The sequence below is a fragment of the Variovorax sp. EL159 genome (genome assembly GCF_900100965.1).
GTDB lineage: Bacteria > Pseudomonadota > Gammaproteobacteria > Burkholderiales > Burkholderiaceae_C > Variovorax.
In genome coordinates this window covers 57672-168933 of sequence record NZ_FMUJ01000003.1, presented here as the reverse complement: position 1 = coordinate 168933, position 111262 = coordinate 57672, and the positions used below count along the sequence as shown (strand labels likewise).

General features: G+C 67.1%; 108 protein-coding genes (2 of these 108 only partly in view). 41 read left to right on the top strand and 67 right to left on the bottom strand.

Annotated elements, in window-relative coordinates:
- Window positions 1-1596, top strand: partial view of an ankyrin repeat domain-containing protein gene (locus tag BLQ28_RS12940; protein ID WP_093239721.1) — the 3' portion only. 87 nt of this gene lie to the left of the window's left edge; only the last 1596 of its 1683 coding nucleotides appear in the window; its start codon lies off the left edge, out of view; its stop codon occupies window positions 1594-1596.
- A 1-nt stretch (window position 1597) separates the two neighbouring features.
- Here BLQ28_RS12940 and BLQ28_RS12935 read toward each other — a convergent pair whose 3' ends face one another.
- Window positions 1598-2608: an AraC family transcriptional regulator gene (locus BLQ28_RS12935; RefSeq protein WP_093239719.1), complete on the bottom strand. Its 1011-nt coding sequence runs from the start codon at window positions 2606-2608 to the stop codon at window positions 1598-1600.
- Window positions 2609-2870: 262 nt separating this feature from the next.
- Between BLQ28_RS12935 and BLQ28_RS12930 the strand changes: the two genes are divergently transcribed.
- The 7 genes from BLQ28_RS12930 to BLQ28_RS12900 are packed head-to-tail and all read left to right on the top strand — an operon-like array spanning window position 2871 to window position 9412.
- Complete coding sequence (locus tag BLQ28_RS12930; RefSeq protein ID WP_093239718.1) at window positions 2871-4442, top strand: long-chain-fatty-acid--CoA ligase; 1572 nt, start codon at window positions 2871-2873, stop codon at window positions 4440-4442.
- A 46-nt stretch (window positions 4443-4488) separates the two neighbouring features.
- Entirely contained in the window at window positions 4489-5673 is a 1185-nt protein-coding gene (locus BLQ28_RS12925) for a lipid-transfer protein (RefSeq protein WP_093239716.1), read from the top strand.
- 29 nt (window positions 5674-5702) lie between these two features.
- Window positions 5703-6143 (top strand): MaoC family dehydratase N-terminal domain-containing protein, encoded by a 441-nt coding sequence (locus BLQ28_RS12920; RefSeq protein ID WP_093239715.1) that lies wholly within the window; start codon window positions 5703-5705, stop codon window positions 6141-6143.
- 17 nt (window positions 6144-6160) lie between these two features.
- Window positions 6161-6580, top strand: coding sequence for a MaoC family dehydratase (locus tag BLQ28_RS12915; RefSeq protein WP_093239713.1), 420 nt, complete (start codon window positions 6161-6163; stop codon window positions 6578-6580).
- Window positions 6581-6605: 25 nt separating this feature from the next.
- A complete protein-coding gene (locus tag BLQ28_RS12910) occupies window positions 6606-7436 on the top strand; it encodes an SDR family NAD(P)-dependent oxidoreductase (RefSeq protein WP_093239712.1) in 831 nt (276 codons plus the stop codon).
- Window positions 7437-7439: 3 nt separating this feature from the next.
- A complete protein-coding gene (locus tag BLQ28_RS12905; protein WP_093239710.1) occupies window positions 7440-8231 on the top strand; it encodes an enoyl-CoA hydratase/isomerase family protein in 792 nt (263 codons plus the stop codon).
- Window positions 8232-8245: 14 nt separating this feature from the next.
- On the top strand, window positions 8246-9412 hold the full coding sequence (locus tag BLQ28_RS12900) for an acyl-CoA dehydrogenase family protein (protein ID WP_093239709.1): 1167 nt from the start codon (window positions 8246-8248) through the stop codon (window positions 9410-9412).
- A gap of 20 nt (window positions 9413-9432) precedes the next feature.
- On the opposite strand, the gene BLQ28_RS12895 is transcribed toward BLQ28_RS12900, so the two are convergent.
- The 15 genes from BLQ28_RS12895 to BLQ28_RS32955 form a co-directional block, all read right to left on the bottom strand.
- Window positions 9433-11241: a dipeptide ABC transporter ATP-binding protein gene (locus BLQ28_RS12895; RefSeq protein ID WP_093239707.1), complete on the bottom strand. Its 1809-nt coding sequence runs from the start codon at window positions 11239-11241 to the stop codon at window positions 9433-9435.
- On the bottom strand, window positions 11238-12179 hold the full coding sequence (locus BLQ28_RS12890) for an ABC transporter permease (RefSeq protein ID WP_093239705.1): 942 nt from the start codon (window positions 12177-12179) through the stop codon (window positions 11238-11240). The genes BLQ28_RS12895 and BLQ28_RS12890 overlap by 4 nt, the downstream gene beginning before the upstream one ends.
- A gap of 24 nt (window positions 12180-12203) precedes the next feature.
- Window positions 12204-13169 carry an ABC transporter permease gene (locus BLQ28_RS12885; protein WP_093239704.1) on the bottom strand — a complete coding sequence of 322 codons (966 nt, stop codon included), beginning with the start codon at window positions 13167-13169 and terminating at the stop codon, window positions 12204-12206.
- A 12-nt stretch (window positions 13170-13181) separates the two neighbouring features.
- Complete coding sequence (locus tag BLQ28_RS12880; RefSeq protein ID WP_093241592.1) at window positions 13182-14771, bottom strand: ABC transporter substrate-binding protein; 1590 nt, start codon at window positions 14769-14771, stop codon at window positions 13182-13184.
- 270 nt (window positions 14772-15041) lie between these two features.
- A complete protein-coding gene (locus BLQ28_RS12875) occupies window positions 15042-16049 on the bottom strand; it encodes an LLM class flavin-dependent oxidoreductase (RefSeq protein WP_256327281.1) in 1008 nt (335 codons plus the stop codon).
- Between the two features lie 4 nt (window positions 16050-16053).
- Entirely contained in the window at window positions 16054-16989 is a 936-nt protein-coding gene (locus BLQ28_RS12870) for an ABC transporter substrate-binding protein (protein WP_093239701.1), read from the bottom strand.
- Window positions 16990-17012: 23 nt separating this feature from the next.
- Window positions 17013-17933 carry an ABC transporter substrate-binding protein gene (locus tag BLQ28_RS12865; RefSeq protein ID WP_093239699.1) on the bottom strand — a complete coding sequence of 307 codons (921 nt, stop codon included), beginning with the start codon at window positions 17931-17933 and terminating at the stop codon, window positions 17013-17015.
- 38 nt (window positions 17934-17971) lie between these two features.
- Entirely contained in the window at window positions 17972-19834 is a 1863-nt protein-coding gene (locus tag BLQ28_RS33445) for an amino acid ABC transporter permease/ATP-binding protein (protein WP_093239698.1), read from the bottom strand.
- Complete coding sequence (locus BLQ28_RS12855; protein WP_093239696.1) at window positions 19831-20367, bottom strand: GNAT family N-acetyltransferase; 537 nt, start codon at window positions 20365-20367, stop codon at window positions 19831-19833. Before BLQ28_RS12855 ends, BLQ28_RS33445 begins: the two co-directional genes overlap by 4 nt.
- Window positions 20364-21581, bottom strand: a complete 1218-nt coding sequence (locus BLQ28_RS12850; RefSeq protein WP_093239695.1) for a M20 aminoacylase family protein — start codon at window positions 21579-21581, stop codon at window positions 20364-20366. The genes BLQ28_RS12855 and BLQ28_RS12850 overlap by 4 nt, the downstream gene beginning before the upstream one ends.
- Window positions 21581-22921, bottom strand: a complete 1341-nt coding sequence (locus BLQ28_RS12845; protein WP_093239693.1) for an LLM class flavin-dependent oxidoreductase — start codon at window positions 22919-22921, stop codon at window positions 21581-21583. Before BLQ28_RS12845 ends, BLQ28_RS12850 begins: the two co-directional genes overlap by 1 nt.
- 46 nt (window positions 22922-22967) lie before the next feature.
- Window positions 22968-23972, bottom strand: coding sequence for an LLM class flavin-dependent oxidoreductase (locus BLQ28_RS12840; protein WP_093239691.1), 1005 nt, complete (start codon window positions 23970-23972; stop codon window positions 22968-22970).
- A 101-nt stretch (window positions 23973-24073) separates the two neighbouring features.
- Window positions 24074-24460: a P-loop nucleotide/nucleoside kinase family protein gene (locus BLQ28_RS12835; protein ID WP_371126641.1), complete on the bottom strand. Its 387-nt coding sequence runs from the start codon at window positions 24458-24460 to the stop codon at window positions 24074-24076.
- 6 nt (window positions 24461-24466) lie between these two features.
- Window positions 24467-24574: a P-loop nucleotide/nucleoside kinase family protein gene (locus tag BLQ28_RS33495; RefSeq protein ID WP_371126640.1), complete on the bottom strand. Its 108-nt coding sequence runs from the start codon at window positions 24572-24574 to the stop codon at window positions 24467-24469.
- Between the two features lie 74 nt (window positions 24575-24648).
- Complete coding sequence (locus BLQ28_RS32955; RefSeq protein WP_218121928.1) at window positions 24649-24978, bottom strand: hypothetical protein; 330 nt, start codon at window positions 24976-24978, stop codon at window positions 24649-24651.
- A 26-nt stretch (window positions 24979-25004) separates the two neighbouring features.
- Between BLQ28_RS32955 and BLQ28_RS12830 the strand changes: the two genes are divergently transcribed.
- Window positions 25005-25211: a dodecin gene (locus BLQ28_RS12830; RefSeq protein WP_093239690.1), complete on the top strand. Its 207-nt coding sequence runs from the start codon at window positions 25005-25007 to the stop codon at window positions 25209-25211.
- Between the two features lie 15 nt (window positions 25212-25226).
- On the opposite strand, the gene BLQ28_RS12825 is transcribed toward BLQ28_RS12830, so the two are convergent.
- The 7 genes from BLQ28_RS12825 to BLQ28_RS12795 form a co-directional block, all read right to left on the bottom strand.
- Complete coding sequence (locus BLQ28_RS12825) at window positions 25227-27377, bottom strand: TOMM precursor leader peptide-binding protein (RefSeq protein WP_093239688.1); 2151 nt, start codon at window positions 27375-27377, stop codon at window positions 25227-25229.
- A 10-nt stretch (window positions 27378-27387) separates the two neighbouring features.
- Window positions 27388-28245 (bottom strand): class I SAM-dependent methyltransferase, encoded by an 858-nt coding sequence (locus tag BLQ28_RS12820; RefSeq protein ID WP_256327280.1) that lies wholly within the window; start codon window positions 28243-28245, stop codon window positions 27388-27390.
- Window positions 28246-28275: 30 nt separating this feature from the next.
- Window positions 28276-29082, bottom strand: a complete 807-nt coding sequence (locus tag BLQ28_RS12815; protein WP_093239687.1) for a BMA_0021/BMA_0022 family TOMM bacteriocin — start codon at window positions 29080-29082, stop codon at window positions 28276-28278.
- Between the two features lie 324 nt (window positions 29083-29406).
- Window positions 29407-30447 (bottom strand): L-glyceraldehyde 3-phosphate reductase, encoded by a 1041-nt coding sequence (gene mgrA / locus BLQ28_RS12810; protein ID WP_093239685.1) that lies wholly within the window; start codon window positions 30445-30447, stop codon window positions 29407-29409.
- A gap of 196 nt (window positions 30448-30643) precedes the next feature.
- Window positions 30644-32143 carry an MFS transporter gene (locus BLQ28_RS12805; protein WP_093239684.1) on the bottom strand — a complete coding sequence of 500 codons (1500 nt, stop codon included), beginning with the start codon at window positions 32141-32143 and terminating at the stop codon, window positions 30644-30646.
- 157 nt (window positions 32144-32300) lie between these two features.
- The gene (locus BLQ28_RS12800) at window positions 32301-33533 is read right to left on the bottom strand and encodes an SAM-dependent methyltransferase (protein ID WP_093239682.1); all 1233 of its coding nucleotides are present in this window, start codon (window positions 33531-33533) and stop codon (window positions 32301-32303) included.
- A gap of 224 nt (window positions 33534-33757) precedes the next feature.
- Window positions 33758-34750 carry an AraC family transcriptional regulator gene (locus BLQ28_RS12795; RefSeq protein ID WP_093239681.1) on the bottom strand — a complete coding sequence of 331 codons (993 nt, stop codon included), beginning with the start codon at window positions 34748-34750 and terminating at the stop codon, window positions 33758-33760.
- A 250-nt stretch (window positions 34751-35000) separates the two neighbouring features.
- Here BLQ28_RS12795 and BLQ28_RS12790 point away from each other — a divergent pair, with 250 nt between their 5' ends.
- Window positions 35001-36053: an aldo/keto reductase gene (locus BLQ28_RS12790; protein ID WP_093239679.1), complete on the top strand. Its 1053-nt coding sequence runs from the start codon at window positions 35001-35003 to the stop codon at window positions 36051-36053.
- On the opposite strand, the gene bioD is transcribed toward BLQ28_RS12790, so the two are convergent.
- The 5 genes from bioD to BLQ28_RS12765 all read right to left on the bottom strand — a co-directional run bounded on the left by bioD (window position 36036) and on the right by BLQ28_RS12765 (window position 41105).
- Window positions 36036-36794, bottom strand: coding sequence for a dethiobiotin synthase (bioD, locus tag BLQ28_RS12785; RefSeq protein ID WP_093239678.1), 759 nt, complete (start codon window positions 36792-36794; stop codon window positions 36036-36038). The genes BLQ28_RS12790 and bioD overlap by 18 nt on opposite strands.
- Window positions 36791-38023, bottom strand: a complete 1233-nt coding sequence (bioF, locus tag BLQ28_RS12780; protein WP_093239676.1) for an 8-amino-7-oxononanoate synthase — start codon at window positions 38021-38023, stop codon at window positions 36791-36793. Before bioF ends, bioD begins: the two co-directional genes overlap by 4 nt.
- Window positions 38007-39413, bottom strand: coding sequence for an adenosylmethionine--8-amino-7-oxononanoate transaminase (bioA, locus tag BLQ28_RS12775; protein WP_371126639.1), 1407 nt, complete (start codon window positions 39411-39413; stop codon window positions 38007-38009). The genes bioF and bioA overlap by 17 nt, the downstream gene beginning before the upstream one ends.
- Window positions 39414-39784: 371 nt before the next feature.
- Complete coding sequence (locus BLQ28_RS12770) at window positions 39785-40096, bottom strand: plasmid stabilization protein (protein WP_093239673.1); 312 nt, start codon at window positions 40094-40096, stop codon at window positions 39785-39787.
- A gap of 115 nt (window positions 40097-40211) precedes the next feature.
- Window positions 40212-41105 (bottom strand): LysR substrate-binding domain-containing protein, encoded by an 894-nt coding sequence (locus BLQ28_RS12765; RefSeq protein ID WP_093239671.1) that lies wholly within the window; start codon window positions 41103-41105, stop codon window positions 40212-40214.
- Between the two features lie 150 nt (window positions 41106-41255).
- On the opposite strand from BLQ28_RS12765, the gene BLQ28_RS12760 reads away from it, so the two are divergent.
- From BLQ28_RS12760 to BLQ28_RS12730, 7 genes are all read left to right on the top strand, one after another.
- Complete coding sequence (locus BLQ28_RS12760; RefSeq protein WP_093239669.1) at window positions 41256-42404, top strand: C45 family autoproteolytic acyltransferase/hydrolase; 1149 nt, start codon at window positions 41256-41258, stop codon at window positions 42402-42404.
- Between the two features lie 46 nt (window positions 42405-42450).
- The gene (locus tag BLQ28_RS12755) at window positions 42451-43332 is read left to right on the top strand and encodes an alpha/beta hydrolase family protein (protein WP_093239667.1); all 882 of its coding nucleotides are present in this window, start codon (window positions 42451-42453) and stop codon (window positions 43330-43332) included.
- Between the two features lie 29 nt (window positions 43333-43361).
- Window positions 43362-44306: an ABC transporter permease gene (locus BLQ28_RS12750; protein ID WP_093239665.1), complete on the top strand. Its 945-nt coding sequence runs from the start codon at window positions 43362-43364 to the stop codon at window positions 44304-44306.
- Window positions 44303-45139 (top strand): ABC transporter permease, encoded by an 837-nt coding sequence (locus BLQ28_RS12745; protein WP_093239663.1) that lies wholly within the window; start codon window positions 44303-44305, stop codon window positions 45137-45139. The genes BLQ28_RS12750 and BLQ28_RS12745 overlap by 4 nt, the downstream gene beginning before the upstream one ends.
- The gene (locus BLQ28_RS12740; RefSeq protein WP_093239661.1) at window positions 45136-46800 is read left to right on the top strand and encodes an ABC transporter ATP-binding protein; all 1665 of its coding nucleotides are present in this window, start codon (window positions 45136-45138) and stop codon (window positions 46798-46800) included. The genes BLQ28_RS12745 and BLQ28_RS12740 overlap by 4 nt, the downstream gene beginning before the upstream one ends.
- A gap of 35 nt (window positions 46801-46835) precedes the next feature.
- Window positions 46836-48413, top strand: coding sequence for an ABC transporter substrate-binding protein (locus tag BLQ28_RS12735; RefSeq protein ID WP_093239659.1), 1578 nt, complete (start codon window positions 46836-46838; stop codon window positions 48411-48413).
- Window positions 48414-48477: 64 nt separating this feature from the next.
- Entirely contained in the window at window positions 48478-49596 is a 1119-nt protein-coding gene (locus BLQ28_RS12730) for an alpha/beta hydrolase (RefSeq protein WP_176801092.1), read from the top strand.
- A 95-nt stretch (window positions 49597-49691) separates the two neighbouring features.
- Here the strand turns inward: BLQ28_RS12730 and BLQ28_RS12725 are convergent, their stop codons facing one another.
- The 3 genes from BLQ28_RS12725 to BLQ28_RS12715 are packed head-to-tail and all read right to left on the bottom strand — an operon-like array spanning window position 49692 to window position 53201.
- A complete protein-coding gene (locus BLQ28_RS12725; protein WP_093239657.1) occupies window positions 49692-50282 on the bottom strand; it encodes a DUF4304 domain-containing protein in 591 nt (196 codons plus the stop codon).
- Window positions 50279-50899: an alpha-ketoglutarate-dependent dioxygenase AlkB gene (locus BLQ28_RS12720; protein WP_093239655.1), complete on the bottom strand. Its 621-nt coding sequence runs from the start codon at window positions 50897-50899 to the stop codon at window positions 50279-50281. Before BLQ28_RS12720 ends, BLQ28_RS12725 begins: the two co-directional genes overlap by 4 nt.
- Entirely contained in the window at window positions 50883-53201 is a 2319-nt protein-coding gene (locus tag BLQ28_RS12715) for an ATP-dependent DNA helicase (RefSeq protein WP_093239653.1), read from the bottom strand. Before BLQ28_RS12715 ends, BLQ28_RS12720 begins: the two co-directional genes overlap by 17 nt.
- Window positions 53202-53355: 154 nt before the next feature.
- On the opposite strand from BLQ28_RS12715, the gene BLQ28_RS12710 reads away from it, so the two are divergent.
- The 11 genes from BLQ28_RS12710 (at window position 53356) to BLQ28_RS12660 (ending at window position 67529) form a co-directional block, all read left to right on the top strand.
- A complete protein-coding gene (locus BLQ28_RS12710) occupies window positions 53356-56838 on the top strand; it encodes a response regulator (protein WP_093239651.1) in 3483 nt (1160 codons plus the stop codon).
- 44 nt (window positions 56839-56882) lie between these two features.
- A complete protein-coding gene (locus BLQ28_RS12705; RefSeq protein WP_371126679.1) occupies window positions 56883-57716 on the top strand; it encodes a CheR family methyltransferase in 834 nt (277 codons plus the stop codon).
- Window positions 57713-58318, top strand: coding sequence for a chemotaxis protein CheB (locus BLQ28_RS12700; protein WP_093239649.1), 606 nt, complete (start codon window positions 57713-57715; stop codon window positions 58316-58318). Before BLQ28_RS12705 ends, BLQ28_RS12700 begins: the two co-directional genes overlap by 4 nt.
- A complete protein-coding gene (locus BLQ28_RS12695) occupies window positions 58308-59513 on the top strand; it encodes a hybrid sensor histidine kinase/response regulator (protein WP_093239647.1) in 1206 nt (401 codons plus the stop codon). Before BLQ28_RS12700 ends, BLQ28_RS12695 begins: the two co-directional genes overlap by 11 nt.
- A gap of 76 nt (window positions 59514-59589) precedes the next feature.
- Entirely contained in the window at window positions 59590-59952 is a 363-nt protein-coding gene (locus tag BLQ28_RS12690; protein ID WP_176801091.1) for a response regulator, read from the top strand.
- Window positions 59953-60257: 305 nt separating this feature from the next.
- Window positions 60258-60800: a MarR family winged helix-turn-helix transcriptional regulator gene (locus BLQ28_RS12685; RefSeq protein WP_093239643.1), complete on the top strand. Its 543-nt coding sequence runs from the start codon at window positions 60258-60260 to the stop codon at window positions 60798-60800.
- Between the two features lie 6 nt (window positions 60801-60806).
- The gene (locus BLQ28_RS12680; RefSeq protein WP_093239641.1) at window positions 60807-62390 is read left to right on the top strand and encodes an ABC transporter substrate-binding protein; all 1584 of its coding nucleotides are present in this window, start codon (window positions 60807-60809) and stop codon (window positions 62388-62390) included.
- A gap of 114 nt (window positions 62391-62504) precedes the next feature.
- Window positions 62505-63446: an ABC transporter permease gene (locus BLQ28_RS12675; protein WP_093239639.1), complete on the top strand. Its 942-nt coding sequence runs from the start codon at window positions 62505-62507 to the stop codon at window positions 63444-63446.
- Window positions 63447-63481: 35 nt separating this feature from the next.
- Window positions 63482-64426, top strand: coding sequence for an ABC transporter permease (locus tag BLQ28_RS12670; RefSeq protein ID WP_093239637.1), 945 nt, complete (start codon window positions 63482-63484; stop codon window positions 64424-64426).
- 23 nt (window positions 64427-64449) lie between these two features.
- Window positions 64450-66084 carry a dipeptide ABC transporter ATP-binding protein gene (locus tag BLQ28_RS12665; RefSeq protein ID WP_093241582.1) on the top strand — a complete coding sequence of 545 codons (1635 nt, stop codon included), beginning with the start codon at window positions 64450-64452 and terminating at the stop codon, window positions 66082-66084.
- A 59-nt stretch (window positions 66085-66143) separates the two neighbouring features.
- Window positions 66144-67529 carry an amidase gene (locus BLQ28_RS12660; RefSeq protein WP_093239635.1) on the top strand — a complete coding sequence of 462 codons (1386 nt, stop codon included), beginning with the start codon at window positions 66144-66146 and terminating at the stop codon, window positions 67527-67529.
- 20 nt (window positions 67530-67549) lie between these two features.
- On the opposite strand, the gene BLQ28_RS12655 is transcribed toward BLQ28_RS12660, so the two are convergent.
- The 5 genes from BLQ28_RS12655 to BLQ28_RS12635 all read right to left on the bottom strand — a co-directional run bounded on the left by BLQ28_RS12655 (window position 67550) and on the right by BLQ28_RS12635 (window position 72867).
- Window positions 67550-67882, bottom strand: coding sequence for a hypothetical protein (locus tag BLQ28_RS12655; RefSeq protein WP_256327279.1), 333 nt, complete (start codon window positions 67880-67882; stop codon window positions 67550-67552).
- 5 nt (window positions 67883-67887) lie between these two features.
- Entirely contained in the window at window positions 67888-69339 is a 1452-nt protein-coding gene (locus BLQ28_RS12650; RefSeq protein WP_093239631.1) for a DUF1501 domain-containing protein, read from the bottom strand.
- Between the two features lie 18 nt (window positions 69340-69357).
- Entirely contained in the window at window positions 69358-71205 is a 1848-nt protein-coding gene (locus tag BLQ28_RS12645; RefSeq protein WP_093239629.1) for a DUF1800 domain-containing protein, read from the bottom strand.
- Between the two features lie 232 nt (window positions 71206-71437).
- Window positions 71438-71788 carry a hypothetical protein gene (locus BLQ28_RS12640; protein WP_093239627.1) on the bottom strand — a complete coding sequence of 117 codons (351 nt, stop codon included), beginning with the start codon at window positions 71786-71788 and terminating at the stop codon, window positions 71438-71440.
- Window positions 71789-71919: 131 nt separating this feature from the next.
- Window positions 71920-72867, bottom strand: a complete 948-nt coding sequence (locus BLQ28_RS12635; RefSeq protein ID WP_093239625.1) for an adenylate/guanylate cyclase domain-containing protein — start codon at window positions 72865-72867, stop codon at window positions 71920-71922.
- Between the two features lie 337 nt (window positions 72868-73204).
- On the opposite strand from BLQ28_RS12635, the gene BLQ28_RS12630 reads away from it, so the two are divergent.
- Complete coding sequence (locus BLQ28_RS12630; RefSeq protein WP_093239624.1) at window positions 73205-73540, top strand: hypothetical protein; 336 nt, start codon at window positions 73205-73207, stop codon at window positions 73538-73540.
- 60 nt (window positions 73541-73600) lie between these two features.
- On the opposite strand, the gene BLQ28_RS12625 is transcribed toward BLQ28_RS12630, so the two are convergent.
- From BLQ28_RS12625 to BLQ28_RS12590, 8 genes are all read right to left on the bottom strand, one after another.
- Complete coding sequence (locus BLQ28_RS12625; RefSeq protein ID WP_093239622.1) at window positions 73601-74572, bottom strand: LD-carboxypeptidase; 972 nt, start codon at window positions 74570-74572, stop codon at window positions 73601-73603.
- On the bottom strand, window positions 74569-75696 hold the full coding sequence (gene tadA, locus BLQ28_RS12620) for a tRNA adenosine(34) deaminase TadA (RefSeq protein ID WP_093239621.1): 1128 nt from the start codon (window positions 75694-75696) through the stop codon (window positions 74569-74571). The genes BLQ28_RS12625 and tadA overlap by 4 nt, the downstream gene beginning before the upstream one ends.
- A complete protein-coding gene (locus BLQ28_RS12615) occupies window positions 75686-75922 on the bottom strand; it encodes a hypothetical protein (RefSeq protein ID WP_093239619.1) in 237 nt (78 codons plus the stop codon). The genes tadA and BLQ28_RS12615 overlap by 11 nt, the downstream gene beginning before the upstream one ends.
- A gap of 1 nt (window position 75923) precedes the next feature.
- The gene (locus tag BLQ28_RS12610) at window positions 75924-76568 is read right to left on the bottom strand and encodes an FMN-binding negative transcriptional regulator (protein ID WP_093239618.1); all 645 of its coding nucleotides are present in this window, start codon (window positions 76566-76568) and stop codon (window positions 75924-75926) included.
- A gap of 44 nt (window positions 76569-76612) precedes the next feature.
- The gene (locus BLQ28_RS12605; RefSeq protein ID WP_093239616.1) at window positions 76613-77311 is read right to left on the bottom strand and encodes an ankyrin repeat domain-containing protein; all 699 of its coding nucleotides are present in this window, start codon (window positions 77309-77311) and stop codon (window positions 76613-76615) included.
- Window positions 77311-77811 carry a GlcG/HbpS family heme-binding protein gene (locus tag BLQ28_RS12600; RefSeq protein ID WP_093239615.1) on the bottom strand — a complete coding sequence of 167 codons (501 nt, stop codon included), beginning with the start codon at window positions 77809-77811 and terminating at the stop codon, window positions 77311-77313. The genes BLQ28_RS12605 and BLQ28_RS12600 overlap by 1 nt, the downstream gene beginning before the upstream one ends.
- A gap of 161 nt (window positions 77812-77972) precedes the next feature.
- Window positions 77973-78611: a response regulator transcription factor gene (locus BLQ28_RS12595; RefSeq protein ID WP_176801090.1), complete on the bottom strand. Its 639-nt coding sequence runs from the start codon at window positions 78609-78611 to the stop codon at window positions 77973-77975.
- Entirely contained in the window at window positions 78608-80104 is a 1497-nt protein-coding gene (locus BLQ28_RS12590; protein WP_093239612.1) for a sensor histidine kinase, read from the bottom strand. Before BLQ28_RS12590 ends, BLQ28_RS12595 begins: the two co-directional genes overlap by 4 nt.
- Before the next feature lie 62 nt (window positions 80105-80166).
- On the opposite strand from BLQ28_RS12590, the gene BLQ28_RS12585 reads away from it, so the two are divergent.
- Together BLQ28_RS12585 and BLQ28_RS12580 are read left to right on the top strand one after the other, a co-directional pair.
- On the top strand, window positions 80167-81252 hold the full coding sequence (locus tag BLQ28_RS12585; protein ID WP_093239610.1) for a DUF72 domain-containing protein: 1086 nt from the start codon (window positions 80167-80169) through the stop codon (window positions 81250-81252).
- A gap of 78 nt (window positions 81253-81330) precedes the next feature.
- A complete protein-coding gene (locus BLQ28_RS12580) occupies window positions 81331-81870 on the top strand; it encodes a DinB family protein (protein ID WP_093239609.1) in 540 nt (179 codons plus the stop codon).
- Between the two features lie 12 nt (window positions 81871-81882).
- Here BLQ28_RS12580 and BLQ28_RS12575 read toward each other — a convergent pair whose 3' ends face one another.
- From BLQ28_RS12575 to BLQ28_RS12545, 7 genes are all read right to left on the bottom strand, one after another.
- A complete protein-coding gene (locus BLQ28_RS12575; protein ID WP_093239607.1) occupies window positions 81883-82368 on the bottom strand; it encodes a RidA family protein in 486 nt (161 codons plus the stop codon).
- A 104-nt stretch (window positions 82369-82472) separates the two neighbouring features.
- Complete coding sequence (locus BLQ28_RS12570; protein ID WP_093239606.1) at window positions 82473-82793, bottom strand: non-heme iron oxygenase ferredoxin subunit; 321 nt, start codon at window positions 82791-82793, stop codon at window positions 82473-82475.
- Window positions 82794-82809: 16 nt separating this feature from the next.
- A complete protein-coding gene (locus BLQ28_RS12565; protein ID WP_256327278.1) occupies window positions 82810-83784 on the bottom strand; it encodes a Bug family tripartite tricarboxylate transporter substrate binding protein in 975 nt (324 codons plus the stop codon).
- Window positions 83781-84149: a chorismate mutase gene (locus BLQ28_RS12560; protein WP_093239603.1), complete on the bottom strand. Its 369-nt coding sequence runs from the start codon at window positions 84147-84149 to the stop codon at window positions 83781-83783. Before BLQ28_RS12560 ends, BLQ28_RS12565 begins: the two co-directional genes overlap by 4 nt.
- Window positions 84150-84152: 3 nt before the next feature.
- Window positions 84153-84632, bottom strand: a complete 480-nt coding sequence (locus BLQ28_RS12555) for an aromatic-ring-hydroxylating dioxygenase subunit beta (protein WP_093239601.1) — start codon at window positions 84630-84632, stop codon at window positions 84153-84155.
- On the bottom strand, window positions 84629-85888 hold the full coding sequence (locus tag BLQ28_RS12550; protein ID WP_093239600.1) for an aromatic ring-hydroxylating dioxygenase subunit alpha: 1260 nt from the start codon (window positions 85886-85888) through the stop codon (window positions 84629-84631). Before BLQ28_RS12550 ends, BLQ28_RS12555 begins: the two co-directional genes overlap by 4 nt.
- Window positions 85889-85932: 44 nt before the next feature.
- Complete coding sequence (locus BLQ28_RS12545) at window positions 85933-86922, bottom strand: 2Fe-2S iron-sulfur cluster-binding protein (protein ID WP_093239598.1); 990 nt, start codon at window positions 86920-86922, stop codon at window positions 85933-85935.
- 128 nt (window positions 86923-87050) lie between these two features.
- Here BLQ28_RS12545 and BLQ28_RS12540 point away from each other — a divergent pair, with 128 nt between their 5' ends.
- Window positions 87051-87965: a LysR family transcriptional regulator gene (locus BLQ28_RS12540; protein ID WP_093239597.1), complete on the top strand. Its 915-nt coding sequence runs from the start codon at window positions 87051-87053 to the stop codon at window positions 87963-87965.
- On the opposite strand, the gene BLQ28_RS12535 is transcribed toward BLQ28_RS12540, so the two are convergent.
- Together BLQ28_RS12535 and BLQ28_RS12530 are read right to left on the bottom strand one after the other, a co-directional pair.
- On the bottom strand, window positions 87962-88495 hold the full coding sequence (locus BLQ28_RS12535) for an endonuclease V (protein ID WP_218121927.1): 534 nt from the start codon (window positions 88493-88495) through the stop codon (window positions 87962-87964). The genes BLQ28_RS12540 and BLQ28_RS12535 overlap by 4 nt on opposite strands.
- Window position 88496: 1 nt before the next feature.
- The gene (locus BLQ28_RS12530; RefSeq protein ID WP_093239595.1) at window positions 88497-89129 is read right to left on the bottom strand and encodes a 2'-5' RNA ligase family protein; all 633 of its coding nucleotides are present in this window, start codon (window positions 89127-89129) and stop codon (window positions 88497-88499) included.
- Between the two features lie 157 nt (window positions 89130-89286).
- Between BLQ28_RS12530 and BLQ28_RS12525 the strand changes: the two genes are divergently transcribed.
- Window positions 89287-89895, top strand: coding sequence for a porin family protein (locus BLQ28_RS12525; protein WP_176801089.1), 609 nt, complete (start codon window positions 89287-89289; stop codon window positions 89893-89895).
- A gap of 101 nt (window positions 89896-89996) precedes the next feature.
- Here the strand turns inward: BLQ28_RS12525 and BLQ28_RS12520 are convergent, their stop codons facing one another.
- Window positions 89997-90935, bottom strand: coding sequence for a LysR family transcriptional regulator (locus BLQ28_RS12520; RefSeq protein WP_176801088.1), 939 nt, complete (start codon window positions 90933-90935; stop codon window positions 89997-89999).
- A 101-nt stretch (window positions 90936-91036) separates the two neighbouring features.
- Here BLQ28_RS12520 and BLQ28_RS12515 point away from each other — a divergent pair, with 101 nt between their 5' ends.
- On the top strand, window positions 91037-92461 hold the full coding sequence (locus BLQ28_RS12515; protein WP_093239591.1) for an aldehyde dehydrogenase family protein: 1425 nt from the start codon (window positions 91037-91039) through the stop codon (window positions 92459-92461).
- Window positions 92462-92527: 66 nt separating this feature from the next.
- On the opposite strand, the gene BLQ28_RS12510 is transcribed toward BLQ28_RS12515, so the two are convergent.
- The 5 genes from BLQ28_RS12510 to guaB all read right to left on the bottom strand — a co-directional run bounded on the left by BLQ28_RS12510 (window position 92528) and on the right by guaB (window position 96962).
- Window positions 92528-92725 (bottom strand): hypothetical protein, encoded by a 198-nt coding sequence (locus tag BLQ28_RS12510; RefSeq protein WP_093239589.1) that lies wholly within the window; start codon window positions 92723-92725, stop codon window positions 92528-92530.
- Between the two features lie 318 nt (window positions 92726-93043).
- A complete protein-coding gene (guaA, locus tag BLQ28_RS12505) occupies window positions 93044-94660 on the bottom strand; it encodes a glutamine-hydrolyzing GMP synthase (RefSeq protein ID WP_093239588.1) in 1617 nt (538 codons plus the stop codon).
- Window positions 94661-94671: 11 nt separating this feature from the next.
- Window positions 94672-95091: a type II toxin-antitoxin system VapC family toxin gene (locus BLQ28_RS12500; protein ID WP_093239586.1), complete on the bottom strand. Its 420-nt coding sequence runs from the start codon at window positions 95089-95091 to the stop codon at window positions 94672-94674.
- An 11-nt stretch (window positions 95092-95102) separates the two neighbouring features.
- Entirely contained in the window at window positions 95103-95351 is a 249-nt protein-coding gene (locus BLQ28_RS12495; protein ID WP_093239585.1) for a type II toxin-antitoxin system Phd/YefM family antitoxin, read from the bottom strand.
- Between the two features lie 141 nt (window positions 95352-95492).
- Entirely contained in the window at window positions 95493-96962 is a 1470-nt protein-coding gene (guaB, locus tag BLQ28_RS12490; RefSeq protein WP_093239583.1) for an IMP dehydrogenase, read from the bottom strand.
- Window positions 96963-97090: 128 nt separating this feature from the next.
- Here guaB and BLQ28_RS12485 point away from each other — a divergent pair, with 128 nt between their 5' ends.
- Complete coding sequence (locus BLQ28_RS12485) at window positions 97091-97624, top strand: DUF4124 domain-containing protein (RefSeq protein ID WP_093239582.1); 534 nt, start codon at window positions 97091-97093, stop codon at window positions 97622-97624.
- 18 nt (window positions 97625-97642) lie between these two features.
- Here the strand turns inward: BLQ28_RS12485 and BLQ28_RS12480 are convergent, their stop codons facing one another.
- Entirely contained in the window at window positions 97643-97978 is a 336-nt protein-coding gene (locus BLQ28_RS12480; RefSeq protein WP_093239580.1) for an RnfH family protein, read from the bottom strand.
- 3 nt (window positions 97979-97981) lie between these two features.
- Window positions 97982-98428: a type II toxin-antitoxin system RatA family toxin gene (locus BLQ28_RS12475; RefSeq protein ID WP_093239579.1), complete on the bottom strand. Its 447-nt coding sequence runs from the start codon at window positions 98426-98428 to the stop codon at window positions 97982-97984.
- Window positions 98429-98491: 63 nt separating this feature from the next.
- On the opposite strand from BLQ28_RS12475, the gene smpB reads away from it, so the two are divergent.
- The 6 genes from smpB (at window position 98492) to BLQ28_RS12445 (ending at window position 102878) form a co-directional block, all read left to right on the top strand.
- Window positions 98492-98968 carry an SsrA-binding protein SmpB gene (smpB, locus tag BLQ28_RS12470; protein WP_093239577.1) on the top strand — a complete coding sequence of 159 codons (477 nt, stop codon included), beginning with the start codon at window positions 98492-98494 and terminating at the stop codon, window positions 98966-98968.
- A 98-nt stretch (window positions 98969-99066) separates the two neighbouring features.
- The gene (locus BLQ28_RS12465) at window positions 99067-99447 is read left to right on the top strand and encodes a COG4315 family predicted lipoprotein (RefSeq protein WP_093239576.1); all 381 of its coding nucleotides are present in this window, start codon (window positions 99067-99069) and stop codon (window positions 99445-99447) included.
- Window positions 99448-99481: 34 nt separating this feature from the next.
- Window positions 99482-99997, top strand: a complete 516-nt coding sequence (locus BLQ28_RS12460) for an RNA polymerase sigma factor (RefSeq protein ID WP_093239574.1) — start codon at window positions 99482-99484, stop codon at window positions 99995-99997.
- A gap of 13 nt (window positions 99998-100010) precedes the next feature.
- On the top strand, window positions 100011-100832 hold the full coding sequence (locus BLQ28_RS12455) for an anti-sigma factor family protein (RefSeq protein ID WP_093239572.1): 822 nt from the start codon (window positions 100011-100013) through the stop codon (window positions 100830-100832).
- Between the two features lie 73 nt (window positions 100833-100905).
- Window positions 100906-101298, top strand: coding sequence for a COG4315 family predicted lipoprotein (locus BLQ28_RS12450; protein WP_093239571.1), 393 nt, complete (start codon window positions 100906-100908; stop codon window positions 101296-101298).
- 101 nt (window positions 101299-101399) lie between these two features.
- Window positions 101400-102878 carry a hypothetical protein gene (locus BLQ28_RS12445; RefSeq protein WP_093239569.1) on the top strand — a complete coding sequence of 493 codons (1479 nt, stop codon included), beginning with the start codon at window positions 101400-101402 and terminating at the stop codon, window positions 102876-102878.
- A 32-nt stretch (window positions 102879-102910) separates the two neighbouring features.
- On the opposite strand, the gene BLQ28_RS12440 is transcribed toward BLQ28_RS12445, so the two are convergent.
- The 6 genes in view from BLQ28_RS12440 to nusA are tightly spaced (at most 24 nt apart) and all read right to left on the bottom strand, a layout consistent with a single transcriptional unit that may run on beyond the window.
- Window positions 102911-103828, bottom strand: coding sequence for a DMT family transporter (locus tag BLQ28_RS12440; RefSeq protein WP_093241577.1), 918 nt, complete (start codon window positions 103826-103828; stop codon window positions 102911-102913).
- Window positions 103829-103847: 19 nt separating this feature from the next.
- Complete coding sequence (typA, locus tag BLQ28_RS12435) at window positions 103848-105686, bottom strand: translational GTPase TypA (RefSeq protein WP_093239567.1); 1839 nt, start codon at window positions 105684-105686, stop codon at window positions 103848-103850.
- Entirely contained in the window at window positions 105683-106651 is a 969-nt protein-coding gene (truB, locus tag BLQ28_RS12430) for a tRNA pseudouridine(55) synthase TruB (RefSeq protein ID WP_093239566.1), read from the bottom strand. The genes typA and truB overlap by 4 nt, the downstream gene beginning before the upstream one ends.
- A 2-nt stretch (window positions 106652-106653) precedes the next feature.
- Window positions 106654-107025: a 30S ribosome-binding factor RbfA gene (gene rbfA / locus BLQ28_RS12425; RefSeq protein WP_093239564.1), complete on the bottom strand. Its 372-nt coding sequence runs from the start codon at window positions 107023-107025 to the stop codon at window positions 106654-106656.
- A gap of 21 nt (window positions 107026-107046) precedes the next feature.
- Window positions 107047-110022: a translation initiation factor IF-2 gene (gene infB / locus BLQ28_RS12420; RefSeq protein WP_093239562.1), complete on the bottom strand. Its 2976-nt coding sequence runs from the start codon at window positions 110020-110022 to the stop codon at window positions 107047-107049.
- A gap of 24 nt (window positions 110023-110046) precedes the next feature.
- Window positions 110047-111262 carry the 3' portion of a transcription termination factor NusA gene (gene nusA, locus BLQ28_RS12415; RefSeq protein ID WP_093239560.1) on the bottom strand. It continues 278 nt past the right edge of the window, so only the last 1216 of its 1494 coding nucleotides appear in the window; its start codon lies beyond the right edge, outside the window; it ends in the stop codon at window positions 110047-110049.

The window sequence follows — 111262 nt, the reverse complement described above, 5'->3', positions numbered from 1 at the left end:
ACCGCCCTCGCCCGATTCCGCGACGCCTTGCCGGCCGCCGCGAACAAGAGCGATACCGCCATCGCCGCCCTCGGCTTGCGCCTTCACGATGCGCAGTCATGCGTGGCGCGTGAATACGGCTTCGCGTCGTGGGCAGACCTGAACGGTTTCGTGCTCGCGCGCCGCTCGCAGGCGGACGATCCGGCCAAGTCGGTCCTGCATTGGCTGCGCCTTGTCTATGCCGGCGACATTGCCGGCGGATCGAACCGTGCCCGGCCCTCCGTGGCCCTGCGCCTGCTGGAGGAAAGCCCGGGCCTGCTGGGCGACGACCCCTACCTTGGCTGCGCGGTTGGTGACGAAGCCTTGCTGCGCCGCACGACCGAACGCGATCCGGGTTGGGTCCACCGCGCGGGCGGGCCGCTCGGGCTTGTGCCACTTGTGGCCGTCACGCATTCCGGCCTGATGCAGCGCCCGGAGTTCCGCGAGCGCCTGCATGCCTGCGCCAGGTTGCTGCTCGCGGCCGGCGCCGATGCGAACCAGTCGGTCGGCAACCGCTGGCCGCCGGCATCGCTCGAAGCACCGGACGAAGGCGAGCGCCTTTCCGCGCTCTATGGCGCCGCCGGCCAGAACCGCGACCCGGCGCTCACCGCGCTGCTGCTGGACGCCGGTGCCGATCCGAACGATGGCGAATCGCTCTATCACTCGCTGGAGAACATCGACTGCACGCGGCACCTGCTGCAGGCCGGGGCGCGCATCACCGGCACGAACGCGTTCTATCGCGTGCTGGACTTCGATGCGATCGAGACGCTTCGATTGCTGCTCGCGCATGGCGCCGATGCGAACGAACCGTCGATGAACCAGCCTGCTCCCGAGTGGGGCACGCCGCTGCTGTGGGCGATCCGGCGCCGCCGCTCACCCGCGCACATCGAGGCACTGCTGGCTGCCGGTGCGGACCCCACCGCCACCACCTCGGAAGGCATCCCGGCATACACCGTGGCCCTGCGCTTCGGGCTGCCTGAAGTCGCCCGGCTGCTGCAGCAGGCCGGCGGCGGCACGCAGCTTCCGGTGGAAGAAGAATTCATCGCCGCCTGTGCCAGCGACGACGAGGCCTCGGCCCGGCGCATTCACGCCGCGCACCCCGGCATCGTCGGTACGCTCTCGCAGAAGCAGCTGAGCCTGCTCGGCGAACTCGCGGCGCAAGGCTGCGGCGATGCCGTGAAGCTCATGGTCGAACTCGGCTGGCCCATCGCCGTACCCGGTGGCGACTGGGACGCATCGGCACTCAACGGGGCCGTGTTCCGTGGCGATGCCGAACTCACCCTGTTCCTGCTGGAACACGGTGCAAGCTGGGAAGAGCCACACGGTTACGGAGACAACGCCTGCGGCTCGCTGTCATGGGCTTCGGTCAACGTGCCCGTCGAAGGCGGCGACTGGCTCGGCTGCGCGAAGGCACTGGTCGCGCATGGCATGCCCGCTGCGCGCCCCGACCCGCAGAGCGCGGACAGCGTGCTCGTGAACGGGCGGCGCTACCTTTTCTCCGATGAGGTCAGCGACTTCCTGCTCGAAGCATCGATGACGAACGCGGCGGCGGCGCCATCGGTGGAAGCGCGGCCTTGAATCACAAGCTGCCGCTTCGCCGATAGATCCCGGGCGCACTGCCCGTCCAGCATTTGAAGGCACGCTGAAAAGCGGAGCTGTTCGCGAACCCGAGTTCGTCGGCCAGCTCCGCCAGCGGCACGGCGCTGGTGCTCAGCCGCACGATGGCCGTGTCGCGGCGCAGTTCGTCCTTCAGCACCTGGAACGAGGTTCCCTCCAGTGCCAGCCGCCGCTGCAGCGTCGAGACCGTGACATGCAGCGCGTTCGCCGTCGCGACAAGGTCGGGCCATGCGGGCTGCGCGTGCTGGAGGTGACTGCGCACGCGCGCACCGATGCCGTCGTCGCCCCGCCTTGGAACAATCATGTAGGCCTGCGCGTTGGCAAGAAAGACACGCAGCGCGGCTTCGTCGCGGCGCACCGCGTCCTTCAGGCGTGCCGCATCGAACCAGAAGGCAGACTGCTCGCAATCAAACTGCTGCAACGCAGGAAAGATCTTTCCGTAGCCGCCCGCATGAGACGGCGACGCGAACGCGAAGTCGAAGCGCACCACGGGCAACTGCCCACCGACGATCCATGCCATCAGCCGCCAAGCCGTGCGCAGCAACACCTCCTGCAAGAAGACCGTCTGCATGGCGGCAGGCCCGGTGAAGCGCAACGTCACGCCGGCCAAGTCGCCCCTGCACACCAGGTCCAGCACCACGTCGTCCTGCAGCAGCCGAAAGGTTCGCGCCGCACGGCGAAGCGCAACCTGCAGCGTCGTGGCGCCGAGTGCGGAGCGTGCGATCAACGCGAAGCTCCCTTGCCGCAGCGGCCGACTCAACAGGCCGAGAAAGTCGTCGTCCAGGCGCTCAGTCAACACCCGGAACAAGCTTGCGTATTGCTGCGTCGTCACGCGCGCATCCGGCTGCGCGAGCAGCTCGGGCGCAATGCCGGCTTCTGCCAGGAAAGGCTCGAAGGGCCGGCCGCTGGCGCGGACACCGGACAGGATGCCGTGCACGAAGCTGATGGAAACCGTCTGGGGAGGGTGAGGCATCGAAGGCAGGAGGCGTGAAACGCGTGGTTGGGTCGGGCCGACTTTGCACCGGCACACGCCTGTCCTGCAAGCGCTGCGTCACGCCATCGCACCGCACTCGCGATAACCCCTAGGTCGCGCGCGTCGCCTTGCAGAAAACGCGAGATTGCGATTTTCTGCAATCCGAACGACGCAAAGCGGCATCGTGCAGATGGCGATCGATTCCTAACATTGGCATCGCAGGCAACAGCCTTCGAACCCAAGACCAACGAGAGACAACGCCATGTACATGACCCAGGCATTGCACCGCGCCGTGCAGCAAATTCCCGACAAGGTGGCCGTGCGCTTCGCCGGCCGTACGCGCACGTTCCGTGCGTATGTCGAGCGCGTTGCCCGCCTCGCGGGGGCCCTGCAGCAGCTCGGCATGAAGCCGGGCGACCGCGTGGCGATGCTGGCGCTCAACTCCGACCGCTACCTGGAGTACCAGATGGCCGTGCCCTGGGGCGGCGGCGTGCTGAACCCCTGCAACATCCGCTGGTCGGCCGCCGAGATTCTCTATTCTCTGGAAGACTCGGGCTCGACCATCCTGCTGGTCGACGAAGCCTTCCGGCCGATGGTCGAAAAGATGCGCGGCGAATCCAGGAGCCTGCGCGAAGTGATCTATTGCAGCAGCGGCCAGGACGACGGCGAACTGCCGCCCGGCATGCACGGCTATGAAGCGCTGCTGGCTGCGGCCTCGCCCGTTCCCGATGCGGTTCGCCGCGACGAAGACCTGGCCGGCATCTTCTACACCGGCGGCACCACGGGCTTTCCCAAGGGCGTGATGTTGAGCCACACCAACCTGTGCAGCTCGGCCATGGCGATGCAGGCCGAAGGCCTCGCGCCCTCCAGCGGCAACTACCTGCACGCGGCGCCGATGTTCCACCTGGGCGACATGGGCCTTGCCATGCCGCACTGGCCCGCCGGCAACACGCACACGATCATCCCGATGTTCAGTCCGCAGGGCGTGCTCGATGCGATCGAGCGCGACCGCGTGACCAACACGCTGCTGGTCCCCACGATGATCCAGATGCTGGTCGACCATCCGGCGATGAAGGAGCCGCGCGACCTCGGCAGCCTGAAGTGCATCTTCTACGGTGCGTCGCCGATGCAGGAGGCCGTGCTGGAACGCGCGATGGCGGCCTTTCCCCACGTGGAGTTCGTGCAGGGCTACGGCATGACGGAGCTTGCGCCGCTGGCCACGATCAACCCGCCCAGCTCGTACACGGCCGAGGGCCATCGCCTGGGCCGGCATCGTTCCGCGGGGCGCGCGAGCGTCTGCATGGAAGTGCGCATCGTCGACCCCGCCGGCATCGAAGTGCCGCGCGGCACGGTGGGCGAAGTCGCAGTGCGCGGCCCCAATGTCATGCAGGGCTACTGGGACAAGCCGGAGCAGACGGCCGCCGCCGTGCGCGACGGCTGGATGCACACCGGCGACGGTGCCTGGATGGACGATGGCGGCTACATCTTCGTGGTCGACCGCATCAAGGACATGATCATCAGCGGTGGCGAGAACGTCTATTCGGCGGAAGTCGAGAACGCCATCACCCAGCACCCCGCCGTCGCGGCCTGCGCGGTCATCGGCATTCCCAGCGACGAATGGGGCGAGAGCGTGCACGCGGTGCTGATCCTCAAGCCGGGGCAGAGTGCCCAGGCCAACGAAATCATCGCCCACTGCAAGACGCTGATCGCGGGCTACAAGTGCCCGCGCAGCGTGGCCTTCGTCGAGGCGTTGCCGATGTCCGGCGCCGGCAAGGTGCTCAAGACCAAGCTGCGCGAGCCCTTCTGGCAAGGCCGTCAGCGCAACGTCGCCTGACCCCGCCGCCCTTCTCTTTTTTCTTTCACACCCTCAGGAAATTCCCATGAGCCGCGATGTCTTCGTCACCGGGGTCGGCATGATCCCCTTCACCAAGCCGGGTGCCAGCGCGCCCTACCAGGAGATGGCTGCCGACGCCACGCGCCGCGCGCTGCTCGATGCCGGCATCGGCTACGAGCTGGTGCAGCAAGCCTATGTGGGCTACGTCTATGCCGATTCGACCGCGGGCCAGAGCGCGCTCTATGAGGTCGGCATGACCGGCATCCCGGTCGTCAACGTCAACAACAACTGCTCCACCGGCTCGACCGCCCTGTTCCTGGCGCGCCAGGCCGTGGCCAGCGGCGCGGCCGACTGCGTGCTGGCACTCGGCTTCGAGCAGATGAGCCCGGGCGCACTGGGCTCGGTGTTCAGCGACAAGCCCAGCCCCTTCGCGCGATTCGACAAGGCCACTGACGAACTGGTCGGCGGAATCGACATTCCCCTGGCACTGCGCTACTTCGGCGGTGCGGGGCTGGCGCACATGCAGCAGTACGGCACGCAACTCTCGACCTTCGCGAAGATCCGCGCCAAGGCCAGCCGCCATGCCGCGAACAACCCGTTGGCCCTGTTCCGCAACGTGGTGACCGAAGACGAAGTGCTGGCCACGCCCGTGATGTGGCCCGGCGTGATGACCCGCCTGATGGCCTGCCCGCCCACCTGCGGCGCAGCCGCCGCCATCGTCTGCTCCGCCGAGTTCGCGCAGCGCCACGGGCTGAACCGCAGCGTGCGCATCAAGGCGCAGGCCATGACCACCGACCGCCCCGTCACCTTCGAGGCGCGCGACATGCGCGAGGTGGTCGGTTTCAGCATGGCGCAGGAAGCCGCGCGCCAGGTCTACGAAGCAGCAGGCGCGGGTCCGCAAGACATCGACGTGGTCGAGTTGCACGACTGCTTCGCACACAACGAACTCATCAGCTACGAGGCGCTGGGCCTGTGCCCGGTGGGCGGCGCGGAGAAGTTCGTGGTCGACGGCGACAACACCTACGGCGGCAAGGTGGTCACTAATCCTTCGGGCGGTTTGCTTTCGAAGGGACATCCGCTCGGGGCCACCGGCCTTGCGCAGTGCACGGAGCTGGTCCAGCAGTTGCGCGGCACAGCCGAGAAGCGGCAGGTCGAGGGTGCGCGGCTGGCGCTGCAACACAACCTCGGGTTGGGTGGTGCCTGCGTGGTCACGCTGTACGAACGCGTCTGAACAAAACGACAAACCAAGGAGACCTTCTCATGATCGACAAGAAATGGATCGGCCACGCGCTGCCCGCATCGGTGCTGCCCATCGAGCGCACCCGGCTGCAATTCTTCGCCAAGGCCATCGGCGAGACCGACCCGGTCTACACCGATGCCGCCGCCGCGCGCGACGCCGGCTACCCCGATCTGCCCGCGCCACCCACCTTCCTGTTCGCGGCCGAACTGGACTCGGGTGCTTCGGACCGGTTGCTCACCGACCTGCAGATTCCGCTGGCCAAACTGCTGCACGGCGAGCAGAGCTTCAGCTACCACCGCCCGGCCTGCGTGGGCGACACCGTGACGGTGCGCTCCACCATCAGCGACATCTACGACAAGAAGAACGGCGCGCTCGAGTTCGTCGTGAAGACCGCGCGCGCCACCAACCAGCGCGATGAACTCGTGGCCGAGCTGCGCACGGTCATCGTCTGCCGCAACTGATTGAAAGAAACAAGCCCATGACTTCACCCACCTTCGACAGCGTCAAAGTCGGCGACGAACTTCCGCCCGTGCAGTTGCCGGCCGTGAACCGCACCGCGCTTGCGCTCTTTGCCGGCGCCTCGGGCGATCACAACCCGATCCACATCGACACCGACATGGCGCGCCGCTCCGGCATGCCCGACGTGTTCGCGCAGGGCATGCTGGGCATGGCCTGGCTCGGCCGCGTGCTGACCCAGTGGGCACCGCAAAGCCGGCTGCGCCACTTCGAGGCGCGCTTCCAGGGCATCACGCACCTGGGCAACGCCATGCGCTGCAGCGGCCGCATCGCGGAGAAGACCGAGCGTAACGGCGAACGCGGCGTGCGCATCGAGCTGCAAAGCACCAACCAGTTCGGCCAGACCAAGATCGTCGGCGAAGCCTTCGTCGCACTGCCCTGACAACCACACCTCCAGAAAGAACACCATGACACGCAAACTCGAAGGCAAGGTCGCCCTCATCACCGGTTCGGGCCGCGGCATCGGCCGCTCGATCGCGCTCAAGCTGGCCAGCGAAGGCGCACGCATCGTCGTCAACGACCTGGACACAGCACCCGCGCAAGAGGCCGTGCAGGCCATCCGCGAAGCCGGCGGCCAGGCCGTGGCCTGCGTGGGCAACGTCGCGGCGCCCGACTTCGCCGAACGCTTCGTCGGCACGGCCGTGAGCGAATTCAAGGGCCTGGACATCATCGTCAACAACGCCGGCTACACCTGGGACAACGTGGTGCAGAAGATGACCGACGAGCAGTGGTACGCCATGATCGACGTGCACCTGACGGCGCCGTTCCGCATCCTTCGTGCCGCGCAGCCGGTGATCCGCGCGCTCGGCAAGGCAGAGACCGAGGCCGGACAGCGCGTGATGCGCAAGGTCGTCAATATCTCGTCGATGGCGGGCCTCTTCGGCAACGCGGGCCAGACCAACTACGCGGCGGGCAAGGCCGGCATCGTTGGCATGACGCAGACGCTGGCCAAGGAATGGGGGCGCATGAACGTCACCGTCAACTGCGTGGCCTACGGCCTCATCAAGACCCGCCTGACCGGCAACGCCGCCGAGGGCGGCACGGCCAACATCGACGGCCGCGACATCAAGGTGGGCGTCAACCCCGACCTGATGGCCGCGATGGAACGCGGCATCCCGCTCGGACGCGGCGGCACACCCGAAGAGGCTGCGGGTGCCGTGTACCTGCTGTGCGTGCCCGAGTCCGACTACATCAGCGGCCAGACGCTGGTGTGCAGCGGCGGCCTGACGGGGTTCTGAGCGATGACCGCGACTGTCCGGAGCGAGGTGCACGAGGGCATTGCGACGCTCACGCTCGATCAGGCGCAAACCCTCAATGCCTTGGCCCCGCCGCTGCTCGAAGCGCTGCTGGCGGCGCTACGAGCATGCGCGGCGGACGATCGCGTGCGCGCGATCGTGCTGACGGGCGCGGGCCGCGCCTTCTCCGGCGGGGGCGACATCGGCTACTTCGGCGAGGTGCTCGCTGGCGGGCCGGCCCATGCGCAGGAAGAGATCGGGCGCGGCATGGAAGACGTAGGCAACCCCATCACGCAGGCCATTGCCGATTGCGCGGTGCCGGTGGTGGCCGCCGTCAACGGGCCGTGCGTGGGCGCCGGCGTGGGCATCGCGCTGGCGGCCGACGTCGTGATCGCGGCGCGCTCGGCCTACTTCCTGGTGCCGCAGGTGTCGCAGCTGGGGGCCGTGCCCGACCTGGGCGCGACCTGGTCGCTGCCCCGGCTGCTCGGCCGCAGCCGCGCGCTCGGCATGGCGTTGCTCGGAGAACGCATCGACGCAGCAAGGGCCGAGCAATGGGGGTTGATCTGGCGTTGCGTCGACGATGCGGCCCTGCCCGAAGAAGCCCATGCCATCGCCAAGCGGCTGGGCAATGCATCGGCAGCAGCCCTGCGCGACACGCGGCAACTGATCGACGCCGCGAGCGACAACACGCTGGCCCGACAACTGAGCGACGAATGCGCGGCCCAACGCCGGCATGTGGCCGGTGAATTCTTCAACAACGCCTGTGCGCGCTTCCTTGCGCGTGCCAGGTCCGACTGACCCCTGGGAGAAACATGCTGCCGCAGCTCTACCGCCATCGCTGGATGGACGAAGAAATCGACGCCTTTCGCGAACAGGCACGCCGCTACATCGCTGGCGAACTCTCGCCACATCTTGAAGGCTGGCGCCGCCAGGGCTTCATTCCGCGCGAGGTCTGGCGCCCGTTCGGGCAGATGGGTTTTCTGCTGCCCGAGATCGACGAGGCCTATGGCGGTGCCGGCGCTTCGCTGGCCTACCAGATGGTGGTGCAGGACGAACTGGCCAAGGCCGAGGTTCCAGCCAACACCGGCGTGCACAACCTGGCCGCGCACTACATCCTCGACTACGGCACCGAGGCGCAAAAGCAGCGCTGGCTGCCCAAGCTCGCCAGCGGCGAGCTGTTCGCCGGCATCGCGCTCACCGAACCCGGCTGCGGCTCCGACCTGAAGGCGTTGCGCACGCGCGCCCGGCGCGAAGGCGATCACTACGTGATCGACGGCGCCAAGACCTTCATCACGAACGGCTTCTCCGGCAACCTGCTGGTGGTGGCCGTGCGCACGGGCGAGGCAGGCAGTCGCGGCGTGTCGCTGATCGTTCTGGAGACCGAAGACCTGCCGGGCTTTCGCGTCGGCCGGCGACTCGAAAAGCTGGGCCAGCATGCGTCCGATACGGCTGAGATCTTCTTCGACGGTGTGCGCGTGCCGGCCGACCATCTGCTTGGCGGGAAGGAAGGCGACGGCTTCATCCAGCTCATGAGCCAGTTGTCGTACGAACGCATGTTCCTGTGCGTGCCGGCCGCCGCAGTGATCGAACGCGCGGTGGAGTTGGCGGTGGACTACACGCAGCAGCGCAAGGCCTTCGGGCAGACGGTGTTCGACTTCCAGAATACGCGCTTCAAGCTCGCCGAATGCGCGACCATCGCGCACGTCGTGCGCACCTTCGTCAACGACTGCATCCAGCGCATGGTCGACGGCACGCTCGACCAGGAAGCCGCCTACATGGCCAAGCTGTGGTGCACCGAGCAGCAAGGCAAGGTCACGGACGAATGCCTGCAGCTCTTCGGCGGCTACGGCTACATGGTCGAGTACCCCATCGCGCGGATGTATGCAGATGCGCGCGTGCAGCGCATCTACGGTGGCACCAGCGAGATCATGAAAGACTTGATTTCGCGCAAGCTCGGCGCGCAGGCCCGGGGCACCTGAGGCCCGAACGGGCCTTTCGATCACCGGCCGACAAGCCTGCGCGTTGAAGCCGCCGGGGCGAGGCTCGACAAGTCGAGCGTCACCTCGGGCACGCGCGCTGCGCGCAGATCCGGCACGGCCGCCATCAGCGCCTGCGTGTAGGCGTGCTTCGGCGCATCGAGCACCTCACCCGCAGGCCCCTGCTCCACCAGCCGCCCACGCTGCATCACACCCACGTCGTCGCACATGTGGCGAATCACCGCGAGGTTGTGGCTGATCAGCAGGTAGGTCAGCCCGAACTCGTCCTGCAGGTCACGCATGAGGTTCAGCACCTGCGCCTGCACCGACACGTCGAGCGACGAGGTCGGCTCGTCGCAGACGATGAACTCGGGCTGGCTCGCCAGTGCCCGCGCGATGGCGATGCGCTGGCGCTGGCCGCCGGAGAACTGGTGCGGGTAGCGCCGGCCGTCATCGGGCGACATGCGCACGCGGCGCAGGGCCTCGACCACGCGCGCTTCGGTTTCCTCGGCGCTGCCGGCCAGGCCCAACACTTCGACCGGCTCGGCGATCAGCCGGTCCACGCGCCAGCGCGGGTTGAGGCTGGCATACGGGTCCTGGAAGATCATCTGGAAGCGCCGTCGCAGCGCAGCAGTCTGCGCGATGCCGCCCCAGCGGTCGATGCCGTCGAACAGCACTGCACCTTTGGTCGGCCGCGTCAGGCCCGCGATCATGCGTGCCACTGTCGACTTGCCGGAGCCCGACTCGCCGACCAGCCCGAAGGTGCGGCCGCGCGCGATGTCGAAGTGCACATCGTCGACCGCGTGCAGCACCTTCTTCGGCTGTCGCGCGAGCGTGCGAACGAGCCAACTTGCGGACAGGTCGAACTCGCGCGAAAGGCCTTGCACACGGATCAGCGGTGTGCCCTCTTTTGCTGCCGGGCGCGACTCGATCTCTGCTGATGGCAGCACAGCGGGCGCGGCAATGTCCGCACCGACCTCCGGCACCGGCAACCGGTGCAGCCTGCGACGCACCGAAGGAATCGCGGCCATCAGCGCGCGGGTATAGGGCTCACGCGGGTTGTCCAGAATCTCGCGCACCGGGCCGGTCTCCAGCACGCGGCCCTGGTACATCACCATCACCCGGTCGGCGGCCTCGGCAATCACGCCCATGTCGTGCGTGATGAGCATGGCGGCAGTGCCGCGCTCGCGGCAGATGCGACGGAACACGCGGATCACCTGTGCCTGCACCGACACGTCGAGCGCGGTGGTGGGCTCGTCGGCAATCAACAGTTGCGGCTCGGCGCACAGCGCGAGCGCAATCGCCACGCGCTGGCGCATGCCGCCCGAGAACTGGTGCGGGTACTGGTCGATGCGGCTTTCGGGGTCCGGAATTTCCACGTCAGCCAGCAGCGCCAGCGCGCGCTTGCGCGCCTCCTGCTCGCTCACGGGAAGGTGCGTGCGGATGGTCTCGATCAGGTGCCTGCCTATCGGGTAGACCGGGTTCAGGCTGGTCAGCGGGTCCTGGAACACGCTGCCGATGCGGCGCCCTCTCAGGCGGCGCATGTCTTCGCCGCGCAGGGTGTCGATGCGCTCGCCGTGCAGTTCAACGGTGCCGCCGGCGATGCGCCCCGGTGGTGGCACCAGCCCGATGACGGCGGCGCCGACCATCGACTTGCCTGCCCCCGATTCGCCGACCACGCCAAGAATCTCGCCCGGCGCGATCTCGAAGGACACGACATCAAGCACGCGCACGGTGCCCCGGTGCGTGTCGAATTCCACGCCCAGGTCACGCACCCGCAGCACAGGTTGCGCGAGCACCCGGCCCTCCGACCATTCATCGCGCCCGCTCATTGCAGCCTCGGGTTCAGGGCGTCGCGCAACCAGTCGCCCACGAGGTTGACCGACAAGGCCAGCGCCAGCAGCACCAGCCCGGGGAACAGCAGGATCCACCACTCGCCCGAGAACAGAAAGCCCTGCCCGATGCGGATCAGCGTGCCCAGCGACGGTTGCGTGGGCGGCAGCCCGACACCCAGGTACGACAGCGTCGACTCCGCCACGATAGCCAGCGCAAAGCTGATGGTGGCAATCACCAGCACCGGCGCCAGCAGGTTCGGCAGGATGTGCCGCACCAGGATGCCGGTGCGCGAGCGGCCGATGATCTGCGCGGCCGACACGTAGTCCTTGTGCTTCTCGACCATCACCGCGCCGCGCACCGTGCGCGCGTACTGCACCCATTCCGACAAGCCGATGGCCGCGACGATCACGTACACCGCCATGTCGTCGCGGTAGCCCTCCGGCAGCAGGCCGCGCGCAATGCCGAAGATCAGCAGCGCCACCAGCAACACCGGAAAGGTGAGCTGTACATCGGCCACGCGCATCACCAGCGTGTCGAACCAGCCACCCGCGTAGCCCGCCGCCAGCCTGAGCGGCACGCCGATGGCCAGCGACAGCGCCACCGCGCTCACGCCCACCAGCAGCGACATGCGCAGTCCGTAGAGGATGGCCGAGAACACATCGCGCCCCTGGTCGTCGGCGCCCAGCGGATAGAAGGCGCCCGATGCGCCCTGCTGCCCCGGTGGCGTGAAGGCATCGATCAGGTCGAGGTTGGCCGGATCGAATGGGTTCTGCCGCGCGATCCACGGCGCGAACAGCGAAGCCACGGCGATCAGCAACAACACCAGCGCGGCCAACTGCACGGTGCGCGATCGCGCAAAGGCGCGCAGCACCGATGAATCGGCGTTGCGCCAGCGGCGCGATGCATCCGCGGCGGTCGAGGAAGGAAGCGTCATCAGGGAAGGAAGAGAAAAGAAGGTTCAGGCACGCCGAAGGCGCGGATCGACCAGCACATACAGCAGGTCGACGACAAGGTTGATCCCCACATAGAGCAGCGCGATCAGCAACAGGTAGGCCGCGACCACCGGCACGTCCACCCCCTGGATCGAGGAGATGAACAGCAGGCCCACGCCCGGCCACTGGAACACCGTCTCCGTGACGATGGCAAAGGCCACCAGCGAGCCGATCTGCAGCCCGGTGATGGTGATGACCGGAATCAGCGTGTTGCGCAGCGCATGCCCGTAGTTCAGGTCGCGCTCGCGCAACCCGCGTGCGCGGCCGAAGCGGATGTAGTCGGCGCGCAGCACTTCGAGCATTTCGGCGCGCACCAGCCGCATGATGAGCGTGAGCTTGTACAGGCCCAGCGTCAGCGCTGGCATCAGCAACGAGGCCCAGCCCGACGCGGTGAGCAGCCCCGTGCTCCAGCCGCCGAGCTGCACCGTGTCGCCGCGCCCGAACGACGGCAGCCAGCGCAGCTCGACGGCAAAGAGGTAGATGAGCCCGATGCCGATCAGGAAGGTGGACAGCGACACGCCCACCAGCGACACGGTCATGACCACGCGGCTGGCCACACTGTCGCGCCGGATCGCGGTGTACACGCCCAGCACTACCCCGCCCGCCACCGCCAGCACCGAGGCCACCAGCGCCAGTTCGAGCGTGGCCGGCAGCCGCTCGGCGAGCAGCTCGACCACCGGCCGCTTGAGCCGGTACGACACGCCCAGGTCGCCCTGCAGCGCATGCCCCACGTAGCGCAGGTACTGGATGGGAACCGGGCGGTCGAAGCCCAGCTCGGCCGTCAGCGCCGTGCGCTCTTCCACCGTCGCGTCTTCGCCGAGCAGGCTGATGGTCGGATCGCCGATGTGGCGAAACACCAGGAACGAGACGAAAGACACCGCCAGCAGCACCAGCACGGACTGGCCGAGCCGGCGCAAGAGATGAACCAGCATCGCGCGGTGCCGTTACTTCTTGCCCACCTTCACGTCCCTGAAATAGACGTTGCCATCGGGGTTGACCGGAATGTCCAGGCGCGGGTTCGACGCGAAGTTGAGCACCTGGTCGTGCAGCGCGATGTAGATGCGCTCCTTTTGCACCGTCTGCCAGATGCTCCTGATGGTGGCGTCGCGCTTGCCCTTGTCGCTTTCGGAGGCCAGCGATGCGATCTGCGCATCGACCTCGGGTTTGCTGTAGCCGGTGGCATTGGTCGGGCCGCGGCCGTCCTTGCCGCGCGTGTAGACCAGGTAGTCGAAGATGTACGCCGAGTCGAAGGTCGGCACGCCCCAGCCGAAGAGGTAGAAGTCGGTGTCGGCCGTGTTGATGGCCGTGCTGTGCAGCGCGATCGGGCGCGCCGCCACCGTGGTCTTGATGCCGATGCGGCCCAGGAAGCCCGACACCGCGGTGCTGATCGCCTCGTCGTTCACGTAGCGGTCGTTCGGCGTGTGCAGCGTGATCGAAAAGCCGTTCGGATACCCGGCCTCGGCCAGCAGCTTCTTCGCCTGCGCGGCGTTGGCCTTCGGGTAGGCCGCAAAGCTCTTCTCGTAGCCGTGCACGAACGGCGGCGCGATGATGCCCGAGGGGTTCGACAGGCCGCGCATCACGGCCGTCTTGATCGCATCGCGGTCGATGGCCAGCCCGATGGCTTCGCGCACGCGCGGGTCAGCCAGCGGGTTGCGGCCCTTCACGTCCGAGTACTTGAGTTCTTTCGCGCCCACGTTCAGGCCCAGGAAGATCGATCGGTTCTCGGGCCCTTCGGTCACGCGCAGGCGCTTGTCGGCCTTGAGCCGGCCCACGTCCTGCGCGGGCAGGTCCTGCACGAAATCGACCTCGCCTGAGAGCAGCGCCGCCACGCGCGTGGCGGGCGACTTGATGGGCACGTAGACCAGCTCGGTCACCTCCAGCGGGAACTGGCCTCGGCCCCAGTACTGCGGAAACTGCTTGAGCACCGTGCGCGTGTCGACCTCGCGCGAGGCCAGCACATAGGCGCCCGTGCCGTTCTCGTTGCGGGTGGAAAAGTTCTCGGTCTTGTTTGCCACGTCCTGCGACTGCTCGGCCTTGTTCGCCTTCGCCCACGCTTCGCTCAGGATGAAGATGTTCGTGAGGTTGTTCGGAAAGATCAGGTTCGGCCCCTTGGTCTTGATCTGCACCGTGAGCGGATCGACCTTCGTCACCTCGGCCACCGACGTCAACAGCGACTTCAGGGCCGACGTGGGCGCCTGTGCCCGCTTGATCGAGAACACCACGTCGTCGGCCGTGAGCAAGGAACCGTCATGGAACTTGACGCCGGGGCGCAGCTTGAACTCCCACACCGTCGGATCGGCCGTGAGCTTCCACGAGGTGGCCAGCGCGGGCCGCAGCTTGCTGTCGCCATCACGCAAGACCAGCGGTTCGTAGATCTGGTGCAGCAACGCGAAGTTGGTGCCGGTGTTGACCGCATGCGGGTCGAGCGTGGCCGGGTCGGCGCTGCGTGCCCATCGCACGGTTTCGGCGGAAGCGACGGACGCTTGCAGCAGGCCCGCAGCCAGCAGGGTCGCGGTCAGAAGTTGTCGGAGCATGAAATCCCTCGGGGTGTTCTTGTGAAAGAGAAACGGGCGGATGGCCATGGCTTGCATGACATCGCCCGTTGCTGCGAGAAACGACTTTGCCGCGCCCTGCGCAATACCCAAAGAAGGAGTCCGCATATGGAAATTCGGTGCCATGTACGCCGATGCGTGGCGCAAAAAAAAGCGAGCACCAGGGCTCGCCAAAAGTCGTCCGTCGAATCGGCCGCAAGACGCGACCCGACGCCGACTCACCTCGAACTCCTCCGTGAAAGATCCATGCCCTCAGCGAGCGTGCCACCCCAGTTCGGGCGCGATGCGCGCGGACAGATCGGTCAGGATCTGCGCGTACTCTTCGCTGCTGAAGTTGTAGGGAAGCTCCGCGCGCAGCTCGCTCACATGCGGCAGCACCGGGTCTTTGCGCAAGCGCTCCAGGATCTCGTCGGCACTGCCCACGAGGTCGGTCGCGAACAGCGTGCGACGCTCGCCCTGCGGCGCCAGGGTGCGCTCGATGCGGCCCGCCGCGAACTCGCGGTAGCGCTTGCGCGTGGCGGCATCGGCGCTGTCGAGCGGCACGATGACGCGGCCCAGCGCCACCCTGCCCTTGCGCAGTGCCTCTTCGCTGGCACGGTAGCGCTCGATGAGGCCCGACTGGGCCTGCAGGAAATCGTCGGTGGTCTCGCCCGACAGCACGTTGCCCAGCAGCAGGTTGAAGCCATTGCGCCCCGCCCACTCGACCGAGCGCAACGAGCCGCCGCCATACCAGAGCCGGTCGACCAGGCCCGGCGCATGAGGCTGCACGCGCGGGCGCACGCGGCCGCCGGCCGACTCGACGAAGGTGTCTTCATCGCCCAGCAGCACGTCCTCGAGGTTGGCCCGCAGCCGCCCCACCCGCTTGTGCGTGAAGTCGATGGTGTTCGGCGCCGTGTCGTAGAAGCGGTTGCCGAGCAGCGCGCCATGCAGCGGCGCACCCGCGCTCAAGCCCACCTGCAGGCGGCCGCGCGAGAGCACGTCGACGGTGGCCAGGTCTTCGGCCAGCCGGAACGGGTTCTCGTACCCCATCTGGATCACGGCGGCGCCGAGTTCGATTCGCTGCGTGCGTTGCGTCGCGGCGGCAAGGAAGGTCGAAGCCGACGAAACGCCGCGCTCCAGGTGCCGCTGGCGCACCCAGGCGCCGTCGAAGCCGAGCTTTTCGCCGAACTCGAAGAGCTTCAGCGCGGCTTCGAGGCCGGCCAGCGGATCGGCCTCGGCATAGTTGCCGGGCGTGAGAAAGCCAAGGTGTCGAATGGTCACGGTGTCAGAACTTCGGCAGGCCGGGCGGGTTGGTCTCGGACTTCGGCAAAGCCTCTTCGGCCAGGCTCCAGCGTGCGAGCGCCTTGGCATAGGTGCCGTTGCGGATCAGGCCGTTGGTTGCCGTGGTCAGCGCCGCGGCCAGGCCGCTGCCCTTGCGCGTGGCAATCGCCACGTCGGACTTCAGCGGCCAGCCGGCGTTGACCGTGCCCACCAGCCGAAGTTGCCCGTTCTTTGCGGCCTCGTACGCCTGCGGTGCATTGGGGTTGAAGTTGGCATCGACGCGCTTGGTGGTCACCGCCAGCCAGCGCGTCACATCGTCGTCGTAGTACTGGATCTCGACCGGCTTCAGGCCGGCGGCGATGTTCTGCTTGTTCCATTCGAGCAGGATGCGTTCTTGATTGGTGCCCGCGCCGGTCGTGAGCTTCAGGCCCGCCACATCCTTCGGTGCCTTGATCGACGTGATGGCGCTGTCGGTGCGCACGTAGAAGCCGTGCAGGCCCAGCCGGTAGGTCGAGAAGTCGAACTTCTCCTTGCGCTGCTCGGTCACGCCCACGTTGGAGATCACCGCGTCGTACTTGCCCGAACTCAGGCCCAGCGGCCAGTCGGCCCAGGCGATGGGCTGCAGGTCGAGCTTGCGGCCCAGGGCCTCGGCAACGAGGTGCGCAAAGTCGGCGTCGAAGCCGACCACCGTTTTGGCATCGGTGGCGTAGGTGGAGATCGGCGGCGCGAAAGGTGCCACCGCGATGGTGAGCACGCCTTCCTTCACGAACTTGAAGCTGGGTGGAATGGCGTTGACGGCCTCGGCGTCCTTGCCCGTGTGGAGGCGGCCAGCCTGCTCGGGGCTGAAGTCGAATTTGTCGGCGGCGTGCGCAGTCGTCAGGGCCGTCAAAGCCGTCAGGCCGAGAGTGGTCAGCACGGCTGCCTTGTTCTTGAATGACATGGTTTCTGGATGACAGTCGGGCTTCAGTTCTTCGGCAGGCCGGGCGGATTGGTGCGCGCCACCGAGATCGCCTCCGAACTCAGGTTCCAGCGCGACAGCGCCTTGGCGTAGTTGCCGTTCTTGATCTGCGCGTTCAGCCCCAGCGTGATGGCCTCGGCAATGCCCGAGCCCTTGCGCGAGGTGACGGCGATCTCGGCATCCAGCGGCCAGCCGCCCGACACCAGCCCTGCAAGGCGCGTCTTGCCATCGCGCGCCTCGTAGGCCGCAAGGGCGTTGGGGCCCACGTAGGCATCGGCGCGACCCGACTGGATCGCCAGGCGCTGCACCACATCGTCGTCGTAGTACTGCAGCTCGACCGGCTTGAGCCCGGCGGCAATGTTCTGCTTGTTCCAGCGCAAGAGGATCTGCTCCTGGTTGGTGCTGGCGCTGACGATGATCCGGAGCCCTGCGATGTCCTTGGGCTCCTTGATCGCGCCGATCTTGCTGTCGGACTTCACGTAGATGCCGAGCTGGTCGTTGCGGTAGGTCGAAAAGTCGAACTTCTCCTTGCGCTCTTCCGTCACCGTCACGTTCGACACCACCACATCGAACTTGCCCGACTGCAGGCCCAGCGGCCAGTCGGCCCAGTTGGTGGGCACCAGTTCGAGCTTGCGCCCCAGGCTGTCGGCCACCAGCTGCGCGATGTCGGGCGCGTTGCCCACGGGCGTCTTGGTGTCGGTGGCATAGGCCGCGAGCGGCAGGCGCCCGACGGTGGTGCCGACGACCAGCACGCCTTCTTTCAGGAACTTGAAGTCCTTCGCGAGCCTGACCGCTTCGTCCAGCTTCTGCGCGCGCGGCCGGTCGGGCTGCGCGGGGTTCAGGTCGCCCACGGACTGGGCCGATGCGGCCAGCGGGAGCAAGGCGGCAATGGCCAGGGCGGACAGGATGCTTCTTCGGTGGTTCATGAGGGGCGATGCAGTGAGAGAAAAAGGAGAAAAGAAAATCAGAGGACCTTGGCCAGAAACTCGGCCGTGCGCGGATGCTCCGGCGCGTTGAACACCTTCTCGGGCGTGCCGGTTTCGAGAATGCGGCCACGCTCCATGAAGACGATGGTGTCGGCCACCTCGCGGGCAAAGCCGATTTCGTGCGTCACGATGACCAGCGTGGTGCCCGAGCGCGCCAGTTCCTTGATGACGGCCAGCACCTCACCCACCAGTTCGGGGTCGAGCGCCGACGTGGGTTCGTCGAACAGCAACACCTTGGGCCTGAGCGCGAGCGCGCGGGCAATCGCCACGCGCTGCTGCTGGCCACCCGACAACTGGCGCGGATAGGCATGCGTCTTGTCGGACAGCCCCACGCGCACCAGCAGCTCGGAAGCCAGCGCTTCAGCGTCGGGCCGTGACAGGCCGCGCACCGAGATCGGCGCTTCGACGATGTTCTCCAGCACCGTGAGGTGCGGGAACAGGTTGAAGTTCTGGAACACCATGCCCACGTCGACACGGCGCTTGAGGATCTCTTTCTCATGCAGCTCGTACAGCGTGTCTTCGTCGCGTCGGTAGCCGATCAGTTCGCCGTCGATGGCGATGAAGCCGTCGTCCACGCGCTCCAGGTGGTTGATGGCGCGCAGCAGCGTCGACTTGCCCGAACCCGATTGGCCGAGGATGACGGTCACGCTGCCGCGTGCCACGTCGAGCGTCACGTCGTCAAGCACCTTGAGCGCGCCAAAGCTCTTCGACACACCGTGGATCGTGACCTCGCCGCCCTGCGTGAGCGGGTCGGTCCACCGGGGCACCTGCACCGGCGCGGGTGCATCGACAGCATCGCTCCCGACCACAGGCGCGGCCTCGGGCGCCTTCGACCGCCACAGCCCGCGCACCACGCCACCCAGCCACGAACGGGGCGGATTGCGCAGCGCGCCGCGCGAGAAATGCCGCTCGACGTAGTGCTGCACCACCGACAACCCCGTGAGGATGATGAGGTACCACACCGTCGCCACCATCAGCAGCGGAATCACTTCCAGGTTGCGCCGGTAGATGATCTGGATCGTGTAGAACAGCTCGGGCAGCGCCAGGATGTAGAGGTTCGACGTGCCCTTGGCCAGCCCGATGATGTCGTTGAAGGCCGTCGGCAAGATGGTGCGCATCGCCTGCGGCAGCACGATGCGAAAAGATTGGCGGCCCCGCGAAAGGCCCAGCGCCGCAGCCGCTTCGAGCTGCCCCTGCTCCACCGACAGGATGCCGCCGCGCACGATCTCCGAGGCAAAGGCCGCCTGGTTCAACGTGAGGCCCAGCAGCGCCGCGATGAACGGGCTGATGAGCTGCGTGGTCGGGTACGAGAAGAAGGTGATGTCGGTAAAGGGCACGCCCAGCGCGACCGTTTCGTACAGGTAGCCCAGGTTGTTGATGATCAGCAGCAGCACGATCACCGGCACCGAACGGAAGATCCAGGTGAACACCCACGACAGCCGCGCCAGCAGCGGCGAGCGCGACACCCGTGCCAGTGCCAGCCCGGTACCGAAGAAGAAGCCGAGCAGCGCGCCGAGTGCCGTCAGCAGCAGCGTGCGGCCCAATCCTTCGAGCACCGGCTCTGCGAAGAACCATTCGGCGAAGACGCCCCATCCCCAACGTGGATTGGTCAGCACCGAATGCAGCACGACGCCGATGACGAGCACCGCGAACACGGTGCCCACCGTGCGCGCCGGATAGCGGGCGGGCACGACGCGGAAGTGCGAGTAGTCGCCTTTTGCCGGCGCAATTGGCGCTGTCGGCGCGATGCGCGGCGGCGGTGCGGGCTCGGGCCGCGACGGGGCGCGTGCCGGTGCGGGAATTCGCGGCTCGGGGACGGCGTCAAGAACGGTGGTGTTCATCGCTGCGCCGCCTCCGCCACGGCCGCGACGGGCCGGCTGTGATGGCGCGCGGTGGCCAGGTGCTTCTCGAACGGCAGCTTGCGCGGCGTCTCGGGGTCGGCGACCTCATCGAACAACGCGGTGTAGCCATGGCCACGGTACAGGCCCACGGCCTCGGGCTGGCGAAAGCCGGTCGTGAGGTAGATGCGCTCGTAGCCCTGGCGCAACACCTGCGCCTCCAGCTCCAGCAGCACCTTGCTCGCAAGGCCCTGGCGCCGCAGGTCGGCATGCGTCCACACGCGCTTCAGTTCGGCCGTTCGCTCGTCGTGCCGCATGAAGGCGCCACCGCCGATCGCCACGCCATCGCGCAGCAGCAGCACGAAATTGCCATGCGGCGGTGCGAACACCTCGGCCGGATAGCGGTCGATCTCGCGCGGCGCACCGGGCTCGCGCAGCACGTCGCCATAGCGGGTGTCGTACTCGAAGGTCAGGCCCTCGATCAACGGCTTCGCACGCGGATCGAGCGGCGTGGTGTAGAGGAACTGTTCGCTCATGGGGTTGTCTCCTGGGGAACTTCATCCGAGAGAAAGCGCTCGGCCAGCCGCACCCAGTAGATGGCCGCGGGCGCGAGGATCGCGTCGTTGAAGTCGTAGTGCGGGCTGTGCAGCGAAGCGCTGTCGCCGTTGCCGAAGAACACGTAGCTGCCGGGGCGCGCCTGCAGCATGAAGGCGAAGTCTTCGCTGGCGGTGCGCGGGCGGAATGCGGCATCGACGCGGCCGGCACCGAAGGTGTGGAGCGCCACTTCGCGGGCGAAGGTGGTCTCGGCCTCGTGGTTGATGACGGGCGGAAAGCCGAGCCGATAGTTGACGTCCGCCGTGGCCCCGAAGCTTTCAGCCTGTGCGCGTGCCAGTGCCGGGATGCGCTGCTGCAGCAAGGCCCGCACCTCGGGCTTGAACGAGCGCGCCGTGAGCTTCAGCTCCACGGTGCCCGGAATCACGTTGGAGGCTTCGCCGCCGTGGATGGACCCCACCGTGACCACGCCCATGTCGAGCGGATTGACGTTGCGCGACACCACGGTCTGCAGCGCCGTGATGAGGTGCGCGCTGACCACGACCGGGTCGATCGTCTCGTGCGGCTGCGCGCCGTGGCCGCCCTTGCCGCGCACGGTGATCTCGGCCTGGTCGATGGCCGCCATCGCGGGGCCCGAGACACAGCCGACATGCCCGGCGCCGACGCAGGGCCAGTTGTGCAGGCCGAAGACCGCATCGCACGGGAAGCGCTCGAACAGGCCTTCGTCGATCATCTGCTTGGCGCCCGCGCCCAGTTCTTCGGCCGGCTGAAAGATCAGGTGCAGCGTGCCGCTGAACTCGCCCGACTGCGCGAGAAAGCGCGCCGCGGCCAGCAGGATGGCGGTGTGGCCGTCATGGCCGCAGGCATGCATCACGCCCGCATTCACGCTGGCGTAGGCCAGGCCCGTGGCCTCGCGGATGGGCAGCGCGTCCATGTCGGCGCGGATGCCCAGGCGCTTGCCGGCACCGCGCCGCAATGTGCCCACCACGCCGGTGCCGGCGATGCCGGTCGTGACCTCGTAGCCCCAGGCGGTCAGCCGCTCGATCACCAGGGCCGAGGTGCGATGCTCCTTGAACGACAGCTCGGGGTGCTGGTGAATGTCGCGTCGCAGCGCGATGAACTCGTCGCCGTAGCTGGCGATAGCCGATTCGACGCGGTGAATGTCCTTGACGGCCGGGCGCGGCAATGCGGCGCCCATCAGGCGGCCTTCTTCACTGCGGGTTCAGCGCCATCCTGCGCGACGTGTCGACTCGCCTTGCGCGGCAGGCCCAGGTGGTCGCGCAGCGTGTGGCCAGGTAGTTCGCGCTGGTAGCGCCCGCGCGCCTCCAGCACCGGAATCACGAACTCGATGAAGTCGTCCAGTCCCTGCCCCAGCACCGGAAAGCCGAGGATGAAGCCGTCGGCCGCGCCCTCGTCCACCCATCGGATGATCTCGTCGGCAATGCGCTCGCCGGTGCCGACGAACTGCGTGCGCGGCGTGGCGACTTCGAGCGCCACTTCGCGCAGCGTCTGGCCCTTGGCTCTGGCGTTGGCCTTGATGCGGTCGGTGGTCGAGCGAAAGCTGTTGCGGCCGATCTCGCCCAGCTCGGGGAACGGCGCGTCCAGCGGGTACTGGCTGAAGTCGTGGTGGTCGAAAAAGCGGCCCAGGTAGGCCAGTGTTTCTTCGACGGTCAGCAGTTCGCGGATCGCGCGGTACTTGGCTTCGGCCTCTTCCTCGGTGGCGGCGACGACCGGGCCGATGCCCGGGAAGATTTTCACGTCGTCGGCCTGTCGGCCCTGCGCCACCGCACTGGCCTTCACCTGCTTGAGGAAGGCGCGCGTTTCCTCGATGGAGGGCGAATGCGTGAACACCGCATCCGCGTACTTGCCCGCGAGCCCGACGCCCGCATCGGACGAACCCGCCTGGAAGATCACCGGCTGCCCCTGTGGCGAGCGCTGGATGTTCAGCGGACCCGCCACGTTGAAGAAGCGGCCCTTGTGGTCGAGCGTGTGCAGCTTCTCGCGGTCGAAGAACCGGCCGGTCTCGCGGTTGCGCGTGAAGGCGTCGTCGTCCCAGCTGTCCCACAGGCCTTGCGTCACCGAGAGATATTCGTCGGCGATCTCGTAGCGCAGCGCATGCTCGGGGTGTGTGCGGCTGTAGTTCTTGGCGCTGCCTTCGAGCGGCGTGGTCACCACGTTCCAGCCCGCGCGCCCGCCGCTGATGAGGTCGAGCGAGGCGAACTGGCGCGCCACCGTGAACGGGTCGCTGTACGAGCTGGAGACGGTGCCCGCCAGACCGATTTTCGAGGTCACGGTCGCGAGCGCCGACAGGATCGAGATGGGCTCGAAGCGGTTCAGGAAATGCGGGATCGACTTCTCGTTGATGTAGAGCCCGTCCGCCACGAAGGCGAAGGCAATGCCCGCCGCCTCGGCCTTCTGCGCGGTGCGCACGAAGAAGTCGAGGTTGACGCTGGCATCGGCCGGCCCGCCCGGGTGCTTCCATGAATTCATGTGGCTGCCGGCACCCTGCAGCATGACGCCGAACTTGATGTTGCTCATGACGATCGCTCTTCTTGACTGGAGAAAAAGGGAAAAGGAGAAAGACTCAGGCCAGTGCGAGTTCACGCGCCTTGGCCAGCAGTTCGACGGAGGCCAAACGCTCCGCGAAACCGGCGACGGGGATGTCGATGACGAACTCCTCGATGCCGTGACGCTCGCTCAGTGCATCGAGTGCGTCGCGCACTTCTTCGCCAGTGCCGGCGATCACATGCGGGCGGCGCTCTTCGGTGCGGTAGTCGGTCACGCCGGCCTGCCGTGCGAACTCGGCTGCAGCTTCGAGGCTGGGCAGGTTGACGCTCTGGCCACTTGGCAGATGCACCTTGAAGCTGCGCAGCGCGCCCACGAGTTGCGCGGCCTTCTCATGCGTTTCTGCCGCGAAGGCAAAGAGCGCGAGCAACGGTGCGCGGCCCGTGGCGGAACGGTAGGCATCAACGGACTGTTCGAGGTTGACCGGGTCGCCGTTGAAGTGCCCCGCGTAGACGAAATCCCAGCCGAGTTGCGCGGCCAGCAGAGCGCTCTCAGGGCTGCCGCCGAGCAACACACGCTGCGGCAACTGCGGCGGATTCGGTGTCGCGACCGCACCAGCCAACGCATGGCCCGAGGCCACGCCGTCATGCAGGAAGGCATCGAGTTCGGCAAGGCGCACGCCGAAGTTGTCGCGCTGCTTCACCGGGTCATGCAGCCACTGCAGCGCCTTGCTGGTGAGCGGCAGGCCACCGGGCGCCTTGCCGATGCCCAGGTCGACGCGGCCCGGTGCCAGCGAGGCCAGCACGCGGAAGGTCTCGGCCACCTTGAACGGGCTGTAGTGCTGCAGCATGACGCCGCCCGTGCCGACACGGATGCGCGAGGTCTTGGCAAGCACATGCGAAGCCAGCACTTCGGGCGCCGACCCCGCGTAATTGCGGTTGCCGTGATGCTCGGCCAGCCAGTAGCGGCGGTAGCCCAGCCGCTCGGCGCTTTGAGCAAGCGCAATGGTGTGCTGGAAAGCCTGCGCGGCGTCGGCGCCTTCAGGGATCAGGCTCTTGTCGAGCAGGGACAGCGAATAGGACACGGTGTGCGGCGAAAGTCGCCCTTGAAAGAATTGCTGCGAATTCTCTTGGGCATCGCGCGCACCGGTTGCGCTGAATTTCTATATCGATATTTGCAGATTGCTCAGTCGCCCGTGCGGTCGAGGATCGACTGCGCCGCGTCGGCCGCGCTGACGAAGGCCGTGTCGATCACGAGACGCGGCGTGGTCCACGGCATGTAGTCATGGCGCTGAACGGAAGCCCATGTGGGTGGCACGAGGCCCTGAATGTCGGAGATGCGCTGTGTGACGCGGCGCTGATGTTCGGCGATATCGGAGCACACGATCTCGACTTCGATCACGCGTGCGTACGTGTCCGCGGCCACGGCCCGCCATGCCTCGCGCGTGAGCTGCAGCGGGTTGACGCAATCGGCCACTACGGTCTGCCCGAGTGCGAGATTCGCGCGGGCCAGCTCATAGGCGACGACGTAGCCCGCAGGCCCCACGTCTTTCGCCAGCACTCTCGCCGACACGATGGCCTACTCGATGGCATCGATGCGCAGGTACACGGCCCGCGAACGCGCGACGATCTCGCGGGCGATGGTGGTCTTGCCTGTGCCGGGCAAGCCGCCCAGAACGATCAGCATGTGTGTCGGTGCCTCCAGGTTGGCCCCGCATGGTGCGGGCCTGGGCCCGCGCTGTCAAAGCACGCGTGCCGCGCTCACCATGAATGCGGCAGCAAGGCCAGCACCGCCGCCGCATGCAACCGGCGCAACGCCCTGACCGGCACATAGCCATGCGGCGCACGGCGCGCGATCTCGCGCGGCGAACTCGGCGGAATGCGCCACGACTTCGCCGTCAAAGCGAGAACATGGCGGGCCTGTGCGGCGGGAGAGTCGAAGAGAAGGCGCTGTGGCATGGCAATGGGAAGGTGAACGCTGCGCCCGATTCTGCGCAGCCCCCTGCCCTTTGCCAAAGACGGATTGCGAGTTTCCTGATGCAGAAAATTCCACCAGGCATGCCATGCACTCACTACGATGGCCTGGGTCAACCCCAAGGACCACAAGGAGCACAGACATGTCGAATCACGTTTACAAGTCGCTCGAGCTGACCGGCTCGTCCTCCACCGGCATCGAAGACGCGGTGCAGACCGCCATTGCCAAGGCGCACGAGACCGTCCGCAATATCCAGTGGTTCACCGTGACCGAAACGCGCGGCCATGTCGTCGATGGCAAGGTCGCGCACTGGCAGGTCACGCTCAAGATCGGCTTCACGCTCGAATAGCGGCTGGCTGCGCGCTCAGACGTAGAGCGCCACGGGGTTCAGCTCGCCTTCCTGCAGCGGCTTCTTTCGCCATCCCATGGCGACCGGCACCTGGTAGAGGCGCTCGTTGCCCAGCTCGGGCCAGATGTGGCACAGGCCGGGCACGACCACCTTCACCGTGCGCAGCGGAATGTCGGGGCGCGAGCAGTCGAGCACCACGGTTTCCATGCCGAGGGCCGAGGCGATGCCGACGCAGCGGCCGATCTCCTCGGCGATGTCGGCATGCGGGGCTGCAGCAGGCGAACGCATCGGTGCGGCGTCGCCCGGCTCGGCGGGCATAAGAAAACGCGGCACGCCTTCCTCATCGCCCGAAGGCGCAACGGAAAGCGTCTTTCCTGCGGCGATCAGCTGCCCCATCTCCGTCAGCGCCCGTTCGCAAGCCAGCACCGCGTCCGGACTGCAACCGAAGCCGATGGCCCAGTCGCCCGTCACGCGATGCCGGCCGATGGCGGCCGAAACAGGAATGCCGAAGTCGTGCGTGATGTCGAGCACCCAGTAGTGCCATGGTGCACCCAGGCTGCGCTCGATGCGTGCCAGGCTCTCGGCAGCCAGTTGCCCCAGGTCGATAGAGGACCTCTGGATTCGTCCGTACCACCAGATGGCGGCGGCGTCGCGCTCGACCAGTTCGAGAAAGCCCTGGAGGATGGCCTCCTCCAGCGTGTTCCCTGCAGCGGAGCCGTTCGATGTCCAGATGGCATGCCGCTGGCTTTCCGTCGTGGCGTTGGCATGGCAGAACGACAACGGGAGATAGCAGCGTTCGTTGGATGTCAGCGACCAGGCCGGTGCCCACCACGCCGACTCGTTCGTCGACAGCACCGGTGCGGCAACCGCATGCGGCGGCATGCTCGCATCGGGTTGCGCGCGCTGCCGGGCGCTGAAGCGTGCGAGGTCCTGCGGCGGGATGCAACGCGCGTCCAACGCCGAGGCGGGCGCAATGACCGTGGCCTCGTCGCCCTGATAGAACGCGGCGTACCGTTCGACCGCTTCGCACAGCGCACTCGCGCGCGATTGCTCGGTGGAGATGCCCTTGCCAAGACAGACCTGAACCAACCCGCCCGCAGAAAGATCGCCGTGAAGGTTCGGCGTCCTGAAGAGTTCGCTGCGGTAGACCGTCAATGCGTCTTCCGCTTGAGCGCCCACGGGAACGACCTGCGTGACGATGCCGCACAGCGGATCGACGTGCGGGGCCAGTCGTTCGAGCGTGGCAGACGCCGGCATCGTGCGCCAGCCACCATCGGACCGGGCCGTGAAAGGTGACGGCGCGAGCGTGATCGGCTGGCGCTGCCGATGCGCCATGAGTTCCGCGTCGCCGCACTGAGGGCACTGGGGCCGCGCCACGACGGCATGCGGCTGCGCGGGGTCGAGCGTCCACAGCGCCTGTGCGGCCTGCGTGACGATGTCTTGCGCCAAAGGAAGCAGCTGCTGCAGCTGTTCACCGACAAAGGCTTCGTCCGCGCGCACCGGCATGGCGATGGTTTCGCCGCCCTGCCTGCCCTGCCACCAGGCTCGCGCGGGCTTGTTGCGCAGCAGGCGGTGCGAGAGGCAATGCCAGCACGCGGTGACTTCCACCGCGTCGGGCGTGAACATCGGCCCGACCATGGCCTGCTCGCCCGTCGGCTTGACCAGCAGCCAAGCATGCTTTGCAGCCCGCTGCCGGGCATCGATCAGTCCGAGCCTGGGGTCGAGATAGTCGTCGCAGAAAACGACGGTGAGGTTGGTGGCGTCTCCCGCCGCGGCGCGTGCCCAGGCAATGGCCGCATCGTGCGCCACGGCTTTCGACAGCAGGATGGCGTCGACGCCTTCGCTCACTGGCACGTGCGCAGGCGGCAGGGAGAAATCGGGAACGACGTGGCGTGCTGCATCGTCCGCCCGCACCGGCCTTGCCATGCCCTGCCGCACCAGCGCTTCGAGCGCATGCAGCATCTCGGCCAGCAGCGCTGGCATGCCCACGGCCTCGCAATGCGATGCAAGGCTCACGCGATCGCGCAGCAATGGGTCGATGGCGCGCACACCGGGCGAACCGAGCATGAACAGGTCCGTCTCGCTCAGCAACAACAGGCCGTTCTGCTGCGCCAGTGGCGGCAGAAACTTGTCGTGCCACTGGAAGGCATCGGTGAAGAAATCCATCGGTGCCGGGTCAGGCCTCGTGCGGCGATCCGAGAGCGAAGCGCGCAACGGTATAGGGCGAACTGCCGGACGTTGCCCGGAATGCGGTCTCGAAGAGCCGGTGCTGTTCGGAGAACTGCGAATAGAGATGGTCTTCGGAGCGCACGCGCATCGCCGGATGGATCGCGGCGATGCGGGCCGAATCTTCGAAGCCCGACACCACCGGCAGATGCATGCCGCCCACCTGCACCGGCATCCTCGCGAGGATCGGATGCACGTAGTCCAGCACGACGACGCTTGCGGGCTTGCACCCGGCGAACCGCGTGGCCAGCGCATGCAGGATGGCTTCGAGGGGCGCTTGCGGAAGATAAGGACACACGCCTTCCAGCATGACGAGCACGGGGCGGTTGCCTGGCAGATCGGCGGCGTCCAGCCATTCAGGCGAAAGGATCGAGCAGGCCAGGTTGCGCTCGCCTGTGTCGGGTGGCATGTGCTGTTCGCGCAGGCGGATGGCTTCCGGCAGATCGATGTTGAGCCAGTTGACGCCACCGCTTTGTATCGCTTGCAGACCCAGCCGGCTGCGGCGCGTGCACAGCCCGGCGCCCAGCGTGATGCCCATGCCGAGCGGATGGGCCGCGAAGAACTCGGCCGCGAAACGGTCGATGAGCGCGGCCCGCAGGACCACGCCCCGGACGAAGGCCGGGTCCTTCGCGTAGGCCGAGAGGTCAAACGGCAGCGCCGCGGCAATGCGGCGCGCCTCGGCATCGAAGAACTCCGACGCCGGAACGACGCTGTCAGACCGGGCCCGGGCGGCCAACGTCAACAGCAGCGTGGCAGAGGCACCTTGCAGCGCGTGCCCCGCCTTGTCGTCAACGTTTTCCGTGGGCAATCCGGCGTCCCTGCAACAAGTCCTGCAGGTTCAGCAGGTGAACGGGTATGCGCTGCCCGTGTGGTTGTACGAAGTCAGCGCGATGGGCCACGAGGCCTCGGCAGCAGGCGCAACCGGGTAGTTGAGCACCACGGTGTTCTTGATCGTGCTGCCATCGGCGTTCTTCAGGTTCCACGCGCCGCGCTCGGCGTCCCACGAGAAGGACGGATTGACGGTGAAGCGAACGAAGAAGTTGTAGGGGTTGTTGTACCCCAGCCATTGGCTCAGCACCGGCGTGGCGTCGCTGTGATCGGCGCGCGTGAGTTCGCGCAGGAACTCTTCCGACTCCCATGCCATCGCGATCGCCCGCAGCACGACGCCGCCGAACGCCAGCATCGATTCCGGGCCGCCGCCCAAGCTGCCCACTTCGTCGAGCGCGGAAAGACCGACAGTCGACGCGGGTGCCGAAGCGGCGCCCGGCTGGTCCGCGAACACGCCGACGGGCCCCATGAAGTCGGGGAAGAACTGGTAGTAGGCAGCGAGCGCTTCCGACGCATTGGCGGTCGGCCGCTCGGGGATCACGATGTCGAAGGCATCGTTGAGGCCTGTCCATCCGCCGGTCAGCTGCGACTTCCACACGGTTCGGCGCGTCGGGTCGTCGATGCGATGAATCGCAATGTCCAGCAGCGGCCACACCGACTTCAGTCCGAAGTCGCGGTTGAGCATCGGCTGGATGTCCTTCTGCGCCAACAGTTCTTCGCGGTAGGCGGTGTCATGCCACGAGCGGGCGATGGCGCGCAGGTAGGCCAGACGAAAGTCCAGCAGCGGGCCGTTGTTCTCGATCCGGTAATCCCTCATGAGGCTTCCTTTCAGGAAATGCACGATCAACTAAAACGCAACCGTGGCCACGGCACGCCGCCCTCCGCGTCAGGCGCCGCAACACACGGGCACGTGGTTGCAATGCGGGAATCGGCAAGGCGGCGCGGCCCCGGTTCGGGTCGCGGCAACGATCCGGCGCGAGGCCGAATTCGGGAGACACTTTTTTACTTTAGCTGACAGTTTGTGATTTCCGTCAGGAAATTTTCAGACGACGCCATGGCATCCGGATCTCGGCTGTCTCCTCGAGTGTGCGGACCTTTGCGTATAAATCGAAAGGGCTCATTACCCCTTCGACACGTGGGCTCAAGCGAAGTCGGTCGACGGCTTTTCCCAGAGGTTCACGCCGCCCTCCACCGCGTACTTGTCGATCTCGGCCAACTCGTCGGCACTCAACGGCGCATGCGCGAGCGCGGCCACGTTGTCGACGATCTGCTCGGGCCGGCTGGCACCGATCAGCGCGGAGCTGACACGCGGATCGCGCAGGGTCCAGGTCAACGCGAGCTGCGCAAGGCTCTGGCCCCGGCGCTGCGCGATCTTGTTCAGCGCGCGAGCGCGCTCCACGTTCGCATCGGACAAATGCTCCTGCTTCAGCGAACCGCCGCCGGGCCGGTTGATGCGCGCATCGGGCGGAATGCCGTGCAGGTACTTGTCGGTCAGCAGCCCTTGCGCGAGCGGCGTGAAGGCAATCACGCCGGCACCCAGGTCGTCGGTGGCCGCGAGCAGGTCTTTCTCGATCCAGCGGTTGAACAGGTTGTAGGCCGGCTGATGGATCAGCAACGGCACCTTCCACTCGCGCAGCAACGCGGCGATCTCGCGCGTCTTGCCGGCCGAGTAGGAAGAAATGCCGATGTAGAGCGCCTTGCCCTGCTGCACGGCCTGGGCCAGTGCCGAGGCGGTTTCTTCGAGCGGCGTGTGCGGATCGAAGCGGTGCGAATAGAAGATGTCGACGTAGTCCACGCCCAGGCGCTGCAGGCTCTGGTCGAGGCTGGCGAGCACGTATTTGCGCGAGCCGCCGCCCTGCCCGTACGGGCCGGGCCACATGTCCCAGCCGGCCTTGCTGGAGATGATGAGCTCGTCGCGATAGGCCTTGAAGTCTTCGCGCAGCAGGCGGCCGAAGTTGGTCTCGGCACTGCCGTACGGCGGGCCGTAGTTGTTGGCCAGGTCGAAGTGGTTGATGCCCAGGTCGAAGGCCGTGCGCAGCAGCTTGCGCTGCACGTCGATGGGCGTGCTGTCGCCGAAGTTGTGCCACAGGCCGAGCGAGATGGCGGGCAAGACGAGCCCGCTGCGGCCGACGCGGCGGTAGGGCATGGCGTCGTAGCGCATGGGGGCGGCGAGATAAGTCATGAGGTGTTTCTAGGCAGAAAGATGTGAAGAAGGAAGGCACGCGTGGCGTGCCCGAGCAGCATGCCTGCGGGCGGATGTCGCCGCAAGCGCCGAAGCCGCTCATTGAAAGCGACGGGTGCGAACGTATCAACGGACACGCGCACGCACAAAGAAGAAAAGCGCGAAACGATATGCAGCGGGCCGAAGCCCCTCCCATCTACTCCGTACTCCGCGCAGCCTCGCCGTCGCCGACCTTGGCCCCGTGGCTTTCGAGCCCTTCCTTCGGCAGCAGCAACGCCAGCGCCACCACACCCAGGCTCACGACCAGCATCATCAGGAACGTGAGATGCAGCGATCCGCCCAGCGCCAGGCGGATGCCCGCGTCTCCGGCGACGGAACCGTGCACGCCCTGCAGCAGCATGCGCAGTTGGTCGTCGCTGAACATCATGGTGCCGTCCCCACGCGTCAACCCGAAGTTGAAGACGGCGCCGAAGAAGGCCGCACCCAACGCGCTGCCCAGGTTGCGCGAGAACACGTTCGAAGCGGTGGCGATGCCTCGCTGCGACAACTCCACGCCTTCCTGGATCAGGATCAATGAAGAAAGGCTCATCACGCCCATGCCAAGGCCGATGATGAAAGAGCCGATGGCGGGCAGCACCGGCGAGCTGCCGGCGCCGAGCAAGGCGAAGGTCGATGTGCCCACCGGGATCAGCGCCGCACCGACCACCACCATGCGCCACAGCCCGATGCGATGAAAGGTGCGCGAGGTCAGCGTCGCGCCGATGGGCCATCCGAGCATGACCATCGTGAGCGTGAGGCCGGCCGTGACCGACGAGCGCTCCAGCACCACCTGCACGTACATCGGCAGAAAGGTCGTGATGCCGATCAGCACCATGCCCGCGAGCATTGCGGCGCCGTTGACGGTCGCGATCATCCGCGCGCCCCAGAGCTTGAGCGACACCATCGGGTCGGCGGCGCGACGCTCCTGCGCGATGAACAGCACCAGCGTGACGACGAACAGCAGGCCCCACGCCAGCGCGACGCCTGAATTGCCGACGCCGAACTCGGTCAGCGCGATCATCAGCGCGGCAATGCCGACGGTGAACAGCACCGCGCCCACCACGTCGATGGACGAGCGGCGCACGGTCGGCGCCTCGTGCAGAAAGAACCAGAAGCCCGCCGCCGCCGCAAGGCCGATGGGCACGTTGACCCAGAAGATCCAGGCCCACGACAGCTTCTGCACGATCAGCGCGCCGATCATCGGGCCGACCACGGCCGACACCGCCCAGACGCTGGCCAGGTAGCCCTGCACCTTGCCACGCTCGCGCGCCGGATACAGGTCGCCCACGATGGTGAGCGACACCGGCTGGATGGCGCCCGCGCCGATGCCCTGGATCAGGCGAAAGCAGATCATGGCCGGCATCGACCACGAGAAGCCGGCAAGCACTGAGCCGATGACGAAGACGGCGATGCCCACGAACATGATGGGCTTGCGCCCGTACAGGTCGGAGAGCTTGCCGAACACCACCGTCATCGCGGTCTGCGCGAGCAGGAAGGATGCGAACACCCAGCTGTACAGATGCAGGCCGCCGAGTTCGGAGGCGATCTGCGGCATGACGGTCGAGACGATGGTGGCCTCGATGGCAACCATGGCCATGGAGGCCATGATCGAAGCGATGACCAGGGGGCGATTTGTTGTGTGTTGATTGGCGCTCATGGGGCTTCTTCGGGCCGGGAAGCGGCCCCCGGACGAAGGTGTCTGGTGGGCGCCGAGGTGGTATTGGCCGCGAAGCCCTCGATGCTATCGGGCCACGCGGTTCCGCGCTTGCACCCGGGTTCTCGCCCGGGTGCGCCTGCTGCAGCTCATCCCGCGTTCAGCCCGCGTTCAGTGCGGAGGTGCCGTCGTAGATGTAGCGGCGCGACCACGGCAGCGTCTTCGCCGCCCTGCCCGCCTTGCGGCCGACGATCTGGTAGATCGCCACGTCGTCGTTCTCGAAGGCATAGGCGCAGCCCGCGAGGTAGATGCGCCAGATGCGGAATTTTTCTTCGTCGACCAGCGCGCGGGCCTTCTCGCTGTTGGCTTCGTAGCTGTCGCTCCAGTGGCGCAGGGTCTGCGCGTAGTGGCGGCGCAGGTTCTCCACGTCGAAGGCTTCGAGGCCGCCCTGCTGCATCGCCTGCAGCGCCAGGCTGATGTGCGGCAGCTCGCCGTTGGGGAACACATAGCGGTCGATGAAGTCGCCGCCGCCATACGACACGCCGCCGCCTTCGGGGTCGGACGAGGTGATGCCGTGGTTCATCACCACGCCGTCGTCGGCCAGCAGTTCCTGCACGCGCTTGAAGTACGCCGGCAGGTTCTTGCGGCCCACGTGCTCGAACATGCCGACGCTGGTGATGCGGTCGAACTGGCCGGTCACGTCGCGGTAGTCCTGCAGGCGGATCTCGATGCGGTCTTGCAGGCCGGCCGCGCGCACGCGCTCGGTGGCCAACTCGAACTGGTTCTGCGACAGCGTGACGCCCACGCAGCGCGCGCCGAACTTCTGCGCCGCGCGAATCACCAACGCGCCCCAGCCGCAGCCGATGTCGAGCAGGGTCTGCCCCGGCTTGAGTTCGATCTTGGTGAGGATGTGGTCTATTTTCTTCAGTTGCGCGGTGGCAAGGTCTTCGTCGCCGTTCTCGAAGTAGGCGCACGAATAGACCATGTTCGGATCGAGCCACAGCTGGTAGAACGCGTTCGACACGTCGTAGTGGTACTCGATGGATTTCTTGTCCGACGACTTGGTGTGCGTGAAGTAGCGCGCCATGTTCTGCAGCGCACCGCTCGGCTTGTCGATCGAGGTCTTGGCCAGCCCGTAGGCAATGTCGATGACGTCGCTGAGCTTGCCCTCGATGTCGATCTTGCTCTTGACGTAGGCCTCGCCCAGGTTGTCGAGCGTGGGCTGCAGCATCAGCGACAGCGCGGCCGGGGACTTGACGTGCAAGGTGACCGCGGGCCCGCTGAAGGTGCCGAAGTCATACGACTGGCCGTCCCACAAGGTCAGGCGCGCAGGCAGGTTGGCACGTGCGCGGACGGCGGCGCTCCACTGCGCCAGCTTCTTTTCCCAAAGCATGCAATTTCTCCATGTTGTTAGGTTCTCCCGGTCGAATGGGCCGGGTTGCTGCAGCGAACAAAACGATAGCGAAATTTTGTGAAGCCTGCATGGTGTGGACAACGCAAGAAATCGCAGTAAGTGCTAGAAGGCAACCCGCGTGCGTTGCGTCCACCATGCCTGCCCGGCGACGTGCCGTGCAACAGCGACCCGAGGCTGCTTCGGGTCGCTTCCGGTCGATCGCGTCAGGCCGCTTCCATCGACTCCGCACCCAGCGCGTCGTTGCCCGCCTCGCCGAGCCAGCGGCGCTTGTCGCGCAGCGGCGGCGCACCGAACATGCGGCCGTATTCGCGCGCGAACTGCGACGGGCTTTCGTAGCCCACGCTGTGCGCGGCCGAGGCCACGTCGGCGCCGGTCAGCAGCATCTGGCGGCGCGCTTCCTGCAGGCGCAGCTGCTTCTGGTACTGCAGCGGGCTCATCGCGGTCACCGCCTTGAAGTGGTGATGGAACGACGACACGCTCATGTGCACCGCGCGCGCCATGTCTTCCACCCGCAGCGACTGCGCGTAGTTGATGCGCAGCGCGCTGATGGCCTTGGTGATGCGCTGCGTGTGGCTGTCCTGCAGCGCGATCTGCCGCAGCCGCGCGCCCTCGCCGTTGACCAGCAGGCGGTACATGATCTCGCGCTTGATGAGCGGCGCCATGATCGGCACGTCTTCCGGCGTGTCGAGCAGCCGCAGCAGGCGCAGCACGGGCTCCAGCACCGGCATGGCGATGCGGTTGACGTACATGCCGCGCGAGGCCGGTGCATTGGCCTTGGCGGGCAGCTTCTCGTCGCCGATCAGCTCGCCGATCTCGTCGACGGCCAGTTCCAGCCGCACGCCGAGGTACGGCTTGTTGTCGCTGGTCAGCCGCACGTGGCCGCACACCGGCAAGTCGACCGAGGTCACCAGGTAGTGCATCGGGTCGTACACGTAGATGTCGTCGCCCACGATGATGCGCTTGGAGCCTTGCGCGATCAGGCCCAGCGCCGGGCTTGCAAAGCCGTGCTTGGGGCCGTCGGGCTTGCTGATGCAATACACCTGCAGGCCGGGCACGGCCGTGATGGTGGTGCCGTCCTGTCCACGCGTGATGTGGTTGATCAACTGCACCAGTTCCTTCCTGGCTTCGTCGAGTTCGGGTTCCAGCGGCATCGGCTGGGCAATGGCAGCAGCGAGTTCGGGTGTTTCGTCGGACATGTTCAGGGCCTTGTCACGGAAGGAGCCACGGCGCACAGCAGGTGGCCGTGGAGGAATGGGCGGTTTGGAGCTTAGCGCTCCTCCCCCGGATTCGCACCTGCCGCAGGGGTGGTCTGGAGAATTAGGCAAAGACTTTGCAGGAACGCGCTCGCCATGCCGGGGCGGCCAGCCGGATACTTTTCGCTGTCGCCCCCGGGCCGTCCGGCCTTTCAGCTCTTTGGGGGGCGCCTCCAACGCAAAGGATTTCTCCATGCAATACCGCAAATTCGGCCGCACCGGCCTCCTGGTTTCCGAACTCTGCCTGGGCACCATGACCTTCGGCGGCTCCTCCGGCATCTGGGGCCAGATCGGCAACCTGCAGCAGTCCGAGGCCGAAGGCCTGCTCGGCCGCGCGTTCGACGCCGGCATCAACTTCATCGACACCGCGGACGTGTACTCGGAAGGCCAGTCCGAAGTCATCACCGGGCAGGCGCTGAAAAACCTCAAGGCCCCGCGCGACAGCTTCGTGCTGGCCACCAAGGTGCTCGGCGAAACCGGCAGCAAGGGCGTCAACTCGGCCGGGGCGTCGCGCTTTCACATCATGGATGGCGTCAAGGCCAGCCTGAAGCGCCTGCAACTCGATCACATCGACCTCTACCAGATCCACGGCTTCGACCCGATCACACCCATCGAGGAAACGGTGCACGCGCTCGACAACCTCGTGCAGCAAGGCCATGTGCGCTACGTGGGCGTGTCGAACTGGGCCGCCTGGCAGATCGCCAAGGCGCTGGGCATCGCCGAGCGCGACCGGCTCGCGCGCTTCGAGTCGCTGCAGGCCTACTACACCATCGCCGGGCGCGACCTCGAACGCGAACTGGCACCACTGCTGCGCAGCGAAAGCGTGGGCCTGATGGTCTGGAGCCCGCTGGCGGGTGGCCTCCTGAGCGGCAAGTACGGCCGCGACACCGAAGCCGAAAAGGGCAGCCGCCGCACCACCTTCGATTTTCCGCCGGTGAACGTCGACCGCGCCTACGACTGCATCGACGCGATGCGCGTGCTGGCCGATGCGCGCAAGGTGTCGGTGGCGCAGATCGCGCTGGCATGGCTGCTGCACCAGCAGGTGGTGACCAGCGTGATCATCGGCGCCAAGCGCGTCGAGCAACTCGACGACAACATCGCGGCCACGACCATCAAGCTGACGGCCGACGAGCTCGCCACGCTCGACAAGGTGAGCGCGCTGCCGGCCGAATACCCGGGCTGGATGCTGGAGCGCCAGGGCGGCGTGCGCGCCAAGCGCCTGGCCGAATCAGGCCAGCGCGGCTGAGGCTTCTTCTTCGTCTGCGTAGCGCTGCGCCGCGGATCGACGCGCGGCGTGGGCCGCCGTCGCGCGCAGCGCACGCAGGTCGATGTGGCGGGCCGCGGCCGCCGCATCGGGCGCGGCCAGGTGCGGCACCACGCCGAGCAGCGGCGCACCGAGGCGCGCGCGCAGGGTCTGCAGATTGGCATCGGGCGCGAGCATCTGCGGATCGACCGCGCTCGCGATCCATCCTGCCAGCGTGAGCCCGCGCGCGCGGATCGCTTCCGCACTCAGCAATGCATGGCTAAGGCAGCCCAGCCGCAGCCCGACCACGAGGATCACCGGCAGCTGCAGTGCCGTGGCGAGATCGGCGCTGTCGAGGTCATCGCCCAACGGCACGCAGAAGCCGCCGACGCCTTCGACGATGACCGCATCGGCTTGTCGCGCCAGCGCCTCGAAGGCCGACTGCAGCACCGGCAGTTCGATCCGCACGCCTTCGTCCCTCGCAGCGAGATGGGGCGACATCGGCGCGCGCAGCACATACGGGCATCGCAAGGCCAGCGGCGCATCGACGTTGCCGGCCGCATGCAGCCGCACCACGTCTTCGTTCTGCCACGCGCCATCGATCATCTCGACGCCGGCCGCGACAGGCTTCATGCCGACCGCGCGCAAGCCCGACGACGCCAGCAAGTGCAGCATCGCGCTGCTGGCCAGCGTCTTGCCGATGCCGGTGTCGGTGCCGGTGACGAACCAGTGGCGGCCTGTCATGCCGCCTCCTGCATCGGCTGCGAAAGCGCCACGCCCAGCGCATCGACCAGGCGCGCGACGTCGGCCCGGCTGTGGCTGGCCGACAGCGCGATGCGCAGCCGCGCCGTACCAACTGGCACCGTCGGCGGACGGATCGCGCCCACACGCAGGCCGCGCGCATCGAGCTGTGCCATCGTCCGCATCGCGCGTGCGTTGTCGCCGACGATCAGTGGCTGGATCGCGGTGGGCGATTCAGGCAGGCACGCGCTGCCATCCGCGGGCAACACCGCCTTCACGCCCTCGCGCAACTGGGCGATGCGGGCTTGCAGTGCAGCGCGGCGCGCGGCGCCCTCCTCGCCTTCGATCAGCGTCAGGCTGGCCAGCAGCGCATGCGCCACCGCCGGCGGCGCGGCGGTGGTGAAGATGTAGGGCCGCGCGCGCTGCACGAGGTAATCGATGACGGTGCGGTGCGCCGCCACGAAAGCGCCCGACACGCCCGCCGCCTTGCCCAGCGTGCCGATGAGCACCAGCCGCTCGGAATGCAGGCCCAGCGCCTGCACCACGCCACGGCCGGTGTCGCCCAACACGCCGAAGCCGTGCGCGTCGTCGACGACCAGCCAGGCGTCGTGCCGCTCGGCCAGCGCCAGCAGTTGATGCACGGGCGCGAGGTGGCCGTCCATGCTGAACACCGCGTCGCTCACGATCAGCTTGACCGGTGCATCGCAGGCACCCAGCATGGCGTCGAGCGCGGCCACGTCGCAATGCGGGTAGCGCTCGACGCGCGCCTTGGCCAACCGCGCGCCGTCGATCAGCGAGGCATGGTTGAGCGCCTCCGAGAAGATCACCGCCTCGGCACCACCCAGCGCCGACAGCACCGCGAGGTTGGCCATGTAGCCGGTGCAGAAGAACAGGCTCTGCGCCTCGGGAATGAAGGGCGCCATCCAGTCGGCCAGTCGCTCTTCGAGCTGCGCATGCGCACGCGAGTGGCCGAGGATCAGGTGCGAGCCGCCGCTGCCCGTGCCATAGCGCGCCGCGCCTTCGGCCCAGGCCGCCGCCAGCGCGGGGTGCGCGGCCAGCCCGAGGTAGTCGTTGCTGCTGAAGCCGAGCATGGTGCGCGGCGCGGTGGTGCCAGCCAGCGTGAGCGATTGTTCGGGGGCGCAGGCTGTTTCGGCGATCTGGCGGCGGCGGCGCAGCGACTGCGCGTCGAGCGCGGCGATCTCGCCCTGCAGGCGTTCAAGCAAGCGCGACATCGCAGACCCCTTCTTCTGTCGAATTACCGGTCGAGACATCCGCCAGCGTGGCGAGCGTGCCGTCGACCAGCCGGTCGATCTCGCCATCGTCGATCACGTACGGCGGCATGAGGTAGACGGTGGCGCCGATGGGGCGCATCAGCAATCCGTTGGCGCGCGCCGCGAGGTGAAAGCGTTCGGCAAAACGCGGGCCGGGCGTGCGCACATCGAAGGCCGTGATCATTCCGCGTTGCCGCAGGTGATCGACCGGTTGGCCGGCCAGCCCTTCGCGCAGCCGCTGCAGCAGCCGGTCGGCGCGATCCCGGTTGCTGCGCAGCGCGTCTTCACGCTCGAACAGGTCGAGCGTGGCGAGCGCGGCGCGGCAGGCCAGTGCATTGCCGGTGTACGAATGCGAATGCAGAAAGCTGCGCGCCACGTCGTCGTCGACGAAGCTCTCGTAGATGGCGTCGCGCGCCATCACCAGCGCCAGCGGCAGGTAGCCGCCGCTGATGCCTTTCGACAGGCACAGGAAGTCGGGCCAGATGCCCGCTTGCTCACATGCGAAGAAAGTGCCGGTGCGACCGCAGCCGACAGCGATCTCGTCGGCGATGAGGTGCACGCCGTAACGGTCGCACAGGGCGCGCACCAGCCGCAGGTACACGGGGTCGTGCATCGCCATGCCGGTGGCGCACTGCACCAGCGGCTCGACGATCACGGCGGCGATGGTGTCGTGCTGTTCGGCCAGCAGCGCTTCGAGCTCGCCGGCGGCGCGGCAAGCAACGGCGATGGCGTCTTCACCGGGCTGTGCGTTGCGTGCATCGGGCGATGCGACCAGATGGGCATTCGCGAGCAAGGGCGCGTAGGCATCGCGGAACACTGGCACATCGGTCACATGCAAGGCACCCAGCGTCTCGCCGTGGTAACCCTGCTTCAGCGCCACGAAGCGCTGCTTGCCGCCACGCCCGGCGTTACGCCAGGCGTGGAAGCTCATCTTCAGCGCGATCTCCACGGCCGAAGCGCCGTCGGAGGCATAGAAGCAATGGCCCAGCGCGTGCCCCGTCAGCGCGGACAGGCGCTCGGCCAGTTCCACCGCCGGCGCATGCGTGCAGCCCGCGAGCATCACGTGCGCGAAGGTGTCGAGCTGGTCCTTCAGCGCCGCGTTGATGGCCGGATGCGCGTGGCCGAACAGGTTGACCCACCACGAGCTGGTGGCGTCGAGGTAGCGACGGCCCTCGTGGTCGATGAGCCAAGCGCCCTCGCCGCGTGCAATGGGCAAAGGCGGCACCGCGTCGAGGCGGATGCTCTGCGTGCACGGATGCCAGACATGGCGCCGGCTGCGTTGCTGCAAGGCGGCGTTGCCGCGCGCGGAGGATGTGGAAGATGGGGAAGGCAAGACAGTCGTCGAAGGCACCCGCGCATTCCTTTCTTGTTCGGAAAAAGCTCCGTCCGTCGAGAGGAACAGGAGGCAAGGCGCGGGATCGTATCGACGCCGGAGGGGCGCGGCAAACGCCTGGGCCGCGTGTGAAATGGCAGCGGATTGCGCGACGTTTCACTTCGTACGCCACGTGTTCGGCGCAACGTCGGGCAACAAGACGGCTTCACGCATGCACAGGGCTCGCAAGGATTGCTGCAAGTTGTCCGGCCAGCGCCATCGATGGCATCGAGTTGTCCGGTTCTCGCGAGCCTGCGGGCAAGACTCCAGTATTCGGACGCGCCAATTGGCCGATTTCAGCCACCCACGGCCCGGCCCTCTGCAAGATGTGCGTCTTCAGTCTTTGGAAGTCAGCCGCGCTTCTCGGCATTGCGCCTGCGCGTCGCGGCGGCCTTCTTCGCCGAGGCCGACCGTTCAGCCGCCGTGCGATGCGCAGCAGCGGCACCACCGAGGCGACCGCCCTTGCGCGCCGGCGCATGGTTCACCGTCTTGCCGCGCCCGGAGCCGCTCTTCTTGCCGCCACCGGTCTCCGCGTTCACAGTCGCCCAGGCGCGGCGTTCGGCTTCGTCCCTGGGTAAGCCACGCTGTTCGTAGCTTTCCTCGATGTGTTCGGCTTGCCGCTTCTGCTTGTCCGTGTAGGACGACTTGTCGCCTCTTGGCATGTCAACGCTCCTTCGGGTTGAGAAGCCTTCATGCTGGGCGGCTGGCACCCGCCGTGGGTAAGAAGACGCACGCGTCGCGCGTCAGCCTTGTCTGGCGCGCAGCGGTGCGAGCGCGTCAGGCGCCCGGTTTCATGCGGCGCAGGTGCGCCAGCATTTCCTCGCGCACCACGCCCGTGATGTGGCTGCGCCGCCCGTTCTCCAGCATGCCCAGCCGGCGCGCGATGGGCCGGCCCGGCAGCTGCAGCACGCACAGCGCGGGGTCGCTCTCCCAGTCGAAATTCTTCAGCAGCGGCGCCATGGTGAAGCCGACGTTCTTGCGCACCAGCTCCGCAATCGCAAGCAGCGAGTTGAGTTCGAGGAACTCCTTCGGAACGAGCTGCAGCCGCCGCAGGATGCGGTCGATGCGCGCGCCCGTCGGCGTGCGCCGGTCGAAGCGGATGAAGGGGTGCGTGGCGAACAGGCTCGCGATGTTCGTGTCGGGCGAAGCAATGCCCGAGTTGGCGATGACGGCGAGCGTCTCGTCATAGCAAGGCGTCCACAGCAGGCCCGGCACTTCGGGCCACTGCCGCTCGACCACCACGGCCGCGTCGAGCTCGCCGCTCACCACGTCCTGCATCAGTTGCGTCTGCTCTCGCACGCGCAACTCGACCTCGAGGTTGGGGTGCAGCGACTTGAGCACCGCCAGCGTGCTCGACAGCAAACCCATGGCCGTGATCAGCGAGCCGAGCTTGATGTTGCCGGCGATCTGCCGCTGGTCCTGCAAGTCGCGCCGCATCGATTCGTACTGCGCCAGCAGTTCTTCGGCACGCGGCAGCAGCAGGTGACCGGCCGGGCTCAGCACCATGGTGCGGCCGGTCTTGTCGAACAGCGTCTTCTTCATTTCTGCTTCGAGCGCGCGCATCTGCTGGCCGACTGCCGCCTGCGTCAGGGCCACCTGGTCGGCCGCAGCGGCAAAGGAACCACCGCGCGCGGCGGCCACGAAGGTGCGAAGAAAACGGATGGTGCTCACGGGTGGGCAGGCGACAAAAGATAAATAAATCCTTTATCAACTCTAAATGATTTTTAAATTTATTTTTTCCTGTACCTGCAAAACAATGCGGGCCATCGCCACCGCATTACCGCCTTTCCGCGTCGAGCGGATGACACCTTGCAGCCACCCATGACCACTCCTGAATACTTTCCCCTCGTCGATGTTTCCGGTACGCCGCACGCGCGCGGCGTGCAGCACGGCCGTGCCGTGCCAGAGCGCGTGGCGGGCGGCGTTGCACTCTACCGCGCCCAGCTCGGCCGGCGCGGCCTCGACGCGGCCACCATCCGCCATCTCGCGCAGTCGATGCTGCCGATCATCGAGGCCTATGACGCCAGCTATCTCGAAGAGATGCGCGGCATTGCCGAAGGCGCGGGCGTATCGCTCGAAGACGTGGTGATGGTCAATTGCCGCACCGAGATGCTGTTCGGCTATGCCGACCTCAAGGGCAAGGCCGACGCCACATCCGCCCCCACCACCGACGCGGCCCCGTCCGAAGACGGCGACTGCACCGGCCTGCTCGTGCTGCCCGCGCGCTCGGCCACCGGCCGGCTCATGCACGCCCACAACTGGGACTGGCGCCAGGAATGCGTGGACACCGGCATCGTGCTGCGCATCCGCAGCAACAACGGCGGCCCCGACATGCTCACCTTCACCGAAGCCGGTGCGCTCGCACGCCATGGCTTCAACACGAACGGCGTGTCGCTCACCGGCAATTCGCTGACCTGCGACGAAGACTTCCGCAAGGGCCCGGGCGTGCCGCTGGTGCTGCTGCGCCGCCGCATCCTGGAGGCCGCCAACCTCGCCACCGCGATGAAGTCGGTGTGGGCCTCGAAGCGCTACTGCGCCAACAACATGATCCTGGCCCAAGCCACCGGCAACGACGGCTCGGGCATCAGCCTGGAAACCTCGCCGGGCGAGATCTTCTGGACCCTGCCCGAGAACGACCTGCTGGTGCATGCCAACCACTGGATGTCGCCGTCCGCCGTGATGAAGCTGCGCGACCCCGGCCTGCCGCAGCGCCCCGACAGCATCTACCGCCAGCACCGCGTGGAAAACGCGCTCGGCCGCGTCGAGGGCCGCATCGACTGGACCCACGTGAAGGCCGCGCTGGCCGACGAATTCGGCAAGCCCGATGGCGTGCTGCGCACGCCCAAGCCGGCCGACTTCAGCAGCATCTCGGCCACCGTGGCCACCACGCTCATGGATGCGGCCAACCGCGTGATGTGGGTGGCGCGCAAGCCTTACGAGGCGCGCAACTTCCAGGAATACACGCTGTAGTTCCCTGCCCCTTCGGCGCCCTTCTCTTCCCACCGCAGCCTTCTTCATGACCGACACCACTGAAGCCACCACCGCCCTGGCCGAACGACGCGCCCGCGCCATCTACGACCTGGGCCCGAGCACCATCTACGCCTCGCGCAGCGACCCGCGCTTTTCGTACTGCACCTATGTGCCCGAACACATCGGCCAACCCGGCGCGCGGCCGATGCAGCTGGTGGTGGTGGTGCACGGCACCGGCCGCGCCTTCGTCAACTACCGCGAGGCCTTCAGCGGCTTTGCCAAGTGGAACGACTGCATCGTGCTGTGCCCGCTGTTTCCGGCCGGCGTGCGCGGCGACGGCAACCGCGACGGCTTCAAGCATCTCGTCGAGGCCGACATCCGCTATGACCAGATCCTGCTCGACATGGTGGCCGAGGTGGGCGAAAAGTTCGGCTGCGACTTCAGCCGCTTCGCGCTCTTCGGCTATTCGGGCGGCGGCCAGTTCGTCAACCGCTTCGCCATGCTGCACCCCGAGCACCTGTGGGCCGCGTCCATCGGTGCGCCGGGTTCGGTCACGCTCATCGACCCGCAGCAAGGCTGGTGGGTGGGCACGCAAGACTTCGAGGCCCGCTTCGGCAAGCCGATGAACCTCGACGCCTTGCGCCGCGTGCCGGTGCACATGATTGCCGGCAAGGCCGACATCGAGACCTGGGAGATCACGCACAAGCCCGGCGGCAAGTTCTTCATGCCGGGCGCGAACGACGCCGGCCGCACGCGGCCCGAGCGCCTCGAAACCCTGCGCCGCTCCTTCGAGGCGGCTGGCGTGAAGGTTGCGTTCGACCTGCTCGACAACGTGCCGCACAACGGGCTGGCCTGCGTGGGGCATGTGCAAGACTTCTTCGCGAAGGCCCTGCACGCGCTGCGCGCCACCGTGCCCTCGCCGGCCTGACGCCCACCACCCACAAGAAAGAACAAGGCATGTTCCGTTTTGCAGCCGCCCGCATCGCGATGGCGATTCCCACACTGCTCATCGTGGCGGTGTCGGTGTTCGTGCTGATACGGCTGATCCCCGGCGACCCGGCGCAGTTGCTGCTGGGCGACCTCGCCACGCCCGCGAGCCTTGCGGAACTGCGCGCACGCCTGGGCCTCGACCGCTCGGTGATGGCGCAGTTCGGCATCTGGTTCGGCCATGTGCTGCAGGGCGACCTGGGCACCTCGATCAACAGCGGCCAGGAAGTGCTGCCGCTGGTGGCCGAGCGCTTTCTCATCAGCGGGCGCATCGTGCTGGTGGCCGTGGCGCTGGCCGCGATGGTCGCGGTGCCCGCGGGCATGGTCGCCGCGTGGAAGCAGAACCGCGCGCCCGACCTGCTGCTGGTCGGCTCGGCCACCCTGCTGGTGTCGATCCCGACCTTCTGGCTCGGCCTGCTGTTGCTGCTGCTGTTCGGCCTCAAGCTGGGCTGGCTGCCGGTGGTGGGCTACGTGGGCATCACCGAAGACTGGAAGAACGGCCTGCTGTACCTGGTGCTGCCGATCCTCACGCTCTTCCTGCACGAGATCGGCGTGCTGATGCGCATGGCACGCGCCAGCACGCTCGAGGTGCTGCGGCTGGACTACATCACGCATGCGCGCGCCAAGGGCTTGTCGGAGCGCGCGGTGCTGATGCGCCACGCCTTCAAGAACGCCTTCGGACCGACCTGGACCCTGATCGGCCTGGTGCTGGGCAACCTGCTCGGCGGCATCGCGGTGGTCGAGACGGTGTTCACCATTCCGGGCCTGGGCCGCTTGCTGGTCGATGCGATCTTTGCGCGCGACTACCCGGTGATCCAGGGCTGCCTGCTGTTCGTGGCGGTGATCTACGTGGTGGTCAACCTCGTGATCGATCTTTGCTACCCCCTCTTCGACCCTCGCGTCGCCGTCGAATGACAACGATCAAGCGCAAGAAGCGCATTCCCCTCAACGCCCTGTTCGGCCTTCTGATCGTCGGCCTGATCGCCGCGGCGGCGCTCGTCAGCCTCGTGTGGACGCCGCACGATCCGCTGCGCATCAATTTCGGCTCGCGCCTGAAGCTGCCCGGCGGCACCTACCTGCTGGGCACCGACGAGTTCGGCCGCGACGAGCTGTCGCGCCTCATGGCCGGTGCCGCCACCAGCGTGTGGATCGCCGTGCTCACCGTCGGCTTCTCCATCGTGGTGGGCAGCATCGTCGGCGTGCTGACGGGCTTTCTGCGCGGCTGGACCGACCGCATCGTGATGGCCTTCAACAACGCACTGCTGGCCTTTCCGGGCCTGCTGCTGGCGCTGGGCCTGCTCGCGGTGGTGGGCGCCAACCCCTACGGCATCATCCTGGCGCTCGGGCTGGCGTATACGCCCTCGGTGACGCGCATCGTGCGCGGCACGGTGCTGTCGCTGCGCGAAAAGGAGTTCATCGAATCCTCGCGCGTGCTCGGCAACTCCGAGCTGTACACGATGCTGCGGCACGTGCTGCCCAACTGCACCGCGCCGCTCACGGTGCTGGCCACCTCGATGTTCGGCTGGGTCATCCTGGCCGAGAGCGCGCTGTCGTTCCTCGGCCTGGGCGTGCCGCCACCGGCCCCCACCTGGGGCAACATGCTCGCGTCGGCCCGCCCGTTCATGGCGCAGGCCAGCTACCTGTCGATTCTTCCAGGCCTGTGCATCGCATTGACGCTGCTGGGCATCAACCTGCTGGGCGACGCGGTGCGCGACTGGCTCGATCCGCGCATGAAGGGCGTGCAATGACAGCCACAACGAACACGCCGCTGGTCAGCGTGGAGGGCCTGACGCTCGCCGTCGGCATGGGCGGGCGCGAGATCGTGCGCAATGTGTCCTTCGACATCGCGCCGGGCGAGATGGTCGGCATCGTCGGCGAATCGGGCAGCGGCAAGACGCAGGCCGCGCGCGCCCTCATGGGCCTCACGCCGCCGCCGCTGGTGCGCACCGCCGGCCGCATCCTCTTCGAGGGCGAAGACCTGGCGCTTGCCAAACCGTCACGGCTGCGCGAGCTGCGTGGCGCGCGCGTGGGCATGGTGTTCCAGGAGCCGATGACCTCGCTGAACCCGTCGATGACCATTGGCAAGCAGCTCGGCGAGGCGCTCGCGCTGCACCGCCGCGACCTGTCGCCCGCCGCACGGCAGGCGCGCATTCTCGACATGCTGGCGCGTGTCGGCATCCGCGATCCGAAGGGTGCGCTGGCGGCGTGGCCGCACGAGTTCTCGGGCGGCATGCGCCAGCGGATGATGCTGGCCTCGGTGATGCTGCTGGAGCCCGCCCTGCTGATCGCCGACGAGCCGACCACCGCGCTCGACGCCGTGGTGCAGCGCGACGTGCTGGAGCTGATGGTCGGCCTCACGCGCGAACACCAGACCGCCGTGCTGATGATCAGCCACGACCTGCCGATGGTCGCGCGCTTCACGCAGCGCATGGTCGTCATGCGGCATGGCGAAGTGAAGGAAGTCGGCAACACAGACGACATGCTCGAACACCCGAAGCACGAATACACCCGCGAGCTGCTGCAGGCCATGCCGCGCCGGCTGCCCGCGCGGCAGGTGGTGGACGATGCGCCCGTCATCGAGGTACGCAACCTCGTGGTCGACTACCCCGGCCATCGCCGGCTGTTCGCCAAGGCGGTGCCCAAGCGCGCGCTGCACGGCATCGACCTCGTGGTGCGCCCGCGCGAAGTGGTCGCGGTGGTCGGCGGTTCGGGCTCGGGCAAGACCACGCTGGGCCGCACCATCGCCGGCTTGCTCAAGCCCAGCGGCGGCGAGATTCTTTTTCGCGGCCGCTCGATTGCCCGCTCCGACCCCGGCTGGCTCGACTACCGCCTGCAGTGCCAGATGGTGTTCCAGGACCCCTACGCCTCGCTCGATCCGCGCATGACCATCGGCCAACTCGTCGGCGAAGGGCTGCGGCTGGTCAAGGGCATGTCGTCGGCCGACAAGACCAAGCGCGTGGCCGAAGTGCTCGATGAAGTCGGCCTGGGCACGGCCTTTGCGCCGCGCCATGCGCACGAGCTTTCGGGCGGGCAGCGCCAGCGCGTGGCGATTGCGCGGGCCATCGTGCGCCGCCCGGCCTTCGTGATCGCCGACGAGCCGGTCTCGGCGCTCGACGTGACGGTGCGCGCACAGGTGCTCGAACTGTTCGCCGAACTGCAGAAGCGCCATGGCTTCTCGTGCCTGTTCATCAGCCACGACCTCGGCGTGGTCGAGCAGGTGGCCGACCGCGTGATCGTGATGCAGGACGGCCGCATCGTCGAGCAGGGCTCGCGCGACACGGTGTTCGATGCGCCCGAGCAGGACTACACGCGCAAGCTGCTGTCGGCCATTCCGGCGCTGGAGCCGACCGATGCCGGCGGCGTGCGGCTGCGCTGGCGCTTCGGCGCCGAAGCGCCGGCCTTCGCTTGATTTTTCTTCTTGTATTTGCCCAGCAGGAGTTCTTGATGCCCCGCTCTTTCTTCCGCCACGCCGCCATCGCCAGCGCCTGCCTGGCCGCTTCGGGCGCCTTCGCGCAGACCACGGTGACGGTCGCGCAGCCCGCCGACATCCGCTCCACCAACCCCGGCGTGAACCGCGACAACACCACCGACGGCGTGGTGCTGAACATCGTCGAAGGGCTGGTCGGCTATCGCATGGACGGCAGCGTGGGCCCGCTGCTGGCGCAGTCGGTCGATGTCTCGAAAGACGGCCTGACCTACACCTTCAAGCTGCGCAAAGGCGTGAAGTTCCACAACGACGCGCCCATGACCTCGGCCGACGTGGCCTGGAACTGGAAGCGCTACATGGACCCGAAGACCGACTGGCGCTGCACCAGCGAGTACGACGGTCGCAACGGCCTGAAGGTGGTCGAGACTGCCACGCCCGACGACAGCACCTTCGTGATGAAGATCAACAAGCCCTCGGCCGTGTTCCTCGACACGCTCGCGCGCACCGACTGCGGCATGACGGCCATCCTGCACAAGAGTTCGGTCAAGGCCGACGGCAGCTGGGACAAGCCCGTGGGCACCGGCCCGTTCAAGCTCGCCGAGTGGAAGCGCGGCGAATACGTCACGGTGACGGCCTTCAAGGGCTACACCTCGCCGGCCGGCGCTACCAAGTCCGACGGCTACACCGGGCTGAAGACACCGCTGGTGGACACGGTGAAGTTCATCGTCGTGCCCGACGCGGCCACCGCCGCGGCAGGCCTGAAGTCGGGCGCCATCGATGCAGGACAGATCACGTCGAGCGACGCGCAGGAGCTGAAGAACGACCGCAACCTCGTGGTGCAGGCACCGCCCGAAGCGATCAAGAACGTGCTGCTCATCCAGACGCGCGACCCGTTGCTGAAAAACCAGAAGCTGCGCCAGGCCATCGCCGCATCGCTCGATATCGAGCAGATCGTGGCGGCCGCTTCCGAAGGCCTGGGCTCGGTCAACAACTCGGCCATCCACAAGGGCTCGGCCTTCTACAGCCCCGCGCAAAAGAAGGGCTGGCACTACGACCCCGCGCAGGCCGCGAAGCTGCTGCGCGAGGCCGGCTACAAGGGCGAGAAGATCACCATCCAGACCAACAAGCGCGCCCACGTGCCCAGCTACACGGTGGCGGTGCTGGCGCAGGCCATGATGCAGTCGGTGGGCATCAACGCCCAGCTCGAAGTGCTCGAATGGGCCACGCAGCTCGACCGCTACAACAGCGGCAACTACCAGATCAGCTCGTTCAGCTATTCGTCGCGGCTCGATCCGGCACTGAGCTACGAACAGTTCTCGGGCCCGAAGGACAAGCAGGCGCGCAAGGTGTGGGAAGACCCGCAAGCGCTCAAGTTGATCGACGACAGCTTTGCCGAATCGGACCCGAAGAAGCGCCAGGTGCTGTTCGACCAGATCCACGCGCTGATGATCCAGCAGGTGCCCATGGTGATGCTGTTCAACGGCCTCGACGCCTGGGCCGTGCGCAAGCGCATCGGTGGCTTCGCGGTATGGGAAGGCAAGCCGCGCATGTGGGGCGTTTCGGTGAATGCGGCGGGCGCGGCCAAAGGTGGTTAAGGTCGTTGCCGTCCGGCAGGCGCCAGGCTCTTGAACGGTTGCACTTTTTCCTGGAGTTCTCTTCATGTCCATCGGCAAATCGGCAGGCAAATCGGCGGGCCTTGTGCGCGCAGCGCTTCTCGCGCTCCTTCTCATCGGCTCGAACGGATTCGCCCAGACGCAGGGCGAAGGCGATCTGGCAACCCGCAACAGCCGGCGCGTCGACGAGCCCGTGAAGCAGGTCGGCGACCAGCGCATCGTCGTCAAGACGGCGGAAGGCACAGGCACGATTCCGCTCTACGCCGACCGTCCGATCAACGCACCCGCGCCCGACGTGCGGCGCGTGGTCGTGATCGTCCACGGCATCCTGCGCAATGCCGACGTGTACTTCGCCACTGGCAAGAAGATCGTGCAGAACGCGGGCGACGCGGCCACGGGCACGATGGTCGTGGCGCCGCAGTTCCTTACCGTCACCGATGCGAAGGCCTTCAACCTGTCGCCCGACGTGCTCGGCTGGGTCCGCTCGGGCTGGGCACGCGGCGACGCGGCCGCCGGCCCCGCGCCGGTCAGTTCGTTCTCGGCGCTCGATGCGGTGCTCGCGCATTTCGCGAACCGCGATCTCTATCCGGCGCTGAAGGAAGTGCTGCTGATCGGCCACTCGGCCGGCGGACGCATCCTCAACCGTTATGTGGCCACCAGCGACGGCGAGGCGGTGCTGCGCCGCACCGGCATCCGCATCCGCTACGTGATCGCCAACCCCAGCAACTACCTCTACTTCGACCGCGACCGGCCCTCGGCCGACGGCAAGCTGCAGCCGGCCGACATGCAGGCCTGCCCCGCGCTCAACGACTGGCCCTACGGCCTGGACAAGGCGCCGCCCTACGTGACGAAGCAAGATGTGAAGTCACTCGAAGCCCGCTACGCATCGCGCAACGTCGTCTACCTGCTCGGCGGCGCCGACACCGATCCGTACCTGCATTTCTTCGACCGCTCGTGCAGCGGCATGGCTCAGGGGCCGAACCGGCTGGCCCGTGGCCATCCGTACTTCGACTACCTGAAGGGCCGCCACGCCACGAACTTCAAGCAGCACATCGTCGAGGTGCCGGGCATCGGGCACGACAACCTGGGCATGTTCACGTCCGACTGCGGCGTGGCGGTGCTGTTCGAGAAGAAGCTGCCGACGCACTGTCCGGTCTTCAGGTAAGGGTGGGCTTCGCGGCCGATGCCCTTTGCCGCACCGCATGGCCGGTATGGGCCACACAGGCCGTACGCCGGCCTAGCCAGCCACTTCGACGTTGGCTAGGCCGTCAAGACCTGCGCAAGGTCGGCCTTCAATGACGTGGCCCGCTCGGGCGCCCCCGCCAGCCCCGCATCGACCAGGGCTTGTGCCCGCGCCCGGTCGCCCAGGTGCACCGCGATCCGCGCGAGATGCAACGCCGTTCGGGCGTGGATCTGCGCCGGGTCGGTCTCGCGCAGCAACTGCTCGAAGCTTTGCGGGTATTGGCCGTAGCGCGCAAAGAACGCACGCCCCGGCCCTTCCCACTCGCTCACGATGAACTCGACGTTTTCTTCTGCCTGCTCTTTGGTCGCGCCATAGGCCCATCCGAACGCGGCGCCGGGCGGCGGTTCCATCCGGTCGCGAAACACGCAGTGCGATTCTTCCAAGGCATCGGGCGCCACGGTGCCGCCGCCTTCGGTCGGCAGAAACGCCAGGTGCGCGCCGAGGTTCAGGTAGCACGCCTTGCCGCCGCTCGCGCCCTGCACGTTGAACACGTGGATCACCGGCCCGTCGATGCGCCGCAGCGTTTGCCCCGCACCCTGGAAGCCTTGGGCCCTCAAGACAGGAAAGAGTCGTTGCCCAAGCAGCTTGAGGAAGGTGGTGCGGTTCATGGGGTGCGGATTCTCCGTGTACGCAAGGTGATCGAATAGCGCAGCGCCTCGGTCGGGGCGATGGCATGTTGCCACGCCCAGCGCGCCGGGCCGTGCAACAGGTACACGGAGCGCGGCTCGACCAGGAATTCGAGCGTGGCCGGCCCCGATGCGGGCGCGCCCGGCACATAGGGCCTGAACTGCATCACCGCATCGTTGTTCAGCGAGACGCCGATGATGTCCTCGAAGTCGGGCACGTCGCGGTGCCAGCCCAGCGGCGTGCCGGGCCGGTACTCGGCGATCAGCATGTGGGCGAGGTCTTCGGGCGCGACGCCGGCCCACGCCGCCACCTTCGCCCGCAGCGGATGCAGCAGCTCGGGCAGCGGCGCGCCGGGCTTGAGGCGGTTGGCGTCGAAGTCGTAGCTGCCGCCGAAGCTGGTGCCGCGGCGGCGCGCGGTGTATTCCTTGTAGCGCATCTCCTTGAGCGGCAGGCCCTGCACGATGCGTATCAACCCGGCCTCTTCGTCAGGCGAGAGAAAGCCGCGCTCGTAGCGCAGGCCCTCGATGGCGGCCACAGGCGCCTCGCCGAACAGGTCGGGCTGGCCCGCGTGTTCGAGGCGTCTAGCGACGCGCGCCATCTTCCGCGTCTCCAGTCAGCCGCACATGCCACCAGCGCGGCAGCAGTTCGCGGATTTCCGCGCGTGCGAAGCGGTCGTCGAGCAGGTGCAGCACGCCCCGGTCTTCTTCGGTGCGGATCACCCGGCCGGCGGCCTGCACCACCTTCTGCAAGCCCGGGTAGAGGTACGTGTACTCGTAGCCCTTGCCGAAGCGCGACTGCATGCGCTCGCGCGTGATCTCGTTGAGTTCGTTGTACTGCGGCAGGCCCAGGCTCGCGACAAAAGCGCCGATCAGCCGGCTGCCTGGCAGGTCGATGCCTTCGCCGAACGCGCCGCCGAGCACGGCGAAGCCGATGCCCCGGCCGCCCTCTTCGAAGCGCGCGATGAAGCCGTGGCGATCGGCCTCGCGCATGCCGCGCGTCTGCGTCCACACCGGCACGCCGGGGTGGCGGGCGGAAAAGGCGGCGCAGGCTTTTTCAAGGTAGTCGAAGCTGCTGAAGAAGGCCAGGTAGTTGCCGGGCAAGCGCTCGAACTGGGCGCCGATGATGTCGGCCACATTGCGCAGCGAGCCGGCGCGGTCGCGAAAGCGGGTCGACACGTCCATCGCCACTTCGACGCGCAACTGCCGGCTGTTGAAGGGCGACGCCACGTCGAGCAGCGCCGTGTCTTCGGGCAGCCCGAGCGCATCGCGGTAGAACTCGAAGGGCGACAGCGTGCCCGAGAAGCAGGTGACCGAGACCGCATCCGCGAAGCGGCTCTCGAGGAACGGCGCAGGCACGAGGTTGCGGATGGCGAGGCTGCGCTGTTCCTGCGCCGCGCCCAGCGTGCGCTCGAACACCGAGTGGTCGCCGAAGGCCTCGGCCATGCGGGCGAAGTGCAGTGCATCGAAGAAGAAGCGCTGCAGCGGCCCTTGCGATGCGTCGGGCGTGGCCGCAAAGTATTCGGCCATGGCGGTGTTGGCGGCCTGCAAGGTGCGCACGAAGCGCTCGGGGATCTCGTCGCCGGTTTCGTAGTCGGCCTGCTGCGATTGCTGCAGCGTGTCCCATTCGCGGAACAGGCGGGCCAGCGGGCCGCGCAGTGCCGAAGGCGCCACGCGGTGGGCTTCTTCGAGGGCGGCGCCCTCGAGTTGCGCGGTGTACATGCCGCGCGCCCGCTCCAGCAGATTGTGCGCTTCGTCCACCAGCACGGCCACGCGCCAGTCGGCGTCGCGCATGGTGGCGTAGAGAAAAGCGCTGCCGTCGAAGTAGTAGTTGTAGTCGCCGACGATCGCGTCGCTCCAGTGGGCCATTTCCTGGGCAAGGAAATAGGGGCACACCTCGTGCGCCAGCGCGATGTGGCGCAGGGCCTCGCGGTCGAGCCGCGCGGCCTGCGCCGCTTGTTCGCGCGCGGCGGGCAGGCGGTCGTAGAAGCCCTTGGCCAGCGGGCACGAGTCGCCATGGCAGGCGCGGTCGGGGTACTCGCACACCTTCTCGCGGGCGGCAAGCTCGAGCACGCGCACCCTGCCCTGCGCATGGCCAGTGTCGAGCGTTCGCAGGGCATCGAGCGCGACCGGCCGGCCGGAAGTCTTGGCGGTAAGGAAGAAGACCTTGTCGATGCGGCCCGCCGCACGCGCCTTCAGCAGCGGGAAGATGGTGGCGAGCGTCTTGCCGATGCCGGTGGGGGCCTGCGTCATCAGGCGGCGGCTGCCGGCGGCGGCGCGGTAGACGGCCTCGGCCAGTTCGCGTTGGCCGGTGCGGAAGGTGCGATGGGGAAATTCGAGCCGCGCCAATGTGTCGTCGAGCGCGGCGCGGTGGGCGGCCTCGCTCTGCGCCCAGGCGCTGTAGCGGCCGCACAGCAGCTCGAAGTGCGCTTGCAGCGACGCGCGGGTGTGGCTTTCTTCGAGCACGGTCTCGTCGCCGGTGGCAAGGTCGAGGTAGACGAGGGCCACCGTCATCTCTTCGTGGCCATGTTGCTCGCACAGCATCCAGCCGTAGGTGCGGGCCTGCGCCCAGTGCAGCGCGCGATGGTTGCCGCGGATGGCATCGAAGTCGCCGCGGAAGGTCTTGATTTCTTCCACGCGCGACCTCCGGGCTTCGTAGCCATCGGCCCGGCCGCGAACACGCAGCGTGCCGCAGGTGGCTTCGAGCCCTACTTCGCATTCGTAGCCGCTGCCCCGCCGGCCCTGCACCAGCGCATGGCCGGCCATGCCTTCGAGCGCGCTGGGCGCGGGCACGAAGCGCAGGTCGAGGTCGCCCGCCTTCGCGCCGAAAGCGCAGAGCGCCTTGACGGAAACGACGTGCGCCAAAGGAGCCCCGAGTGGCGGCCTGGAAGCTTCGGAAGCCATTTTGCTTTTACTGTATGAAATTACAGTATAGCCAGAGTACCCTTCACGGTTCCTCCCCAGGTTTCCAGCTGCCGTGCCGTCTCGGGGTGTTTTCCGACAGGGAAAGCATCCTTTTTCGGCAAGACTTGGCGAGTTTTGCTTACATACGCAACCGATGAACACTCCCACCGCGATCGACCCCGACCAATTCGAGCGTCTGCTGAGCCGCAACCTCAAGCTCCCGCTCATCGGGGGCGTCGTCGGCGCCGTGGTCTTCGTCGGGCTGATCCTTTTCCTGCTGAACACCATCGGCTGGGTCGAGCACACCGACCGCGTCACCCGCGCGGCCACCGAGCTGCAGCGCCAGAGCATCGACATGGAAACCGGCATGCGCGGCTTTCTGATCACCGGTGACGAAACCTTCCTGGAGCCCTACCAGATCGCCCTGCCCCGCATCAAGGGCGACACCGCCATCCTGCGCGAGCTGGTGTCCGACAACCGGCAGCAGGTCGAGCGGCTGGACCGCATTGCCGCGTTCCAGGAAAGCTGGAACGAATTCGCACGCAACCTGATCGCCGGGCGCCGCGCCGGCGAAGACACACATGCCGCAGTGCGCCTGGGCCTGGGCAAGCGGCTGACCGACGAGATGCGCGCCGAATTCGCCGCCTTCATCAGCACCGAGCAGGCGCTGCGCTTCCAGCGCAACAACGACGCCAACCGCATGGCGTGGTGGGTCGTGAGCCTGTTCCTGCTGTTCACGCTGGTGCTGACCGGGCTGGTGGCGTACTTCGGCCGGCGACAGCTGGTGCGGCTGTCCGACGGCTACGACGTGGTGCTCCAGGAACAGGCGGCGCACACCGACCGCCTGTCGCACGAAGCCTGGCTGCGCGGCGCGCAGACCGAGCTGGTGGGCGAACTGGTCGGCGAACTGAGCGCGCCGGACATGGGCCGCAAGGTCCTTGCCTTCTTCTCGCGGCACCTGGGCACCTCCGTCGGCGCGATGTACGTGCGCGAGCGGCATGGCCCGCTGCGCCGTGCGGCGAGCTACGGCTTCTCGAGCGCGGCCGAAGCGACGCCGCAGGTGTTCTCTCCCACCGAAAGCCTGGTGGGCCAGGCCGCCGCCGAACGCCGCCGCATGCTGGTCGACCCGGTCGATGCCGACTACCTGAAGGTCAACTCGGGCCTGGGCGAGATGGCGCCCAAGGCCGTGCTGCTGCTGCCGGTGGGCAGCGACGGCATGGTCAATGGCGTGGTCGAACTGGGCCTTGCCGGCCCGCTCGACGAGCGCGGCAGCCAGTTGCTGGATGTGGTGGCCGACGACATCGGCACGTCGCTCGCGGCGGCGCGCTATCGCGAGCAGCTGCAAGACGTGCTCTCCGAAACGCAGCAGCTCAACGAAGAGCTGCAGGTGCAGCAGGAAGAACTGCGCACCGCCAACGAAGAGCTCGAAGAACAGTCGCGCGCCCTGCGGGCCTCGCAGGCCATGCTGGAGAACCAGCAGGCCGAACTGGAGCAGACCAACAGCCAGCTCTCCGAGCGCACCGAGGCACTGGACCAGCGCAACACCGCCCTGCGCCGCGTGCAGCGCGACCTGGAAGACCGCGCCGACGAGCTGCAGCGCGCCAGCCGCTACAAGTCCGAATTTCTCGCGAACATGTCGCACGAGCTGCGCACGCCGCTCAACAGCGCGCTGATCCTGGCCAAGCTGCTGGGCGACAACCCGCAAGGCAACCTGAGCGCCGAGCAGGTGAAGTTCGCGGAGTCGATCTATTCGTCGGGCAACGACCTGCTGGTGCTCATCAACGACATCCTCGACATCTCGAAGGTCGAGGCCGGCAAGCTCGAAGTGGTGCCCGAGGACGTGGCGCTCGACAAGCTCGCGCAGAGCCTGGAAGGCACCTTCCGGCCGCAGGCGATGCAGAAGAACCTGGGCTTCCGGCTGGAGATCCGGCCCGGCGCGCCGGCCTCGCTGGTCACCGACCGGCAGCGGGTCGAGCAGATCCTGAAGAACCTGCTGTCGAACGCGCTCAAGTTCACCGACCGCGGCGAAGTGGCGCTGGTGGTGTCCGCCGCGGCGGACGGCGGCGCGGCCTTCGCGGTGTCCGACTCCGGCATCGGCATCGACCCGCAGCAGCACGAGCTGATCTTCGAGGCCTTCCGCCAGGCCGACGGCACCACCAGCCGCCGCTATGGCGGCACCGGCCTGGGCCTGTCGATCTCGCGCGACCTCACGCAACTGCTGGGCGGCACGCTCGCGGTGCAGAGCCAGCCGGGCCAGGGCAGCACCTTCGTGCTGCAGTTGCCGGCACAGGCACCGCAGGCTTCGGCACGCCAGCAGGCCGCCTTGCCGCCGATGCGCAGCGCGCACGCGTACGTCTCGCCCGCCCTTCCGGTGCCGGCCGCGCCGCCGCCCAAGGCAGTGGTGCCGGCGCCGCAGTTCGTCGACGACCGCTCGTTGCCGCGCGACCAGGTGCGCCGCGTGCTGGTGATCGAGGACGAGCCGCAGTTCGCGCACATCCTCTACGACCTGGCGCACGAGTTGGGCTACCGCTGTCTGGTGGCGCACGGCGCGGCCGATGGTTTCGAGCTGGCCACGCAGTTCGTGCCCGACGCGATCCTGCTCGACATGCGCCTGCCCGACAGCACCGGCCTCGATGTGCTGCAACGCCTGAAGGATTCGCCGCACACGCGGCACATTCCGATCCACGTGGTCTCGGCCGCCGACAACGCACAGGCCGCGGCCCTGCACATGGGCGCCATCGGTTATGCGCTGAAGCCGGCCACGCGCGACGAGCTGATGAAGGTGTTCGGCCGGCTCGAGGAAAAGCTGACGCAGAAGGTCAAGGTCGTGCTGCTGGTGGAAGACGACGCGCTGCAGCGCGAAAGCGTGATGCGGCTGATTGAAGACGACGACATCGAGATCGTCGCGGTCGGCTCGGGCGAAGAGGCGCTGGCGCTGCTGCGCACCCGCATCTTCGACTGCATGGTCACCGACCTGCGGCTGCCCGACATGCAGGGCAGCGAGCTGCTCAAGAAGATGGCGGCCGAAGAGATCGTGTCGTTCCCGCCCGTCATCGTGTACACCGGGCGCAACCTCACGCGCGACGAAGAAACCGAGCTGCAGCGCTATTCGCGCTCGATCATCATCAAGGGCGCGCGCTCGCCCGAGCGCCTGCTCGACGAGGTGACGCTGTTCCTGCACAAGGTCGAGGCCGAACTGTCGAGCGAGCGCCAGGGCATGCTGAAGACGGCGCGCGGACGCGACCGCATCTTCGAGGGCCGCACCATCCTGCTGGTGGACGACGACGTGCGCAACATCTTCGCCCTGACCAGCGCGCTGGAGCAGCGCGGCGCGGCCGTCGAGATCGGCCGCAATGGCCGCGAGGCGCTCGAAAAGCTCGACCAGGTGAGCGAGATCGACCTCGTGCTGATGGACGTGATGATGCCGGAGATGGACGGCCTCGAAGCCACGCGGCGCCTGCGTGCCGACCCGCGCTTCGAGAAGATGCCCGTGATCGCCATCACCGCCAAGGCCATGAAGGACGACCGCGAGCAGTGCCTTGCCGCCGGTGCCAACGACTACCTTGCCAAGCCGGTGGACCTGGAGCGGCTGTTCTCGCTGCTGCGCGTGTGGATGCCCCGGATGGAACGCCTGTGACCCGCAACCGCCCGCCCCTTGAACCAGCGGCGCCCGGCGCGACCATCGCGCCGCTGCATCCGCTGAGCGACACCGAGATCGAGCTGCGCCTGCTGATGGAGGCGATCTACCTGAAGTACAGCTACGACTTTCGCAACTACACGGTGGCCTCGCAGAAGCGGCGCGTGCTGCATGCGCTCGACCAGCTCGGGCTGCCCAGCATTTCGGCGCTGCAGGAGCGCGTGCTGCGCGAGCCGGCGCTGTTCGGCCGGCTGCTGCAGTTCCTGACGATCCCGGTGAGCGAGATGTTCCGCGACCCGTCGTACTTTCTGGCGCTGCGCCAGCACGTGGTGCCGATCCTGCACACCTACCCGTCGTTGAAGGTGTGGGTGGCCGGCTGCAGCACCGGCGAGGAAGTGTTCTCGCTCGCGATCCTGCTGCGCGAGGAAGGCCTGCTCGCGCGCACGCAGATCTATGCGACCGACATCAACCCGGCGTCGCTCGAGAAGGCGCGCCAGGGCATCTTTCCGCTGGCGGCGATTCGCGGCTACACCGTCAACTACCAGCGCGCGGGCGGACGCGGCGAGTTCTCCGACTACTACACCGCTGCCTACGACGCCGCGCGCTTCGACCCCTCGCTGTGCGCCGACGTGATCTTTGCCGACCACAGCCTGGCCACCGACAGCGTGTTCGCCGAAACGCAGCTGGTGTCGTGCCGCAACGTGCTGATCTACTTCAACCGCGAACTGCAGGACCGGGCGCTCGGGCTGTTCCACGAATCGCTGTCGCACCGCGGCTTTCTGGGCCTGGGCTCGAAGGAAAGCATCGACTTCTCGGGCTACGCGACCCGCTTCGATACGCACGCGCGGGCCGAACGCATCTACCGCAAGCTCGCATGAGAAGGCAGCTTCGCTCTTCCATCCGCAAGCATGTGGACGCCGTGGTGCTCGGCGCTTCGGCCGGCGGCATCGACGCGCTGACCATGCTGCTGCACGAGCTGCCCGCCACCTGGCACATCCCGATGGCGGTGGTGCTGCACCTGCCCGAAGAACACGAGAGCCACCTCGCGGAAATCTTCGCGCAGCGGCTGCCGATCCCGGTGCACGAGGCCATCGACAAGATGCCCGTGGCAACGGGCAGCCTGTACTTTGCGCCGCCGGGCTATCACCTGTCGATCGAACGCGAGCGCAGCTTCTCGCTCAGCTGCGAGCCGCCCGTGCTGTTCTCGCGGCCGTCCATCGACGTGCTGATGGCCTCCGCCGCAGACGCCTACGGCCCCGCGCTCGCCGGCTTCCTGCTGACGGGCGCCAACGACGACGGTGCCGAAGGCATGCACCGCATCCATCTGGCCGGCGGGCTCACCGCCGTCCAGGAACCGAAAGAAGCACTGATTTCCACCATGCCCCAAGCCGCCATTGCGCGCCACGCTCCCGACTATGTGCTCCCCCTGCGCGAGCTGCGCACCCTGCTTCTCCAACTAGAGGCCGCCCATGAACATTGACATCGAAAGCAAGCTGCTGATCGTCGATGACCTGCCCGAGAACCTGCTGGCGCTGGAGGCACTGATCCGCGCACCGGGCCGCACGGTGTACCGCGCGCTGTCGGCCGAAGACGCGCTCGCGCTGCTGCTGGAGCATGAATTCGCGCTGGCCATCGTCGACGTGCAGATGCCCGGCATGAACGGCTTCGAGCTGGCCGAGCTGATGCGCGGCACCGAGCGCACGCGGCACATACCGATCATCTTCGTGAGCGCCGCCGGCCGTGAGCTGAACTACGCCTTCCAGGGCTACGAAAGCGGCGCGGTCGACTTCCTGCACAAGCCGCTCGACCCCCACGCGGTGGTCAGCAAGGTGAACGTGTTCGTCGACCTGTACCAGCACCGCAAGGCGCTGCGGCACGAGATGGAATCGCTCGCGGCCGCGCACCGCAAGCAGGAAGAGCTGGTGCAGCAGCTGCAGCACACGCAACGCGAGCTGGAGCGCGCGGTGCGCATGCGCGACGACTTCATGTCGATGGTGTCGCACGAGCTGCGCACGCCGCTCAACACGCTCTACCTCGAAGCGCAGTTGCGGCAGCTTCACCTGTCGAAGGGCAACCTGGCGATCTTCGCGGCCGACCGGCTGCCCGCGATGATCGAGCGCGACCAGCGGCAGATCCGCAACATGGTGCGCCTGATCGACGACATGCTCGACGTGACGCGCATGCGGCGCGATGCGCTGTCGATCCAGACCCAGCCGGTGGACCTGACGGTGCTGGCGCAAGCCGTGGTCGAGAACCTGCGGCACCAGGCCGACGCGGCGGGCGCGGTCATCACGCTCGAAGCGCCGACCGAACTGCGCGGCGTGTGGGACGAGTTCCGCATCGAGCAGGTGCTGACCAACCTGCTGACCAACGCGCTGCGCTACGGCGGCGGCAAGCCCGTCGCGATGACGGTGCGGCAGGTCGATGGCATGGCGCAGGTGAGCGTGCGCGACCAGGGCATCGGCATTGCGCCGGAAGACCAGGCGCGCATCTTCGAGCAGTTCGAGCGCACCGACGACAGCCGCAAGCACGCGGCCGGTCTGGGCCTCGGGCTCTACATCACGCGCAAGATCGTCGACCTGCATGGCGGGCGCATCGGCGTGGAGAGCACGCCCGGCCAGGGGTCGCGCTTCGTGGTCGACCTGCCGCTGCAACCGGTGGAGACCAAAACGTAGGCCTGCGCCTACTGCACAGCGGGCCATGGCCCGCGATACTGCCCCCTTTGAGATTCAACCGGAAAGAAGACCCTCTGTGAACGTGCTGATCGTCGACGACAACGAAGCCGCGGCCAACCTGCTGCAGGAACTGCTGATGCTGCAGGACCACACGGCGCGCTGCACCTACACCGCGCGGCAGGCGCTGGATGCGGTGGCGGCCGAACGCTTCGACGCCGCGCTGATCGATCTCACGCTGCCCGACCTCCCGGGCACCGAGGTGGCCCGCCGTCTGCGCGCGAGCGCTGGCGATGGCGTGCCCAAATTGCTGATCGCCATCTCGGGGTTTTCCGCGAAGGACACAGGTGGGCAATCGGCCGAAGGGCTGTTCGACCATCACCTGCAGAAGCCGATCGACATCGGCGAGCTGGATCGCATCCTGGGGCAGTCGCCGAGCTAGCGATTCGCGTCGCCTTGCGATGCCCTGAACGGGCTTGAACGGGCTTGAACGCACAGCGGCGGCGAGCGACCCCGTCTTCGAACCGCGCCGGTCTTAGGGGCGCGAACCCACATCTTGGTGCATGCATTGCACCGCTCCGGTGATCGTCTCGCCATTCGACGACACCCTCTCCCATCGCCCGACAGAGGGCTTTCCCGAGGGCAACGCCTCTCGTAGGGGATTTCCCTCGCCGGCTGGCCTGGAGCTTGCGTAGGTTTTCAAGATAGTTGAACATTTCAACTATTGAAGACTTCTCCCATCTGGTCATGCACGCACCGCTTCAACTGAAGACCGACTACATCAACGTATTGCTCGACGTGGCTTCCGCGCGAACGCGCGACCGCGGCTCGCGCGTGTACGAGATCGAACTCGGCCTGTCGATCCGCGACGTGCGCCTGCTCCGGATGATCGGCGGCGCGCCCGGCATCACCATGGGCCAGCTGGTGCAGACCTGCGGCATCGAGAAGACGCTGGTCTCCAAGCTCGTGGGCTCGCTGGTGCAGCGCGAGCTGGTCCAGCGCCAGATCGGCAACGAAGACGCCCGGCAGATCCACCTGTGCCTGACCCCATCGGGCATCGACCTCGTGCTGCAGGCCGAGCCCATCGGGCAGGAGATGGAAGCGCGCTTTCTCGACTGCCTCAGCGCCAGCGAGGTCGACACGCTGCGCCGCATCCTGCACAAGATCATGGACGCGGAAGAACGCTCGCGCGACATCTTCGAGTTTCTGCTGGCCCAGCTGCGGGAAAGCAAGGCTGCGGACACCTCCCCTCCTCCTCCACCTCCCTCTGGCACTCCCCGAAAGAAGTAAGGCTTCATGGCAACTCCACTCTCGCTGCGCCGCGCGTTCGCGGTCACCCTGTCGGCACTGGCCCTGACGTTCACGGCCGCGGCCTCGGCGGACACCGTGCTGCGCACCGTGCCTTCGTCGGACCTGAAGATCCTCGACCCGATCTGGACCACCGCCAACATCACGCGCAACCACGGCTTCATGATCTACGACACCCTTTTCGGCATGGACGAAAAGGGCGCGATCAAGCCGCAGATGGTGGACAAGTACACCGTGAGCCCCGACAACAAGGTCTGGACCTTCACGCTGCGCCCCGGCCTGAAGTTTCACGACGGCGCACCCGTCACCTCGCAGGACGTGATCGCCTCGCTGGCCCGCTGGGGCAAGCGCGACACGCTCGGCCAGAAGATGTACGAGGCCATGGACAGCATCACCGCGGAAGGCCCCAACACCTTCCGCATGAACTTCAAGCAGCCCTTCGGCGTGGTGCTCGATGCGTTGGGCAAGCCCAATCCGCTGGTGCCTTTCATCATGCCCAAGCGCGTGGCCGACACGCCCGCCGACAAGCAGATCGAAGAGATGATCGGCTCCGGTCCCTTCACCCTCGCCAAGGAAGACTTTCGCCCCGGCGACCGCGTGATCTACCGCAAGAACACCGCCTACGTGCCGCGCAAGGAGGCACCATCGGGCCTGGCCGGCGGCAAGGTGGTGAACGTGGACCGCGTGGAATGGGTGCTGCTGCGCGACCCGCAGACGCAGGTCAATGCCCTGCTGAACGGCGAAGTCGACATGGTCGAGACCGTGCCCGCATCCGGCTACAGCGACATGCGCACCAATCCGAAGATCGAGCTGGTGGACGTGATGCCCGCGGGCCCCTTCACAGTCATCTACAACCACAAGGTCGCGCCCTTCAACAACCCGAAGGCGTTGAAGGCGGCCATGCTCGCCATCAACCAGGAAGCCATGCTGCGCGCGCAGGCCACCTTCCGCGACTTCTACAAGCCCTGCACCTCGATCTACCTGTGCGGCTCGATGTATGCGAGCGACAAGACGGGTTTCTACACCGGCAAGCCGCAGTTCGAGGAGGCGCGCAAGCTGCTGAAGGAGTCGGGCTACGACGGCAAGCCGGTCGTCATCCTGCTGCCGGGTGACGCGCCGGCGCTGAACAAGCTGCCCGCGATCTACGGGCAGCTGCTCAAGCAGGTGGGCTTCAACGTCGACGTGCAGACCACCGACTGGGCCACGCTCGTGACGCGCCGCACCAAGAAAGACCAGCCCGAGAACGGCGGCTGGAACGCCTTCATCACCTTCTGGGGCGGCGTGGATGCCAGCAGCCCCATCACCTACAGCCCGCTGACCGGCAATGGCGACCAGGGCTACTTCGGCTGGCCCGTTGATCCCGAACTGGAAAAGCTGAAGACGCGCTTCATCGAGACGGCCGACATCGCGCAGCGCAAGGACATCGCGACGCAGATCCAGTTGCGCGTGCTCGAAGGCGGCGTGATCGCTCCGCTGGGCGAAGGCAAGGCGCCCACGGCGGTGCGCCGTGGCGTGGTGAGCGGGCTGCTGCCGTCGCCTGCCGTCCTGTACTGGAACGTGCGCAAGAAGTAGGCGCAGCCCCCTTTCTCTTTCACCGAGGCGCTTGGCCGGTTGCCCCCGCGGCAACCGGTCGGGGACTTCCTTTGCCCGCGCCGGCTGTTCAACCGCTCGAACGAGACCCCTCACATGCTCAACTTTCTGCTGCGGCGCGGCCTGGCCACGGCGCCCGTTCTCCTGATCGTGGCCGTCATTGTCTTTCTCCTGCTGCGCATGACGCCCGGCGATCCGGCAGCGGCCATCGCGGGCGATGGCGCCACCGTGCAGGACATCGAGCGCATCCGCGCGCAGTTCGGCCTCGATGCACCGGTGGTCAGCCAGTTCTTCGGATGGCTGGGCCACGTGCTGCGTGGCGACCTGGGTTACTCCTACTTCTACAAGATGAGCGTCACCCAGCTGATCGGCCAACGGCTGGAACCCACGCTGTCCGTGGCGGCCGTGACCGTGGTGCTCACCGTGCTGATCGCCGTGCCGCTGGGCGTGCTGGCGGCCTCGCGGCGCGGCGGACGGCTCGACCGCTTCATCATGAGCGCGTCGGTTCTCGGCTTCTCCGTGCCGGTGTTCGTCGCGGGCTATCTGATGATCTGGCTGTTCTCGATGCAGCTGGGCTGGCTGCCGTCGCAGGGCTACAACCGCATTGCCGCAGGCGTGGGCCCGTGGCTGCGCAACCTGGTGCTGCCCTGCGTCACGCTGGCCGTGATGTACGCGGCGCTGATCGCGCGCGTCACGCGGGCGGCGGTGTCGGAGGCGCTGACCGAAGACTACGTGCGCACCGCGCGCGCCAAGGGCATCTCGGAGTGGCGCATGCTGATCCGCCATGCGCTCGCCAATGCGGCCGTGCCCATCGCCACCATCATCGGCCTGAGCGTGGCGGGCCTCATCGGCGGCGTGGTGGTCACCGAGACCATCTACGCCATACCGGGCCTCGGCCAGCTCACGGTGGACGCGGTGCTCTCGCGCGACTACCCGCTCATCCAGGGCATCACCCTGTTCTTCTCGCTTGTCTACGTCGTCGTCAACCTGCTGGTGGACCTGAGCTACCTGCTGCTCGACCCACGCATCCGCTACTGACGCGCACGGCTACCTTTCCTTCGGAGACCTTTTCCATGACTTCGATTTCCATACCGACGGACACGGCGGACACGGCGACCGCGGCATCGCCCCGCCAACGCAAGCCCTCCCTGCTGCGCCGCGTCTTCTCGAACGGTGCCGTGCGCACGGGCAGCGCGATCCTGTGCCTCATGGTGCTGCTGGCGGCAGCGGCGCCGTGGCTGTACACCATCGACCCCAACGCCATGGACCCGGCCAACTCGCACCTGTCGCCGGGCGCGCACGCCGAGTTCATGACGCTGGCAGGCGACAGCTTCGAGCGCTTCTTCCCGATGGGCACGGACAGCATGGGCCGCGACATCTGGAGCCGCACGGCCTATGGCGCGCGCATCTCGCTGTCGGTCGGCGTGGCGGTGGCCCTGGGCTCCATCACGCTCGGCATGCTGGTGGGCATGACGGCGGGTTACTTTCGCCGCCTCGACGGCGTGATCATGCGTGTGATGGACGGGATGATGGCGATCCCGGGCATCCTCTTCGCCATCGTGCTGGTCGCGGTCTGGCGGCCCAGCCTATTGACGGTGATCCTTGCCATCGTCGTGCCCGAAACGCCGCGCGTGGCGCGGCTCGTGCGCTCGGTCGTGCTGTCGGTGCGCGAAGAGCCGTATGTCGAGGCGGCCATCGCGCTCGACACGCCGACGTGGAAGCTGATGCTGCGCCACATCCTGCCCAACACGGTGGCGCCGCTGATCGTGCAGGGCACCTTCGTCTGCGCGGCCGCGATGCTGACGGAGGCAGTCATGTCCTTCCTCGGCATCGGCCTGCCCTCGGACGTGCCGACCTGGGGAAACATCATGTCCGAGGGCCGCGCGTATTTCACGTCGCATCCTTCGACCGTGCTGCTGCCGGGCGCCTTCCTCGCGCTCACGGTGCTGGCGGTGAACATGCTCGGCGATGGCCTGCGCGACGCGCTCGACCCGAAGTTCAACAAGCGCGGGAGCTGAGCATGGCAGCCACGCTTTCCTCCATGCCTACCAACACACCCGCCGCGGGATCGCCCTGCCTCGTCGTGCGCGACCTGTGCATCGACCTGCCGAAAGGCGCAGACCGTCCGCATGCCGTTCACGCCGTGTCCTTCGACGTGATGCCGGGCCAGGTCGTGTGCCTGCTGGGCGAGTCGGGCTCTGGCAAATCGGTGATCGCGCAAGCCGTGATGGGCCTCCTGCCCGACTCGCTGGTGCCTTCTGGCGGGCGCATCGAGGTTCTTGGCGAGAACATCCTCGCGGCCGATGCCGCGCACCTGCGCGCATGGCGCGGCGCCCGCATGGCGATGGTGTTCCAGGAACCGATGACGGCGCTGAACCCCGTGATGCGCTGCGGCGCGCAGGTCGACGAAATACTGGCCGAGCACACCGCGCTCGGCGCCGCCGAACGCCGGCAGAAGGTGCTGGCCATCTTCGCGCGCGTCAAGCTGCCGGAGCCCGAGCGCATCTACGACGCCTACCCGCACCAGCTCTCGGGCGGGCAGCGACAACGCATCGTGATCGCCATTGCGTTGATCCTGCGGCCCGCGCTGCTGATCTGCGACGAGCCGACCACCGCGCTGGACGTGACCACGCAGGCCGAGATCCTTTCGCTCATCCGCGAGATGCAGCAAGAGAACGGCACGGCGGTGCTGTTCATCACGCACGACTTCGGCGTGGTCGCGGACATCGCAGACCGCGTGGTGGTGCTGCAGCTGGGCCGGCAGATCGAAAGCGGCCCGAAAGACGACGTGCTGCGCCGGCCGAAGGCGCCCTACACGCGCATGCTGCTCGACGCGGTGCCGCGCCTGGAGCCCGTCTTGCGCCCGCTTGCCGCCGACGCAGCACCGCTGCTCGATGCGCGCGGCGTGACCAAGACCTACCGCTCCGGCTCGTGGCCGGGCAAGCGCCGCACGGTGCATGCGGCAACCGACGTGTCGCTCAAGCTGCATGCCGGCGAAACCGTGGGCATCGTGGGCGAGTCGGGCTCGGGCAAGTCCACCGTGGCCCGCTGCATCGCGCGGCTGATCGAGCCGACTGGCGGCGAGGTCTGGGTGCCTCACATCGACGCGCAGCACGCGCCGCGCGCGCGGCTCTCGGCCTTCCGGCGCATGGTGCAGGTGGTGTTCCAGGACCCGAACCGCTCGCTGAATCCACGCCGCACGGTCGGGCAGTCGATCATCGAAGGGCCGGTCAACTTCGGCCTGTCGCCCCAGAAGGCCTGGCAGCGCGCCGAGGAACTGATGGACCTCGTGCGGCTGAAGCCCGAGGTGCTGCACCGCTACCCGAGCGAGTTCTCCGGCGGCCAGCGGCAGCGCCTGTGCATTGCACGCGCGCTGGCCTGCGAGCCGCAGGTGCTGATTGCCGACGAGGCCGTCTCGGCGCTCGACGTCTCGGTGCAGGACCAGATCCTCAAGCTGCTCGCGGAGATCCAGCAGCGCCTGTCCATCGGCATCTTGTTCATCACGCACGACCTGCGCGTGGCCAGCCAGATCTGCGACCGGTTGATCGTCATGCACAAGGGCCGCATCGTCGAGCAAGGCACCGCGCACGACGTGCTGCTGTCGCCGCAAGAGGCCTACACCCGTTCCCTGTTGGCCGCGGCCCCTGGTCAGGGCTACGCATTCGGACAGGGCTGATGCGCGCGCACCAGCCACCGCTCCGATCAACATCTTCTTCGACCCCCAAAAAGACAACCATGGAAACACCCCTGTACGCCCTGAGCGCCGTCCAACTGCTGGCGCGCTATCGCGACCGCACCCTCTCCCCCGTCGACGTGACGCAGTCGGTACTGGCGCGCATCGAACGCTGGGAGCCGAGCATCCACGCGACCTACGGGCTCGACGCCGAAGCCGCACTGGCCTCGGCCAGAGCCTCAGAAGCGCGATGGAGCCAGGGCGTGCCGCAAGGCGAGCTGGACGGCGTGCCGGTCACGCTCAAGGAAAACATCGCCACGCGCGGCACGCCGTCGCCGATCGGCAGCGCCGCCACGGTGCTGTCGCCCGCCGCGGCGGATGCGCCCGCGGCCGCACGCCTGCGTGAAGCGGGCGCGGTGATCGTCACCAAGACCACGATGCCGGACTTCGGCTTTCTGGGCGCGGCCCCGTCGAGCTTTCATGCGCTCACGCGCAACCCGTGGGACCTGAGCAGGAACACGGGCGGCTCCAGCTCCGGTGCGGGCGCTGCCGCCGCCGCGGGCTACGGCCCGCTGCACCTGGGCACCGACATCGGTGGCTCGGTGCGCATTCCCGCCAACTTCTGCGGCGTGTTCGGGCTCAAGCCCAGCCAGGGGCGCATTCCGGTCGACCCGCCGGCGGCAGCCCGCGTGATCGGCCCGATGACGCGCACCGTTGCCGATGCGGCGCTCTTGATGAAGGTGGTTTCGCGCCCCGACCCGCGCGACTACATGAGCCTGCCGGCCCAAGACATCGCATGGGAGAGCCTGCGCCGCGACGTGCGAGGCCTGCGCATCGGCCTGTGGACCGACACCATGGGCGGCTGGCCGATCGACCCTGAAGTGAAAGACGTCGTGCTGGCGGCGGCACGCGTCTTCGAGCAGGCCGGCGCCATCGTGGAGCCGCTGTCCGACTGGACCACGCTGGACATGCGCATGGGCATGGCGCATTTCTTCACCATGCGTTGCCGCGTCGACCTGGCGGCCATGCCGATCGAGCGCGCCAAGCTGGCGGCCGACTACATCCATGCCGCTGGCGAATACGCGGGCTCGCTCACGCCCGAAGACACCTTCCGTGCCTTCACGCGCATGCAGGCGCTGCGCGCGGCCACCGTGGCCGCCACGCAGCCGTACGACTACGTGCTGTCGCCCGTGTCGCCGGTGCTGCCGTTCGCTGCGGAGGCCATCAACAGCGGCCCCGAGAACCCGCTGAAGGACTCGCACTTCACCTCGGTGTTCAACCAGTCGGAGCAGCCCGCCGCGTCGATCAATTGCGGCTATGCCCGAAGCGGCCTGCCCATCGGCCTGCAGATTGCCGGCCGCCGATTCGACGACCTGGGCGTGCTGCAGATGGCAGCGTTCTACGAGTCCGTGCGCCCGGCACAGGCGCCATGGCCAGAGCCTGTTTGAAGTGATGTAAAGCGAGCCGGCTAGCGCATCGCCTTGTAGCGGTAGACGCGAAAGCCGTCTCTCTGCACGAAGCTGATGGGCTCCCAGCCGCGCGCCAGCGCGCTGTCGGTGATCTGCGCCATCTGCAGGCCAAGGTAGTCCTGCAGGCTGTCGGCCACCGCCAGCTCGAACTTGCGCAGGTCGCGGTCCAGCGCCTCGATTGCCGCGACGGCGGCCTCCACGTCGCCGAAGGGGCGCACCTGTGTCGCCGGGCTGGTGCCGCTGCTGCGTGCCAGGCTGTGCGGCGCCGCGGGCTCCGCGCTGAAGTTGACGCTGGCGCCGCCGTCCATGCCATTGAGGCCGCCGATGCTCATCGATGTCATTTCATGAACCCGATGTCGCGCGGATAGACGATGCCGCTGGGCGCCGTCATGCCGAAGTTCTTGAGGTTCGGCAGGATGCCGTTGAGCCGCTCGTCGGACACGCCGAACCAGCGCGCGAGCGTGGCGGCGTACTGGTCGACCGAGGTGGTCGGCAGCAGGCGGCCCTGCCCGACGTGCCACTGGTCGTCGTCGGCGCTGGTGTTGGTCACGCTCACCGGTGGCGGCGTGCCATAGAACGCCTTGCCCTTCACCGCGCCGCCCACCACGAAGTGATGGCTGCCCCAGCCGTGGTCGGCCCCGTTGCCGTTGCTCGACAACGTGCGGCCGAAGTCCGAAGCCGTGAAGGCCGTGACCTTGTCGGCAATCTGGAAGGCTTCCATCTGCCGCTGGAACGCGGCCATGGCCTCCGACAGCGCGGCCATCAGTACCGGCTGCCGGGTGTCGATGTCGTCGTGCAGGTCGAAGCCGCCCATCGAGACGAAGAACACCTGCCGCTTCAAACCCAGCGCGGTGCGCCCGCGGATCAGGCGCGCGACCATCTTGAGCTGGCTGGCCAGATAGTTGCCGGTGGGGAAGTTGGCCGCGAGGTCGTCCGACTGGATGGCGTCGGTGATCTTGCCCTCGGCATCGACCGCGCGCTTGGTGACCTTGTTGTATTCGTTCTCCAGCGTATGGCTGCGCGGCTGCTGTGCCAGCTGCTGCAGGGCCGCCTTGACCGTGGCCGAGTTGTAGATGTTGCCCGTGGCCCCGCTCACGCCCTTGATGCGCACGGCGCCCCCCGTGCCGACCTGGTATTGCAGCGCCTCGTCGCCCGACAGGAACACGGTGTTGCCCGACACCGAGATGCAGGTGAAGAGCGACGACGCTGTCGGGTTCTGCTCCAGCGCGATGTCGCCGATGTTGCCGCCCCAGCCGATGACAGAGCCTTCGGGCGACGACGATTGCCAGATCGACTGCTGGTCGTTGTGCGAGAACAGCTTGGGCGGGATCGGAAAATCTTTCCGGTTCGGGCCGTTGAACTGCGCGCGCGTGAGCGGCTTGATGAGCGGGCCGACGTTGAGCTGCACCGCCATCTTGCCTTCGTCGAAGAGCGTGGCCAGCTTCGCCATCTTCGAGTCCAGGGCGTACTGGCGGCCGCCCGCGAGCGGCAGCGTGGGCCTCAGTTCGGTGAGCTTGTCCTGCGCCAGGGCGATGCTGCCGCGGATGGTGCTGTACTTCGCGTAGCTCGCGGTGTCGTAGTTGACGACGGTGTTGGCGTAGTCGTTGCCGCCGAAGAGGAAGACGCAGACCAGCGCCTTGTAGTCGTCGCTCGGTGCGGCCTGCGCGGCGGCTTCGCCCATGGCGGCGAGGTTGATCGCAAAGGGCAGCGCCGTGCCGGCCATGGCGAGCTGGCCCGTGCGGCGCAGGAAGGCGCGGCGCGAATGGCCGGCGGGGTCGATGAGGTACATGTGCGAAGGGCTCCGCGTTTATTTCTGGACCAGGTATTCGGGCGAGCCCATCACCAGCAGCACCGCCGCGCAGATGCGGTCGAGCCGGGCGGCGTCGTTGCTCGATGCATTGAGGTTGGGCGTGGTGAGCGCGTTGGCGATGAGCGTCACCGTGGCGGCCGACAGCTGGTTGCCGGTCAGCAGCAGGTTGAGCCGCCGCACCAGGGCCACGGGGTCGAGCACGAGCGCCTTCTCGGCGGCGTAGCTCGCCACCACGTCCTTGCTGTCGAAGCCGTTCTGCAGCATGCCCTGCATGAAGTTGAGATAACTGCCCACGCTGGTTTCGGTGACCAGCTGGAACTCGGGCGCCACCATCTTGTTGGTGGCGATGGTGGTCGACGGCGGCACGTAGCCGGGCCGGAAGAAGTTGAACACCGAGGGCGAACGCAGCGGGCTCTGGCCGAGGCTCAGGCTCGGGTCCGAGGTGTTGCCGATCTTCCAGGTGTCGTTGGCCGACGCGATGCCGAAGGTGCGGCCCCATTGCACGAAGCGCAGCATCGGCTCGCGCAGGCGGCCGAAGTTCGGATCGGAAAGGCCCGCCGGCGAGCGCGCCTCGTCGTCGATCAGCACTGCGGTGAACACGCTCTTCATGTCACCGCGCACGCCCGCGCCGTTGTTGGCGAAGATGTCGGACACGCGCTTGACGTAGGCCGGGCTGGGGTTGCTGGTGACCAGCCGCTGGATCAGTTGCCGGCCGATGAAGGGGCCGGTGTTCGGGTGGTTGAAGAGCGTGTCGAGCGCGATCTTCAGCGCCGCCGGGCCGGGCGTGTTGGCGGGCACCGTGACGCCGAGAAAGCGCGCCTCGCGCATCGAATGGCGCGCGGGGTCGAACTTCATCGGGCGCGTGGTCCATTCGTTGGACTCGATCGAGCCGCCGCCCGGCGGCTTGTAGGCGCCGTACTCGTTGGCCCGGATGTCGAGGTCGTAGCCGGTGAAGACGCGCGCCAGGTTCGACACGTCGTCCTGCACGTAGGTCTCGATCGGCTGGCCGTCGGCACCGGTCTTCGGCGTGCCGTCGGAGTTGAGCTGGTACAGGCCGATGGACATGAGCTGCATGACCTCGCGCGCGTAGTTCTCGTCGGGCTGCCGGCCGTTCGCGTCTTCCTTCCGGTTGTCGCGGGTGTTGAGGTAGAAGCCCATCGCCGGGTTCAGCGTGACGTCTTCCAGCAGCTGGCGGAAGTTGCCGGTGACGCCGGCCACGAGCATGTCCCAGTACTGCGCCATCATGATCACCGGCCAGCTCGAGCCGATCTCGGTGGCCGAGACCACGAAGATCTCGCTGAGCGCAAGGGCCAAGCGCTTGCGCAGCGGATCGGCCGAGGTCATGAGCTGGCGCCAGATCATGGCGTCGACCTCGGTGGGGATGCCGGTGCGGGGGCTCATCCATGCCCAGGCCGTCGGCGCGCGCGGTGCGCCGAACTGCGCGCCGAGCCAGGGCAGGTAGCCCTTGGCGCGCACGTCGGCGATCTCGCTGTCCGAGGCGGAGAACTGGGCCTGCAGCAGGAAGCGCGCGGCCTCCTCGTCGTTCTTGGCTTGCAGGTAGTGGTAGGGGCCGGTGTCGGGCACCGCATCGGGGGGTGTGGGCGGGTTGTCGCCGGTGGCCGGTGGCGGGAAGGGAAAGGCACCGATGCCGCCTCCACCGCCCCCGCCTCCTCCACCGCATGCGGCCAGCACTGCGGCGAGGGAAAACGCCGCCCCGGCCTTCAAGGGCCGGGATGCATCCGGCGTTGTGCGGGCTGCCGTTGTTGCATCTCCCACCGGCACATCGACACGCGCCGCCTCGTCGGCTGCCACGCATGCGCAGCCGGCTTCGATCTGTTCCACCATGTTCCTCGCTCCTGCGGCGCTCCAACGCCGGTCGGGCGATTCAAGGCAAGTGGCATGCCCTGCGGAAATCGCAGAGGGGGTTAGCCCAAAGCAAGGGAATCAGATCTACAAATGTGACTTAATGTGACTTTTTGGTCACTTCCGGAAACAAAAATGGCATGCCAGAAAACTGGCGATGCTTCAGCAAGCCTTCAGCAGGTGGGCGGCCTGGCGGATCCAGGCGCCACGTCGCTCAGTCGCGCTCGTCGTACCAGTCGTCGTTCGGCGGACGGTAGGGATAGCCGGGGCCGTAGTAGATGCGTCCCGGCGGCGGGGTGTAGATCGGCGCCGGGCGGTAATACACCGGTGGCGGCGGCCGGTAGTAGACCGGCGGCGGGTCGTAGTAGACCGGGGCCGGGTACGTGTACACCGGCGGCGGCGCGTAGTACGGCGCCGGGTAGGCACCGATGGCAAGGCCGGGCGTGCCGATCTGCACCGACCAGCTTCCGCGCGCACTGGCCGCGCCGGCGGCCAGCAAGGCGCCAGCGGCCATTGCGCCGATGGCGACCCATTTGAAAACAGAAGAATGATTTTTGAAGTTCACAACGGCTCCAGGGCCAAGGGCGGACAGCGCCCAGGTGGATACGCAACGCCCGATGTATGCATGCGGTGCACCCGCGACGCGCCCGGGTGGTTGCCAAACGTCACCGGTGGCGGGCGGTGCGAAGAGGCGCGTCAGCCGGCGATCTCGCGGCGCGACAGCATCACGTCGCCGCTGGTGGTGCTGAAGGCGATGGTCGGCGCGCTGAAGTCGCTCAACGGTGCGCCGAGGCCGATCTCGCCACGGCCATGCAGCACGCATTCTTCGCGCCGCAATGCGATCTCGGTGCTCGGACCGCCATTGCCGTGGAAGCGGACCCAGGTGCCATAGGTGCTGACGTCGATCAGCACGCAACTGCCCTGCCGCACTTCGATGCGCGCGTGCAGCCGCGAGACACGGGGGTCGTTGACCACGAACTGCGCGTCGTCGACGCGCCCGAGGTGGATCGGCAGTTCTTCGGTACGAAACATCGAGCGAACGTCGAGCCACGCCAGCTCGATCTGCCCGAATGAAGAGTCGGGCATCCTCAGGGGCGCGAGCGCGGCCGGCACGGTCAGGAAAGAGGTCACGTCTTCCTGCCAGTCGATGCGATGCACCACCGACATTTCGCTGCGGCCGCGGATGTTGATGAGGCCAAGGTCGCGATGCTGCACGCCACCTTCGCGCAGTTGCGAGATCACGGCATCGGTCACCCAGATCTGGCCCGGCCCGGCCAGGTCGCTCAGTCGCGAGGCGAGGTTGACGGCGTCGCCGTAGCAGTCGCCCTCCACTTCCACCACTTCGCCGCTCGCCACGCCGATCTGCAATGCCATGCGAAGGGGTGCCGGCCAGACGAGCAGCCGCTTCTGGTGATAGCGCTGCAATTCGATGACCGCGTGCGTGGCGGCGGCCCCGCTCGAAAAGATCGCGAACACACCGTCCCCCAGTGACTTGACCACCCGGCCGCCGTGCGCCTGGCAGACGCCACCGATCCATTGAGTAAGTCGCGTGACCGTTTCGGTAGCCCGTGCATTCCCCATGGCCTCGAAGACCCTGGTACTCCCCGTCAAGTCCGCGAATACGACTGTGGAATTGACACCCATACTGTTGTGATTCTCTCTTGCGATCTCTGGTTGATTATGGTCAAGGCTCCTCACATTTCTCTGCAAGCGGTTTCCTCGGCATTCGGCCAGACATACAAGGAACGCTCCGCATCACTCCCTTGTTGACCATATGTATACGCTCGTAACAGCCCGGTGGATGCCCTGAGGGCATCGATCACATGTAGTACTTTGGGAAACAAATCACAAATATCGGTGAAAACGTGAAGTAAAGCGTGTTGTTTTACAAACAAGAAACACTGTTTCTGATCTTGTGCAACGGTGAACTGAGGCTTAAGGTAGCGGCCGTCCCTGCTTCCGGCAATACGCTTTTTGTCACATGCCCTTCCGCCGCATTCTTCGTCTGCTGAACCTGCCCGGCTTCGGTTCCCGCCAGGTGGCAGAGAGCCAGCTGGGACGCATCCGGACAGCCATGCTTTCGGCGCTCCAGGGCCGCAGCGGTCACTCGGTCCAGCGTGTCAGCCAGCGCGTGCGCTTCGCGGTGGACATGGAAGCGCTCTGGTATCTGCGCCAGGACGTGATGATCGCGCTCAGCGACATCGACGGTGAATCGGCCGCCCGGCGCCAGATGAAAGCCATCAACAGCATGTTCAAGGGCGGTCTGCCCGGCTCGATGGGGCCGCGCGCTCACCAGCGCTTCACCAACAACGGCTGAAGCCGTCCGGCGGCCCGTCCGTGGCCGCCCTCGTTTCCGTGGCGGCTTCGCGCTCTTTTTTCAATGGGCGTGATGGTGATGGTCGTGGCGCGCGTGATCGTCGTGCGAATGGTCATGCCGATGTCCCCACACCAGGAACACGTCACGCCCTTCGGCCGCCATCGACACCTTCGCGCCCACGGGCAGCAGCACCTTCGTCGGCACGTGCCCGAACGGCAGGCCGGCCAGCACCGGCACCTTGAGCGTGGCGCGCAGGCGGTCGATCACGGTGTTCAGCCCGAACCCACGGTCGTAGCCCGGCACCTTGCGGATGCCGGTGAACTGGCCGAACACGATCGCGCGCTGGCGTGCGAGCACACCGGCCAGCTTCAGCTGGTCGAGCATGCGCTCGATGCGGTACGGGTGCTCGTTGGTGTCCTCGATGAACAGCACGCCCTTGTCGATGGCCGGAAAGTACGGCGTGCCGAGCAGGCTGGTCAGCACGCACAGGTTGCCACCCCACAGCACCGCGTCTTGCACGGGCTTGAGCTTCAGCTCGGCATCGCGTGCCGGCATGCGCCAGCCGGTGCCTTCGCCCTGCCCGCTCAGGAGGTCGTCGAAACAGGCTTCCATGATGTCGTCGGGGCCGTCCTCCGCACCGAAGTCTTCGCCGACCGCGGGGCCCGACCAGGTGACGGCACCGGTCTTGGCAAGCAGCGCGTTCTGCAGCGCGGTGAAGTCGCTGCAGCCGACGAATTCGGTGCCCTTGTCGATCGCCTTGGCCACGGCCTTGTACGGAATCGCATCGAGGATGCGCGTGAGGCCGTAGCCACCGCGCGCGATGAGCGCCACGTCGGCGCCGCTGGCGGCCGCGCGTGAAATGGCGGCCAGCCGCGTGGCGTCGTCGCCCGCAAAGCGCTGATGCACCGAGAGTGCCGCGTCGTCGACTTCGACTTCATGACCGAGTGCCTCGAGCCGCTTCACGCCACGCCGGAAGGCGGCTTTGTCGCGGATGGCACTGGAGGGAGAGTAGATGTAGATGTGTTTGCTCACGAGGTCGAGTATCCCATTGCGTTGCGCGCCTGCAGGGCCAGCGCGCGGGCCTGAACCGGTGTCGGGCCCGAAGAAGAAGCGATGGGGCCGAGCGCGCGCAGCGCGGCTTCGTAGCCCCGATCGGGAAAGGGTGCGCGCCATGCGTCCTTGATGCGCTCGCCGCCTTCCGGCGCCACGAGCGTCGCCGCGAAACGCGCACCTGCCGCAGCCTGCAGCAGCGATGCAAGCGCGGTGGCCGCCGCGCTGTGCACCAGCACCATCGGCCCCGGCTGCACGCGGTCGAGCCATTTGAGCAGCACGTCGCGATGCCATTTGAGGGTGTGCGTCGCCTCGCGCTTGGGCTTGTCGCTCTTGCCGAAACCGATCAGGTCGGGCACCAGCGTGCGCAGTCCGGGCGCGCCGACGAGGTGCCGGAAGAAGTAGCCCCACTCGCCCGGACCATGCAGGCACAGGCAGCAGGCGAGCGGATCGCCCTGGCCGCTTTCGTCCACGTACTGCAGGCGCCAGCCTTGCAGGCCCGGCAGGTCGTACACGTGATGCGGGGCAAAGGCGTAGTCGTCCAGCGCGGCAAAGCGCTCTGCCGGCGTGCGCAGCGCGTCGTCGCGCAAGGGCTCGGCCTGCTCGCGCGCGATGCTGCGGCGCTGCTGGAAGAAGGCTTGCAGCACGCCGGCGCATTCATCCGCCAGCACCCCGCCCTGCACCTGCGTGCGATGGTTCAGGCGCGGCTCGGCAAAGAGATCGAGCACCGAGCCGGCCGCACCGGTCTTCGGGTCGGTCGCGCCGAACACCACGCGCGCCAGGCGCGAATGCAGCATGGCGCCCGCACACATGGCGCAGGGCTCCAGCGTGACGAACAGTTCACAGCCGTCCAGGCGGTAATTGCCGAGCGCGGTGGCACCGGCACGCAGCGCATTGATCTCCGCGTGCGCGCTCGGGTCGTGCTGCGCCACGGGCGTGTTGCGCCCGGTGGCGATGAGCTGGCCGTCCTTGACCAGCACCGCGCCGACCGGCACCTCGTCCGCTTCGGCCGCAAGGCGCGCCTCGGCCAGCGCCAGCGCCATCCAATGCGCGTCGTCGTTTGTGTTGTTGTTCGGTTGCGAGGGCAATGCGTTCTCAGTTGTCATCCGGCAGCTTGCGCGCCTGCGCGGCCGCGTCGAGCGCTTGCTTGACCTGTTGCTGCACTTGCTGCGCCTGGTCGCGCACCGTGGCCGGCGCCTCGCCCGCCGCTGGCGCCGCAACACCGGGCACCGTGGGCAATGCGGCCGAAACACCGCCCCCCATCTGCTTCTTCGCGATCAGTCCGACGATCAGCAACGCCAGCACGAGTCCGATCAACCCCAGCGCGCGCATTTCAGCGGGCCTCCGTCGCGGGCGCTTCGGCGTTCATGCCGAGGCGGTCCATCCACACGGCCAGTGCCTTCTCGTCCGGCGTGCCCGCGCTGTAGACCGCGTGCATCGCGGCATGCGATTCGCGGCGGTGCTGGTTGAGCTTGACCTTGCATTGCAGCGCCGTCACGCGCAGCTCGAAGCCGACGATGCCGGCCAGCATCTTGAGCTGGAACTCCTCGCCCAGGTCGCGCCACTGCTGCGCGTAGGCGGGCTCGTGATCGCCGATGAGCTTCTTGAGCAAGGCGTCCTTGGCGGCCGGCTCCTCGACCAGCCGGGCCTCGACGGTGCAATGGACCGCCAGGTAGTTCCAGGTCGGCACGCGCGCCAGATCGGGATAGACCGAGGGCGACAGGTACGAATGCGGCCCGAGGAAAGTCGCGACCGCCTTCGGCCGCGCCTGCAGGTAGCGCCAGTGCGGATTGGGCTTGGCGCAATGGCCCCACAGGACCAGCTCGTCGCCCTCTCGCGGCTCGGCCACCAGCGGCAGGTGGGTGACGTACGGCAGGCCGTCGTCGTCGTTCGAGATCAGGCTCGCGAACGGGTGCAAGCGGATCAGCTCCAGCGCGATGGCCGGGTCCTTGGCATTGAACTGCGGGGGCATGTACATGGGACGGGTTCCTCGTGGCGAGGCCCGATTGTCCTCGAGCCGCGCTACTTTGCGTGCGCGGCCTCCAGTTGCCTGACCATGGCGGTGTAGCCCCGGGCCCTGGCCAGTTGCAGTGGCGTGTTGCCCTGCCGGTCGACCAGCTTCAGGTTGGCACCCGCGTCGATGAGCGCGGCCAGCGTGCGCTGATGGCGCGGTCCGCCGTCGCCGAGCACGATGGATTCGATGGTCGCGGTCCAGTGCAGGTTGTTGACGTGGTCGAGCGGCGCGCCGGCCGCGATCAGGCGGCGCACCACGTCGTCGTGGCCCAAGTGCGCGGCGGCGATCAACGCCGTGCCGTCGTAGCGGCTCGTGGTCTGCCCGGCCTTTGCGCCGAGCGACAGCAGCAACGAAAGCGTGGCCACGTCGTCGGCCACGGCCGCGATGGTCACCGCGTCGTAGCGGTCGTCTTCGAGCAGGTCGAGGTTGGCGCCGGCCTTGGCCAGCAACTTCACCGCATCGCGTTGCCGCGCATAGGTGGCGACATGCAAGGGCGTGCGGCCGCGCGGGTCGCGCGCATCGAGGCTGGCGCCTGAAGCGATCAGCGCCTTCAGCTTGGGCAGGTCGCCATGCCAGGCGGCCCGGTGCAGCCCGTCGTAGGCCAGCACCTCGGCCGCCAGCGGCGGCACCTGTGCGGACACGCCGGCCGATGCGCCCAACCCGAGCGCCACCGCCAACACCGCCGTCCAGGCACCGCGCGCCGTCATCAGAGCTGGCCCTTGACCTTGTCGATGGCCGCGTTGGCGCACTGCTCGTCGAGGTTGCCGCCCGGCGCACCGCCCACGCCCACGGCGCCGATCACTTCGTTGCCCGACTTCACCGGCACGCCGCCGCCCAGCAGCAGGAAGCCCGGCAGGTACACGAGGTTCGCGGCGCCCGGGTTCTTCTGTGCGCCTTCCATCATGGCTTGCGTCGGGCTCTTGGCCGAGGCCGAGGTCCAGGCCTTGCGCTCGCTCGATGCCAGCGTGTGCGGGCCGGCGTTGTCGGCGCGCTGCACGGCACGCACGGTGCCGGCGCGGTCGACCACGGTGGCCGCCACGTTGTAGCCGTTGGCTGCGCAGGCGGCCACGGCTTCGGCCGCGATCTGGTTGGCCAGTGCGAGCGAGATGTTCTTTTCGGTGCGAACGGCCGGCGCGGGCGACTGGGCCTGGGCGGCGGATGCGGCGAGCAGAACGGCGAGGCCGCCGAGGCGAAGGATCGAATGCATTGTTTGGTTTCTCCAGTGGATGCGGGGTGAGTGCGCCGGCTGTTGCCGACCGCTGCGCCACTGTAGAAAACGCCGCGCACGAAGGCCATTCGTACGGCTACGCGCGGCGCTCCGTAGTTCTACGGAGCGCGCCCTGCGCTGCCCTGCGGCCCTGCTGCGCTTCAGGCCTTGCCGTCGACCAGCACCGCATAGCGCCGGATCAGTTGCGCCAGCGAGTCGCAATCGAGCTTGGCGAACAGGTTCGCCCGATGCGTCTCGACCGTGCGCGGCGACAGTGCCAGCGTGCGCGCGATCTCCTTGTTGGTCAGGCCCTGCACGATGAAGGCCAGCACCTCGCGCTCGCGCTCCGACAGTTGCGCGACCTGCTCGCGCGCGGCGTTGTCGGCCTGCGAGCGCTCGCGCGTGCGCACATGCGCGCGCACGGCCTGCTGCAAGGCTTCGAGCAGTTGCTCGTCATCCACCGGCTTTTCGAGAAACTCGGCCGCACCGGCCTTGAAGGCACGACGGCACATCTCGACCGTGCCGTGGCCCGTCAGCATGATCACGGGCTGGTCGACGCCCTGCGCCATCAAGCGGTCGAGCACGGTGAGGCCGCTGATGCCCGGCATGCGCACGTCGAGCACGATGGCGCCCACGCTCGCGCGGTCGAAGCCGTCGATGAAGGCCTGCGGATCGGCCCAGTCCTGCACCCGCAGGCCGACCGTGCCGATCAGCAGTGCGAGGCTTTCGCGCACCGCCTGGTCGTCGTCGATCAGGTGAATGAGCGGCGACAGCGGCTGCTGGGTGCCGGGCGTGCTCACGACGGGCGCTCCGGGGAAGATGCCGGCGCCACCAGCGGCAGCAGCAAGGTGAAGCGCGCGCCGCGCGGCGTGGCGTTGGCCGCGCCCAGGCTGCCGCCCATGCCGCTGGCCAGCGTCTCGCTGAGGCTCAGGCCGAGGCCCAGCCCGCCTTCGCGGGTGCTGAAGAAGGGCTCGAACAGGCGCGGCAAGGCTTCGGGTGCGATGCCGCGTCCGTTGTCGGTCACGGTCAGCACGCCCTCTTGCCCGTTGCGGCCGACGGACACCACCAGGCGCCGCTCGGCCGCCGGCACGAGGTCGAGCGCCTGCAGCGCGTTCATCAGCAGGTTGTGCACGATCTGCTCCAGCGCCACGGCCTCGGCCTGCACGCGCACGGGCGCCTGCGCCGTGGCATCGAACTGGGCCGTGATGGCATGCCGGGCGAACTCGGGCGCCAGCAGGTGCATCGCGCTGCGCACCACGTCCTGCAGCACCAGCGGCTTCACTTCGCCGCCGGCCTCGGGCCGTTCGATCACGCGGCGCAGGCGCCCCACCACGCCGGCTGCGCGGCGCGCCTGTTCGACGGCCTGCCCCATCGCGTCGCGAGCAGTAGCAAGGTCGGGCGGATCGTCGTCGAGCAGGCGGCGCGCGGCCTGCGCATTGGCCAGCACGGCAGTGAGCGGCTGATTGAGTTCATGCGCCAACCCCGCCGACAGTTCACCCAGCGCATTGAGCCGCGCAACCTGCCCGAGTCGCAACAGTTCTTCGGCCCTGCGGCGTGCGATGCGCTGGCGTTGCGCAGCCCACAGGCCGGCCAGCAGCAGCGCCATCGCCACCGCCCAGCCGCCGATGCCGCGCCACGGCAACTCGCCCCAGCCCACATCGCGCTCGGCCACGAGGTCGAAAGGCTGGCTCGGTGACGCCAGCGCCTTGGTCAGGCTGAAGTGCCAGCCGCCCGCCGAAGGCCGGCCCGGTTGCAGCACCAGTTGCTGCCCGTCGCGCTGCAGGCTCAGGCGCACAGGGCTTTGCTGCGGGTCCATCGGCCAGTCGCGCCACGGCACCGAACCGGCAAGATCGATTTCGAGCGCGTAGCTGAAGGGCGTGGCGCCCATCACGAGCTGGTAGCGGCCGTGCGTCAGGTCGAGCGCGGCCAGTTCGGCGCGACGCTGGCTGCGCGAACGCGCTTCGGCTGCGGCCAATGCACCGGCCTGCTTTTCGTCGGGCCAGGCCTCGTCGCGCTCGCGCCGCTGCACGCGCAGGATCGACGAGTACACGGACGGCAGGCGCTGCTCGGGGTGGTCTGCGTTGGTGCTGGGCTCCAGCAATGCGAGCGTGGCCAGCACGGCGTCGTACTGCACCACCTGCTGGCTCATCAGGCGATGGGCAATGCGCGCGTCGGTCTCGAAGTCGTCGTGCACCTGGGCCAGTTGGGCACGCGCCAGCCACACCGCACCGACGGCCGTGAGGACCAGCCAGGCCAGCCACCAACCACCCTGCGTACGCAACCACTGTTTCATGGCGCGGATTGTGCCCGGCGCTGCGGGCCGGTTCGATGTTGGCCGAGAATGCGGCCCCAGACATGAGTGAAGTGCAGGACTCCCTTTTCCCCGATCTTCCGCGCCCGCAAGAGGCGCCCGCGGTATCGCCGCCGGCCGGCCCGGAAGCCGGAGGCGAACCGCCCGCAAGGAAGAAATCGCGCGCCGCCACCGTCGAGCCCGCGCCGACCGATCCGGCGTTGGTCGAGCTGGCCGCCGCGCTGCCGCCCCGGTTGCGGCTCGGCACCTCGTCGTGGAGCTACCCCGGCTGGGCGAACCTCGTGTGGGACGGCGAATACGCCGAGACCGTGCTGTCGAAGAACGGCCTGTCGGCGCTGGCGAAGCACCCGCTGTTTCGCACCGTCAGCCTGGACCGCAACTTCTACCGCGCCCTTACCGCGAGCCAGTACGCGCGCTACGCGGCCATGGTGCCCGACGACTTCCGCTTCGTGGTCAAGGCACCGAGCCTGGTGTCCGATGCCACCGTGCGCGACGAAAGCGGTCGCGGCATGCAGGCCAACCCCGTGTTCCTGAGCAGCGAGATCGCGCGGCAGGAGTTCGTGCTGCCCGCGCTCGAAGGGCTGGGCCATCGCATCGGCGTGCTGGTGTTCCAGCTGAGCCCGATCCCCGGGCACCTGCTGGCCGACCAGCCCGCGCTGCTCGGGCGCATCGCGGCCATGCTCGAATCGCTGCCCGACCTGACATCGGTGGCGCCCGATGCGGTGATTGCCGTCGAGGTACGCGATCCGCAACTGCTGTGCCCCGCCTTCGCCGACATGCTGCGCAGCGTGCGCGCCACCTTCTGCATGGGCCTGCACGCCAAGATGCCGCCCATCGAAGACCAGTTGCCGATGCTGCGCGCGCTCTGGCCCGGCCCACTGGTGTGCCGCTGGAACCTGCACCGCCGCCACGGCCGCTTCGGGTATGAAGACGCGGAAAAGCTCTACGGCCCGTTCGACAAGGTGATCGACCCCGATCCGGAAACGCGTGCGGCACTGGCCAAGGTGATCGCCGGCACCACCCGTGCGGGGCAGAACGCCTTCGTCACCGTGAGCAACAACGCCGAAGGCTGCGCGCCGCTGACCATTGCGCAGCTGGCGCGCGACATCGTGAGCCTGCCACCGCGTTAGTCGGGCTCTGGCAGGGGGTAGACAGGGAATCCTATTCACGTAGCATGACCTTCCCACGACCCAAAGGACACCCCTGTCATGAGCGCGCCGGCATTGCTTCGCACCCTCTTCAACTACCAGGCATGGGCCCACGATGAGCTGCTGGATCGAATGGAAGCCTTCGACCCCGCAGTGCATGCAGATGCGCGGCACGCGGCCATCCGACTCGTCAACCACTGCCTCGTGGTGAACCAGATATTCGCGGCCCACCTCGTCGGCAGGAAGCACGACTTTTCCGCCGACAACACCGAACACACGCCAACGCTGAAAGACCTGCGCAAGGCGGTGACGGCCCTGGACCGCTGGTACCTCGACTACCTGGAAACGATGACGCCCGAGCTGCTGGCCGAGCGCGTGCCCTTCGTCTTCACCGATGGCGACAAGGGCTTCATGTCACGCGAAGAAATGCTGGCCCATGTCGCCACCCATGGTGGCTACCACCGGGGCGAGGTCGGACGACTCATGAGGCAGCAGTCTCTTCCGCTGCCGTGGGACACCTTCGCGGTGTACCTGCATCAGGCGGAGCCTTCGCGCCGCCTGCAAGGAACGGAGACGGCACCGACAGCGCAGGCCGCCTAGGCGCCCGGTGCCTCAGGCCTTCGCGGCCACCGTCATCTCGACCTCGACCGTCGCGTTCTTCGGCAGCGCATAGACACCGACCGCCGTGCGCACGTGCACGCCGGCATCGCCGAACACGCGGTGCAGCAGATCGGACGCCGCATCGGCCACCTCGCTCTGCTGCGTGAAGTCCGCCGTGCACTGCACGAACACGCCGACGCGCAGCACCTTCTCGACCGCATCGAGCGAACCCAGCGCACGACGCAGCAGCGCCAGGCTGCGCAGTGCGCAGATCTGCGCGCCCTCTTGCGCCTTGGCCAGCGACACCTGGTCGCCGACGCGGCCGGTGACGACCACCGTGGTACCCACGCGCGGCACCTGTCCGCTCAGGTAGACCGTGCGGCCATCGCGCACGAGGGGCACGTAGTGCCCGCCCGCAATGATGTCGCCCTCGAAACTGTGGCCCAGTTCCGAGGCGATGAGGTCGGCGATCTGGTCGCGGCTTTGCACTGTCGTCATATGGCTTCCATGAAAGGGAGCGTCATTGTCGCCACCGGCCCCGCCGGAAAACAGATACAGATCGTGCCGGCCCGATGCGGAACAGATCGCGCGGCCTTCGCCTTTCAGGCCTCGAACGCCAGGAAGACGCGGCCGCCTTCGATCTTCACCGGGTAGCTGCGCAGGTCTTCGGTCAGCGGCGCGCACATCGCCTTGCCGTTGCGCACATCGAAGCGCCCCTGGTGCAGCGGGCATTCGATCTCGTGGCCCTCCAGGAAGCCGTCGCACAACCGGGCATGGCCATGCGTGCAGATGTTGTCGGTCGCGTGGATGCCGTCTTCGGTGCCGTACAGGGCGATGTCCCTGCCCTGCACCTCGATGCCGACCACGTCGTCGGCGGGAACGTCGTCGACCGCCGCGGCGTCGACCCAGGTCATCGTGCTCATGTTCTTTGTCCTTCGCTCAGTTGTCGGCCTTGATGCCCGCGCGTTCGATCACCGGCTTCCAGCGCCGCAACTCCTCGCCCATGAACTTGCCCAGTGCCTCGGGCGTGCTGCCCACGCCGTCGAAATACGCGGTGTGCAGACGCTTCTGGGTTTCCGGGTCTTTCAGCACCGCCGCGATCTCGCGGCTCACGCGCTGCACGATCTCGGGCGACGTGCCCTTGGGCGCCATGTAGGCAAACCACGGCACGGCCTGGATGTCGGGCAGGCCCGATTCGCGCAGCGTGGGCAGATCGGGCAGCAGCGCCGAGCGCTCGGCCGAGGTGACGGCCAGCGCCTTCAGCCGCCCGGCCTTGGCCTGCGGCATCACCGTGACGGGCGGCAGGCAGGCGTACTGCACGTCACCCTGGATGATGGCCGTGACCGCCTGTCCCGACGACGCATACGGAATGTGCACCGCGAACGACTGGGTCTTGAGCTTGATCAGCTCCACGCCCAGGTGCGAGATCGATCCGTTGCCGGTCGATGCGAAGTTGTACTTGCCGGGGTTCTGCTTCATCGCCGCCAGCCAGCCCTTGACCGAATCGACGTTCATCGAATTCGACACCACGCAGACATTGGGCGTGGTCGCGGCGAGCGACACCGGCACCAGGTCCTTGAAGGGGTCGTAGGGCAGGTTCTTGTAGAGGATGGTGTTGTAGACCAGCGGCGCGTTCACCGACAACAGAAAGGTGTAGCCATCGGGCGAGGCCTTCGAGACCTGGTCGGTGCCGGTGTTGCCGCCGGCACCGGGCTTGTTGTCCACGATCAGCGGCTGGCCGATGCGGGCCGACAGCTTGTCGTTGACGATGCGCGCGAGGATGTCGGGCGACGAGCCGGCTGCGAATGGCACGACGATGCGCACGGGGCGCTGCGGCCATTCCTGCGCGTGGGCACCACCAGCCACCGCAAGCAGCGCGGCAACGGCAAGAGGCAGCATGCGAACCGCGCTCATGGCTTGGCCTCCACGTCGACCATGCCCAGGTGGTCCTGCTGCTCGCGTGCGATGAAGCCCGCGATGAGTGCGCGATACGCCGCTTCGACCACTTCCGGGTAAGCGCCCTCCTTCTCGGCCAGCGCCCGCACCTTGTCGATCACTTCCTGCTGGCGCTGCGGCGCCGACACCTGGAAGGCATCGCGCTTGAAGCGCGCGGCGTCTTTCACATAGCGGCCGCGTTCGGCCAGCAGCGCGACGATCTTGCGGTCGAGCGCATCGATGTTCTCGCGCACCTCGGCGAGGTTGCTGCACAGCGGCTTGTAGGTGGAGTCGACAAAGCGCCGCAATGGCGCACCGTGGGTCTCTGGTTCTTTTTCTTGCATGGCTCAGATGGGATAGATGATGGAGTTCGGGATCATTTCGCTGTCGAAGACGCACAGGCGCGAAGCGAACTTCAGGCCCTCAGGCGTCGGCACGACCTTGTCGATGTAGCGGCCGACATTGAACACGGTGGAAGGTCCGTCGAGCTTGGTGCGGAACACCGCGTAGTTGGCCTCGCTGTGGATCGCGCCGTCGGCCTCCACCGAATGCACCACCGGCAGGCCGACCACATGGCGCTGGTAGTACGGGTCGTGGAACAGCGTCTCCTGGATGCCGTAGACGCGGTCTTCGAGCATGCCCCGGCTCTCGAAGGACAGCGTGGCCAGCGGCAGGTTGCGCTCGTGGTTCTCGCGCGGCTGCAGCCGGTAGCTGCATTGCTCGATGAAGAACGCGGGCCACAAGTCCCACTTGCCGGAATCCACCGCGTGGGCATAGGCCGCATACAGGCTGGTCAGTTCGAGATAGGCGCTGGCGTCGAGCTTCATGCCGCCTCCATCACTTCGCGCCAGTAGCGGTACATGCCGCGGATCAGCGTCTCGGTCACCATGTGGTCGGTGTTCTCGACCTCGCGCCCGCCCAGTTCGGCGAGCGTGCGGTGATAGGGCTTCTGCTCGAAGCCTTCCTGCGAGAACTCGATCACCTCGCCGTCGTCGGCCGACACGAAGCCGGCCGGCCCGAACAGGTTGGCCTGGCGCAGGCGGCGCTGCGTCATCTCTTCGGTGTCGTCCTCGAAGCCGAAGTGCGTCCAGACGAAATCGAAGGCGTCGTGGCCCACCGGCTGGATGTGCCGCGTCGACACGCTGTTGACCTGCTGCTGCAGGATCAGGCTGGGGAACAGCGTCATCATCACGGCGGTCGGCCCGCCCCACCAGGGCTCGGGCACGATGTCGAGAAAGCGTGGGTCTTTCAGTTGCATGCTTTCCTTGAAGCTCGACACCTGCGTCACCTGCGCGGCCTTGCCCGCGCTGCCACGCGTGGAGATCATGGCGGCGTGGCGGCCGCGCGCATCCATCTTCAGCTCCGACTTGTTGTCGGCGCGCCAGAGGCCGAAGGTCACGAACCACGTATGCAGCAGGCCCGGGTGGTACGGGTCCTTGATGTTCTCCTGCATCAGCTTCCAGTTGCCCGGAATGCGCTGGCGGCTGTAGCCGAGGATGGTCAGCTTGCGGCCGTCGAACAGGCGGTCGAAATAATGAAGGATGTCGGGGCCGAGAAAGTCTTCGAACGATTCGATCCCGTGGTCGAACGACGCGAACACCACGCCGCCGCGCGACGCGACCTTGAGCTTGTTCAGGCCGTGGTCTTCGGTCTTGAAGTCGGCCGGCATGCCGCCGTGCACCTTGCCGTCCTGCTTGACGCCACGGCGGAACGGCACGCCCTGCAGGTCGCCCTTGAGCGTGTAGTTCCACTGGTGGTACGGGCAGACGAACTCTTTCTTGTTGCCGTGGCGCTCGCGGCAGAACTGCATGCCGCGATGCGCGCAGACGTTCTCGAAGACATGGATCTCGCCCGCTTCGTCGCGCGACAGAATGACCGAGCGTTCGCCGATGGTGGTGCGCTTGAAGTCGCCCGGATTCGGTATCTCTGCTTCCAGGCCGACATAGCACCAGTGCTTCTCGTAGAAGAAGCGCTGCAGCTCCTTCTTGTGCAGCGCCTCATCGGTGTAGGCCATGAAGGGGATGCGGCTGGTCTTGTCGCTCTCCCATCGCAGCTCGATGGGGAACACGGCTTGCGTGGTCATCGCGGGTCTCCTTTTCTTGTCGGTCAGTCTCTTCTGTCTGTTCTTCAGGTGCCTTGCAGGTAGAAGGCATCGGCATGGGTCTGCTCGGGTGCAAGGCCCCGGGCGCGCACCAACTGGGTCACGGCCTCGACCATCGGCGGCGAGCCGCAGAGGTAGGCACGCCAGCCGTCGAGCTTGCCCGGCCAGTCGGCGCGGATCGCATCGGTGATGAGGCCCGGCCGCTGGTTGTCGCGCGCGGGGCCGGTGACGACCACCACGTGCACGTCGAGGCCAGGGTGCTGCGACTGCAGCGCGCGCAGTTCCTGCAACCCGTAGACGTCGGCATCGGAGCGCACGCCCAGGTACAGGTGAATCGGCTGCGTGAGCCCCGCCGCGATGGCACCGCGCACGATGGAAAGAATCGGCGCCAGCCCGGTGCCGCCCGCGGCGCAGAGCATGGGGCCGCGATGCTTGGTGCGCAGGTACGCGGTGCCGAGCGGGCCGCTCACCCGCACCGAATCGCCCACGCGCAGTTGCTCGAAGATGTGCGCCGTGACGCGGCCGCCCGGCACCCTGCGCACATGGAATTCAAGCTCCGCATCGCGGCTCAGGCCGGCCATCGAATACGGCCGCGCCAGGTCGGGCGCGAACTGCAGCTGCGCGTACTGGCCCGGAGAAAACTCCAGCGGCTTGTTCGGCTTGAGCCGCAGGCGGCGGATGTCGTGCGTGAGCACGTCGATGCCGGTGACCGTCGCCTTCAGGATGCGCGCCGGGTGCACCACAACCTCATCGGGCTCGGGAATCTCGATGGCGCAGCTTTCGGTCAGCGTGCTCTGGCAGGCCAGCACGTAGCGCTCGCCCTGCCCGTCCGGCCGGATCGCGTCCTGCCCCGCATCGAGCACCTGGCCCGACACCACCTTGCAGCGGCAGGTGCCGCAGCGCCCCGACATGCAGCTGTACGACACCGGCACATGGTGCTCGCGCAGCACTTCGAGCAGGTTCGCGCCGGGGCGGACCTCGAGGGTGCGGGCAAGGGGGTGAATGTGCAGGTCCATCGTCGGGCTCTCTTTGCGCCGGCGTCGTGGCCGGCTTGTCTCTGGGAGTTGATGATGCGCGGTCGATGCAGATTGACCAATAGAATCCGGTGAATCCTCTCCATCACTGGCATGAATAAAGGTTTGCCATGCAGCTCAAGGACATCGACCTCAACCTGCTGCTGGTGTTCGACCGCATGCTGGCCGAGAAGCGCGTGTCGGCGGTGGCCGAATCGCTCGGGCTTTCGCAGCCCGCCATCAGCAATGCGCTGGCGCGCCTGCGCAAGCTGCTGGGCGACGAGTTGTTCCTGCGTACCGCGCGCGGGATGGAGCCCACGCCCTTTGCGTTGCAACTGGCCGAGCCGGTGGCCTATGCCATGGGCGCGCTGCACACGGCGCTCAACCAGCAGGTGGTGTTCGACCCGGCCACCAGCACGCGCAGCTTCACGCTCGCCATGACCGACATCGGCGAGATCTACTTCACGCCCAGGCTCATGGAAGCGCTGTCGCTCGCGGCGCCTGGCGTGACGATCAGCACGCTGCGCAACAACACCTCGACCAACCTGCGCGACGAGTTGGAGGCCGGCCACGTCGACATCGCCATCGGCCTCCTGCCGCAGCTCAAGGCAGGCGTGTTCCAGCGGCGGCTGTTCCTGCAACGTTACGTGTGCCTGTTTTCGGGCGAGCATCCGCTGGCGCGCAAGCGCAGCGTGTCGCTCAAGGACTTCAGCGCGGCCGACCACGTGCAGGTGCAGGCGGCAGGCACGGGCCACGGCAAGGCCGATGACGTGATGGCCGCGCAAGGCATCCACCGCCGCATCCGGCTGCGCGTGCCGCACTTCGTGGCCATCGGCCACATCCTGCATTCGAGCGAAATGATCGCGACGGTGCCCGAGCGGCTGGCGCAGAGCATCGCCGAGCCCTTCGGGCTGGTGTGGCGCCCTCACCCCGTGGCGCTGCCGCAGATCGCGATCAACCTGTTCTGGCACGCGAAGGTGCATCGAGACCCGGGCAACCAGTGGCTGCGCGGGTTGCTGTTCGACAACTTCGCGGACGGCGGTTAGCCCTCGGAACGGGGAAGCTCCGGCATCGCCGATTGGCGTGCGAGCTGGTCGACCGCGCGCAGCAGCGTCGGCACGCGGTACGGGCCGTGCATGCGGCGCACCTCCTGCGCGGCGAGCGCCACGTCGATCCCGACGGCGGTCACGAACAACGGCGATCCGCTCTCGCCACGCCGCACCTCGATGGCATCGCTCGCACTGCGATAGGCGGTCTTGGCGACCCCGACGACGGGCACCTTGCGCCCCAGCGCCTCGTGCAAATGCGCGCCCAGCCCCGGATGGCCCTGGCCCAGCGTTGCGTAGCCATCGACGATGACGATGTCGGCCGCCGGCCCTTCGCGCAGCACGCCGAGCAGGCACGGCAGTTCGCGGCGATAGAACTCGCCGGGTTCGTACGCGGCGACCTCGCTGAAGCCGGCGATGGCCTGCGTTTCTTCCTGCGCCGCGGCCCATCCGCGAAACCAGACGCCGGCGGCCACTGCCGTGTCGGCGCGGTAGTCCACGTCGAGGCAGACCAGCAGTGGCTCGCTCACGTCAGGCCTCCACGGGGTTCGGCGCGGCCGGCCATTGCGCCAGGATCTCGTGGATGCCCTGGCCCACATGGCTGTCGATCAACGCCAGGGAACCGGCGCGCCACCGGACCGGCTGGTCGGTCGCGTGCTGCTCGAGCTTGCGGCGCGCATAGGCCAGCGTGATGTGCGGCGTGAAGGCGCGGGTCGGCTTGAAGCCCGCGTCCGCCAGTGCTTCGCCGAGCCGCTGCCTGTACTGCGCAAGTGCGCCCGTCCCTTCGTTGCCGCACAGGACGAGTGCGCCCTTCGCATAGCTCATCGCCCGGTCGAACTCGACGTCGAAGGCCGGTGCCTCGAGCGTCGCGGCGGCGGCTCGCGCGAGCGCCACCTTGTCTTGCGGCACCGCCGCGTACTCACCCAGGTCGTGCAGCGTGACGTGCAGGCGCGGCGCATCGACCAGCGTGGCTTTGAGCACATGGCGCGAATCCATCAATGCGCCCAGCGCCGCGATGGATGCGGCGTCTTGCGGACTCGGGAGGATGGCGAAGAAGAGTGCGTGCGGCAGCGCTTCCTTGCGCTGCGGCTTGTTGTTTTTTCGGCTGCGCGGCAGAGGCCGCGGCGGGGGATCGATACCGGGAAGAAGAAGCTGTTCGGACATCCCTCGATCATCGCGCATGGCCGGCAACATTCATGAGACCTTCAGCAAGCGTCAAGCTCGCCTTCAGCTTGGAATTTGAGAATTGTCGAGCGCTGACGGCATGGCTCTTCATGCGGTCAGTCGATCGATTTCAACGACTCCAACCAGGAATTTCATCTTGACGAAAACGCCAGCCTGCACCGTCCTCGCAGCCCTCTTCCTCGGCACCGCTTCCATCGGCGCCTACGCGGCCGGCCCCAACCAGGACACCGGCCTGTACGTGGGCGGCGCCATCGGCCGCTCGAGCTACAGCCTGTCGGGCACGAACAGCATTCCCGTGCCATGGGGCGGCGAGAAGAACAGCAAGTCCGGCACCGCCTACAAGTTCTACGGCGGCTATCGGCTGACGGAAACCTTCGGCGTGGAAGTGGGCTATGCGCGCCTGGGCCGCGTGAGCCAATGGACCGCGGTGAACGGCATCTCGAGCCACCAGGGCGGCACCGGCAGCGCCTTCTATGCGGCCGCCACGGCCCGCCTGCCGCTCGGTGACTCCTTCGCCCTCAACGGCCGCCTGGGCCTTGCGCGCGGCAGCGTCTCCGGTGGCGACAGGTGGGCACCGAGCTACCAGCGCATCTCGGGCAATTCCACCGGCGTGATGGCGGGCTTCGGCGCCGAATACCGCGTGACGCAGAACCTGTCGGTGACGGCGGACTACGACTACTTCGGCAAGGTGTCGAAGCAGGCCAAGGGCGGGATGTTCTCGGTGGGTCTGAAGGCGAACTTCTAAGCCTCACTCCTGCAACGACAACGCGCCGTCATCGGCTGGTGACGGCGCGTTGTCGCGTCTCTCGTGAGAGAGTCCGAATCGCCTCTTTCGGGGTCCCGCGCCTAGCCACCGCTGCGATCTGCCTGAACGGCTCGCAACGGCGCCCCGGCCAGGCCCAGTTCATGAACCAGGCTGATGAGCGCACGCAGCCGCGCAGGCACGAAGCGATGGCCTGAGTAGTACAGCCTCAGCCCGCCGAACGACTGGCACCACGGCATCAGCACCGGGACCAACGCGCCGGTCTTCAGCTCTTCTTCGATGAACCACTCGGAGATGAAGCCGATACCCAGCCCAAGCAGCACCGCCTTCTTGATGGCCGGCAGTTCGTTGAGCGCCAGGCGCACGGGCAGGTCCATTTGCAATTTCTGGGCACCTTTTTCCAGCTCCCAGTGGTAGATGCCGCCGTGCGACATGCGCATGCCGATGCTCTGGTGCTGGAGCAGATCGCGCGGGTGCCTGGGCGTGCCGTGGCGCTTGAGGTACTCGGGCGTTGCCACCACGCGCATGCGGATGTCGCGCGAGAGCGGCACGGCGATCATGTCTTGCGGCACGGATTCGGCAAGGCGGATGCCCGCATCGAAGCCTTCGGCCACGATGTCGATCATGCGCGACTCGCTCACGATGTCGATGCGTATGTCGGGATAGCGCTGCGCGTACTGCAGGAAGAGCGGCTCCAGCAGCAGAGATGCCGCGCCCTGCGGCGCGTTGATGCGCAGCGTGCCACTGGGCACGTCGACGCCAGTGCCGGCTTCTTCGCCCGCGCTCTGGATTTCGGCCAGCGCCGGCGCGATCCGCTCCATGTAGCGTCGTCCGGCGTCGGTGAGCGCCACGCTTCGCGTCGAGCGGTTGAACAGCCGCACCTTCAGGCGTGCCTCCAGCCCGGCCACGGCGCTGCTCACGGCGGTGGTGGACATGCCCAGCTCCTGCGCTGCGCCGCGAAAGCTGTTGCGGCGCGCGACGGCCAGCACCACTTCCAGTTCGGTCATTCCTGTTCTGTGCATGGATTGTCCTGAATTCAGGGATACCTCATAAGTCACAAGACGGCTTATCAGAACAATAAACCATTCCTAGACTTCGCTCCATCAACCCCTACGGAGCCACCATGCAACGCATTGAACACATCTACATCAACGGCGAATTCGTCACGCCGCACGGCCAGGAATGGTTCGACCTGCACAACCCGAGTACCGAGGAAGTCATCGGCCAGGTCCGGCTGGGCGATGCGCAAGACGCGCAGCGCGCCATCGCGGCGGCACAGGCGGCATTCCCGGCCTGGTCGCGCACCACGCGCAAGGAGCGCATTGCGGCCCTGCAACGCATGCACCGGGCCGTGGCCGCACGCAAGGACGCGTTGATGGAAGCCGTCCTGCTGGAGTACGGCGCGCCCTCGGTGCGCGGACGCTGGATGGCAACCTACCCTGCCGACGTGATTGCCCAGGCCATCGTGGCGCTGGAGTCCTACGCGTTCGAGGAACAGGCGGGCGCGGCCAGGGTCATCCAGACACCCGTGGGCGTCGCGGGCCTGATCACGCCATGGAACAGCAATGCGGGCTTCATCTGCAACAAGCTGGCCACCGCGCTGGCTGCCGGTTGCACCGTCGTCATCAAGCCCAGCGAGATGAGCGCGCTGCAGACGCAGATCGTGGCCGAAGCGCTGCACGAAGCCGACCTGCCCCCGGGCGTATTCAACATCGTCAACGGCCGCGGCGAAGTGGTCGGCGAGGAGATTGCGCGCAACCCCGGCATCGCCAAGATCTCGTTCACGGGCTCCTCAGCAGTGGGCCAGCACCTGGTGACCACGGGCGCCGCCACGATGAAGCGCGTGACGCTGGAGCTGGGCGGCAAGTCACCCACCGTGGTGCTCGACGACGCGGACTTCACCGCCGTCATGCCACTCGTGCTCCAGGCAGGGTTCATGAACAGCGGCCAGGCCTGCATCGCGGGTACGCGCATCCTGGTGCCACGCAGCCGCCTGGCCGAGTTCGAGCAGGTGGCGAAAGAGGCGGTCTCGCACATCCAGTCCGGCGATCCGCGCCAGGCCGACACCGACATCGGCCCGATGGTGAGCAAGAAGCAATGGGAGCGCGTGCAGAGCTACATCCGCCTCGGGCAGGAAGAAGGTGCGACCTTGCTGGCAGGCGGTGAAGGCCGCCCCGATGGCCTGGATGCCGGATGGTTCGTGAAGCCCACGCTCTTTACCCGTGCCAACAACCAGATGCGCATCGCACGCGAGGAAATCTTCGGCCCCGTGCTGACCATCATCCCTTACGAGGACGAAGCCGATGCGATCGCCATCGCCAACGACACGCACTATGGCCTGAGCGCCTTGGTGCTGGGCACAGACCCGGAAAGCTGCGAGCGTGTGGCGCGCCAGATCGATGCGGGCCGTGTGCTCGTCAACACCCTGGCCCACGAGCCAAGCGCGCCCTTCGGCGGCTTCAAGCATTCGGGACTGGGGCGCGAGATGGGCCGCTGGGGCATGAACGCGTACCTGGAACCCAAGACACTGCTGATGAGTGCGGGCTGAAGCTTCGGGGAGCTCTTGTCCAGATAGCGCGGCCGGTTCTTTGTCGACCCGGCCGAGATCGTCGGATCAGGCGGGCTGATCAGGGCTGGTGCCGTCGCCTTCGGTCTTTTCGTCGAGCTTTTCCTTGACGAGTTCGACGCCCTTGTAGCCCGCCACCGCGGCAGCCGCCTCGCCCAGGAGCGAAGCATTCGGATCGACCTTCTTCAGGCCCTCGACTGCAACGACTGCGCCAGCGACTTCTTCCAGTGTGTTCAGAATGCCCATGATGTGCTCCAGCTTGAGTTGAAACCAAGGTAAATGTGAGTTCGGCGAACCCACGCAGAAAAGCGCAAAGCGTCGAGGCCGTTCAATGGCCCATGTATCGAGCGCGATGTCGAAGATGGTGGGCGCGAATACTGATTCGTGACTGACTTCGAATGACGCGGCAGTGCACTCCGCTGCAAACGTCTCGATGCTTACCTGTTTCTCTGGCTGGCCGGCTCGCTGGCAACGGCCATCGATAACTGCCGTGACGCTTTTTACGGATCAACACGTCACGTCAGTTTTTCTCGATGGCTGGCGATGTCCCCGAGGGACGTCAACTCACTCCCACTCGATCGTCGCCGGTGGCTTGCTCGACACGTCGTAGGTCACGCGGTTGATGCCGCGCACTTCATTGATGATGCGGCCCGACACCTTCTTGAGCAGCGCGTACGGCAGCTCGGCCCAGTCGGCGGTCATGAAGTCGCTGGTCTGCACGGCGCGCAGCGCGACGACGTAGTCGTACGTACGGCCATCGCCCATCACGCCCACGCTCTTCACGGGCAGGAACACGGTGAAGGCCTGGCTCGTGAGGTCGTACCAGGTCTTGCCGGTCTCATCCTTGAAGTTGCGCAGCTCCTCGATGAAGATCGCGTCGGCGCGGCGCAGCAGGTCGGCGTATTCCTTCTTCACTTCGCCCAGGATGCGCACGCCCAGGCCCGGGCCGGGGAACGGATGGCGATACACCATCTCGGGCGGCAGGCCGAGCGCCACGCCGAGTTCGCGCACTTCGTCCTTGAACAGGTCGCGCAGCGGCTCGAGCAGCTTCAGGCCGAGCTGCTCGGGCAGGCCACCCACGTTGTGGTGGCTCTTGATGGTGACGGCCTTCTTGCTCTTGGCGCCGCCCGACTCAATGACGTCCGGGTAGATCGTGCCCTGCGCCAGGAAGGTCGCGCCCTTGTGACCGCCGTCGCCGGCCTTGAGCTTGGCGGCTTCCTGCTTGAACACGGTGACGAACTCGCCGCCGATGATCTTGCGCTTGGCTTCGGGGTCGCTCACGCCGGCGAGCTTGCCGAGGAACAGCTCGCTCGCATCGACGCGGATCACCTTCGCGTGCAGCTTGCCTTCGAACATCTCCATGACCATGTCGCCTTCGTTCAGGCGCAGCAGGCCGTGGTCGACGAACACGCAGGTCAACTGGTCGCCGATCGCGCGGTGGATGAGCGCGGCAGCCACGCTCGAATCGACACCGCCCGAGAGGCCGAGGATGACTTCTTCATCGCCCACCTGCTCGCGGATCTTCTGCACCGCTTCGGCGATGTGGTCGCGCATGACCCAGTCGGGCTTGGCGTTGCAGATGCCGAGCACGAAGCGCTCGAGGATCGCCTTGCCCTGCACCGTGTGCGTGACTTCGGGATGAAACTGCACCGCGTAATAGCGGCGCGCCTCGTCGGCCATGCCGGCGATGGGGCAGCTGTCGGTGCTGGCCATGAGCTTGAAGCCCGGCGGCAGTTCGGTGACCTTGTCGCCGTGGCTCATCCACACGTTGAGCATGCCGTGGCCTTCGGGCGTGGTGAAGTCGGCGATGTCCTTCAGCAGCGCGGTGTGGCCATGGGCGCGCACGGCTGCGAAGCCGAACTCGCGCTTGTGGCCGCCTTCGACCTTGCCGCCGAGCTGGTGCGCCATGGTCTGCATGCCGTAGCAGATGCCGAGCACGGGAATGCCAAGATCGAACACGGCCTGCGGGCACTTGTCGGTGGTTTCCTCGTACACGCTGGCGTGGCTGCCCGAAAGAATCACGCCCTTGAGGTGGCCGTCGGCGGCGTATTCGCGCACCCATTCGTCGGTCACGTCGCAGGGATGGACTTCGCTGAGCACGTGGGCTTCGCGCACGCGGCGTGCGATCAGCTGGGTGACTTGCGAGCCGAAATCGAGGATGAGGATCTTGTCGTGTTGCATGGCGAAAGGACTCAGAGCGTTGAAATGTCGAACAGCTTGACGCCCGCCTGGGGCGCGGCCTTGATGAGGTGCTCGTCAAAGGTGGCGAGCGGAAGATTGAGCGACTTGGCGAGCCAGAGATAACCCGCGTCGTAGAGCGACACGCCAGCGTCGATGGCCACGGCCAGAACGGCTTTGTGCTGTGCCGGCGCAAGCTCGTGCAATTCGACGCGGTGGCGGATGGCATCTAGCACGCTCCACAACCCTTCGACCGCGGACGATGGAATGCGGCCGCTGCGCACGCCGTTGGCAAGGATGTTGGCGCACTCCCATTGCCAGGCGTTGGGCGCCTGCGGCTCGACCTCGTCGCGGCGGATGGCGGCGTAGAGTTTGCGGGTGTGTTCGCTGGCCTGGTCGGGCAGGAGCCAGGCGGCGGTGACGGAAGCGTCCATGACGAAGGCTGTCACGATTGGCGCCCTTCGTCGAGCAACGCATGCACCGAAAGGCCCGGCCGGATGGTGGCGTGGAGCGCGTCGATCTGGCCGAGTTCGCGCTCGATCTGCTCGTCGGTGATGACCGGCTTGCGGCGCACCGGCAGCATGCGCACGACTTCCTTGCCGTGGCGGGTGATGCGAACCTCCTCCCCCTTTTCGACCGAGTCGATCAGGGCGGAGAAGTTGTTCTTGGCTTCGGCGATGCCGATGGATTGCATTTGGGCCAGAAAATTTGAATCTGGCCTAAATTCTAAACCGAGTCTGGCCCGACTTTCAAGGTCTGGCCAGAATGGGCTTCAGGCCGGCACCCCCTCGGGGGGCAGCGCCCCACACGCAGTGGGGGCGCGTGGGGGCCCTGTTTACTCAGCGCGGTAGTTCGGCGCTTCCTTGGTGATCTGCACGTCGTGCACGTGGCTTTCACGGATGCCGGCCGTGGTGATCTCGACGAACTCGGCCCTGTTCTGCATGTCCTCGATGGTCGCGCACCCGCAGTAGCCCATGCTGGCACGCACGCCGCCGGCCATCTGGTAGACGATGGAGACGATCGAGCCCTTATAGGGCACGCGGCCTTCGATGCCTTCGGGCACCAGCTTGTCGGTGTTGGGGTTGCCGGTGGTCGATTCCTGGAAGTACCGGTCGGCACTGCCCTGCTGCATCGCGCCGATGGAGCCCATGCCGCGGTAGCTCTTGTAGCTGCGGCCCTGGTACAGCACGATTTCGCCCGGCGCCTCTTCGGTGCCGGCGAACATGCTGCCCATCATCACGGTGCTGGCACCGGCGGCAATCGCCTTGGCGATGTCGCCCGAGTAGCGCACGCCGCCGTCGGAGATCAGCGGAACGCCCGTGCCCTGCAGCGCGGTGGCAACGCTGTCGACCGCCATGATCTGCGGCACGCCCACGCCGGCCACGATGCGGGTGGTGCAGATCGAGCCGGGGCCGATGCCGACCTTGACCGCATCTGCGCCCACGTCGGCCAGCGCACGCGCTGCGTCGCCGGTGGCGATGTTGCCGCCGATCACGTCGACCTGCGGGTAGTTCTTCTTGACCCAGCGCACGCGCTCGATCACGCCGGCGCTGTGGCCGTGCGCGGTGTCGACCACGATGGCATCGACGCCGGCCCTGACGAGCGCTTCGACGCGCTCTTCGGTGCCGTCACCCACGCCGACCGCCGCGCCCACGCGCAGGCGGCCACTGGCGTCGCGTGCTGCATTGGGGAAGCTGGTCTGCTTGGTGATGTCCTTGACGGTGATCAGGCCCTTGAGCTCCCAGTCGCTGTTGATGACCAGCAGGCGCTCGAGCTTGTACTTGTTCAGCAGCGCCTTGGCTTCGGCCAGCGTGGTGCCGTCGGGCACGGTGATGAGCTTCTCGCGCTGGGTCATGATTTCGCTGACCGGCACGTCGTAGCGGTTTTCGAAGCGCAGGTCGCGCCCCGTCACGATGCCGACGACCTTGCCGCCATCGACCACCGGGAAGCCCGAGATGCCGAGCTGGTCCGACAGTGCCATCACCTGGCGCACCGAGTGCGTCGGCGTGATCACCACCGGATCGCGCAGCACGCCCGATTCATAACGCTTCACGCGGGCCACTTCGGCGGCCTGCTGTTGCGCGGTGAGGTTCTTGTGAACGATCCCGATGCCGCCCTCTTGTGCAATGGCAATTGCGAGGCGGGCTTCAGTCACGGTGTCCATGGCCGCCGAGACGAGCGGCAGGTTCAGCGTGATGTTGCGGGAGAACTTGGTGGCGAGGGAGGTGTCCTTGGGCAGGACCTGGGAGAACGCTGGCACCAACAACACGTCGTCGAAGGTGAGCGCTTTGCCGAGAAGGCGCATGGGTGAAGCTCCAAAAGACGGATTGTAACGAGGGGGCCGGCCAGTTCGCTGGCGCGGGACTTTCAGGACCGTTGCAAAAGCGCCCAATCCGGATGTTGCAAAAAGTAAGGCCCCGCTAAACTTCGGGGATGAAATTCGTGCACTGGCTGCTACTGGGATGTGTTGTTGCGATGCCGCTCTCCGCGAGCGCGCAATGGCAATGGATCGACAAGAACGGAAAGAAGGTCTTCAGCGACCAGGCCCCGCCGCCTGACGTTCCCGAGAAGAACATCCTGCGCCGTGCAGGTTCGCCACCGCCGGCGCGTGCAACCTTCGATGCATCCGGCGGCGAGGCCCCGGCGGCCGATGCCGCTGGCGGCGCACCCGCCAAGGCGCGCGAAAGCGCGGCGGCGCCCAAGCCCAGCGGCGTCGACAAGGATCTCGAAGAAAAAACCAAGAAGGCCGAAGCCGAGCAAAAGGCCAAGGAAGCCGCTGAAGCTGCCAAGCTCGCCAAGGCCAAGGCCGACAACTGCGCACTCGCCCGCCAGGGCAAGGCGACGGTCGACAGCGGCATCCGCATCGCGAAGGTCAATGCGCAGGGCGAGCGCGAGATCATGGACGACACGGCCCGTGCCGCAGAGCAGAAGCGCCTGCAGTCCGTGATCGACAGCGACTGCAAATAGCCTTCGACGGAGGGGCCGTCAGTACCCGGCCTTGCCGCCCTTGCGGCGATTCGCAAAGAGACCCGTGCCCCGCGCGCCCTGCCGCTGAAAGCGTTCGCGGCGCGCCACTTTCGGATCGACCTTGAGGGGGCGGCACAGCTCGATGCGGTCGCCATCTTTCAACGCCTGGTCCCATTCGACCGCGCGGCCCCAGATGCCCGGCGTCATCGCATGGCGCCAATCCAGCGCCGGAAAACGTGAGGCCAGCCCGCTGGCCTGCACCGCATCCGCCAGCGTCGTTCCGGGTGCGAGCTGCAAGACCTGCTCGAACACCTCGCGCGCCGCGGGCGAGCAACTCAGCGTGACCTCGATCATCGATCAGGTCGCGCCGTAGACCTGCTCGGCGCGCTTGACGAAGGCTTCGACCAGGCTGGACGCGATGGTGTCGAACACCGGTCCCACCAGCGCCTGCAACGCGAAGTTGCTGAAGCCGTAGCTCATGTGCAGCTCGACGCGGCAGGCCCGTTCGCCCTGCTCGCCGACAGGCACGAACTTCCAGGTGCCATCGAGGTTGGAGAACGGTCCATCGACCAGTTTCAATTGCACCTCGCGCCCCGGAATGTGGGTGTTGCGCGTGGTGAAGCTCTGGTGAAAACCGCCGAAGGACAGGCCGACTTCGGCCGTCATGCCGGCCTCGTCCTGCTCGATGATCCGCGACTTGTCGCACCACGGAAGAAACTGCGGATACTTCGCCACGTCGGTGACGAGCGCATACATCTCTTCGGCGCTGTACCAGATGAGGACGGACTTGTTGACTGTTTTCATAGAATCGGTGCAGCGTGCGCGACGGATTGTATTGAAGCCATGCAGCCCCAACATTCCCGAGTCATGGCCACAAAGAAACAAGATACCTCCTCCCGCATCGCCGACAACAAGAAGGCCGCGTACAACTATTTCTTCGAAGAACGCTTCGAGGCCGGCATGGTCCTAGAAGGCTGGGAAGTCAAGTCCCTGCGCGAAGGCAAGGTGCAGCTCACCGACGGCTACGTGGTGATCCGCGACGGCGAACTGTATGTCGTGGGCTTGCAGATCAACCCGCTCAAGAGCGCGTCGACCCACGTCAACCCCGACTCGGTCCGTACCAAGAAACTGCTCCTGCACAAGGAAGAGATCAAGCGGCTGATGGGCAAGGTCGAGCAGAAGGGCTACACGCTGGTGCCGCTCAACCTGCACTGGAAGGCCGGCAAGGTGAAGTGCGAGATCGCGCTGGCCAAGGGCAAGGCCGAGCACGACAAGCGCGACACCATCAAGGACCGCGAAGGCAAGCGCGAAGTCGAACGCGCGATGAAGAGCCGCAACCGCTAGGTCTTTTTTTTGCGGGCCATGGAATAAAAGGCCGGCCGCGGGCGTTTGTGCAGTTGTCATCGGATCGCCGATGCCAACCCTCACACAGGAGTCTTTCCATGTCGCCTTTCCTTGCTTCTTCCATCGGCCTCGTCACCCTCCTGCTGGGCGGTGCCCTCGCACTCCCCGCATTCGCCCAGCCCAAGCCCGCCGACGGCGCACTGGTCGGCCCCAACGGCATGACGCTCTACACCTTCGACAAGGACACGGCCGGCAACGGCAAGTCGGTCTGCAACGGGGGCTGCGCGACCAACTGGCCGCCCTTCATGGCCGCCGACAGCGACAAGCCCGCCGGCGACTTCACCATCGTCACCCGCGACGACGGCAAGAAGCAATGGGCCGCCAAGGGCTGGCCGCTCTACTACTGGGTCAAGGACACCAAGCCGGGCGACAAGACCGGCGACGGCGTCAACGGCACCTGGAAGATCGCCAAGCCCTGAGCGACGATCAACTGCGCACCCACCTCGCCTGCCCATGGACGCCCGCCTTTTGGCCGAGCACATCCCGAGCCTGCGCCGCTATGCGCGGGCGCTCACGGGCGACGCGTGGGCGGCCGATGACCTCGTGCAAGACACGCTCGAGCGCGCCTGCAGCAAATGGCGGCTCTGGGTCGCGGGCAGCGACCTGCGCGCATGGCTCTTCACCGTCATGCACAACACCTTCGCGAGCCAGGTGCGGCGCAGGCCGCCGCCGCACAGCGTGGTGCCGCTCGACGACGTGACGCAGGAGCTGCGCGGCGGTGTCGACCCGGGCCGCGACCAGGGCACGGGCCTCGACCTGCAGCGCTGCCTGATGCAACTGCCCGAAGAGCAGCGCGCCGTGCTGCTGCTCGTCACGCTCGAAGACCTGTCGTATGCCGAAGTGGCCAAGGTGCTGGGCATTCCCGCCGGCACCGTGATGTCGCGCCTCTCGCGGGCCCGTGTCCGGCTGCAGGAGCTGATGGACGGCGCTTGCGCGCCCGTTCGCCCCGGCCTGCGCCGCCTCAAATGAAAACCGCCACCCCATGAACCGCCCCGCTCCACCCCCTACCGACGACGAACTGCACGCCTGGGTCGATGGCCAGTTGGCCGCGGACCGGCACGGCGCGGTCGAAGACGCGTTGGCGCGCGACCCGGCCATCGCCGCCAAGGTGGCGGCGTGGCACACCCAACGCGATGCCTTGCGACGGCTGCATGGCGAGTTGCTAGACGCGCCCGTACCCGTGTCGCTGGCCAACACGCTCGATCGCCAGTTGCCCCGGCACGCCCGGCATGGCGCCTGGCTGCGCTGGGGCGGCATGGCCGCCGGCCTGCTGGTCGCCTTTGCCGCCGGATGGCTCGGCAATGCCCAGTGGTCCGCCGCGCCGCGTGCCGGCGCCCAACTGGCGCGCGCCCCGGCCGTGCGCGAGTTCGTGCACGACGCATCGGTCGCACACGCCGTCTATGCGCCCGAGAAGAGGCACCCTGTGGAGGTGGCAGCCAGCGAGCAGCAGCATCTGGTGCAGTGGCTTTCCAGGCGCCTCGACAGGCCGCTCAAGGTGCCGGACCTCTCGACCCAGGGCTACCTGCTGGTCGGTGGCCGCCTGTTGCCCGGGGAAACCGGCGCGCGTGCGCAATTCATGTTCGAGAACGCCACCGGCGAGCGCGTCACGCTCTACATCGGCACCCTCGACGCCCAGGCCGCGGGCGCCACCGCTTCGCGCGAGACCGCCTTCCGTTTCGCCTCCGAAGGGCCGGTGCCCAGCTTCTACTGGGTCGACCAGGGCTTCGGCTACGCCATCGCCGGCAAGCTGCCGCGAGAAGTTTTGCTCAAACTGGCGACGCTGGCCTACCGCGATTTGTCTTAGCAACCGCATAAACTGCCGGCTCGCGCAATCACCTGGCTTGTTTTCGCGATTTATCAACTGAAGGAGAAACTGCATGAAATTGCTCAGCGCCTCGATCCTCGCTGCGGCTTTGCTCGCCGGCTGCGGCGGCATGTCCCAGACCGCCAGCGCGCCCGACGCGCCCACCCGCACCGCCGACGGCGTGCTGGTCGGCCCCAACGGCATGACGCTCTACACCTTCGCCAAGGACACCGCGGGCGCCGGCACCTCCGCCTGCAACGCCCAGTGCGCCGCCAACTGGCCCGCGCTCGGCGTGGCCGACACCGCCAAGCCCATGGGCGGCTACACCATCATCATTCGTGAAGATGGCAAGCGCCAGTGGGCCTACAAGGGCTGGCCCCTGTACTACTGGTCGAAAGACGCCAAGGCTGGCGACCGCACCGGCGACGGCGTGGCCAACGGCGCCTGGAAGGTCGCCCGTCCCTGATCCCCTGCGGATCTGAAGAGAAAAACGCCGGCATCCGCCGGCGTTTTTTTGTCCGCTTTTCCTGGCAAGGCAGTCGATGGCACCCACGGCAGAATCCCCGCATGACTTCTGACGCCAACCCGGATGCGTTCCTGGCCCTGCTGACGCAGAGCCTGATCACCGACGCGCAGCACGACGCCGTGCTGGCCCATCCCGAGACCGCCACCCTGCCCCCGCTTCCAAGCCCGGCCCACGCCCTGGCATGGATGCGCATGCGAGGCCTGGTCACCGAAGAACAGCAGGACGCGGCGCTCGAAAGGCTCGAAGCCGCCACGCCCCCCGACCCCAATCTGGGCGACGCGGAAAGCACGGCCTTCGACGCCGACGATCTCGTCGAGCTGGCTGGCCGCGGCATCACGCACGAGGCCATCGAATCGCTCTACAAAGACGGGCTCATCGACGCCGAGATGCGCGACGAGGCGTTGCAGCAAACGCCCATCTTGGGCACCGTGCCCGCGGCGCCCGCCATCGCGCTGGCCTGGCTGGTGACCGAGGGCCTTCTCGAAAAAGAAGACTACGAGGCCACGCGTGCCCAGGTGGCCAACGAGCCGGCCTTTGCCATGGCCGCCGAGCGCCAGCGCATCGTTGCCGAGGCGCAAGTCCTCATTGATGCCGACGAGCAGGCCGTGCGCGCCTGGAGAAACCAGGCGCAACGAACCCGACGGGTCGGTGCATGGAAGTTCATCCTGACCGTGCTGGTCGTGGCGGGTGGACTCGGCTGGTACATCTTCGCGCCGGCCAGCGTGCCTGCCTGCGACGCAAGCTCCACGCGCAAGACGCTGAACAGCCTGATGATTCGCGCGGCCATGGACGTGCGCATGCGCAACCTCGACCCAAGCAGCCGCTCTTCCATCCAGACGCCTTCGGTCAGCAGCATGCGCGAGGTCGGCTATCGCAAGCCGGAGCGCGTGCGCGGCTGCGTGGCCCTCATGAAGCAAGGCGACAGCACCGAATCGATGGCCTACACCATCGGGCCCGCATCGCCGAAGGGCGACGAGATGGTGGTGCGGGGCGCGGATGTCGCCATCGTCGAAGCCCGCTTCGGGCACCTCGATGCCGATGGCAAGCCGCTCTACAACGCCGAGCCCATCGGCCGCGAAGCCATGGAGAAGGCGTTTCGCGAAGGCGCTGCCCCGCTCAGCATGCGCTCTTCGCCGGCCAGGGAACGCTTGCGCCAGCGCGCCGACTCCGGCCTGCTGACCCGCGACCCCGACCGCTCGCGCGAGATTGCCGAGATCGAACTCACCGGCCCCTGCAAGGCCGCCGAAGGCGGCGTGGGCCACGTCTGCCCGCTGGTCATCGAATACAACGACCGCCTGCTGGGCGCCCTCTCGGGCAGTGGCGACAACACGATCCCGGTCACCGGGGAATTCACTTTCGTGCAGGACAACGGCAACTGGCGCATGAGCGAAGACTTTGCGCAGACCTTCATGCGCAAGGTGGTCGAGGCCCGGATGAACAGCCTGGGCGTCATGGACGCCGCCATGCCGGCGACGCAGCCCCTTCCGCCGCCGGTTCCTCCGTCGCGTCAGTCGCGGTAGCGCCGCGCCGGGGCTCATTGCCTGGTGCGCTGCTAGTGCGCGCCCGGCAATGCTGTGTCTGCGGCCGTGGTGCGGCGACTGCGCAGCGCGAGCAGTTCGTTGAACACCAATGCGCCGATGACCAGCGCACCGCCGGTCAACACGCTGGCCGCCGGCTCCTCGCCTGCTCCGACCCAGGCCAGCGCGATGCCGAAGATCACCTCCAGCAAGGCCAGCAACGCGACCTCGGGGGCCTTCAAAACCTGGGCACACAGAACCGAGAGAACACAGGGAATGGCGAGCTGGAACACGCCGAGAAAAGCCAGCAGGCCGAGGTCATGTGCGCTTGCCTGGAACGGCCACGCAAAAGGCAGGGTGAACAGCGCGGTGAGCACCGCGCCGATCAGCACCGCGGGCACCAGGTCGATGTCGTGCCCTTTCGCCTGAGCATGCTGAACCACCGTCCAGTTGGCGGCACCTGCCAGCGGCACGCACAGCGCAACCAGCGTGCCGAGCACCGAAGCCCCACCACCCTGCAACAGCTGCGTGCCGTACATCCAGCCGATGCCAAGGCCGGCGACCACGATCGCCAGCCAGGTGCGCGTGGGCAACCGGTGCCCGATGAAGAAGCGGGCCGCGAGCGCGGTGAGCAATGGGCCCAATGACATCGTGACCAGCACGCTGGCCGTGGAAGCCAGCGTGAGCGCAACCATGAAGGCCGTGAACATCACGGCCCAGCAGACGCCTGAAATCCAGAGTTCGCGCCCGCCGTTGCGCACTTGCGAGAACACCGCGCGTCCCCGCCAAAGCGGCAAGATCACCAGCAGCGACAGCATCGTGAAGAGGCTGCGCCAGAAGGTGATCTCGAAACTGTGCGCCTGTGCGAGGTGCCGTGTGACGACGCCCGCCGTGCCCCACATCAGGGTCACGACGACCATCAGCCAGACGGCGCCGCCGTGCGTCAGGCGCATGGCCAATCGCGGGTTGCGATCAGCCTTGCGACGTGTCGCGGCCGGCCCGCTTGCGCTCGTGTTCCTTCAGGAAGCGCTTGCGCAGGCGAACGCTCTTGGGCGTGATTTCGACCAGCTCGTCGTCCTCGATGAATTCCACGCCGTATTCGAGCGTGAGTTCAATCGGAGGCGTGATCTTGATCGCGTCTTCCTTGCCCGAAACGCGGAAGTTGGTCAGCTGCTTGGTACGCGTGGCGTTCACCACGAGGTCGTTGTCGCGGCTGTGGATGCCGACGATCATGCCTTCATACACCGGGTCGTTGGCGCGCACGAACATGCGGCCGCGGTCGTCCAACTTGCCCAGGGCGTAGGTGAAGATTTCACCGTCGTCCATCGAGATCAGCACGCCGTTCTTGCGGCCGCCGATGTCGCCCTTGTGCGGCTCGTAGCTGTCGAAGATGTTGCTGATGAGGCCCGAGCCACGCGTCAGGTTCAGGAATTCGTTCGTGAAGCCGATCAGGCCACGCGCCGGAATGCGGTACTCCAGGCGCACGCGGCCACGGCCGTCCGGTTCCATGTTGACCAGCTCGCCCTTGCGCTCGCCCAGTGCCTGCATCACGCCGCCCTGGTGCTGGTCTTCGATGTCGGCCGTCACCAGTTCGATGGGTTCATGCTTCTCGCCGTTGACGGTGCGGAACACCACGCGCGGCTTCGACACGGCCATTTCATAGCCTTCGCGGCGCATGTTTTCCAGAAGAATGGTCAGGTGCAGTTCGCCCCGGCCCATCACTTCGAAGATGCCTTCTTCGTCGGTTTCGTTCACGCGCAGCGCGACGTTGTGCTGCAGTTCCTTCTGCAGGCGGTCCCAGATCTGGCGGCTGGTGACGAACTTGCCTTCGCGGCCGGCCAGCGGGCTGGTGTTGACGCAGAAGTTCATGGTCAGGGTCGGCTCGTCGACCTTGAGCATGGGCAGCGGTGCCGGGTTGGCCGGATCGGTCACGGTGACGCCGATGCCGATGTCGGCAATGCCGTTGATCAGCACGATCTCGCCCGGGCCGGCTTCGGTGGCCTGCACGCGGTCCAGGCCCTGGAAAGTCAGCACCTGGTTGACACGGCCCTTGATGGACTTGCCATCCGGACCTTCCATCACGACCACGTCGGTCATCGGCTTCAGGGTGCCCTGGCTGATACGGCCGACGCCGATGCGACCGACGAAGGTCGAGAAGTCGAGGGCCGAGATCTGCAACTGCAGCGGCGCGGCGGGGTCACCCTTTTGCGACGGCACGTGCTTCAGGATGGTGTTGAACAGGGCCGACATGTCGGGGCCCCACTGCTCACCCTGTGCGCCCTCTTCCAGCGACGACCAGCCGTTGATGCCCGAGGCATACACCACGGGGAAGTCGAGCTGTTCGTCGGTGGCGCCGAGCTTGTCGAACAGGTCGAAGGCGGCATTGACCACCTTGTCGGGGTTCGCGCCGGGCTTGTCGACCTTGTTCACCACCAGGATGGGCTTGAGGCCCAGGGCCAGCGCCTTCTTGGTCACGAAGCGCGTCTGCGGCATCGGGCCTTCCTGGGCGTCGATCAGCAGCACCACGCCGTCGACCATCGACAGCGCGCGTTCCACTTCACCGCCGAAGTCCGCGTGGCCGGGGGTGTCGACGATGTTGATGTGCGTGCCTTCCCAGGTCACGGCGCAGTTCTTGGCCAGAATGGTGATGCCACGTTCTTTTTCGATGGCGTTGTTGTCCATCACCGTGTCGACGACCTTCTCGTGGTCGGCGAAGGTGCCGGACTGGCGCAGCAGTTGGTCGACCATGGTGGTCTTGCCATGGTCCACGTGGGCAATGATGGCGATATTGCGGATTTGCTTGGTACTCATGGTGTCGCTTCGGTCTGTTGTGCGTTCAAAAGAATTTGCTGGATTTCGATGGGGTTCAGCAAGCGCCCCGGGATCAGTTCGCCGGCCGCCACATGGGCCGTGCCGAGGAAGGCGTGCGGTTCGCTGCCGAACACGGCCACTTCTGCCGCATCGGCCCAGCCGCCACGGCGGCGCAGGCCTGAAAGAAAGCGTGCCGCATCTTCCGCGCCGAGCGTGACGCGGCTGTGGCCGTCCACCAGCGACTCGGCTGGCAGGAGTTGCGCCAGGCGCTCCTCTTCGTCCATGGCTTCGAGCGCTTCGAGGGTGACGCATTGCGCCTGCCCGAAATCGCCGGTCGCGGTGCGCCGCAGCGACGTCAGGTGGGCGCCGCAGCCGAGTGCCTCGCCGATGTCTTCGCCGAGGGTGCGGATGTACGTGCCCTTGCTCACGGTCGCCGCGATCCTGATGGCGCGCTGCCCTTGCGGGGCGGCAGCCTCGGTCACCTCCAGCTTGTGGATGACGACGTCGCGCGGTGCCCGCTCGATCTCGACGCCTTCGCGGGCGTACTCGTACAACGCCTTGCCGTCTTTCTTGAGCGCGCTGTGCATCGGTGGCACCTGCCGGATCGGGCCGGTGAACTGCTGCTGCACGCGCGCCAGGTCTTCCGGCGTGACGTTGACAGGCCGTTCGGCGATCACGTCGCCTTCGGCATCGCCGGTCGCGGTCTTGACGCCGAGACGGGCCGTGGCCTCATAGGTCTTGTCGGCGTCCAGGTGCAACTGGCTGAACTTGGTGGCCGCGCCAAAGCAAAGCGGCAGGACACCCGTCGCGAGCGGATCGAGCGTGCCGGTATGGCCCGCTTTTTCGGCGCGCAGCAACCACTTGGCCTTTTGCAAGGCCTGGTTGCTGGAGAGTCCCAGCGGCTTGTCGAGCAACAACACCCCATGCACAGGGCGCCGCTGCACCCTTGTGCGTGGCGCATTCATGGCTAGTCGTCTTTCGAGCGCGAAGCGACGGCCTGCGCGATGAGCGCGTTCATGTCGGCGGCACGCTCGGTGGTGCGGTCGAACAGGAAGTGCAGCGTGGGCACGGTGTGGATATGCAGGCGCTTGAACAGGCCGTTGCGCAGGAAGCCCGCGGCCTGGTTGAGCGCTTCGGTGGTCTCGGTCACGTCGCCCGTGAGCATGCTGAAGTAGACCTTCGCATGCGCATAGTCGGGCGTGACCTCGACGGCCTGGATCGTGACCATGCCCACGCGCGGGTCCTTCAACTCGCGCGCGATCAGCTCCGTCAGATCCCGCTGGATCTGGTCGGCAACCTTGAACGCGCGGTTGGGGGCAGCGGCTTTTCTTTTCGGCATGGACTCTTTCGCATCGAACGCTTACAGCGTCCGGGCGATTTCCTTGATTTCGAAGAATTCGAGCTGATCGCCTTCTTTGATGTCGTTGTAGTTCTTGAGCTTGATACCGCACTCAAAACCTTCGCGGACTTCGCGGACATCGTCCTTCATGCGCTTGATCGAATCGATTTCGCCGGTGTAGATCACCACGTTGTCGCGCAGCAGGCGGAAATGCGCGCTGCGGTTGACCGAGCCCGAAGTGACGTACGAGCCGGCCACGGTGCCGATCTTCGAGGCCACGAACACCGTGCGGATCTCGGCCGAGCCGATGATCTCTTCGCGGCGCTCCGGTGCCAGCATGCCCGACATCGCAACCTTGATCTCGTCCACAGCGTCATAAATGATGCTGTAGTAGTTCAGCTGCACGCCGTTGTTTTCGGCCAGCTTGCGCGCACCGGCATCGGCGCGCACGTTGAAGCCGATCACGACCGCCTTGGAGGCGATGGCGAGGTTGATGTCGTTCTCGCTGATACCGCCCACGCCTGCGTAGACGATCTGCACCTTGACTTCTTCGGTCGCCAGCTTGAGCAGCGATTGCGCCAGGGCTTCCTGCGAGCCTTGCACGTCGGCCTTGATGATCAGGCGCAGCGTCTGCACTTCGCCCGCCGACAGGTCGGTGAACATGTTCTGCAGGTTCGCGGCCTGCTGCTTCGCCAACTTGGTGTTGCGGAACTTGCCGGCACGGTAGGTGGCGATTTCGCGCGCACGGCGCTCGTCGGCCATCACCATGAACTCGTCGCCCGCTTGCGGCACTTCGGTCAGGCCCTGAATCTCGACCGGGATCGACGGACCCGCGGCCTTGATGGTCTTGCCGTCTTCGTCCAGCATGGCGCGCACGCGGCCGTAGGTGGAACCTGCCAGCACCACGTCGCCGGTCTTGAGCGTGCCGGACTGAACCAGCACGGTTGCGACCGGGCCGCGGCCCTTGTCGAGCTGCGCTTCGATGACCAGACCCTTGGCGGCGGCATCCACCGGCGCCTTGAGTTCCAGCACTTCAGCCTGCAGCAGCACTTGTTCGAGCAGGTCGTCGATGCCCTGGCCGGTCTTGGCCGACACCGGCACGAACGGCACATCGCCACCGTACTCTTCGGGCACGACCTCTTCGGCCACCAGTTCCTGCTTCACGCGGTCCAGGTTGGCATCGGGCTTGTCCACCTTGTTGATGGCAACCACGATCGGCACACCCGCCGCCTTCGCGTGCTTGATGGCTTCCTTGGTCTGGGGCATGACGCCGTCGTCGGCGGCCACCACCAGGATCACGATGTCAGTGGCCTGTGCACCGCGGGCACGCATGGCCGTGAAGGCCTCGTGACCCGGGGTGTCGAGAAACGACACCATGCCGCGTTCGGTCTGCACGTGGTACGCGCCGATGTGCTGCGTGATGCCGCCGGCTTCGCCCGCTGCGACCTTGGCGCGGCGGATGTAGTCGAGCAGTGAGGTCTTGCCGTGGTCGACGTGACCCATGACGGTCACGACCGGTGCGCGCGGCAGAGCTTCGGCGGTTTGCGCCGACACGTCCTCGTCGGTGAAGGCTTCCGGATCGTCCAGCGCAGCAACCACGGCGTTGTGACCCATGTCCTCCACGATGATCATCGCGGTGTCCTGGTCGAGCGACTGGTTGATGGTCGCCATCATGCCGAGCTTCATCAGCTGCTTGATGACTTCCTGTGCCTTGACGGCCATCTTGTGTGCCAGTTCGGCCACGGTGATGGTTTCGGGCACGTGCACTTCGAGAACGCGTGCCTCGACCGGTGCGGCCGGTGCGTGCTGCTCGTCGTGACCGCCACGGTCATTGCCGCGACGGCCGCGCGGACCTCCGCGCCAGTTGCCGCGACCGACGCCACCGCTGGCATCGCCGCGGGTCTTGATTTCCTTCTTCTTGGCAGGATCGCCAGCCCAGCTCGACGAGAGCTTGGCGGACTTGACTTCCTTGCCGGCCCCGGCGGCGCCGGGCGCTGCTGCAGCACCGGGTGCGGCAGGCGCGCCGGGACGTGCCGCCGGCGTGGCCGGCTTGTGCAGCGTGCCCTTGACTGCGGCCTTTTCGGGCTGCGGCTTCTCGGGCGCCTTGTGCGGCACCAGCACGCGGGCCGGTGCATTCATCATCGCGCGAATGGCTTCGGCTTCGGCGAGGGCCTTGCGGCGACGCTCGTCGAGATCCTTGGCACGTGCAGCCTCTTCGTCGGCGCGGGCCTTCGATTCGGCAGCGGCCTTGGCCTTTGCGTCTTCCTTGGCTTGCGTCGCGGCGGTCTGGGCGGCGAGCTTGGTGTCGGCGGCCTGCTGCTCGGCGGCAGCGGCGGCGGCCGTCACTGCGGGAGCGGGCGCGGCAGCCGGCTTGGCAGGCGTGTCCTTGGCCGCAGCGGTTGCGGCGGCAGCTGCAGCAGCGGCCTTCTTCTCGGCGGCGATGCGTGCGGCTTCTTGCTCGGCCTGTTCGGCGCGCTCGGCCTTTTCAGCCTGCTCGCGTTCACGGGCTTCGGCTTCTTCGCGCAGACGGCGCTTTTCGGCCAGCTCTTCTTCCTGGCGACGGATCAGCTCGGCCTGGCGGCGCGCTTCTTCCTCGCGGCGGGCCAGTTCGGCCTCGTCGACCTGGGGCGCAGCTGGCGCAGGTGCCGGTGCTTCAGCGCTTTGCTGTGCATGTTCGGGCGTGGCCGGGTGGCCTTCATCGCGCTGGATGAACGTGCGCTTCTTGCGCACCTCGACCTGGATGGTGCGGGCGCGGCCGGTGGCGTCGGCCTGCTTGATCTCGCTGGTCGACTTCTTGGTCAGCGTGATCTTCTTGCGCTCGGGCTCGACGGTGCCATGGCTGGCTTTGAGGTGGCCGAGCAAGCGCTGCTTGTCGGCCTCCGTGAGCGCATCGGTGGCGGCCGCTTTGGGCACGCCTGCGCTCTTGAGCTGGTCAAGCAAGGTTTCGGGAGTCTTCTTGAGCTCGTTCGCGAACTCGGCGACAGTGGTACTGGACATATTGGTTTCGTGCCTCCATGACCGTCACTCTTGGCCGGCGAACCAGTGTTCGCGGGCTTTCAAGATGAGGGCTTTGGCGTCATCGGCGCTGTGGCCGGTGATCTCGGTGAGTTCATCGACCGCGAGGTCGGCGAGGTCGTCACGGGTGTTCACACCCGCCTCGACCAGCTTGGGAATCAGCTCGGGGTCCAGGCCCTCGAGGTCATGCAGGTCCTGAGACACCTGCGGCTGCACCTCGACACCCTCCTCCTTGGCGATTTCCATGGTCAGCAGCGCATCCTTGGCACGCGAGCGCAGCTCATTGATCGTGTCTTCGTCGAAAGCCTCGATCTCCAGCATTTCGGAGATCGGCACATAGGCGACTTCTTCCAGGCTGTTGAAGCCTTCGGAGATCAGGATGTCGGCGATTTCTTCGTCGACGTCGAGCTTTTCCATGAAGAGCTTGCGGCTGGCGTCCGTCTCGGTCGCCTGCTTCTGGGCCGACTCGTTGGCGTCCATGATGTTGATCTTCCAACCGGTCAGGTCGGAAGCCAAGCGCACGTTCTGGCCGCCGCGGCCGATGGCGATGGCGAGGTTTTCCTCGTCGACCACCACGTCCATGGCATGCTTTTCTTCATCGACGACGATCGACGACACGTTTGCCGGCGCCAGGGCACCGATCACGAACTGGGCCGGGTCTTCGCTCCACAGCACGATGTCCACGCGCTCGCCGGCGAGTTCGTTCGTGACGGCATTGACGCGGGTGCCACGCACGCCGACGCAGGTGCCGATCGGGTCGACGCGCTTGTCGTGCGAGAGCACGGCGATCTTGGCGCGCGAACCCGGGTCACGGGCGCAGCTCTTGATTTCGAGCAGGCCTTGCTCGATCTCGGGCACTTCCTGGCGGAACAGCTCGATCATGAACTCGGGCGCCGAGCGCGACAGGATGATCGGCGCGCCGCGCAGCGTCAGGTCGACCTCCATGATCATGGCGCGCACGCGATCGCCATTGCGCAGGTTTTCCTTTGCGATCATCTCGCTGCGGCGCAGGCGGCCTTCGACGCGGCCGGCCTCGACGATGATGTCGCCCTTGTCCAGGCGCTTGACGGTGCCGACGAAGATCTTGTCGCCACGCGACATGAAGTCGTTCAGCAACATTTCGCGCTCGGCGTCGCGGATCTTCTGCAGGATCACCTGCTTGGCAGCCATGGCGCCGATACGGCCGATCGGCACCGAATCCACCGCTTCTTCGATGTACTCG

What these genes read in the sequence shown, in the direction of transcription:
- BLQ28_RS33495 (WP_371126640.1), bottom strand. Translation starts at nt 24,574, where the DNA reads ATGCTGATCGTTCTGGGCGGCTTGCCCGGCACAGGCAAGACCACCATC.
- BLQ28_RS12910 (WP_093239712.1), top strand. Translation starts at nt 6,606, where the DNA reads ATGACACGCAAACTCGAAGGCAAGGTCGCCCTCATCACCGGTTCGGGC.
- BLQ28_RS12615 (WP_093239619.1), bottom strand. Translation starts at nt 75,922, where the DNA reads ATGCGCGCGCTGGGGTTGATCGGACTCGTGCTGGCGTTGCTGATCGTC.
- BLQ28_RS12680 (WP_093239641.1), top strand. Translation starts at nt 60,807, where the DNA reads ATGGCAACTCCACTCTCGCTGCGCCGCGCGTTCGCGGTCACCCTGTCG.
- BLQ28_RS12550 (WP_093239600.1), bottom strand. Translation starts at nt 85,888, where the DNA reads ATGACCACGCAAGCCGTGTTCCCCATCGAGCTGCGATGGGAGAGCGAC.
- BLQ28_RS12530 (WP_093239595.1), bottom strand. Translation starts at nt 89,129, where the DNA reads ATGTCCGAACAGCTTCTTCTTCCCGGTATCGATCCCCCGCCGCGGCCT.
- BLQ28_RS12825 (WP_093239688.1), bottom strand. Translation starts at nt 27,377, where the DNA reads ATGGATTTCTTCACCGATGCCTTCCAGTGGCACGACAAGTTTCTGCCG.
- BLQ28_RS12450 (WP_093239571.1), top strand. Translation starts at nt 100,906, where the DNA reads ATGAAATTGCTCAGCGCCTCGATCCTCGCTGCGGCTTTGCTCGCCGGC.
- BLQ28_RS12600 (WP_093239615.1), bottom strand. Translation starts at nt 77,811, where the DNA reads ATGCATTCGATCCTTCGCCTCGGCGGCCTCGCCGTTCTGCTCGCCGCA.
- BLQ28_RS12725 (WP_093239657.1), bottom strand. Translation starts at nt 50,282, where the DNA reads ATGAACCGCACCACCTTCCTCAAGCTGCTTGGGCAACGACTCTTTCCT.
- BLQ28_RS12510 (WP_093239589.1), bottom strand. Translation starts at nt 92,725, where the DNA reads ATGGGCATTCTGAACACACTGGAAGAAGTCGCTGGCGCAGTCGTTGCA.
- BLQ28_RS12695 (WP_093239647.1), top strand. Translation starts at nt 58,308, where the DNA reads ATGAACATTGACATCGAAAGCAAGCTGCTGATCGTCGATGACCTGCCC.
- bioF (WP_093239676.1), bottom strand. Translation starts at nt 38,023, where the DNA reads ATGTCGCGCTTGCTTGAACGCCTGCAGGGCGAGATCGCCGCGCTCGAC.
- BLQ28_RS12740 (WP_093239661.1), top strand. Translation starts at nt 45,136, where the DNA reads ATGACAGCCACAACGAACACGCCGCTGGTCAGCGTGGAGGGCCTGACG.
- BLQ28_RS12685 (WP_093239643.1), top strand. Translation starts at nt 60,258, where the DNA reads ATGCACGCACCGCTTCAACTGAAGACCGACTACATCAACGTATTGCTC.
- BLQ28_RS12880 (WP_093241592.1), bottom strand. Translation starts at nt 14,771, where the DNA reads ATGCTCCGACAACTTCTGACCGCGACCCTGCTGGCTGCGGGCCTGCTG.
- BLQ28_RS12900 (WP_093239709.1), top strand. Translation starts at nt 8,246, where the DNA reads ATGCTGCCGCAGCTCTACCGCCATCGCTGGATGGACGAAGAAATCGAC.
- guaB (WP_093239583.1), bottom strand. Translation starts at nt 96,962, where the DNA reads ATGCGCCTTCTCGGCAAAGCGCTCACCTTCGACGACGTGTTGTTGGTG.
- BLQ28_RS12915 (WP_093239713.1), top strand. Translation starts at nt 6,161, where the DNA reads ATGACTTCACCCACCTTCGACAGCGTCAAAGTCGGCGACGAACTTCCG.
- BLQ28_RS12515 (WP_093239591.1), top strand. Translation starts at nt 91,037, where the DNA reads ATGCAACGCATTGAACACATCTACATCAACGGCGAATTCGTCACGCCG.
- BLQ28_RS12630 (WP_093239624.1), top strand. Translation starts at nt 73,205, where the DNA reads ATGCCCTTCCGCCGCATTCTTCGTCTGCTGAACCTGCCCGGCTTCGGT.
- BLQ28_RS12475 (WP_093239579.1), bottom strand. Translation starts at nt 98,428, where the DNA reads ATGAAAACAGTCAACAAGTCCGTCCTCATCTGGTACAGCGCCGAAGAG.
- BLQ28_RS12805 (WP_093239684.1), bottom strand. Translation starts at nt 32,143, where the DNA reads ATGAGCGCCAATCAACACACAACAAATCGCCCCCTGGTCATCGCTTCG.
- BLQ28_RS12655 (WP_256327279.1), bottom strand. Translation starts at nt 67,882, where the DNA reads ATGAGCATCGGCGGCCTCAATGGCATGGACGGCGGCGCCAGCGTCAAC.
- BLQ28_RS12755 (WP_093239667.1), top strand. Translation starts at nt 42,451, where the DNA reads ATGACCGACACCACTGAAGCCACCACCGCCCTGGCCGAACGACGCGCC.
- BLQ28_RS12495 (WP_093239585.1), bottom strand. Translation starts at nt 95,351, where the DNA reads ATGCAATCCATCGGCATCGCCGAAGCCAAGAACAACTTCTCCGCCCTG.
- BLQ28_RS12555 (WP_093239601.1), bottom strand. Translation starts at nt 84,632, where the DNA reads ATGAAGCTCGACGCCAGCGCCTATCTCGAACTGACCAGCCTGTATGCG.
- BLQ28_RS12895 (WP_093239707.1), bottom strand. Translation starts at nt 11,241, where the DNA reads ATGAGCGGGCGCGATGAATGGTCGGAGGGCCGGGTGCTCGCGCAACCT.
- BLQ28_RS12885 (WP_093239704.1), bottom strand. Translation starts at nt 13,169, where the DNA reads ATGCTGGTTCATCTCTTGCGCCGGCTCGGCCAGTCCGTGCTGGTGCTG.
- BLQ28_RS12635 (WP_093239625.1), bottom strand. Translation starts at nt 72,867, where the DNA reads ATGGGTGTCAATTCCACAGTCGTATTCGCGGACTTGACGGGGAGTACC.
- BLQ28_RS12570 (WP_093239606.1), bottom strand. Translation starts at nt 82,793, where the DNA reads ATGAGCACGATGACCTGGGTCGACGCCGCGGCGGTCGACGACGTTCCC.
- BLQ28_RS12715 (WP_093239653.1), bottom strand. Translation starts at nt 53,201, where the DNA reads ATGGCTTCCGAAGCTTCCAGGCCGCCACTCGGGGCTCCTTTGGCGCAC.
- BLQ28_RS12930 (WP_093239718.1), top strand. Translation starts at nt 2,871, where the DNA reads ATGTACATGACCCAGGCATTGCACCGCGCCGTGCAGCAAATTCCCGAC.
- BLQ28_RS12480 (WP_093239580.1), bottom strand. Translation starts at nt 97,978, where the DNA reads ATGATCGAGGTCACGCTGAGTTGCTCGCCCGCGGCGCGCGAGGTGTTC.
- mgrA (WP_093239685.1), bottom strand. Translation starts at nt 30,447, where the DNA reads ATGACTTATCTCGCCGCCCCCATGCGCTACGACGCCATGCCCTACCGC.
- BLQ28_RS12920 (WP_093239715.1), top strand. Translation starts at nt 5,703, where the DNA reads ATGATCGACAAGAAATGGATCGGCCACGCGCTGCCCGCATCGGTGCTG.
- BLQ28_RS12460 (WP_093239574.1), top strand. Translation starts at nt 99,482, where the DNA reads ATGGACGCCCGCCTTTTGGCCGAGCACATCCCGAGCCTGCGCCGCTAT.
- BLQ28_RS12660 (WP_093239635.1), top strand. Translation starts at nt 66,144, where the DNA reads ATGGAAACACCCCTGTACGCCCTGAGCGCCGTCCAACTGCTGGCGCGC.
- BLQ28_RS33445 (WP_093239698.1), bottom strand. Translation starts at nt 19,834, where the DNA reads ATGAACACCACCGTTCTTGACGCCGTCCCCGAGCCGCGAATTCCCGCA.
- BLQ28_RS12580 (WP_093239609.1), top strand. Translation starts at nt 81,331, where the DNA reads ATGAGCGCGCCGGCATTGCTTCGCACCCTCTTCAACTACCAGGCATGG.
- BLQ28_RS12730 (WP_176801092.1), top strand. Translation starts at nt 48,478, where the DNA reads ATGTCCATCGGCAAATCGGCAGGCAAATCGGCGGGCCTTGTGCGCGCA.
- BLQ28_RS12605 (WP_093239616.1), bottom strand. Translation starts at nt 77,311, where the DNA reads ATGACGGCGCGCGGTGCCTGGACGGCGGTGTTGGCGGTGGCGCTCGGG.
- BLQ28_RS12540 (WP_093239597.1), top strand. Translation starts at nt 87,051, where the DNA reads ATGCAGCTCAAGGACATCGACCTCAACCTGCTGCTGGTGTTCGACCGC.
- BLQ28_RS12760 (WP_093239669.1), top strand. Translation starts at nt 41,256, where the DNA reads ATGACCACTCCTGAATACTTTCCCCTCGTCGATGTTTCCGGTACGCCG.
- BLQ28_RS12585 (WP_093239610.1), top strand. Translation starts at nt 80,167, where the DNA reads ATGAGTGAAGTGCAGGACTCCCTTTTCCCCGATCTTCCGCGCCCGCAA.
- BLQ28_RS12720 (WP_093239655.1), bottom strand. Translation starts at nt 50,899, where the DNA reads ATGGCGCGCGTCGCTAGACGCCTCGAACACGCGGGCCAGCCCGACCTG.
- BLQ28_RS12745 (WP_093239663.1), top strand. Translation starts at nt 44,303, where the DNA reads ATGACAACGATCAAGCGCAAGAAGCGCATTCCCCTCAACGCCCTGTTC.
- BLQ28_RS12610 (WP_093239618.1), bottom strand. Translation starts at nt 76,568, where the DNA reads ATGTACATGCCCCCGCAGTTCAATGCCAAGGACCCGGCCATCGCGCTG.
- bioD (WP_093239678.1), bottom strand. Translation starts at nt 36,794, where the DNA reads ATGACAGGCCGCCACTGGTTCGTCACCGGCACCGACACCGGCATCGGC.
- BLQ28_RS12500 (WP_093239586.1), bottom strand. Translation starts at nt 95,091, where the DNA reads ATGGACGCTTCCGTCACCGCCGCCTGGCTCCTGCCCGACCAGGCCAGC.
- BLQ28_RS12645 (WP_093239629.1), bottom strand. Translation starts at nt 71,205, where the DNA reads ATGGTGGAACAGATCGAAGCCGGCTGCGCATGCGTGGCAGCCGACGAG.
- BLQ28_RS12670 (WP_093239637.1), top strand. Translation starts at nt 63,482, where the DNA reads ATGACTTCGATTTCCATACCGACGGACACGGCGGACACGGCGACCGCG.
- BLQ28_RS12890 (WP_093239705.1), bottom strand. Translation starts at nt 12,179, where the DNA reads ATGACGCTTCCTTCCTCGACCGCCGCGGATGCATCGCGCCGCTGGCGC.
- BLQ28_RS12790 (WP_093239679.1), top strand. Translation starts at nt 35,001, where the DNA reads ATGCAATACCGCAAATTCGGCCGCACCGGCCTCCTGGTTTCCGAACTC.
- guaA (WP_093239588.1), bottom strand. Translation starts at nt 94,660, where the DNA reads ATGCAACACGACAAGATCCTCATCCTCGATTTCGGCTCGCAAGTCACC.
- BLQ28_RS12485 (WP_093239582.1), top strand. Translation starts at nt 97,091, where the DNA reads ATGAAATTCGTGCACTGGCTGCTACTGGGATGTGTTGTTGCGATGCCG.
- BLQ28_RS12830 (WP_093239690.1), top strand. Translation starts at nt 25,005, where the DNA reads ATGTCGAATCACGTTTACAAGTCGCTCGAGCTGACCGGCTCGTCCTCC.
- typA (WP_093239567.1), bottom strand. Translation starts at nt 105,686, where the DNA reads ATGAGTACCAAGCAAATCCGCAATATCGCCATCATTGCCCACGTGGAC.
- rbfA (WP_093239564.1), bottom strand. Translation starts at nt 107,025, where the DNA reads ATGCCGAAAAGAAAAGCCGCTGCCCCCAACCGCGCGTTCAAGGTTGCC.
- BLQ28_RS12710 (WP_093239651.1), top strand. Translation starts at nt 53,356, where the DNA reads ATGAACACTCCCACCGCGATCGACCCCGACCAATTCGAGCGTCTGCTG.
- BLQ28_RS12935 (WP_093239719.1), bottom strand. Translation starts at nt 2,608, where the DNA reads ATGCCTCACCCTCCCCAGACGGTTTCCATCAGCTTCGTGCACGGCATC.
- BLQ28_RS12590 (WP_093239612.1), bottom strand. Translation starts at nt 80,104, where the DNA reads ATGAAACAGTGGTTGCGTACGCAGGGTGGTTGGTGGCTGGCCTGGCTG.
- BLQ28_RS12440 (WP_093241577.1), bottom strand. Translation starts at nt 103,828, where the DNA reads ATGCGCCTGACGCACGGCGGCGCCGTCTGGCTGATGGTCGTCGTGACC.
- BLQ28_RS12465 (WP_093239576.1), top strand. Translation starts at nt 99,067, where the DNA reads ATGTCGCCTTTCCTTGCTTCTTCCATCGGCCTCGTCACCCTCCTGCTG.
- BLQ28_RS12845 (WP_093239693.1), bottom strand. Translation starts at nt 22,921, where the DNA reads ATGAGCAACATCAAGTTCGGCGTCATGCTGCAGGGTGCCGGCAGCCAC.
- BLQ28_RS12770 (WP_093239673.1), bottom strand. Translation starts at nt 40,096, where the DNA reads ATGCCAAGAGGCGACAAGTCGTCCTACACGGACAAGCAGAAGCGGCAA.
- BLQ28_RS12650 (WP_093239631.1), bottom strand. Translation starts at nt 69,339, where the DNA reads ATGTACCTCATCGACCCCGCCGGCCATTCGCGCCGCGCCTTCCTGCGC.
- BLQ28_RS12560 (WP_093239603.1), bottom strand. Translation starts at nt 84,149, where the DNA reads ATGCAAGAAAAAGAACCAGAGACCCACGGTGCGCCATTGCGGCGCTTT.
- BLQ28_RS12575 (WP_093239607.1), bottom strand. Translation starts at nt 82,368, where the DNA reads ATGACGACAGTGCAAAGCCGCGACCAGATCGCCGACCTCATCGCCTCG.
- tadA (WP_093239621.1), bottom strand. Translation starts at nt 75,696, where the DNA reads ATGACAACTGAGAACGCATTGCCCTCGCAACCGAACAACAACACAAAC.
- BLQ28_RS12750 (WP_093239665.1), top strand. Translation starts at nt 43,362, where the DNA reads ATGTTCCGTTTTGCAGCCGCCCGCATCGCGATGGCGATTCCCACACTG.
- BLQ28_RS12520 (WP_176801088.1), bottom strand. Translation starts at nt 90,935, where the DNA reads ATGCACAGAACAGGAATGACCGAACTGGAAGTGGTGCTGGCCGTCGCG.
- smpB (WP_093239577.1), top strand. Translation starts at nt 98,492, where the DNA reads ATGGCCACAAAGAAACAAGATACCTCCTCCCGCATCGCCGACAACAAG.
- BLQ28_RS12795 (WP_093239681.1), bottom strand. Translation starts at nt 34,750, where the DNA reads ATGTCCGACGAAACACCCGAACTCGCTGCTGCCATTGCCCAGCCGATG.
- BLQ28_RS12905 (WP_093239710.1), top strand. Translation starts at nt 7,440, where the DNA reads ATGACCGCGACTGTCCGGAGCGAGGTGCACGAGGGCATTGCGACGCTC.
- BLQ28_RS12855 (WP_093239696.1), bottom strand. Translation starts at nt 20,367, where the DNA reads ATGAGCGAACAGTTCCTCTACACCACGCCGCTCGATCCGCGTGCGAAG.
- BLQ28_RS12865 (WP_093239699.1), bottom strand. Translation starts at nt 17,933, where the DNA reads ATGAACCACCGAAGAAGCATCCTGTCCGCCCTGGCCATTGCCGCCTTG.
- truB (WP_093239566.1), bottom strand. Translation starts at nt 106,651, where the DNA reads ATGAATGCGCCACGCACAAGGGTGCAGCGGCGCCCTGTGCATGGGGTG.
- BLQ28_RS12445 (WP_093239569.1), top strand. Translation starts at nt 101,400, where the DNA reads ATGACTTCTGACGCCAACCCGGATGCGTTCCTGGCCCTGCTGACGCAG.
- BLQ28_RS12870 (WP_093239701.1), bottom strand. Translation starts at nt 16,989, where the DNA reads ATGTCATTCAAGAACAAGGCAGCCGTGCTGACCACTCTCGGCCTGACG.
- BLQ28_RS12665 (WP_093241582.1), top strand. Translation starts at nt 64,450, where the DNA reads ATGCCTACCAACACACCCGCCGCGGGATCGCCCTGCCTCGTCGTGCGC.
- BLQ28_RS12925 (WP_093239716.1), top strand. Translation starts at nt 4,489, where the DNA reads ATGAGCCGCGATGTCTTCGTCACCGGGGTCGGCATGATCCCCTTCACC.
- BLQ28_RS12545 (WP_093239598.1), bottom strand. Translation starts at nt 86,922, where the DNA reads ATGGACCTGCACATTCACCCCCTTGCCCGCACCCTCGAGGTCCGCCCC.
- BLQ28_RS12815 (WP_093239687.1), bottom strand. Translation starts at nt 29,082, where the DNA reads ATGAGGGATTACCGGATCGAGAACAACGGCCCGCTGCTGGACTTTCGT.
- infB (WP_093239562.1), bottom strand. Translation starts at nt 110,022, where the DNA reads ATGTCCAGTACCACTGTCGCCGAGTTCGCGAACGAGCTCAAGAAGACT.
- BLQ28_RS12700 (WP_093239649.1), top strand. Translation starts at nt 57,713, where the DNA reads ATGAGAAGGCAGCTTCGCTCTTCCATCCGCAAGCATGTGGACGCCGTG.
- BLQ28_RS12850 (WP_093239695.1), bottom strand. Translation starts at nt 21,581, where the DNA reads ATGGGCGCCGCATTGCCGCGCCCGGCCGTCAAGGACATTCACCGCGTC.
- BLQ28_RS12800 (WP_093239682.1), bottom strand. Translation starts at nt 33,533, where the DNA reads ATGCTTTGGGAAAAGAAGCTGGCGCAGTGGAGCGCCGCCGTCCGCGCA.
- BLQ28_RS12455 (WP_093239572.1), top strand. Translation starts at nt 100,011, where the DNA reads ATGAACCGCCCCGCTCCACCCCCTACCGACGACGAACTGCACGCCTGG.
- BLQ28_RS12735 (WP_093239659.1), top strand. Translation starts at nt 46,836, where the DNA reads ATGCCCCGCTCTTTCTTCCGCCACGCCGCCATCGCCAGCGCCTGCCTG.
- BLQ28_RS12565 (WP_256327278.1), bottom strand. Translation starts at nt 83,784, where the DNA reads ATGAGCGCGGTTCGCATGCTGCCTCTTGCCGTTGCCGCGCTGCTTGCG.
- BLQ28_RS12675 (WP_093239639.1), top strand. Translation starts at nt 62,505, where the DNA reads ATGCTCAACTTTCTGCTGCGGCGCGGCCTGGCCACGGCGCCCGTTCTC.